The organism is Granulicella pectinivorans, assembly GCF_900114625.1.
GTDB lineage: Bacteria > Acidobacteriota > Terriglobia > Terriglobales > Acidobacteriaceae > Edaphobacter > Edaphobacter pectinivorans.
Genome location: NZ_FOZL01000001.1, coordinates 746,475 through 860,132, shown reverse-complemented (window position 1 = coordinate 860,132; position 113,658 = coordinate 746,475). Strand labels below are relative to the sequence as shown.

At 62.0% G+C, this 113,658-nt stretch carries 108 protein-coding genes (2 of these 108 running past the window's edge); 74 read left to right on the top strand and 34 right to left on the bottom strand.

Annotated elements, in window-relative coordinates; genetic code table 11:
- The 7 genes from BM400_RS03400 to BM400_RS03370 all read left to right on the top strand — a co-directional run.
- A protein-coding gene (locus tag BM400_RS03400) for a phytanoyl-CoA dioxygenase family protein (RefSeq protein ID WP_141223794.1) crosses the window boundary here: on the top strand, nt 1-283 show its 3' portion. The gene continues 713 nt to the left of window position 1, outside the view; the window shows 283 of its 996 coding nt (coding positions 714-996); the start codon falls outside the window, past its left edge; its stop codon occupies nt 281-283.
- 356 nt (nt 284-639) lie between these two features.
- Nucleotides 640-1,398 carry a cupin-like domain-containing protein gene (locus tag BM400_RS03395; protein ID WP_245781656.1) on the top strand — a complete coding sequence of 253 codons (759 nt, stop codon included), beginning with the start codon at nt 640-642 and terminating at the stop codon, nt 1,396-1,398.
- A gap of 187 nt (nt 1,399-1,585) precedes the next feature.
- Nucleotides 1,586-1,906 carry a hypothetical protein gene (locus tag BM400_RS03390; RefSeq protein ID WP_089836634.1) on the top strand — a complete coding sequence of 107 codons (321 nt, stop codon included), beginning with the start codon at nt 1,586-1,588 and terminating at the stop codon, nt 1,904-1,906.
- A gap of 165 nt (nt 1,907-2,071) precedes the next feature.
- A complete protein-coding gene (rnpA, locus tag BM400_RS03385; RefSeq protein ID WP_089836632.1) occupies nt 2,072-2,491 on the top strand; it encodes a ribonuclease P protein component in 420 nt (139 codons plus the stop codon).
- A complete protein-coding gene (yidD, locus tag BM400_RS03380) occupies nt 2,488-2,760 on the top strand; it encodes a membrane protein insertion efficiency factor YidD (protein ID WP_089836630.1) in 273 nt (90 codons plus the stop codon). The genes rnpA and yidD overlap by 4 nt, the downstream gene beginning before the upstream one ends.
- Nucleotides 2,761-2,819: 59 nt before the next feature.
- A complete protein-coding gene (yidC, locus tag BM400_RS03375; protein ID WP_089836628.1) occupies nt 2,820-4,613 on the top strand; it encodes a membrane protein insertase YidC in 1,794 nt (597 codons plus the stop codon).
- 258 nt (nt 4,614-4,871) lie between these two features.
- Nucleotides 4,872-5,354, top strand: a complete 483-nt coding sequence (locus tag BM400_RS03370) for a Jag family protein (protein WP_175528847.1) — start codon at nt 4,872-4,874, stop codon at nt 5,352-5,354.
- Here BM400_RS03370 and BM400_RS03365 read toward each other — a convergent pair.
- Nucleotides 5,351-6,259, bottom strand: a complete 909-nt coding sequence (locus tag BM400_RS03365) for an NADP-dependent oxidoreductase (protein WP_089836624.1) — start codon at nt 6,257-6,259, stop codon at nt 5,351-5,353. The two genes, BM400_RS03370 and BM400_RS03365, sit on opposite strands and share 4 nt — an antisense overlap.
- A gap of 186 nt (nt 6,260-6,445) precedes the next feature.
- On the bottom strand, nt 6,446-6,595 hold the full coding sequence (locus BM400_RS21895; protein ID WP_175528846.1) for a hypothetical protein: 150 nt from the start codon (nt 6,593-6,595) through the stop codon (nt 6,446-6,448).
- A gap of 306 nt (nt 6,596-6,901) precedes the next feature.
- On the opposite strand from BM400_RS21895, the gene thrS reads away from it, so the two are divergent.
- From thrS to BM400_RS03340, 4 genes are all read left to right on the top strand, one after another.
- The gene (gene thrS / locus BM400_RS03355; RefSeq protein ID WP_089836620.1) at nt 6,902-8,944 is read left to right on the top strand and encodes a threonine--tRNA ligase; all 2,043 of its coding nucleotides are present in this window, start codon (nt 6,902-6,904) and stop codon (nt 8,942-8,944) included.
- Between the two features lie 156 nt (nt 8,945-9,100).
- Nucleotides 9,101-9,472 carry a helix-hairpin-helix domain-containing protein gene (locus BM400_RS03350; protein ID WP_141223793.1) on the top strand — a complete coding sequence of 124 codons (372 nt, stop codon included), beginning with the start codon at nt 9,101-9,103 and terminating at the stop codon, nt 9,470-9,472.
- Between the two features lie 186 nt (nt 9,473-9,658).
- A complete protein-coding gene (locus tag BM400_RS03345) occupies nt 9,659-10,018 on the top strand; it encodes a hypothetical protein (protein WP_175528845.1) in 360 nt (119 codons plus the stop codon).
- Entirely contained in the window at nt 10,015-10,458 is a 444-nt protein-coding gene (locus tag BM400_RS03340) for an SRPBCC family protein (RefSeq protein WP_089836616.1), read from the top strand. The genes BM400_RS03345 and BM400_RS03340 overlap by 4 nt, the downstream gene beginning before the upstream one ends.
- Nucleotides 10,459-10,696: 238 nt before the next feature.
- Here BM400_RS03340 and BM400_RS21890 read toward each other — a convergent pair whose 3' ends face one another.
- Entirely contained in the window at nt 10,697-10,861 is a 165-nt protein-coding gene (locus BM400_RS21890; RefSeq protein WP_175528844.1) for a hypothetical protein, read from the bottom strand.
- Between the two features lie 115 nt (nt 10,862-10,976).
- On the opposite strand from BM400_RS21890, the gene BM400_RS03330 reads away from it, so the two are divergent.
- The 7 genes from BM400_RS03330 (at nt 10,977) to BM400_RS03300 (ending at nt 17,962) form a co-directional block, all read left to right on the top strand.
- The gene (locus tag BM400_RS03330; RefSeq protein WP_089836612.1) at nt 10,977-12,353 is read left to right on the top strand and encodes a bifunctional folylpolyglutamate synthase/dihydrofolate synthase; all 1,377 of its coding nucleotides are present in this window, start codon (nt 10,977-10,979) and stop codon (nt 12,351-12,353) included.
- Nucleotides 12,350-13,090: a lysophospholipid acyltransferase family protein gene (locus BM400_RS03325; protein ID WP_089836610.1), complete on the top strand. Its 741-nt coding sequence runs from the start codon at nt 12,350-12,352 to the stop codon at nt 13,088-13,090. Before BM400_RS03330 ends, BM400_RS03325 begins: the two co-directional genes overlap by 4 nt.
- 461 nt (nt 13,091-13,551) lie before the next feature.
- Nucleotides 13,552-14,301: a gamma-glutamyl-gamma-aminobutyrate hydrolase family protein gene (locus BM400_RS03320; RefSeq protein ID WP_089836608.1), complete on the top strand. Its 750-nt coding sequence runs from the start codon at nt 13,552-13,554 to the stop codon at nt 14,299-14,301.
- A gap of 185 nt (nt 14,302-14,486) precedes the next feature.
- Entirely contained in the window at nt 14,487-15,128 is a 642-nt protein-coding gene (gene rsmG / locus BM400_RS03315) for a 16S rRNA (guanine(527)-N(7))-methyltransferase RsmG (RefSeq protein ID WP_089836606.1), read from the top strand.
- A gap of 188 nt (nt 15,129-15,316) precedes the next feature.
- Nucleotides 15,317-16,201 carry a ParA family protein gene (locus tag BM400_RS03310; RefSeq protein ID WP_089836604.1) on the top strand — a complete coding sequence of 295 codons (885 nt, stop codon included), beginning with the start codon at nt 15,317-15,319 and terminating at the stop codon, nt 16,199-16,201.
- Nucleotides 16,202-16,274: 73 nt separating this feature from the next.
- Nucleotides 16,275-17,192 carry a ParB/RepB/Spo0J family partition protein gene (locus BM400_RS03305; RefSeq protein ID WP_089836602.1) on the top strand — a complete coding sequence of 306 codons (918 nt, stop codon included), beginning with the start codon at nt 16,275-16,277 and terminating at the stop codon, nt 17,190-17,192.
- Nucleotides 17,189-17,962: a methyltransferase family protein gene (locus BM400_RS03300; RefSeq protein ID WP_089836600.1), complete on the top strand. Its 774-nt coding sequence runs from the start codon at nt 17,189-17,191 to the stop codon at nt 17,960-17,962. Before BM400_RS03305 ends, BM400_RS03300 begins: the two co-directional genes overlap by 4 nt.
- Before the next feature lie 46 nt (nt 17,963-18,008).
- On the opposite strand, the gene BM400_RS03295 is transcribed toward BM400_RS03300, so the two are convergent.
- Together BM400_RS03295 and BM400_RS03290 are read right to left on the bottom strand one after the other, a co-directional pair.
- Nucleotides 18,009-18,305, bottom strand: a complete 297-nt coding sequence (locus BM400_RS03295) for an HU family DNA-binding protein (RefSeq protein WP_089836598.1) — start codon at nt 18,303-18,305, stop codon at nt 18,009-18,011.
- Nucleotides 18,306-18,608: 303 nt separating this feature from the next.
- Entirely contained in the window at nt 18,609-19,304 is a 696-nt protein-coding gene (locus BM400_RS03290) for a DUF2461 domain-containing protein (RefSeq protein WP_089836596.1), read from the bottom strand.
- A gap of 34 nt (nt 19,305-19,338) precedes the next feature.
- Between BM400_RS03290 and mnmE the strand changes: the two genes are divergently transcribed.
- Genes mnmE through BM400_RS03275 form a run of 3 tightly spaced genes read left to right on the top strand, consistent with a single transcriptional unit; the run spans nt 19,339 to nt 21,442 of the window.
- On the top strand, nt 19,339-20,676 hold the full coding sequence (mnmE, locus tag BM400_RS03285) for a tRNA uridine-5-carboxymethylaminomethyl(34) synthesis GTPase MnmE (RefSeq protein ID WP_089836594.1): 1,338 nt from the start codon (nt 19,339-19,341) through the stop codon (nt 20,674-20,676).
- 8 nt (nt 20,677-20,684) lie between these two features.
- Nucleotides 20,685-21,236 (top strand): G/U mismatch-specific DNA glycosylase, encoded by a 552-nt coding sequence (gene mug / locus BM400_RS03280; protein ID WP_089836593.1) that lies wholly within the window; start codon nt 20,685-20,687, stop codon nt 21,234-21,236.
- A gap of 2 nt (nt 21,237-21,238) precedes the next feature.
- Entirely contained in the window at nt 21,239-21,442 is a 204-nt protein-coding gene (locus BM400_RS03275) for a hypothetical protein (RefSeq protein ID WP_089836591.1), read from the top strand.
- 71 nt (nt 21,443-21,513) lie between these two features.
- Here the strand turns inward: BM400_RS03275 and BM400_RS03270 are convergent, their stop codons facing one another.
- Both BM400_RS03270 and BM400_RS03265 read right to left on the bottom strand, forming a co-directional pair.
- The gene (locus tag BM400_RS03270) at nt 21,514-24,132 is read right to left on the bottom strand and encodes a DUF3536 domain-containing protein (protein WP_089836589.1); all 2,619 of its coding nucleotides are present in this window, start codon (nt 24,130-24,132) and stop codon (nt 21,514-21,516) included.
- A gap of 30 nt (nt 24,133-24,162) precedes the next feature.
- Nucleotides 24,163-24,873, bottom strand: coding sequence for a DNA-3-methyladenine glycosylase family protein (locus BM400_RS03265; protein WP_089836587.1), 711 nt, complete (start codon nt 24,871-24,873; stop codon nt 24,163-24,165).
- 568 nt (nt 24,874-25,441) lie between these two features.
- Between BM400_RS03265 and BM400_RS03260 the strand changes: the two genes are divergently transcribed.
- The 12 genes from BM400_RS03260 (at nt 25,442) to BM400_RS03205 (ending at nt 39,190) form a co-directional block, all read left to right on the top strand.
- A complete protein-coding gene (locus BM400_RS03260) occupies nt 25,442-26,323 on the top strand; it encodes a cytochrome c3 family protein (protein WP_089836585.1) in 882 nt (293 codons plus the stop codon).
- The gene (locus tag BM400_RS03255; RefSeq protein WP_089836583.1) at nt 26,320-29,520 is read left to right on the top strand and encodes a TAT-variant-translocated molybdopterin oxidoreductase; all 3,201 of its coding nucleotides are present in this window, start codon (nt 26,320-26,322) and stop codon (nt 29,518-29,520) included. Before BM400_RS03260 ends, BM400_RS03255 begins: the two co-directional genes overlap by 4 nt.
- A complete protein-coding gene (gene nrfD / locus BM400_RS03250; protein ID WP_089836581.1) occupies nt 29,521-30,960 on the top strand; it encodes an NrfD/PsrC family molybdoenzyme membrane anchor subunit in 1,440 nt (479 codons plus the stop codon). It abuts the gene before it with no gap.
- Entirely contained in the window at nt 30,960-31,502 is a 543-nt protein-coding gene (locus BM400_RS03245) for a DUF3341 domain-containing protein (RefSeq protein WP_089836579.1), read from the top strand. Before nrfD ends, BM400_RS03245 begins: the two co-directional genes overlap by 1 nt.
- A gap of 79 nt (nt 31,503-31,581) precedes the next feature.
- The gene (locus BM400_RS03240) at nt 31,582-32,274 is read left to right on the top strand and encodes a c-type cytochrome (protein ID WP_089841432.1); all 693 of its coding nucleotides are present in this window, start codon (nt 31,582-31,584) and stop codon (nt 32,272-32,274) included.
- A 42-nt stretch (nt 32,275-32,316) separates the two neighbouring features.
- The gene (locus tag BM400_RS03235) at nt 32,317-33,660 is read left to right on the top strand and encodes a hypothetical protein (protein ID WP_089836577.1); all 1,344 of its coding nucleotides are present in this window, start codon (nt 32,317-32,319) and stop codon (nt 33,658-33,660) included.
- Nucleotides 33,650-34,339: a hypothetical protein gene (locus BM400_RS03230; protein WP_089836575.1), complete on the top strand. Its 690-nt coding sequence runs from the start codon at nt 33,650-33,652 to the stop codon at nt 34,337-34,339. Before BM400_RS03235 ends, BM400_RS03230 begins: the two co-directional genes overlap by 11 nt.
- Nucleotides 34,340-34,384: 45 nt before the next feature.
- The gene (locus tag BM400_RS03225) at nt 34,385-35,326 is read left to right on the top strand and encodes an SCO family protein (protein WP_141223792.1); all 942 of its coding nucleotides are present in this window, start codon (nt 34,385-34,387) and stop codon (nt 35,324-35,326) included.
- 2 nt (nt 35,327-35,328) lie between these two features.
- Nucleotides 35,329-36,369, top strand: coding sequence for a cytochrome c oxidase subunit II (gene coxB, locus BM400_RS03220; protein ID WP_089836573.1), 1,041 nt, complete (start codon nt 35,329-35,331; stop codon nt 36,367-36,369).
- Nucleotides 36,369-38,036, top strand: coding sequence for a cytochrome c oxidase subunit I (locus BM400_RS03215; RefSeq protein ID WP_089836571.1), 1,668 nt, complete (start codon nt 36,369-36,371; stop codon nt 38,034-38,036). Before coxB ends, BM400_RS03215 begins: the two co-directional genes overlap by 1 nt.
- Nucleotides 38,029-38,802: a cytochrome c oxidase subunit 3 family protein gene (locus BM400_RS03210; RefSeq protein ID WP_089836569.1), complete on the top strand. Its 774-nt coding sequence runs from the start codon at nt 38,029-38,031 to the stop codon at nt 38,800-38,802. The genes BM400_RS03215 and BM400_RS03210 overlap by 8 nt, the downstream gene beginning before the upstream one ends.
- A gap of 43 nt (nt 38,803-38,845) precedes the next feature.
- The gene (locus BM400_RS03205; RefSeq protein ID WP_089836567.1) at nt 38,846-39,190 is read left to right on the top strand and encodes a cytochrome C oxidase subunit IV family protein; all 345 of its coding nucleotides are present in this window, start codon (nt 38,846-38,848) and stop codon (nt 39,188-39,190) included.
- Nucleotides 39,191-39,365: 175 nt separating this feature from the next.
- On the opposite strand, the gene efp is transcribed toward BM400_RS03205, so the two are convergent.
- Together efp and BM400_RS03195 are read right to left on the bottom strand one after the other, a co-directional pair.
- Nucleotides 39,366-39,941, bottom strand: coding sequence for an elongation factor P (efp, locus tag BM400_RS03200; protein WP_089836565.1), 576 nt, complete (start codon nt 39,939-39,941; stop codon nt 39,366-39,368).
- Between the two features lie 66 nt (nt 39,942-40,007).
- Complete coding sequence (locus BM400_RS03195; protein WP_089836563.1) at nt 40,008-40,544, bottom strand: GNAT family N-acetyltransferase; 537 nt, start codon at nt 40,542-40,544, stop codon at nt 40,008-40,010.
- A 40-nt stretch (nt 40,545-40,584) separates the two neighbouring features.
- Between BM400_RS03195 and BM400_RS03190 the strand changes: the two genes are divergently transcribed.
- The 5 genes from BM400_RS03190 to BM400_RS22730 all read left to right on the top strand — a co-directional run bounded on the left by BM400_RS03190 (nt 40,585) and on the right by BM400_RS22730 (nt 50,228).
- On the top strand, nt 40,585-42,003 hold the full coding sequence (locus BM400_RS03190; protein WP_089836561.1) for a deoxyribodipyrimidine photo-lyase: 1,419 nt from the start codon (nt 40,585-40,587) through the stop codon (nt 42,001-42,003).
- A 195-nt stretch (nt 42,004-42,198) separates the two neighbouring features.
- Complete coding sequence (locus BM400_RS03185) at nt 42,199-43,167, top strand: aldo/keto reductase (protein ID WP_089836559.1); 969 nt, start codon at nt 42,199-42,201, stop codon at nt 43,165-43,167.
- 104 nt (nt 43,168-43,271) lie between these two features.
- Nucleotides 43,272-44,213, top strand: a complete 942-nt coding sequence (locus BM400_RS03180) for an SDR family oxidoreductase (RefSeq protein ID WP_089836557.1) — start codon at nt 43,272-43,274, stop codon at nt 44,211-44,213.
- Entirely contained in the window at nt 44,210-45,535 is a 1,326-nt protein-coding gene (locus BM400_RS03175; protein WP_089836555.1) for a nucleotide sugar dehydrogenase, read from the top strand. The genes BM400_RS03180 and BM400_RS03175 overlap by 4 nt, the downstream gene beginning before the upstream one ends.
- Before the next feature lie 250 nt (nt 45,536-45,785).
- On the top strand, nt 45,786-50,228 hold the full coding sequence (locus tag BM400_RS22730) for a choice-of-anchor D domain-containing protein (protein WP_281245478.1): 4,443 nt from the start codon (nt 45,786-45,788) through the stop codon (nt 50,226-50,228).
- Nucleotide 50,229: 1 nt separating this feature from the next.
- Here BM400_RS22730 and BM400_RS03165 read toward each other — a convergent pair whose 3' ends face one another.
- Nucleotides 50,230-51,426, bottom strand: coding sequence for a BaiN/RdsA family NAD(P)/FAD-dependent oxidoreductase (locus tag BM400_RS03165; RefSeq protein ID WP_089836551.1), 1,197 nt, complete (start codon nt 51,424-51,426; stop codon nt 50,230-50,232).
- A gap of 89 nt (nt 51,427-51,515) precedes the next feature.
- On the opposite strand from BM400_RS03165, the gene BM400_RS03160 reads away from it, so the two are divergent.
- The 4 genes from BM400_RS03160 to BM400_RS03150 all read left to right on the top strand — a co-directional run bounded on the left by BM400_RS03160 (nt 51,516) and on the right by BM400_RS03150 (nt 55,544).
- Entirely contained in the window at nt 51,516-52,742 is a 1,227-nt protein-coding gene (locus BM400_RS03160) for a class I SAM-dependent rRNA methyltransferase (protein WP_245781655.1), read from the top strand.
- 27 nt (nt 52,743-52,769) lie between these two features.
- The gene (locus BM400_RS21555; RefSeq protein WP_141223791.1) at nt 52,770-53,003 is read left to right on the top strand and encodes a hypothetical protein; all 234 of its coding nucleotides are present in this window, start codon (nt 52,770-52,772) and stop codon (nt 53,001-53,003) included.
- Between the two features lie 701 nt (nt 53,004-53,704).
- Entirely contained in the window at nt 53,705-54,043 is a 339-nt protein-coding gene (locus tag BM400_RS03155) for a hypothetical protein (RefSeq protein ID WP_089836548.1), read from the top strand.
- A gap of 178 nt (nt 54,044-54,221) precedes the next feature.
- On the top strand, nt 54,222-55,544 hold the full coding sequence (locus tag BM400_RS03150; RefSeq protein ID WP_089836546.1) for a TROVE domain-containing protein: 1,323 nt from the start codon (nt 54,222-54,224) through the stop codon (nt 55,542-55,544).
- A 52-nt stretch (nt 55,545-55,596) separates the two neighbouring features.
- On the opposite strand, the gene BM400_RS22365 is transcribed toward BM400_RS03150, so the two are convergent.
- Nucleotides 55,597-58,041, bottom strand: a complete 2,445-nt coding sequence (locus tag BM400_RS22365; RefSeq protein WP_245781654.1) for a TonB family protein — start codon at nt 58,039-58,041, stop codon at nt 55,597-55,599.
- Nucleotides 58,038-58,436 (bottom strand): BlaI/MecI/CopY family transcriptional regulator, encoded by a 399-nt coding sequence (locus BM400_RS03130; protein WP_089836544.1) that lies wholly within the window; start codon nt 58,434-58,436, stop codon nt 58,038-58,040. The genes BM400_RS22365 and BM400_RS03130 overlap by 4 nt, the downstream gene beginning before the upstream one ends.
- A gap of 257 nt (nt 58,437-58,693) precedes the next feature.
- On the opposite strand from BM400_RS03130, the gene BM400_RS03125 reads away from it, so the two are divergent.
- Entirely contained in the window at nt 58,694-59,914 is a 1,221-nt protein-coding gene (locus BM400_RS03125; RefSeq protein WP_089836542.1) for a peptidylprolyl isomerase, read from the top strand.
- A 105-nt stretch (nt 59,915-60,019) separates the two neighbouring features.
- Here BM400_RS03125 and BM400_RS03120 read toward each other — a convergent pair whose 3' ends face one another.
- From BM400_RS03120 to lpxC, 3 genes are all read right to left on the bottom strand, one after another.
- Nucleotides 60,020-60,748 carry an iron-containing redox enzyme family protein gene (locus BM400_RS03120; RefSeq protein ID WP_245781653.1) on the bottom strand — a complete coding sequence of 243 codons (729 nt, stop codon included), beginning with the start codon at nt 60,746-60,748 and terminating at the stop codon, nt 60,020-60,022.
- A gap of 175 nt (nt 60,749-60,923) precedes the next feature.
- Nucleotides 60,924-61,382, bottom strand: a complete 459-nt coding sequence (gene folK, locus BM400_RS03115) for a 2-amino-4-hydroxy-6-hydroxymethyldihydropteridine diphosphokinase (protein WP_089836540.1) — start codon at nt 61,380-61,382, stop codon at nt 60,924-60,926.
- 31 nt (nt 61,383-61,413) lie between these two features.
- On the bottom strand, nt 61,414-62,325 hold the full coding sequence (lpxC, locus tag BM400_RS03110; protein WP_089836538.1) for a UDP-3-O-acyl-N-acetylglucosamine deacetylase: 912 nt from the start codon (nt 62,323-62,325) through the stop codon (nt 61,414-61,416).
- Between the two features lie 166 nt (nt 62,326-62,491).
- On the opposite strand from lpxC, the gene BM400_RS03105 reads away from it, so the two are divergent.
- Nucleotides 62,492-63,631, top strand: coding sequence for a M20 family metallopeptidase (locus tag BM400_RS03105; RefSeq protein WP_089836536.1), 1,140 nt, complete (start codon nt 62,492-62,494; stop codon nt 63,629-63,631).
- Nucleotides 63,632-63,660: 29 nt separating this feature from the next.
- On the opposite strand, the gene BM400_RS03100 is transcribed toward BM400_RS03105, so the two are convergent.
- Both BM400_RS03100 and BM400_RS03095 read right to left on the bottom strand, forming a co-directional pair.
- Nucleotides 63,661-64,272, bottom strand: a complete 612-nt coding sequence (locus BM400_RS03100; protein WP_217644073.1) for a Maf family protein — start codon at nt 64,270-64,272, stop codon at nt 63,661-63,663.
- Nucleotides 64,273-64,337: 65 nt separating this feature from the next.
- The gene (locus BM400_RS03095; protein WP_089836532.1) at nt 64,338-65,225 is read right to left on the bottom strand and encodes a D-hexose-6-phosphate mutarotase; all 888 of its coding nucleotides are present in this window, start codon (nt 65,223-65,225) and stop codon (nt 64,338-64,340) included.
- Nucleotides 65,226-65,376: 151 nt separating this feature from the next.
- Here BM400_RS03095 and BM400_RS03090 point away from each other — a divergent pair, with 151 nt between their 5' ends.
- Complete coding sequence (locus BM400_RS03090) at nt 65,377-67,287, top strand: M1 family aminopeptidase (RefSeq protein ID WP_175528843.1); 1,911 nt, start codon at nt 65,377-65,379, stop codon at nt 67,285-67,287.
- An 84-nt stretch (nt 67,288-67,371) separates the two neighbouring features.
- On the opposite strand, the gene BM400_RS03085 is transcribed toward BM400_RS03090, so the two are convergent.
- The gene (locus BM400_RS03085; RefSeq protein WP_175528842.1) at nt 67,372-69,921 is read right to left on the bottom strand and encodes a hypothetical protein; all 2,550 of its coding nucleotides are present in this window, start codon (nt 69,919-69,921) and stop codon (nt 67,372-67,374) included.
- Nucleotides 69,922-70,096: 175 nt separating this feature from the next.
- Between BM400_RS03085 and alr the strand changes: the two genes are divergently transcribed.
- From alr to BM400_RS03070, 3 genes are read left to right on the top strand one after another with little or no spacing between them, the layout of a single operon-like run.
- Nucleotides 70,097-71,341 carry an alanine racemase gene (gene alr, locus BM400_RS03080; RefSeq protein ID WP_089836530.1) on the top strand — a complete coding sequence of 415 codons (1,245 nt, stop codon included), beginning with the start codon at nt 70,097-70,099 and terminating at the stop codon, nt 71,339-71,341.
- A gap of 5 nt (nt 71,342-71,346) precedes the next feature.
- Nucleotides 71,347-71,556, top strand: coding sequence for a hypothetical protein (locus BM400_RS03075; protein WP_089836528.1), 210 nt, complete (start codon nt 71,347-71,349; stop codon nt 71,554-71,556).
- Between the two features lie 3 nt (nt 71,557-71,559).
- Nucleotides 71,560-72,600, top strand: coding sequence for a Gfo/Idh/MocA family protein (locus BM400_RS03070; RefSeq protein WP_089836526.1), 1,041 nt, complete (start codon nt 71,560-71,562; stop codon nt 72,598-72,600).
- A gap of 82 nt (nt 72,601-72,682) precedes the next feature.
- Here the strand turns inward: BM400_RS03070 and BM400_RS03065 are convergent, their stop codons facing one another.
- From BM400_RS03065 to mltG, 4 genes are all read right to left on the bottom strand, one after another.
- Complete coding sequence (locus tag BM400_RS03065) at nt 72,683-73,567, bottom strand: DUF4292 domain-containing protein (protein ID WP_141223790.1); 885 nt, start codon at nt 73,565-73,567, stop codon at nt 72,683-72,685.
- Nucleotides 73,568-73,704: 137 nt separating this feature from the next.
- Nucleotides 73,705-74,322, bottom strand: coding sequence for a hypothetical protein (locus BM400_RS03060; protein WP_089836521.1), 618 nt, complete (start codon nt 74,320-74,322; stop codon nt 73,705-73,707).
- Between the two features lie 13 nt (nt 74,323-74,335).
- The gene (locus tag BM400_RS03055) at nt 74,336-75,973 is read right to left on the bottom strand and encodes an alpha-L-fucosidase (protein WP_089836520.1); all 1,638 of its coding nucleotides are present in this window, start codon (nt 75,971-75,973) and stop codon (nt 74,336-74,338) included.
- A 169-nt stretch (nt 75,974-76,142) separates the two neighbouring features.
- A complete protein-coding gene (gene mltG, locus BM400_RS03050; RefSeq protein WP_089836518.1) occupies nt 76,143-77,123 on the bottom strand; it encodes an endolytic transglycosylase MltG in 981 nt (326 codons plus the stop codon).
- 126 nt (nt 77,124-77,249) lie between these two features.
- Between mltG and BM400_RS03045 the strand changes: the two genes are divergently transcribed.
- Genes BM400_RS03045 through BM400_RS03030 form a run of 4 tightly spaced genes read left to right on the top strand, consistent with a single transcriptional unit; the run spans nt 77,250 to nt 81,257 of the window.
- Entirely contained in the window at nt 77,250-77,762 is a 513-nt protein-coding gene (locus BM400_RS03045) for a GreA/GreB family elongation factor (RefSeq protein ID WP_089841423.1), read from the top strand.
- Between the two features lie 46 nt (nt 77,763-77,808).
- Nucleotides 77,809-78,444 (top strand): CDP-alcohol phosphatidyltransferase family protein, encoded by a 636-nt coding sequence (locus tag BM400_RS03040; protein ID WP_089836516.1) that lies wholly within the window; start codon nt 77,809-77,811, stop codon nt 78,442-78,444.
- 9 nt (nt 78,445-78,453) lie between these two features.
- Entirely contained in the window at nt 78,454-79,575 is a 1,122-nt protein-coding gene (gene tgt, locus BM400_RS03035; RefSeq protein ID WP_089836514.1) for a tRNA guanosine(34) transglycosylase Tgt, read from the top strand.
- Nucleotides 79,575-81,257 (top strand): hypothetical protein, encoded by a 1,683-nt coding sequence (locus BM400_RS03030; protein WP_141223789.1) that lies wholly within the window; start codon nt 79,575-79,577, stop codon nt 81,255-81,257. Before tgt ends, BM400_RS03030 begins: the two co-directional genes overlap by 1 nt.
- A gap of 70 nt (nt 81,258-81,327) precedes the next feature.
- On the opposite strand, the gene BM400_RS03025 is transcribed toward BM400_RS03030, so the two are convergent.
- Together BM400_RS03025 and BM400_RS03020 are read right to left on the bottom strand one after the other, a co-directional pair.
- Nucleotides 81,328-81,846, bottom strand: coding sequence for an Hsp20/alpha crystallin family protein (locus BM400_RS03025; RefSeq protein WP_089836510.1), 519 nt, complete (start codon nt 81,844-81,846; stop codon nt 81,328-81,330).
- A gap of 135 nt (nt 81,847-81,981) precedes the next feature.
- A complete protein-coding gene (locus tag BM400_RS03020; RefSeq protein ID WP_089836508.1) occupies nt 81,982-82,491 on the bottom strand; it encodes a heme-degrading domain-containing protein in 510 nt (169 codons plus the stop codon).
- 182 nt (nt 82,492-82,673) lie between these two features.
- Here BM400_RS03020 and BM400_RS03015 point away from each other — a divergent pair, with 182 nt between their 5' ends.
- Complete coding sequence (locus BM400_RS03015) at nt 82,674-84,083, top strand: DUF5666 domain-containing protein (protein WP_089836507.1); 1,410 nt, start codon at nt 82,674-82,676, stop codon at nt 84,081-84,083.
- A 73-nt stretch (nt 84,084-84,156) separates the two neighbouring features.
- Here the strand turns inward: BM400_RS03015 and BM400_RS03010 are convergent, their stop codons facing one another.
- Nucleotides 84,157-84,474, bottom strand: coding sequence for an RcnB family protein (locus BM400_RS03010; protein ID WP_089836505.1), 318 nt, complete (start codon nt 84,472-84,474; stop codon nt 84,157-84,159).
- A gap of 217 nt (nt 84,475-84,691) precedes the next feature.
- Here BM400_RS03010 and BM400_RS03005 point away from each other — a divergent pair, with 217 nt between their 5' ends.
- From BM400_RS03005 to BM400_RS02935, 15 genes are all read left to right on the top strand, one after another.
- Entirely contained in the window at nt 84,692-86,620 is a 1,929-nt protein-coding gene (locus BM400_RS03005) for a phospholipase C (RefSeq protein WP_089836503.1), read from the top strand.
- On the top strand, nt 86,617-87,615 hold the full coding sequence (locus tag BM400_RS03000) for a type 2 periplasmic-binding domain-containing protein (RefSeq protein ID WP_175528841.1): 999 nt from the start codon (nt 86,617-86,619) through the stop codon (nt 87,613-87,615). The genes BM400_RS03005 and BM400_RS03000 overlap by 4 nt, the downstream gene beginning before the upstream one ends.
- A 153-nt stretch (nt 87,616-87,768) precedes the next feature.
- Complete coding sequence (locus BM400_RS02995) at nt 87,769-89,175, top strand: APC family permease (protein WP_175528840.1); 1,407 nt, start codon at nt 87,769-87,771, stop codon at nt 89,173-89,175.
- A gap of 7 nt (nt 89,176-89,182) precedes the next feature.
- Nucleotides 89,183-90,892, top strand: a complete 1,710-nt coding sequence (locus BM400_RS02990; protein ID WP_089836498.1) for an amidohydrolase — start codon at nt 89,183-89,185, stop codon at nt 90,890-90,892.
- 55 nt (nt 90,893-90,947) lie between these two features.
- Nucleotides 90,948-91,649 carry a TIGR03435 family protein gene (locus tag BM400_RS02985; RefSeq protein WP_175528839.1) on the top strand — a complete coding sequence of 234 codons (702 nt, stop codon included), beginning with the start codon at nt 90,948-90,950 and terminating at the stop codon, nt 91,647-91,649.
- The gene (locus BM400_RS22725) at nt 91,646-91,882 is read left to right on the top strand and encodes a TIGR03435 family protein (protein WP_089836493.1); all 237 of its coding nucleotides are present in this window, start codon (nt 91,646-91,648) and stop codon (nt 91,880-91,882) included. Before BM400_RS02985 ends, BM400_RS22725 begins: the two co-directional genes overlap by 4 nt.
- Nucleotides 91,883-92,051: 169 nt before the next feature.
- Nucleotides 92,052-92,363 (top strand): preprotein translocase subunit YajC, encoded by a 312-nt coding sequence (yajC, locus tag BM400_RS02975; RefSeq protein ID WP_089841421.1) that lies wholly within the window; start codon nt 92,052-92,054, stop codon nt 92,361-92,363.
- Between the two features lie 121 nt (nt 92,364-92,484).
- On the top strand, nt 92,485-94,104 hold the full coding sequence (secD, locus tag BM400_RS02970; protein ID WP_089836491.1) for a protein translocase subunit SecD: 1,620 nt from the start codon (nt 92,485-92,487) through the stop codon (nt 94,102-94,104).
- 64 nt (nt 94,105-94,168) lie between these two features.
- Nucleotides 94,169-95,125, top strand: coding sequence for a protein translocase subunit SecF (gene secF / locus BM400_RS02965; RefSeq protein ID WP_089836490.1), 957 nt, complete (start codon nt 94,169-94,171; stop codon nt 95,123-95,125).
- Nucleotides 95,126-95,245: 120 nt separating this feature from the next.
- Nucleotides 95,246-95,989, top strand: a complete 744-nt coding sequence (locus BM400_RS02960; RefSeq protein ID WP_089836488.1) for an energy transducer TonB — start codon at nt 95,246-95,248, stop codon at nt 95,987-95,989.
- A gap of 128 nt (nt 95,990-96,117) precedes the next feature.
- Entirely contained in the window at nt 96,118-96,861 is a 744-nt protein-coding gene (locus BM400_RS02955) for a MotA/TolQ/ExbB proton channel family protein (protein ID WP_089836486.1), read from the top strand.
- A gap of 222 nt (nt 96,862-97,083) precedes the next feature.
- On the top strand, nt 97,084-97,530 hold the full coding sequence (locus BM400_RS02950; protein ID WP_089836485.1) for an ExbD/TolR family protein: 447 nt from the start codon (nt 97,084-97,086) through the stop codon (nt 97,528-97,530).
- Nucleotides 97,531-97,622: 92 nt separating this feature from the next.
- Nucleotides 97,623-98,057 carry an ExbD/TolR family protein gene (locus BM400_RS02945; protein WP_089836483.1) on the top strand — a complete coding sequence of 145 codons (435 nt, stop codon included), beginning with the start codon at nt 97,623-97,625 and terminating at the stop codon, nt 98,055-98,057.
- A gap of 175 nt (nt 98,058-98,232) precedes the next feature.
- Complete coding sequence (locus tag BM400_RS02940; protein WP_089836481.1) at nt 98,233-98,664, top strand: ExbD/TolR family protein; 432 nt, start codon at nt 98,233-98,235, stop codon at nt 98,662-98,664.
- Nucleotides 98,665-98,771: 107 nt separating this feature from the next.
- Nucleotides 98,772-99,809, top strand: a complete 1,038-nt coding sequence (locus BM400_RS02935) for a hypothetical protein (protein ID WP_089836479.1) — start codon at nt 98,772-98,774, stop codon at nt 99,807-99,809.
- Here the strand turns inward: BM400_RS02935 and ligA are convergent.
- Nucleotides 99,771-101,930, bottom strand: a complete 2,160-nt coding sequence (gene ligA, locus BM400_RS02930; protein ID WP_089836477.1) for an NAD-dependent DNA ligase LigA — start codon at nt 101,928-101,930, stop codon at nt 99,771-99,773. The two genes, BM400_RS02935 and ligA, sit on opposite strands and share 39 nt — an antisense overlap.
- Nucleotides 101,931-102,057: 127 nt before the next feature.
- Between ligA and BM400_RS02925 the strand changes: the two genes are divergently transcribed.
- Nucleotides 102,058-103,140, top strand: a complete 1,083-nt coding sequence (locus BM400_RS02925; protein ID WP_089836475.1) for a metal-dependent hydrolase — start codon at nt 102,058-102,060, stop codon at nt 103,138-103,140.
- Here the strand turns inward: BM400_RS02925 and BM400_RS02920 are convergent, their stop codons facing one another.
- From BM400_RS02920 to BM400_RS02905, 4 genes are all read right to left on the bottom strand, one after another.
- On the bottom strand, nt 103,141-103,815 hold the full coding sequence (locus BM400_RS02920; RefSeq protein ID WP_089836473.1) for a hypothetical protein: 675 nt from the start codon (nt 103,813-103,815) through the stop codon (nt 103,141-103,143). It lies immediately after the preceding gene.
- Nucleotides 103,816-103,880: 65 nt separating this feature from the next.
- Nucleotides 103,881-104,147, bottom strand: coding sequence for a hypothetical protein (locus BM400_RS02915; RefSeq protein WP_089836471.1), 267 nt, complete (start codon nt 104,145-104,147; stop codon nt 103,881-103,883).
- A 10-nt stretch (nt 104,148-104,157) separates the two neighbouring features.
- Nucleotides 104,158-104,922 (bottom strand): YqaA family protein, encoded by a 765-nt coding sequence (locus BM400_RS02910; RefSeq protein WP_089836469.1) that lies wholly within the window; start codon nt 104,920-104,922, stop codon nt 104,158-104,160.
- Entirely contained in the window at nt 104,873-105,379 is a 507-nt protein-coding gene (locus BM400_RS02905; protein WP_245781652.1) for a MogA/MoaB family molybdenum cofactor biosynthesis protein, read from the bottom strand. Before BM400_RS02905 ends, BM400_RS02910 begins: the two co-directional genes overlap by 50 nt.
- 221 nt (nt 105,380-105,600) lie before the next feature.
- Here BM400_RS02905 and BM400_RS02900 point away from each other — a divergent pair, with 221 nt between their 5' ends.
- Genes BM400_RS02900 through miaA form a run of 3 tightly spaced genes read left to right on the top strand, consistent with a single transcriptional unit; the run spans nt 105,601 to nt 107,759 of the window.
- A complete protein-coding gene (locus tag BM400_RS02900; protein ID WP_175528838.1) occupies nt 105,601-106,674 on the top strand; it encodes an energy transducer TonB in 1,074 nt (357 codons plus the stop codon).
- A 9-nt stretch (nt 106,675-106,683) separates the two neighbouring features.
- Nucleotides 106,684-106,833, top strand: a complete 150-nt coding sequence (locus BM400_RS22360) for a hypothetical protein (RefSeq protein ID WP_245781651.1) — start codon at nt 106,684-106,686, stop codon at nt 106,831-106,833.
- Complete coding sequence (miaA, locus tag BM400_RS02895) at nt 106,830-107,759, top strand: tRNA (adenosine(37)-N6)-dimethylallyltransferase MiaA (RefSeq protein ID WP_245781650.1); 930 nt, start codon at nt 106,830-106,832, stop codon at nt 107,757-107,759. Before BM400_RS22360 ends, miaA begins: the two co-directional genes overlap by 4 nt.
- Nucleotides 107,760-107,913: 154 nt before the next feature.
- On the opposite strand, the gene BM400_RS02890 is transcribed toward miaA, so the two are convergent.
- Nucleotides 107,914-108,849, bottom strand: a complete 936-nt coding sequence (locus tag BM400_RS02890; RefSeq protein ID WP_089836462.1) for a hypothetical protein — start codon at nt 108,847-108,849, stop codon at nt 107,914-107,916.
- Between the two features lie 135 nt (nt 108,850-108,984).
- Between BM400_RS02890 and BM400_RS02885 the strand changes: the two genes are divergently transcribed.
- Nucleotides 108,985-110,208, top strand: a complete 1,224-nt coding sequence (locus BM400_RS02885) for a glycine C-acetyltransferase (protein WP_089836460.1) — start codon at nt 108,985-108,987, stop codon at nt 110,206-110,208.
- Between the two features lie 126 nt (nt 110,209-110,334).
- The gene (locus BM400_RS02880) at nt 110,335-111,114 is read left to right on the top strand and encodes a hypothetical protein (protein WP_245781649.1); all 780 of its coding nucleotides are present in this window, start codon (nt 110,335-110,337) and stop codon (nt 111,112-111,114) included.
- A 54-nt stretch (nt 111,115-111,168) separates the two neighbouring features.
- On the opposite strand, the gene BM400_RS02875 is transcribed toward BM400_RS02880, so the two are convergent.
- The 3 genes from BM400_RS02875 to pyrR all read right to left on the bottom strand — a co-directional run.
- On the bottom strand, nt 111,169-112,464 hold the full coding sequence (locus BM400_RS02875; RefSeq protein ID WP_089836456.1) for a dihydroorotase: 1,296 nt from the start codon (nt 112,462-112,464) through the stop codon (nt 111,169-111,171).
- Nucleotides 112,461-113,414 (bottom strand): aspartate carbamoyltransferase catalytic subunit, encoded by a 954-nt coding sequence (locus BM400_RS02870; protein WP_089836454.1) that lies wholly within the window; start codon nt 113,412-113,414, stop codon nt 112,461-112,463. Before BM400_RS02870 ends, BM400_RS02875 begins: the two co-directional genes overlap by 4 nt.
- A gap of 140 nt (nt 113,415-113,554) precedes the next feature.
- Nucleotides 113,555-113,658 carry the 3' portion of a bifunctional pyr operon transcriptional regulator/uracil phosphoribosyltransferase PyrR gene (pyrR, locus tag BM400_RS02865; RefSeq protein WP_281245476.1) on the bottom strand. The gene runs 475 nt beyond the window's last position, so the window shows 104 of its 579 coding nt (coding positions 476-579); the start codon falls outside the window, past its right edge — the gene reads right to left on this strand; it ends in the stop codon at nt 113,555-113,557.

Here is a 113,658-nt window from a genome sequence, read left to right as displayed (position 1 = left end):
CCTGGCGGAGACCGAAGCGGCACAGGGCGCGTTCTGCTGTGTTCCCGGCTTCCACAAGGGCCTGATCCCCTGGCTGGATTCGCTGCCGAAGGGGGCTGATCCACGAGCCGAAGCGCTGCGCACGCTGACCGCAAAGCCTATCGCGGCCGGCCGTGGCGACCTTGTCCTGTGGCACCAGTCCTTGCCCCACGGCAGCAGCCCAAACCGCGCCAGCCGCCCACGCGTGGTGCAGTATATCTCCATGCGCCCAACCCGCTGGGAGCATAACTCGGAGTGGATATAGAACCGGTGCGGCGGTTCCGTACAAGCCTCGCGGATCATCCTCCACAAGCCAGTGCGGAGTCGTCCACGCAGAAAGCTCCAAAGCCGGAAGCTGTCAGCGAGTGCATTGGCCTGTCAGCAGTAGTCGAGATTTAGCAGGGGCGGGACTAGTCAACACAAGCCGACTTATCGTTACCTATTAGCCGCCTGAAGGAAGGAATTCTGCGGAAGTGATCGTGTGGCGGCTGGCGTGCCATGCTGCACCGTCAGACACCGCCGTGCTCTATGATCCAGGGTCTATTCTCAAAATGTGTAGGAGTTCGATAGATGGACAGTCCTGTCGTTTGGTTTCCCCAGATATGTGAAGCTACCTGCGAGATGCCTCGCCGCGCCGTTCTGGACGTGCTTGATTCTCTGAGTGACAAGGTGTTTTCGACGGAGTATGCAGCGCGCTCTATGCCTTTTCTATTGCGGCTCGGGCCGTCAAAGTTCTCTGAAGCAGAGATCTTAGGCCTGCTGCAAGGGGCCTACGGCGATCAGACCGTGAACGTCCGTTTCGGCGATATGGCAGATCCAGGTAGCTACCTGAATCGCTGCGAAGAAGAGATGTCCCTGAGAAATTTCATTGGGGAACACTTCATGCAGGGAAACGATGCCGGGACGGCCTATGCCGCCGGCACCGTGATACCCGTCGAGATAGCGCGCGATCTCGGGGTCCCTTTTCCGATGTTTTACCCCGAGCACTTTTTCAATGAGCCACGTATGTGGATGGGTAAGAAGGGAACGGTAACTGCCCTGCACAAGGACCTCACGGACAACTTCTCGTTCGCATCCTTCGGTGCCAAAGAATGGCTCCTCTATCCCCCAGCCGATTTTCCTTATCTCTACATGATTCATCCGAGACCGAATGCACTTCCAGACTTCGGGGTCAGCATGGTTAACGCAAAGTCTCCCGATGCGACGCGCTTCCCAGAGTTCTCAAAGGCTACACCGATCTCCATCACGCAGCGTGCGGGTGATCTGCTCTATGTGCCTGCGGGTTGGAGTCATTTCGTGGAGAACCACGAAGACTCTCTCATGATCAATTTCTGGCTAAAGCGAGGAAGATCCCCTGCGGTGTTAGGCAGGGACCGATGACAAGGGTTCACTCCAGCATCCTTTACTCGTTTCTTCGCGTGTGCCAGGGTTAAATCTTGTTTCTTAAGAAAACCACTTTCTTCGTCTGGGGGTCGCTGGCAATAAGCCGATTTATGAGGACTAATCACGTACTTTCCGATATCGCCATTTCTATTGAATCTGTTTCCACTTCTGGTATTGTTTCGCCATGATGATCTCGGTCCTTGCGCTGGCATTGATGCAACAACCCTGCCCGCTAACGATAGGTGTCGGGAACGACGGGGTTATCTTCTTTGACCGCTTTCACGGCTGGTACAAGACCGGCCCGAAGATGCTGCAAAGCGTTCTTCATGCAGGCTGCTACAACGACAACGATCCTCATCCAATCACGTCCGTAAAGTTGGCAGTCGCGGCCAAAGCACCGAAGGAAAGAGTAGAACTTGTGAACTCGATTTTGAGGCAAGAGGGCTGGACACCAGACAAGATCGTCAACGAATCCTGGAAGCGGTATCCCCGTAAACCGCAATAGGAAATGGGCTCATCTCTCGAAAGTTGAGTTTTCGGCGACTTCAGGTGATAGCTCCCGATAAACGCCGTTCACGCCACTTGGCCTTACGCGCATTCGGAGCAACTGGTTGATGTGAGGCAATTCCAAATGCCTGGAATCAAGCGAAGGTAAACTAGAACCAGCCCCATGCCCGCCCCCGAATCCAAACCGTATATCGTCTTTCGCCTGCGCAAGCACGCCGACTACCAGCGCGTGTACAAGGCCAGCCGCAAGCAGTTCTCGAAGCAGATGGCCTTCTTCTTCGCCTTCCGCTCCCCCGAGACCGCCATCCGCGCCATGGACGCGTCCGTTCCCAGAGTCGGCCTGACGGTTGGCAAGGTCATGGGCAAGGCCGTCGATCGCAACCGCATCAAGCGGCGCATGCGCGAGGCGGTCCGCCACAACCTCCCCTCCCTCACCCTCCCGGTCGACGTCATCCTGCACCCCCGCCGCTCCGTCATCGACCTCGATTTCGCCGCCCTGGAGCGCGAGGTGGCCCACGTCTTCCGCCAGGTCCAGAATCAAGCCCAGAAGCTGACCGCCCAGCAAACACCCCCCACGGAATGAGCGACGAAGCCCCCAATCCGCTCCTCCGCTTCGCCTTCCGCACCTATAAGTCCCTGTTTTCCCCGCTGATCCACGCCATCAGCCCCACCCAGTGCAAGTTCCTCCCCACCTGCTCGGAGTACGCCTACATCGCGCTCTCCCGCCACGGCTTCCTCCGCGGATCGCTCCTCGCTGCCCGCCGCATCGCCCGCTGCCACCCCTTCGCCGCCGGCGGCCTCGACCCCGTTCCCCCAAGCAAAACGAAACCCCAGCATTTATCATCGAAGTAGCGTTTCGCAAGCAACCCAAAACAGCTCTAAAAAGGCATCACCAGATAGGAAGTTCCACAGTGGCAGAGTTCAAGAACCCTAACCAGCCAGGCGCTCCGCAGGGAAACAATCAGTCCCTCATCGTCATGATGCTCGTCCTGGTCTCCGTCTTCTTTTTCGCCCAGTACTGGAAGACCAAGCACAACCCGCCTCTCGCGAACCCCAACGCGACCCAGAGCCAGGCTGCTTCCGCCCCTGCCTCCGCGCCGGCCGACTCCGCGCCGCAGGCTGTGTCTCTATCCGGCGCACCTGCCGCAGCCGCCGTCCCCGCCGTCGTAGCGACCGCCGAGACCACCACCATCGTCGAGAACGAGCTCTACCGCATCACCTTCTCGAACAAGGGCGCGCAGGTCACAAGCTGGATCCTCAAGGCCTATAAGGACAACAACGGCAAGCCCCTCGACATCGTCCACAGCGATGCCGCCAGGCAGTTCGGCTACCCGCTCTCGCTCTACACCTACGATGCCGGCCTGACCAAGAACCTCAACGGAGCCATGTTCGTCGCCTCCGCCACCGGACAGGTCGCCAGCCCCACCTCCGTCACCTTCACCTACGCCAACGGCGAGTACAAGGCCACCAAGACCTTCTCCTTCGACGAGACCTACCTCCTGCACGCCGACGTCGAGGTCACCCGCAATGGCACGCCCCTCCGCACCCTCGTCGCCTGGCCGGGCGGCTTCGGCGACATGTCCAAGCCCCAGGACTACGCCACCACCCAGATCGACACCAGCACCAACGGCAAGGAAGAGCACATCGCCTTCAAGAAGGTCTCCGGCGGCGACACCCTCAACGGACCCTTCGACTGGGCCGGCGTCTCCGACCCCTACTTCGGCGCCATCTTCCTGCCCGACAACGCCCAGTCCGCCACCATCGCCACCCTGCATAACCAGATCAAGGTCGACAAGGCCGTCCTCAAGTCCGACCAGGGCAAGGGCACCGTCGACGTCCCGCTCCTCGGCGTAGCCGCCGGCGACCTCTCCGGACGCACCCAGACCAAGATCTACGTCGGCCCCAAGGCCGCCAACATCCTCAAGAACATCCACGCCGCCAACCCCGCCGTCACCCTCGAGCCGCTGCTCGACTTCGGCTTCTTCGGCATCATCGGCAAGCTCCTCTTCTACTCCCTCCAGTTCGTGCACGCGCACATCGTCGCCAACTGGGGATGGTCGATCGTCATCGTCACCTTCGCCATCAACGCCATCATCCTGCCCCTGCGCATCAAGACCATGCAGTCCGGCCTCAAGATGCAGCGCATCCAGCCCCAAATGGACGCCATCAAGGCCAAGTACAAGAACCTCAAGGTCACCGACCCCAAGCGCAACGAGATGAACGCCGAGATCATGGAGCTCCAGAAGCGCGAGGGAGTCAACATGTTCGGTGGCTGTATCCCCACCCTCATCCAGCTCCCTCTCCTCTTCGCCTTCCTCGGCATGCTTCCCAAAGTCGTCGAGCTCCGCCAGGCGCACTGGTTCTGGCTCAACGATCTCTCCGCCGCCGACCCCTACCATATCCTTCCCATCCTCATGATCGTCAGCCAGTTCCTGGTGCAGTTCTACACGCCGTCTCCCGGTGTCGATCCGCAGCAGCAGAAGATGATGGCCTTCATGATGCCCGCCTTCTCCGGCTACATCACCTGGACCTACGCCTCCGGTCTCGCGCTCTACTGGGCCGTCGGCAACCTCATCGGTATCGCCCAGCAGGCCGTCATGAATCGCACCGCTCTCGGCCGCGAAACCCGCGAACTCGCCGCCAAGCGAGCCCGCCGCAAGGCCGGGCAGCCTGCCGTCATCCAGGGCAAAACCAACCGTCGCTGATCGTTTTCCCGCTCCACCTCAGGCCCCGCATCGGAAAAATGCGGGGCCTGAAGTATTTTGCGAGAACAGTCCACCACATCAATTTCCCAAAATGGGAATCGTTGCCAGAGATTTGCATCATCCTTTAGAAACTCGAAGGAGGGCGGGGTCGTCTTTGCGTTCTTATAGGCAAACCTGTGAAGTGACCGCGCCAACACGCCACTTCATCCTCCACGTTCCCGCACCATCAAAGAAGAATCCATGAGCAGGTATTGCGACATGAAAGAATTTACCCAGGACTGTCTCGGCCACTTGCTGCACCGTATTTTTGATGCAGCTCAACTGGATCTCACCTGCGAGATCGAAACCCACCCCGGCGCCGTTCCGGACCTCGTCGCCGCCATCTCTGGCCCCGACACGCCCGTCCTCACCGCCCGCAACGCCGAGGTCCTCCGCGCCATCGAGCACCTCGCCTTTGAGATTCGCCGCCTGGAGCCCAACCAGCACGACCTTCTCTCCATCGACGCCGGCAACTACCGCCAGCAGCGCAACGAGGCCCTCCGCGCCCAGGCTCGCCGCGCCGTCGCCCGCGTCCTTGAGACCGGCCGCCCCTTCCTGTTCGAGCCCATGTCCTCGCACGAGCGCCGTTTCCTTCACCTCGCCCTTACCCCCAGCGGACTTCGCACCTCGTCCACCGGGGAGGGCCCACATCGTGCCGTCGTCCTCTACCCCGAACGTGCCGGGAAAGAGACGACTCACTAGACCGTCAGCAGCACCTTCCCAATGCCGCCCTTCTCTGCCGCGGCCTGGCCCTCGCCTGCCTCGGCCAGCGGAAGCATGCGGTCGATCGGAATCACCAGACGCCCCGAGGCCACCTCCTCGGCGAGCTCCGCCAGCATCCCTGCGTCCGGCTTGGCCATCACCGGCACAACCTTCACCGTGGGGTGCATCGCCGCATTCGCCGGAGGCCCAAGCACCGAGGCGAACACGCCTCCCTGCTTCACCTTGCCCAGGAGAGCCTCGGCCGTCTTGCCCCCGACCGTATCCGCGACAGCATCCAGAAAACCTACCTTCGCCATCGCCTCGTCATCGTCGAGTGCGATCACCTGGTCTGCTCCAATCTCCTGAGCCTCGTCCATCTGCTTCTTCCGCACGCCGGCGATCACTTTTGCCCCGGCAATCTTGGCAGTCCGGACGGCAGCCCGGCCAACGCCACCCACCGCGCCCGAAACCAGCACCGTCTGGCCTTGTTCAATCGCCGTCCCCAGCCGGATCAACTGGCCGCCGGTTAAAAGCACCAAAGGCAGCGCTGCCGCTGTCGTCAACTCCATCGTGTCCGGAACCCGTACCGTATCGCTGGCCTTCACCACCACCAGTTCGGCGTATGTCTTCCACGCGAGCCCCATCACCCGCTCGCCGCCCTCGAAGCCCGTCACGCCCTCGCCCACCGTCCGCACAACACCCGAGAAGTCCCTCCCCAGGATCGCCGGAAACTCGACCGGAAACCTCGTCCGCGCCTCACCCGACCGCATCTTGTAGTCGATTGGATTGATGCTCGCCGCCGCTACCCTCACCAGCAACTCGCCCGTGCCTGCCACTGGATCGTCGAAATCCTCATACTGCAGCTTCGACGGACCGCCATACTCGTGCAAAACCGCTGCCTTCATCGCATCACCTCACCCACCGTGAGATGCGTCCAGTGCGTCCAGCGGCGTATGCAGCCTTTCTACGGCTCATGCCGGCCAACGGAAGGCCCGCATGACATCGCACCACCCAGACCGGTATATCGGTCACGAAGGTTCTGCCGCAGGCGCCGTGACCGCCGCCCGGCGCAGGGTGCCCGTCCGGCAGGACTAGATCGCGTACGCCATCGCGCCGCCCAGCAGAGCCGCGCCCGAGTGCGAAGGATTTCCGCTCCAGCTCGGAACCGTGAACCGCGCTACCGGATGCGCATGGTGACCGCTCGTCATATCCTCGTGCTGCTCGCGGATCGCCTGCATCACGTCTTTGCGGGCTTCCTCGCGCTCAGAGCGCGAAGAACGCTCCCAGTAAACCAGGAAACCCTGCCCACACACTGCACACCGTACATCGGAACCAGAATTCGAACGCTCGCAAAGTACCTGCATGGTCATATCCTCCAGAAAGTTTTTCGAAGTCAGCCCGTTGCTGTTTCCCTTCGATGAACTGACTTTACCCATACCCATCCGTTCGCCCCATCCCACACTCGCACAACCGGTATGACACTTTCGTCCGGCGCGAGTACAACCCCTTATCGACGCAGCCAAACCGAACCTCTATGCTGGTAGGTGATGAGCGAACTCCAAAGTACTGCCAACATCTCCGTACAGCTTCCCGATGGCTCCCTCCGCGAAGTCCCCGCAGGCACCACCCCCCTCGACATCGCCAACGCGATCTCCCCGCGCCTCGCCGCCGCCGTCGTCGTAGCCCGCATCCGCCCGCTCGCCAAGGTCACCGCCGGCGAAGCCTCCGACTCGTCGGAAGAGTCCATGTACGCCGGTCCGACAACCGACGCTGATGGCACCCGCTTGGTGGACCTCACGACCCCGCTCACCGAGTCCGTCGAACTCTGGCTCCTCAAGGAGCAGGACGAAGCCTCGTTGAAGGTCGTCCGTCACTCCGCCGCGCACGTCATGGCCACCGCCATCCTCGAGCTCTTCCCCGAGACCAAGCTCGGCCACGGCCCCGCCACCGACCAGGGCTTCTTCTACGACGTCTACCGCGCCAGCCCCTTCACCGACGCCGACCTCGCCGCCATCGAAGCCCGCATGGCCGAAGTCGTCGCCCGCAACGAACCCTTCGTCCGCGCCGAAGAGCCACGCGAGAAGGGCCTCGAAGACTACGAGAAGCAGGGCGAGTTCATGAAGGTCCACTTCATCGAGCGCTTCACCAAGCCCGGCGAAGAGATCTCGCTCTACAAGAACGGCAACTTCACCGACTTCTGCCGCGGCCCGCACGTGCCCTCCACCGGCCGCGTCAAGGCCTTCAAGGTCATGTCCGTCGCCGGAGCCTACTGGCTCGGCGACGAGAAGAACCAGCAGCTCCAGCGCATCTACGGAACCGCCTTCTTCAACGACAAGGACCTGCAAGCCCACTTCAAGCGCCTCGAAGAGATCAAGGCCCGCGATCACCGCATCATCGGCAAACAGATGGACCTCTATTCCATCCAGGAGGTCGCCGGTTCCGGCCTCATCTTCTGGCATCCCAAGGGGGGCATCATCCGCAAGGCGATGGAAGACTGGATGCGCGAAGAATGTATCAAGCGCGGTTACAATCTTGTCTACACCCCGCACATCATGCGCCGCGAGATGTGGAAGATCTCCGGACATGAAGAGAACTACGGCGAAAACATGTACCCGGCCATGGAGCTCGACGACGCGGAGTACCGCCTCAAGCCCATGAACTGCCCGGGCCACATCCTCATCTACAAGAACTCCCCCAAGAGCTATCGCGACCTGCCCGTACGCTACGCGGAATTAGGTAACGTCTATCGTTACGAACGTTCCGGCACCATGCACGGCCTGCTCCGCGTCCGCGGCTTCACGCAGGACGACGCCCACATCTTCTGCACGCCCTCGCAGATCGAAGACGAGATCGCCGCCTGCATCGACTTCGCCGAGTCCGTCCTCCACACCTTTGGCTTCCAGGAGTTCAAGGTAGAGCTCTCCACCTGGGACCCCAAGGACAAGGCTTTCATCGGCTCTGCCGAAAAGTGGGATGGAGCCGTGGGCTCGCTCACCAAGGTCCTCGACGCCAAGGGCATCCCGTATAAAACCATACCCGGCGAAGCCGCCTTCTACGGCCCCAAGATCGACATCAAGCTCGTCGATGTCCTCGGCCGCATGTGGCAGCTCTCCACGGTCCAGTTCGACTGGAACCTCCCCCAGCGCTTCGACCTCACCTACAAGGGCGAGGACGGCGAACTCCACCAGCCCGTCATGGTCCACCGCGCCCTCTTCGGTTCGGTCGAGCGTTTCTTCGGCGTCCTCATCGAGCACTACGCCGGAGCCTTCCCCCTCTGGCTCGCTCCTGTCCAGATCGGCCTGGTTCCCATCAGCGAAAAGCACCTCGACTACGCCAACGAGGTGAAGAAGCAGTTGGAAGAGGCCGGCCTCCGCGTAGAGCTCGACGAACGCAACGAAAAGATGAACGCCAAGATCCGCGAGTTCACTCTGCAGAAGGTTCCGTTCGTCCTGATCCTCGGCGACAAGGAATCGAACACGCAATCGGTCTCCGTCCGCACTCGTGGCAAAGGCGACGAAGGCAGCGTCTCCCTGGCGGACTTCATCACCCGCGCCAAAACCCTGAACGAAACCAACGCCGCAACCCTCTAAATGAGCCTGCAAACCGGGTGCCCCACATCTCGATTCTGAGATGTGGGCTTCCACCGCCGCGATGGATCCACCGTCGCATGTGGGCTGGGCGGAAGAGCCAAAATCTTTCCCAAACAAAAAGCCACGCCCCCACCGCACATTCGCATCTCACCCAACATGAAACGTCTGATCATCACGACCATCAGCCTCCTCGCTCTCTGCGGATGCAATCAAAACACGAAGACTCCCGACCAGATCCGCCAGGACGCTCAGAACGCGACCAGCCAGGCCTCCAAGGTAGCCGCGGTCGCCACCGAAGACGCCAAGGCCGCCGTCCAGGGCGTGCAGGACGGCCTCAACCTCGGCCACCCCGTCAACATCAACAGCGCCTCGCGCGACGACCTCGCCGCCCTGCCCGGCATGGATGCCCGCATGGCCGGCCGTATCGTCGACGGTCGCCCCTACACCTCGACCTCCGACCTCGTAGGCCGCCACATCGTCACCGGCACCGAGTACGACAAGATCTCCAGCCGCATCACCGCCAACTGAAGCGTCACGAACGCAAGAGCCACATCTCGTCTCCGAGATGTGGCTTTTTCGCGCCACTACCGCAAAACGCTCACAGACCGCCCACGAGCAACATCATCTCGGAGCCGGGGTGTTTTCCTCTCTCATCCAGGAGCAAAATTGGAGTGGATCCCGCATCCTGATGCGGCATGCCATAATCCGATCACTATGCCTCTCACCATCGCCGCCATCCAATCCGGCACCGACCCCAAGGGCCCTCTTCCCCCGGGAGCCTTCCACCGCACCCTCGAAGAGCAGCTTACCTGCCCCAAGTGCCACGTCACCTACAATCTCATCGCCGACTACGACGAGAGCATGGGCCGCTTCTTCGAAGAGGAGTCCCACAAGTTCATCCTGCTGCTCAAGAAGACGATCCAGCGCGGCCACGACCACAACCACCAGCTCACGCATCTAGAGACCAACGGCGTAGTCGTCCGCGCCGTAGGCGAAGTCATTGAGCTCCCCAGGCCCAAACCCGAAGAGCCCCCCCTCGACGGCTGGACCTACCACCCCCGCCACGCCAAATGATGCATACCCTCCGCGCTACCACCCAAATCGCCGCCCCCATCGAGCGTGTCTTCCATCTCTCCACGGACATCGACACCGTTCGCCAGACCCTCGCCATGACCCCTGTCTCAGGCCGAACCGCCGGGCACGTCGTCCTTGGCGACCGGGTCGTCTGGCGCGGCTGGAAGTTCTTCCTCCCCCAGGTCCACCACACCCTCATCACCGCCTACACCGACCCCACGTTCTTCCAGGACACCCAGGAAAAGGGCCGCTTCGCCTTCTTCCAGCACGATCACCACTTCACCCCAACCGCCACCGGCACTCAGCTCGACGACGAGGTCCGCTTCACCCTGCCCTTCGGCCCTCTCGGAGTGGCCGTAGCGCACGTCATCCTCATCCCGCACATCCGAGGCCTGCTCAAAAAGCGCTTCGCTCTGCTCAAGCAGTTGGCCGAAAACTAACTACCGCCGCGCCCACCGGAACTTCCGCCACGCACATCGTTCGCACGTCCACGGATAAAGCCCAATCGTGGAAAGCATCTGCTCCCAGAGATTCCTCTTCCGGGATCGGACAAACTGCGGACTGGAGCAAGTACAGGATCGAAAAGTCATAAAGACGCGATTTTAAGGGGCAGCCCTAAGCCACACAAATGAAAATTTGCCCACGGAATGAGTTTTTCCGCAGGGTGTAAAAAATCCTTCAGCGCATAGGGGAGTGTGCCGATGCTACCACGAGAATTCCCCACGCCTCTTCCTTTTTATCCATCGCGCTCCGCTGCCGCCTCAGCCAAACCAGCGCCGTCCAGCATCCCGCCAGCGGCCCACTCGCCAACACCGCAATCAGCCCCATCACTGCGATCGCCATCCACGCCTCCCGCGGCGAACTCCATCGCGCCTCCTCCATCATCGGTCGATCCTCGCGAGTTGCGGCACTGTTCTCTTCCCTCACCCATTACCATTGGTCATCGTAGAATGGCCCCATGCTTACCTACGCCGAAGCCGTCGATCAGCTCTATTCCCTCGGCCTCGAATTAGCCCCCACCGCCCCCCGCCGCAAGTTTGAGCTCGACCACATGCGCCTCCTCGCCGCATCCCTTGGCGACCCGCAATCCACCTACCCCAGCATCCTCATCGCCGGCACCAACGGCAAAGGCTCCACCGCCGCCACGCTCTCTTCCATCCTGGCCGCCACCGGAGCCCGTACCGCCCTCTACACCTCCCCGCACCTCTACCACGTCAACGAGCGCATCCAGGTCAACGGCACCCCCATCCCCGACGCAGACTTCGCCCGCCTCTACACCCGCGTCGCCGAAGCCGCCAAAGACCTCGTAGCCGACCAGAAGCTCCCTCACCTCCCCAGCTTCTTCGAAGTCCTCACCGCCATCGCCTTCACCTTCTTCGCCGAGCAAAAGGTAGACATCGCCGTCCTCGAAGTAGGCCTCGGCGGCCGGCTCGACGCCACCAACATCGTCGACCCCCTCATCTCCGTCCTCACCGACATCGCCCTCGACCACCAGGACTACCTCGGCGACACCATCACCCTCATCACCCGCGAGAAGGCCGGCATCCTCCGCCCCCACGGAACCCTCGTCACCCTCCCCCAGCATCCCGAGGCCAACCAGGCCATCGGCGAAGCTGCCGCCGGACTCGACCTCCACGCCATCAACGCCGCCGACTACATCCCCACCCCAGAAGCCATCCATCACGAGAAGGCCTCCGCCACACCCCTCCCCCGCAACCACTACACCGTCGCCTTCAACGGCCTGCCCCTCGTGGTCGACTCCCCCCTCCCCGGCCAGCACCAGCAGCGCAACATCGCCCTCGCCCTGGCGGTCGTCAACACCCTCGCAATAAGTAACAAATTTAGTTACAAAATAGAAATCCCCCTCATCGAAGCCGGAATCCGCAACACCCACTGGCCCGGTCGTCTCGAATTCATCCCCCCAAACCTCCTCCTCGACGTAGCCCACAACCCCGCCGGCGCCTGGACCCTCCGTGCCGCCATCACCCGGCTCCCCGACGATCAGCCCCGCACCCTCATCTTCAGCTGCCTCCGCGACAAGGATCTCGACGAGATGACCCGCATCCTCTTCCCGCTCTTCGACAAGACCTCCGGCGACCCTGCCCGCGCGCACGATCACATCGTCCTAGCCCCCATCCCCAACAACCCCCGCGCCGCCGCCGTAGAAGACCTCCTCGCCGCCGCCCACCGCCTCGACATCCCCGCGCACGCTGCGCCTCATCTCGAGGCCGCCCTCGCCCAGGCCCGCGCCATCACCCCGGAAGGCGGCATCATCCTCGCCACCGGATCCGTCTATCTCGTCGGCGAACTCCGCCATCTGGCGGTCATGGCATGAGCCTCACCGCGAAAAAGTGGCTGACCTACCTCATCGCTATCCCGCTCATGGCCGCCTCCACCGCCTTCTTCGGCTGCATCTCGCTCGTCTGCGGCCTCTGGGATAAGTCCGGTCGCCAGCAGCACGCCGTCGCCAACGCATGGGCCCGTTCCCTCCTCCTGATCACCCTCTCGCCCGTCACCCTCATCGACGAGCACCACCTCCGCACCCACCGCGTCGCCGTCTACGCCTCCAACCACCTCTCCTACATGGACACTCCCGTCCTCTTCGCCCGCCTCCCCTTCCAGTTCCGGATCCTCGCCAAGCAGTCCCTCTGGAAGATTCCCTTCGTGGGCTGGTACCTCAACCGCTCCGGCCAGGTTCCCATCGACCAGAAGTCCGGCCGCTCCGCCATCGCCGGCCTCCTCCGCGGCGTCAAGACCCTCCAGGCCGGTCTGCCTCTCGTCATCTTCCCGGAAGGAGGCCGCTCCGAATCCGGCCAGCTCCAGTCCATGGTCTCCGGCGCAGCCTTCATGGCCATCAAGGCCCAGGTGCCCATGGTTCCCGTGGCCCTCATCGGAACCTACGAGCTCCTGCCCATCCACACCTACCACCTCAGCCCGCGTCCGCTGAAGGTCGTCATCGGCGATCCCATCCTCACCGAAGGCCTCACCACCAAGGACGCCGAAGCCCTCACCCAGCAAGTCCGCGACGCCATCACCAGGATGTACTTCACCCACTCCCGACCCACCCCATAGTTTCAACACATCCGCAGAGCCCGATGCCTGTCATCCTCAGCGAAGCCCGGCGAACTCTTCGCCGGATGCAGTCGAAGGAACCCGAAGACGTCGGGCTTCGCCACAAAAACTCACACCGCTCCATCGGATGAGTGGAAGCGGGGGCTCCTCTTACGACGATGTTCCACGTGGAACATCGTGAAACGAAGCCGGATCCTCCAAAAACGTCTCCGTACCCCATCATCCGCGTCGTTGGAGGAGAAATCGCAGTGTTCCACGTGGAACACCCCTTTTTCACCCAATCTTCGCTTTTCTGAAACCTGAAATCGCACAGAATCGCCCTACAAGCCACCGATTTTTATTTCCGGCATCCCACTACCCTGAAAACCGTCCTGGAGGCAGTTTTAAACCCCGAAATCAGCTCCGCTGACCCTATTCCTGTTCCCTGATCCCTACTCCCTGCCGTTATCATCCAATCAGACATGAAGCCGCGCATCGCCATCCCCATCCCCACCCTGACCGACCTCGAATACAACCAGCGCTCCTGGCCCGCCTATGCCGAGGCCGTCCGTCAGGCCGGCGGTGAGCCCGTCGAAGTGCCCCTCACCTCCACCGGCCTCCCAGCCCTCATGCACTCCTGCCACGCCATTCTCCTCCCTGGCAGCCCCGCCGACGTCGGACCCAACCACTACGGACACGTCCGCATCCCTGAGTGCAACGACCCCGATCCCGCCCGCGAGACCGTCGATACCCTCCTCCTCGAAGACGCCCACCAACACAAGAAGCCCATCTTCACCATCTGCTTTGGCACCCAGATCCTCAACGTCTACCGCGGCGGAACCCTCGTGCAGCACCTCGCTCCGATGCCCGTGAACCACGGCGCCGGGAAGTCGGTCGCGGTCGCCCACACCATCTCCGTCGCGCCGGACTCCCTCCTTGGTCAAATCACGCAAGCCGCCGACCCCGCCGAAGCCCCACTCACCCAGGACTTCCTCCGTCTCCCCGTCAACTCCAGCCACCACCAGGCCATCGGAGTCCCGGGAGAGGGCCTCGCCGTCTCCGCGCGCTGCCCGGAAGATGCGGTCATCGAAGCGGTAGAAGGCACGGACCCCGGCCACTACGTCCTGGCGGTCCAGTGGCATCCCGAGCGCAGCACCGATATCAGCGCCACCTCCAGAGCCCTCTTCACCCGCTTCCTCGAAGCCGCCAAAGACTGGCAGGCCGCACGATAACGTTCCACGTGGAACACCCCCCACCCATCCCGGTGCCCCACAACCTGCCCTGAGCATGCCGAACGGGTCTCGCTTCTGAGATGCGGGCTCTTCCAAGCCAAATGAGACACCCGCCGGGAAAGCTATCCAAACCGCATCTCCGAGCATGTTCCACGTGGAACACCCCACACATTTACCATCAATCCATGCCCTCCCTCACCACGCAGGAAATCGCCAAACTCCTCACCCCCTTCCTCCCTGCCCCCCCGGAAGGCCTCCCCGAAAAGCTCGCGCTGTACCTCGAACTCCTCCTCAAATGGAACGCCCGCACCAACCTCACCGCCATCCGAACCCCGGCCGAGATCGTCACCCGCCACTTCGGAGAGAGCCTCTTCACCGCGCAGATTCTCCCCCCCACCCAGACCCTCCTCGACTACGGCACCGGAGCCGGCTTCCCAGGACTCCCCATCGCCCTCCTCCGTCCCGACATCAAGGTCACCCTCGCCGAATCCCAGAACAAAAAGGTCTCCTTCCTCCGCGAAGCCGTCCGTACCCTCAACATCCCAGTGGAGATCTGGGCCAAACGTGTGGAAGACATGCCCCCAGCGCAGCGCTACGACACCGTAACCCTCCGTGCCGTAGACGCCATGGTCCCCGCGATCCAGGGTGCTGAACCCCGGGCAAAGAACGATCTGGTCATCCTCACCAGCCAATCCGGAGCCAAAGAGATTCCCACCCTGCCCAGCTTCGCCCCAGCCCAAACTACCCCCATGCCCCAATCGGAAGACCGCATCATCGTAACCTTCAAGCGAACCGGCAGCGAACAGCCAACAGCCGGTAGCCAATAGCCAGATCAAGAAAACATCGCCGCTCGCCGCCGCACGACAGCTCCAGCCAAAAGCTCAATCTAGAAAATGTTCCCAGGGAACACCCATCTTCCACCGCTTTCCCAAACTTCCCACAGCATTTCCTACGGATGATCCCAGTTGCCTACTCCACGACCCCTGACCCCTGAGGTACCCTCAAGAGACCGCTCATGAGCACGCCAAACCCAGCCCCAAAAACCGGAAAAGTCATCGCCATCGTCAACCAGAAGGGCGGAGTCGGCAAGACCACCACGGCCATCAACCTCGCCGCGGCCTTCGCCCTCGAAGGACTCGATACCCTCCTCATCGACTGCGACCCCCAGGCCAACACGACCGGAGGTCTCGGTTTCGCACGCGATACCCCCGGCGACGAGCCCCGCATCTCGGTCTACGACCTCCTCCTCGGCTACGCCACCGCCGAAGAGGCCATCCTCCCCACCGAGATCCCGACCCTCTCGCTCGTGCCCGGTTCGAAGAACCTCATCGGGGCCAACATCGAGCTCGTCACCCAGGAGCGTCGCGAGTTCCGCCTCCGCGAAGCCCTCGACCCCATCCGCGCCAAATACCCCTTCATCTTTCTCGACTGCCCCCCGGCCCTCGATCTCCTCACCCTCAACGCCCTCGTCGCATCCGACGGCCTCCTCGTCCCCATGCAGGCCGAGTACTTCGCCCTCGAAGGGATCTCCGAGCTCATCGGAACCCTCGACCGCGTCGCCGAAGCCTTCAACCCCGGCCTCGCCCTCGAAGGCGTCGTCCTCACCATGTACGACGACCGCACCAACCTCTCCCAGCAGGTCACCGAAAACCTCAAGGGCTTCTTCGGCGATAAGCTCCTCGCCAGCACCATCCCGCGCAACATCCGTCTCGCCGAAGCCCCCAGCCACGGCAAGCCGGTCATGCTCTACGACCCCCGCTCCCGCGGCGCCGACGCCTACCAGGCCCTCGCCGTCGAACTCCTGGTCCGTAACAATGTAGTAACCCCCAAGGCCCTCGAGCGAGCGAAGCAGCCCATCCGCGAAGAAAAGCCCGTCCGCTTCTGGCCCTACACAAAATAACCATCCGCGTGGCCACGTTATCCATCCATTTGTCCACGTTCTAACCATCAAAAACACCACGAAAGTCACCGACATGGCCCCTACACCCGACCCCAAACGCCGCGCCCTAGGCAAAGGCCTCGAAACCCTCCTCCCCCAGCGCCCCGCGACCCCGCCACCCTCGCCCGTCGCCGCGCCTATCGTTCAAAGCGGACAACCCCTTGAGATTCAGGTAGATAAGATCGACCGCAACCCCTTCCAGACGCGTACCCGCTTCGACGAAGCCCAGTTGAACGATCTCGCCAACTCCATCAAGGCCAGCGGCGTCGTGCAGCCCATCGTCGTCCGCAAGCTATTGAATTCAGACCGCTTCCAGCTCATCACCGGAGAGCGCCGCCTCCTCGCGAGCAAGAAAGCCGGCAAGACTCACATCCCCTCCATCGTCCGCGAGGTCTCCGACGAGCAGGCGATGGAGATGACCATCGTCGAAAATCTCCAGCGAGCCGACCTCAACCCCATGGAGCAAGCCCGGGCTTATCAACGACTTGCGCACGATTTCAAGATGACGCAGGAGCAGATGGCCACACGCACCGGCAAGGAACGCGCCTCGGTCGCCAACTTCCTGCGCCTTCTCAAGCTCCCCGAAGTCGTTCAAAACAAAGTAGAAAACGGCGAACTCTCGTTCGGCCACGCCCGCACCCTCCTCGCCCTCGATTCGCCCGAATCCATCGCCGCCGCCGCCCAAAAAGTCCAGGCCCTTTCCATGTCCGTCCGCCAGACCGAGACCTACGTCCACGGTCTGATGAACCCGGAAACCAAACAAAATAAGCCGGTTGCACCCACCGAACAGATCGATCCCAACGTCAAGGAGGCCCAGCAGACCCTCCAGCGCAGCCTCGGTTTGAAGGTAAAAATCGAAGACAAGAAGGGCAAGGGCCGCGTCATCATTGAGTATTCCGGCATCGAGGACTTCGACGCCATCCTCGAGGCGCTGGGAAGTCGCAAATCATGAACTACTTACGAGCCTCTGCCCTCGAATTCCGTCTGCGCTACCTCACCCACCTCCTCATCTTCGGATTAGGCTTCTGGGCCCCCTGGGACCGCCTTCTCCCGCGCGGTAACTCCTTTGTCGTCAACGCGTCAGCCTGGCCTGCGCTCGCCTCGCTCCCCTGGCGTGCCGGGTGGTTCAGCTTCCCCGTCTCTACGGAACTCGTTCTCGTCCTTGGAATTCTCTGTGCCGCCCTCGCAGCGTTCCTCCGCACATGGGGCAGCGCCTACCTCGGCTCCGGCGTGGTCAAAGACGGCGCCATGCACGCCGGCATCGTAGCCGACGGCCCCTTCCGCTTCGTCCGTAACCCGCTGTATTTAGGCACGTTCCTCCACGCGGTCGCGCTCGCTCTCCTCATGCCCCCCACGGGTGCCATCTTCGCCGTGCTCCTCACAGCCCTCGTACAGGCCCGCCTCATCGCCGGTGAGGAGTATTTCCTCTCCAGCACCATCGGCGCCTCCTACACCGCCTACAAGGCCGCCGTGCCCCGTATTCTGCCAGCCCTTACCCCACGCATTCCAGCATTTGGAGAGCGTCCGCGCTGGGGCCAGGCCATCCTGGGCGAAATCTATATGATCGGCTTCGCCCTCAGCCTTGCGGTCTTCGGCTGGCGCTATGACCGTATCCTGTTGATTAAATGCGTCTTGATCTCGCTGGGTCTCTCTCTGATCGCCCGCGCTGCCATCCCACCGGCCCCGCAAAAACAGGAGCCTGCCGCAAACCCTGGCGCATAGCGCGGAGTTCACGGCAGGCTCGTCTGCGTTCGATCGAATCCAAGAACTACTTCTTGGGGGGAGCGATCGTGTCCTTGGCAACCTTGGCGACGCGGAACTTAACCACGGTCTTCGCCTTGATCTTGATGGTCTCGCCGGTCTGGGGATTGCGACCGAGGCGTGCCTTGCGCTCTGCCTTCACGAGCTTGCCGATACCGGGGATGGTGAACTCGCCGTTCTTCTTGGTCTCCTTGACGGCCGTCTCAGCGAGCAGTTCGAGGAAGCCCGAGGTCTGCTTGTTGGTGAGTTCCATCTTCTCTGCCAGTGCGCGCACGAGTGCGGTCTTGGTCATTCCCTTTGCCATGTGTGTTGCTCCTTGATACAGAATGTGCTGCCGCTTGCGCGACAGATTACGGGTCGCCACCGCTCACGGCAGGATCGAAATCCCCAGTGTTTATGCGGGTGCGGAGAACCGTACCGCCATTCACCTTCGGCCTTTCAAAACTCTTTGTCAACCGTGTTTCCCAGATTTCCACCGTTTTCTTTGGGTTTTCCCTGTTTTTTATGACAATTCGCACCAAAAGGGGCAATAAACCCGCCAAAAACGGTCAATTCGTGACGTGGTCGCCGACCGCTCGCGGAGCGACCCCGCCCTGCCAGACAGCTTCTAAAACATCGGTTTGCGGGTCTTCACGATCAACGGAGCGTTCAGGATTTCGACCATCGGCGACGCAATCTTGAAGCGATCGACCACCTGCTTCAAAAGACCGCTCGCAAGAGCTGTTTCCACTGGAAGCGTGGCAGAGATTCCCCATTGCCGGTTGAGGATCAGCTCCAGAGCCTCGGGCGACGCATCATGAAATCCCTTCGGCGGCCGCGTCAGCCGGGCGCCCTCAAACTCCGGAAAGGCCGTGCGCAGCTTCTTCGAGGCCAGCAGCTTGCTCATCTCGGCATGATGCTCCATCAGGTGCCGTCGAATCGCCAGAAGCTGCAGGCGGTCCGGCATGTACGAACCAGCCGCGATGATCACTCCCTTGGGACCGACACTGAGGTAGAAGCCCGCGCCCGAGGTTTTCTCAAGCCCATCCCGCGACCACCATGCAGCCACATGCGTCTTATACGGAGCCTTGTTGGCCGAGAACCGAATATCCCGGTAGATGCGCAGTGCAGCCTTTTGCGGTGGGCGAATATGTTCGGGAGCGAACTTGAGGAACGCCTCGTTGATCTCGCCGATCAGCGCCGCCATCGGGGCCTTCAGCTCACGCTCGAAGATCTCCTTGCGCGGTGTAAACCACTCGCGTTCGTTGTGCTTGGTCAGGTCCCGCAGGAACTTCAGGCCGGCTTCGGTGAAGTGAGTTGCCATACCTCCATCGTACCGCTGTGGGATTCTAGAAGGGATGCATCTCGACCAGGACACGATCGTCGCTATCGCCACACCGCCCGGACGTGGCGGAATTGGCGTCGTTCGCCTCTCGGGGCCCCTTGCCGGTAGCGCCGTGCGGACCGTGCTGTCGATAGAGGGTGGTCTAAAGCCTCGTGTCGCACACTTCACACGCATCCACGAGCCCACGACCGGTCAACTCGTCGATGAAGCTGTGGTGACCTACTTCCCTGCGCCCAACTCCTATACCGGAGAGGATGTCCTCGAGATCGCCGCGCACGGCTCGCCCGTGGTCCTGCACTTCCTCATGGAGCAGGCTCTGGCGGCTGGCGCAAGGCTCGCACGAGCTGGTGAGTTTACCGAACGAGCCTTCCTCAGTGGACGCCTTGACCTCACGCAGGCCGAAGCCGTCCGCGATCTCATCGAGGCAAGCACGCTGCATCAAGCGAGACTCGCGGCCGAACAACTGGGTGGGGCGCTCTCACGCCGGATCGCCCCCACGAAGGACGCGCTCGTCAAGCTCATCGCCACGCTGGAAGCGGGGATCGATTTTGCCGAAGACGACATCGACGTGATGCCCGCAAGCGCAATTCTAGAGGCGATCGAAGCCATCGAGCCCGCACTCAAAGCACTCGCCGACTCCTTTCACTATGGACGTATCCTGCACGCAGGTCTTACGCTGGCCATCGTCGGAGAGCCCAATGCGGGCAAGTCGTCCCTCTTCAATCGCCTGCTCGATCGCAACCGCGCTATCGTGACCGCTAAGGCCGGAACCACACGCGACCTCATCTCCGAGAAGCTCTCGATCGACGGAATTCCCGTGGAGCTGATCGACACCGCCGGCCTTCGCATCGCCGTCGACGAAGCCGAATCCCTGGGCATCGCAAAGAGCCGCGAGACGCTGGCGACGGCGGACCTGGTCCTGCTCGTCACTGACGCCTCCCGCGCCCTCACCGAAGAGGAGCACGCAATCCTGCGCAGCCTGCACGAACGCCCGTATCTTCTCGTTCGCAACAAGTGCGACCTTGGCTCCATCGCTGCCGAAAACGGCCTCCTCACCTCTGCTCTGACCGGGGAAGGCCTCGAAGCCCTGCGGACCGCCATCGCGAGCATCCTGCAGAGAGGCGCGACAGCGGAGTCCGGTCTGCTGACCAATCTGCGCCAGCACGAAGCCGTGATGCGGGCGCTGGCCGGCCTTGGAGCCGCGCGCTTGGCCGTGGAAGGCCATGTGCCCCACGAGATGCTTCTCCTCGACCTCTACGGGAGCCTCCGTGGCCTCGATGAACTTACCGGTGCGACGACCGCGGACGACGTCCTCAACCTCATCTTCTCCACCTTCTGCATCGGCAAATAAGGAAGACGATGGAAAGCGCCACGCCCACACTGGCCGATCTTCTTGCCGAGGATCTGGACGTGCTCTTCTGCGGGATCAATCCCGCACTCAGCGCAGCCCGCTCCGGGCATCACTTCTCGAACGCAAGCAACCGGTTCTGGCGCGTCCTCCATCAGGCTGGATTCACGCCACACCTCATCCGGCCCGAAGACGACCGGACGATCCTTCATTACGGGCATGGTCTCACCGCAGCCGTGGGACGCCCCACGGTGAAGGCTTCCCAGGTAGCGCGTGGAGAGTTCCAGGCGTCCGCAGATGCTCTGCGAGAGAAGGTCCGTCGCTTTCGGCCCCGATACCTCGTGTTCCTGGGCAAGCCGGCCTTCTCTGCTCTCTTCCAGCAAAAAAACGTTTCATGGGGCCGCCAGGACATCCGATTCGAAGGTGCGGAGATCTGGGTGCTTCCCAACCCAAGCGGACTGAACCGGTCTTTTACGCTGGAGGCGCTGGTCACGGCCTACCGTGAGCTCCACACAGCCCTCCGTGAATCTTCCATCGAAAACCGCAGGCGTGAGAGGATTTAGCTATGAGTGAATTTATTCCCAAAGCAGGCACGATCAAGATTGGCGGACTGAGCCGGAAGGCGGCGAAGCTGGCTTCTCTCAAGGAGAAGGCCGCGCATGCCAATAGCGGCGCGAAGCCGGCCCCTGGCGCATCCATGTCCGCCTTCAAGGCGAAGGACTCCTTCGCCGCCACCAAGAAGACCAACTTCCAGCGCAAGGCGACGTAGTCCCACGACAAAGCGCGCATCGATAGGTCCGGGCCTCAGGCTCGGACCTATCGGCGTTTGCGCCGTACACCCTAAAACGTAGGCACGCCCTCTTCGACCACCAACTGGTCGACGGCGATGTTCAGCGCATGGCCCAGGCGCCCGAAGTCTTCCTTCCAGTCGCGGGGCCAGAAGCTCGAGTCGGCTCTTCGCAAGATGTCGTTCCAGATATTCTGCGCCTGCCAGAGATTAACCTCGAGCGGCATCGTCTTCAGAGCGTCGGCCAGCGACAGCGCCTTGTGCAGCGCCACCTTGGTATGGTTCTCGCCCGCGACGGCCGCTTCGAGCGCCACCATCGCGCGCTTCATGCGCTGGCTGGCTGTGAAGTTCAGCGTAGGCAGTTCAAGCTTCACCTGGTCGGTCAGCGCACGTGCGAACAGGCTCGCAACCTCGACTGCGTCGAACTCCTGCGCCTCCAGCGCGCGGCGCAGGCTGGCGTTGATGGCAAAGCTCGCGGCCAGTGCCAGCGCCGGCGGCGGCGAAACCCCAGACTCGGTCAGGAAGTGCAGAAGCGACGAGTGGTCTTCGTAGATCGTCCGCAGCGAATCCTCCATCTCCGACAACGTCTGGTCGAGAATCGTTCGCAGGATGCGATGCTGCTCGTCGGCGAACAGCGAAGTCAGCGAGTAGGCCGTGCCCCCAAAGTGACGATCGATCAGCCGAATAATCTCCGGCAGATTGGCCTTGCGGATGGCCGCGCGAATCTCCTCCGTAAACGTGACGAATGCCGGTGTGACACCCTCCACCTCAATGTCGCGGCGCTTGACCGCGGCGGAAAGATTCTGGTCCCCCAGATGCAGCACGGCGAAGCAGATGTCCTCCGTCTCCTCCGTCACGCGGGAACGAACACTGGCGCGGCCGATCGCTACCTTGCCTCGGCCCGAGGTGAAGGACTCCTGCTCATCGCGGTGGACGTCGTAGCAGAAGATCTCGCCGTCGTCCGGATAGCTGCGGAAGATGGAGGAGATGGCATAGTGCGCACCGACCTGCTCCAGGCCGATCTTCATGCCGTTCACATACTTCCTATAGATCTGCGCGCCGTCGCCCTCTTCCGGTACATTGCTCCTGGCCTCAGCCAGATAGGAGAGAAATTTTTCCTCCAGCGCCTCGCCTTCCTTGCCAAACAGCTTGGCCGCAAGCTGCAGCACGCGCCCCGCATAGGCGATGATCTGGATCGTTTCAATGCCCGAGATATCGTCGAAGAACCAGCCGCAGCTCGTATACATCAATTGCGTGTGACGTTCTAGCTCCAGCAGCTCCCAGACCTGCACACGCTCATCCGCAGTGAGATCGCGCGTCCCGAAGCGAAGCAGCAGCCGCTCCATCGACGAAGGCCCACGGTCGAGCACCACATCGATATAGGCGTCACGCGCGGCCCAGAGGTCGGTGAGGAAGGGCTTGGCAAAGGCCTCGGCCAACGGTGCGGTGGCGTCCCGTAGGAAGTCCAGCCCGGCCCGCAGCGGTCCGCGCCAGCGTTGGTTGAAGCCCGGCTTGCCGCCGTTGCAGCCGCAGTCGGAGCGCCAGCGTTCCACGCCATGCGCGCAGGACCAGCTTGTGTCCTCGGCGACCTCCGCCTCCCACTTGGGCGGAAACAGCTCCAGGAACTCGCCGTAGTTGGTCAGCTTCGCATGTCCCTGTTCTTCAATCCAGTGCATCGCGTACGAAAGCGCCATCTCGCCATGCTTATGGTGGTGCCCGTAGCTCTCGCCATCGGTTGCGACGTGAGAGAGCTGTGCGACCTCCGGATCGGAAGGAGAATCAGGATGAAATCCTTCCAGCAGCCGTCGCGCAAACGTCTCGCCGGAGTTCAGCAGCCCCTCGAACGCGATGGCGCGCGAACCCGGGCCATCGTAAAAGTAGACCGCGATGCTCCGTCCCTCGTTCAAAGGCACACGATAGGCATGCGTCGGATCCACCGAGGCGTTGGGGGTGCCGATCCAATCGTTCTCCGTCTTCGGCGACACCTCCATGTCGACGGCCCCAACCGGTGCCGCGCCAATCCGGCGCACCCGCGCGCACTGATTGGGCGCAAGAATCGTGAACTTGATCCCCTCTTTGGCCATCAGGTCGAGCACAGCTTTATTGACGGCCGTCTCAGCCAGCCACATCCCCTCCGGCTTGCGATGGAACCGCGAGACGAAGTCCGCGATGCCCCAACGGATCTGCGTGATCGCGTCCCGCTCGTTCGCCAGCGGCATAATGATGTGGTTGTAAACCTGCGCCATCGCCGATCCGTGCCCGCGATACCGGCGCATGCTGGCCTTGTCCGCATCCAGGATCATCCGGTAAGCGCGCGGTGCCTTATCGTGCAGCCAGCTCAGCAGCGTGGGGCCGAAGTTGAAGCTCATCCGCGAGTAGTTATTGACGATGCGGATGATCTCGTTCTCGAGGTTGACGATGCGCGATGCGCCGTTGGGCGCATAGCACTCTGCCGTAATCCTGTCGTTCCAGTCGTGATACGGCGCCGCGGAGTCCTGCACCTCCACCGTCTCCAGCCACGGATTCTCCCGCGGCGGCTGGTAAAAGTGCCCGTGAACGCACACGTAGCGAGGATGGGCCTCGTGGTCATGAGGAGCAATCGCCACCGGCGCGGACGCCTTCTTCTTGGCCTTCGTGTCGAATCCGTAGAGAGTGAGGGGGTTTCTTGGCATAGGGACTTCTATTGTATCGGCGCAACTCCTCTACTCCGCCATCGGCTTCCCCTGCGCCAGGTCGCATGCCCTCCACAGATACCAGCTCGCCACCGAGCGCCAGGGCTGCCAGCGCCTCGCCCGCTTCTCCATCTCGGCAGGTGTTGGCAGGTCCCCGGGCGTCACCTTATCGGTTGGCTTCAGCTTCTGGAAGGTCAGCGCAAACCCTTTGCGTATCCCATAGTCGTTTGTTGGCAGTACATCCGGACGACCCAGCCGGAAGATCAGCATCATCTGCACGGTCCACACGCCGATCCCCCTCACCTGCGTCAAATGCTCGACAATCGCGTCATCCGACATGCGCCGGATCTTCGCCAGCGTAGGTACCGTGCCGTCGATCGTCTTCGCCGCGAGGTCCCGAAGCGCCAGCGTCTTGTTTGCCGAGAGCCCCGCCGCGCGTAGCTGTGCCGTAGGACAGTCAAGAATGTGTTCGGGTGAGAAATGAACGCCGAGACCCGCAATCGGGTGAAAGCTCCCCAACAGCCGCCCGTGGATCGTCGCCGCTGCCTTGCCATGAAGCTGCTGGTAAACGATCGACTCGACCAGCGACTCGAACGGGGAAAGAGTCGAAGACACCTTCATGGTGAAAAGCCCTGCCCGGGCGATCAGCCGGCCCAGCTTCGGGTCGGCCTTGGCGAGGTGCGCAAGGGCAGCGTCGGAGTTATAGCGTGGTGATCGAGGAGCGGCTTGGGTGTGGGGCATGGCAGGCTCGCGTTGGTCATCACCACGCTACCGCAGATCTATGGCAAACGCGAATAAAAGACGAAATCTTCGTGAGGCACCGCCCGACTGCTGCATATGTCTATTCAAAAACGTGCGTCCCATCCAACGGTAAAGTTCGAACATCGAACGGTTAGAAATAGGTCCTAAACGGTCGCATATTGAAAATGAGACCAAAGTATAGAACCCAAGATATAGTGGTCAATTTCGTACAGACGGATTTCGAGCCACGACAGAATGGGGTGCTATTTTTTCTTGCCGCCGATTATCGAATTGAGGGATCAAACTTTTACGTTCCGGGTTGCCTGAGTGGGTTTTCAAATCATTTCAGACTGCTATACTCGGAACTTCTAAGGCTAGTTTTCCACCGGTGACCTGGGTCACGCAGCGGGTTCCGGAGGCGAGCTTAGTCTGAACGGGCGGGGCAAAAGCCTGTTGTAAGTTCTCGAAGTTAGGAACGGTCCATGCACGTCCGGATCGGCAATGTTGACGGCAGTTAGAAGCACTTCGAAATCTACTCAGTAGACGCAGAGGAAGCAGGAACGCACTCATGGCGCAAGTTTTTGACCGCAGTTCGAACGCGCTGGCCCGGATGAGCCTTGTATTGACGGGCTTGATCGTCATCGCGCTCGGAGTTGCCCTGGACCAGCTGCAGCGGTCGCCGTGGGTGACCAAGCAGGGCCAGAGGCCCGATCAGCCGGTACCGTTCAGCCACAAGCACCACGTCGAGGGGCTAGGCCTACAGTGCCAGTACTGCCACACGTCGGTGGAGAAGTCGAGCTACGCCGGTATCCCTCCGACCAAGACCTGTATGAACTGCCACTCGCAGATCTGGACCAACGCCACGCTGCTTGAGCCGGTTCGTCAGAGCTGGGCGACGGGCGAGTCCGTGCAGTGGATCCGTGTTCACGATCTCCCGGACTTCGTTTATTTCAACCACGAGATCCACGTCAACAAAGGCATTGGATGCGCCAGTTGTCACGGTCGCGTCGACGAGATGCCGTTGATGTATCAGCAGAACACGTTGCAGATGGAGTGGTGCCTCAACTGCCACCGCAATCCTGCTGTCAATCTGCGTCCCACCAGCGAGATCTACAACATGGCATGGGCTGGTCCCACCGGTGAGAAGCCGGTCTGGTGTACCTCCACCGGGAAGTCGGGTGCAACCGCGCAGAGCGTCAATTGCGTCACCACCAAACCCACCGATGGCCCAATTCAGGTCGCCATGCTGCAGGCCGGTACCGAAATTCAGCCGCATCCGCAGACGGGTGAGGGCAAGACCATCAGCGACGGTCCTCCGGCTGGTTCCATCTCCGTGGCTCCCAGCTACACGGAGTTCCATAGCCAGCAGGATCTTGGCAAGTATCTGACGACTATGTACCACATCCGCACGCCGAACGAGCTCTCCAGCTGCGAGGTGTGCCACCGATGAACAGGAACCTGATGAACAACAACGAACAGGTCGAAGTGGTGGATTCCCTCCCCGCAGTGGCCGTACCGGAAGCACCCGCGATGGTCTCCGGGATTGCACCGGCAAAGCTCACGCTTGCCCAGGTGCAGGCAAAGCTGGATGGCAAGACCGGTAAGCGCTTCTGGAAGAATCTGGATGAGCTGGCCGAGACGCCGGCGTTCCATGAACTGATGCAGGAAGAGTTTCCGCGTCAGTCCATGGGCTCCTCGTCGGAGTGGGTCGATGCCGTCAGCCGCCGTGGCTTCCTCAAGGTCATGGGCGCATCGATGGCGATGGCCGGCCTGGCCGGTTGCACCAAGCAGCCTGATGAGCCGATCTTCGCCTATGTGAAGCAGCCCGAGGATCTCGTTCTCGGTAAGCCGATGTTCTTCGCAACGGCCTTCCCCTTCCCCACCGGTGCGATTCCGGTCCTCGTCAAGACCGATGCGTTCCGCCCCATCAAGATCGAGGGCAACCCTGAGCATCCGATGTCGAAGGGCAAGTCCGACGCCTTCGCGCAGGGCACGCTGCTTGACCTGTACGATCCCGATCGCTCGCAGCACCCCGTTTATCGCGGACAGGTTTCAAGCTTCGGCAAGTTCCAGCAGGAGTTCTCCGGAGCCGCCAAGGCCACCAAGGGTGGAGCCGGCGTCTACTTTCTTTCGGAGACCATTACGTCGCCCACGCTGGCCGCGCAGTGGAAGCAGGTCCAGTCCGCTTATCCGCAGGCGAAGCTCGTTCAGTGGGATCCGGTCAACTCCGATTCCAGCCGCGTCGCTTCGAAGGCTGCTTTTGGCAGCTACACCGACGCGCAGTACAAGCTTGAAGAGGCTGACGTTATCCTCTCGCTCGATGCAGACTTCCTCGGCGGCATCGGTCACCCCGGATTCCTGCCTCTGGCAGCCGGTTACGCAGAGCGCCATAAGTACGAAGAGTCCAAGGAGCTGAACCGGCTGTATGTGGTCGAGAGCACACCGACCGTCACCGGATTCAAGGCTGAGCACAGGCTTGCGCTCAAGCCCAGCCTGATCGCGGCTTTTGCGGCTGGTTTGGCCAGCGGCGCGGCTCCTGCCGGCCTCGATGCCGATCAGCAGAAGTTCTTCGCGATCCTCTCCAAGGATCTGAAGTCCGCTGCGGGCAAGGCAGTCGTTATCCCTGGCGAGCAGGCATCCCCCGCCGTCCACGCTGCGGCTTATGCCTTGAACGCCTCAATCGGTGCCATCGGCAAGACGGTCGTCTATACCGAGACGGTCAACCCGCTTCCGAGCGAGCAGACCGCCGACCTGAAGTCTCTGGTCGACGACATGAACTCCGGCAAGGTGCAGTGGCTGGTGATGCTCGGCGTCAACCCCATCTACACCGCGCCCGCCGACCTGAAGTTCGCTGAAGCCTTCGAGAAGGTTCCGGTCACGGTTCACCTTGGTTCGCACGCCGACGAGACGGGCTCGATCTCGATCTGGCACCTGAACAAGGCGCACTATCTCGAGAGCTGGTCGGATGCTCGCGCGTATGACGGCACCATCTCGATCATCCAGCCGATGATCAAGCCGCTCTACGACGGAGTCTCTGCCCACGATGTCTTCCAGGCCCTGCTCGACCCGAGCAAGTCCGGTTACGATGTGGTCGTCGAGAATGCCAAGACGTACATCAAGGGTGACTTCGCTGCCGGCTGGCGCAAGGCGTTGCACGACGGATGGGTAGAGGGCACTGCCTTCTCGCCCAAGGGTGGTTCGCCCAGCTCCTCCGTGCCTGCTGTCCCTGCCTCCAGCGATGCCATCGAAGTGGCCTTCCGCGCCGATCCGTCCATCTATGACGGGCGCTTCGCAAACGTCGGCTGGCTCCAGGAGCTGCCCAAACAGGTCACAAACCTGAGCTGGGACAACGCCGCACTCATGAGCTTGCGCACGATGCTCGCGCTCAAGGTGGAAGAAGGGGACGTCATCGAGATCACGAAGGGCGGAGAGAAGGTCATTGCTCCCGTTCTCGCCTCGCCCGGTCATCCCGATGGCGCCATCACGGTTCACCTGGGCTTTGGCCGTACGGTCGAAGCGGGCCGCGTCGCCGCAACGGTCGGCTTCAACGCCTACAAGCTGCGCTCCAGCGACTCCCTTGCCTTCGCCTCGGACGCCGCGATCAAGAAGGGCTCCGGCTCGTACGATCTCTGCGTCACCAAGGTGCACAACATTGAGCACCGCGGAGCCTTCGCGCAGCACGATCTCGAGAAGCCGCTCTCGGACAAGGCCGGCGTGTACTCGCTCGCGGGACACGAAGCTGAGGAGCGTGGCATCATCCGCTACGCTACGGTCGCCGAGGCCAAGGCCAAGCCGGACTACGCTCACGAAGGCGCAAGTGGCGCCCTGGTGAACAAGGTCGGCTACATGCCGAACGGCGAAGAGCCTGGGAAAGAAGATACCTTCTTCCCCGAAGCGTGGAGCTACAAGAAGACCGACGGCTCGACCAGGAAGATTCAGAACGCCTGGGGCATGTCGATCGATCTGAATAGCTGCGTCGGTTGCAACGCCTGCATCGTCGCCTGCTACGCGGAGAACAACATTCCGGTCGTTGGACGCGAGCAGGTGAAGGTGGGCCGCAATATGCAGTGGCTCCGCATCGACACCTATTTTGAGGGCGATCTCAACGCGCCGCGCGCACACTTCCAGCCAATGGCCTGCCAGCACTGCGAAAACGCAGGTTGCGAACAGGTCTGCCCAGTCGGTGCCACGGTCCACACGCCCGAGGGCATCAACACGATGGTCTACAACCGTTGTGTGGGTACGCGCTACTGCTCCAATAACTGCCCGTATAAGGTGCGTCGCTTCAACTTCCTGCTTTACTCCGACTACGACACGGAGAGCTTGAAGTTCATGCGCAACCCCGATGTTACCGTTCGTTCGCGTGGCGTCATGGAAAAGTGCAGCTACTGCGTGCAGCGTATCGAAGCAGCGAAGATCGAAGCGGACAAGGAAAACCGCGAGATCCGCGACGGCGATATCGTTACGGCCTGCCAGCAGAGCTGCCCGACCAACGCGATTATCTTCGGCAACATCAATGACCCCGCCAGCAAGGTTGCCAAGTTGAAGGCTGCCGAGCGCGAATACGGTGTGCTTGCCGACCTGAACTACCGCCCGCGCACCACCTACACGGCTGGCGTCATCAACCCGAATCCGGAGCTGGCATAAATGGCGACCAAAGGACCAATCAACCCGGTCGTTGACCCGATGATCGACCCGCGTACCGGTGAGTACGCGGTCATCGCCCCGGGCCACAACTTCAAGTCGGTCACGCAGAAGATCGGCGGGATCGTACTGACGGGCAATACACCGCTGGCCTGGTTCTTCGGGCTCATCGTTGCGGCCGCGATCGCCCAGGGCGTGCTCGTCGGCATCACCTGGCTGGTGCTCAAGGGCATCGGTATCTGGGGTGTCACGATTCCCGGAGCCTGGGGATTCGCGATCATCAACTTCGTCTGGTGGATCGGTATCGGCCACGCCGGCACGCTGATCTCCGCCATCCTCCTGCTCTTCAAGCAGACATGGCGTAACTCGATCAATCGATTCGCCGAAGCCATGACCATCTTCGCCGTGGTCTGCGCGGGTATGTTCCCGCTCATCCACGTCGGTCGCCCGTGGGTCAGCTACTGGCTCTTCCCGTATCCGAACACAATGAATGTGTGGCCGCAGTTCCGGTCGCCGCTCTGCTGGGACGTCTTTGCCGTTTCGACCTACGCGACGATCTCCATCGTGTTCTGGTACATCGGCATGATCCCTGACTTCGGAACACTCCGCGACCGGGCTACCCTGCCTTTTGCGAAGACGATGTATGGCATCTTGTCGCTCGGATGGCGCGGTTCCACCCGTCACTGGATTCGGTACGAGACGGCTTCGCTTCTTCTCGCCGGTCTCTCCACGCCGCTCGTGCTGTCGGTGCACACCGTCATCAGCTTCGACTTCGCGGTCGCGGCCCTGGCCGGATGGCATACCACGATCTTCCCGCCCTACTTTGTCGCGGGTGCTATCTACTCCGGATTCGCCATGGTGCTCACGCTGGCCATTCCGATCCGCAAGTTCTACCACCTTGAAGACCTGGTCACCCTGCGGCACCTCGACAACATGGCGAAGGTCATGCTCGGCACCGGCCTGATCGTCGCCTACGGATACGGCATGGAAGTCTTCATGGCGTGGTTCTCGGCCTCGCACTGGGAGTTCTTCATGATGTGGAACCGTATGTTTGGCCCCATGGGCTGGGCGTACTGGATGCTGATCCTGACCAACATCGCGATCCCGCTGACCACGCTCTGGTCCCGCAAGCTTCGTGTCAATGTCGGTTACCTGTTCGTGCTCTCCTTCATCGTCAACATCGGTATGTGGTTCGAGCGCTTCGTCATCGTCGTCACCAGCCTCTACCGCGATTACCTGCCGTCGAGCTGGGGTACCTACCGCGCGACGAAGTGGGACTACATGATCTTTATCGGAACCTGGGGTCTGTTCACCTTCTTGTTCCTCTTGTTTGCGCGCTTCCTCCCCATGATCCCGATGTCCGAGATCAAGATGATGCTTCCGCAGACGAAGGTTACCCGTGGCGGTCACAATGCCGAGACCGTTGTTGAGGAGGCCGTCTAATGCCCATTCGCGAAGGTATCTACGGATTGCTCGCCGAATTCAATACTCCGTCGGAGCTGGTTTACGCGACCGAACAGGCGCGCAAGGCAGGCTTCCGCCGCATGGAGTGCTACACGCCCTACCCGGTTGAGGAAGCGGCAGAGGCTCTCGATTTCCATAAGACGCGCGTTCCCCTGGTCTGCCTGCTTGGCGGCATCATGGGTGTCACCACCGCATTCCTCATGGAGACCTGGATCTCGGTCTATGGCTATCCGCTGAACATCGCGGGACGCCCCTTGTTCTCATGGCCGGCGTTCATCATCCCCGCCTACGAGTGGACGATTCTGTTCGCAGGCCTCTCGGCGGCGTTCGGCATGATCGCTCTGAACGGCATGCCGCAGCTCTACCACCCCGTCTTCAACGCGCCCAACTTCCGCAACGGCGCAACCACGGACAAGTTCTTCCTGTGTCTTGAAGCGGCTGACCCGAAGTTTTCGCTGACCGATACGCGCGCGCTGCTCGAAAGCTACGCACCGGTTTCGGTCGTGGAGGTGGATCATTAGGACCGAACGCATTACCCGCCATCTTCTGGCCGCGATCGCAGGCTCCGCGCTGTTGTTCAGCGTGGGCTGCCGCCAGGACATGCACGACCAGCCTAAGTTCGTCCCGCAGCGGGGCACATCGTTCTTTGCCGATGGCCGCTCGGCACGTCCTCAGGTCGAGAATACCGTCGCTCGCGGTCAGCTCCACGCAGATACCTACTTCTATACCGGCATGGTCGACGGCAAGGAAGGCAATGCGCTTCCCTTCCCGGTCACCACTGAGCTCATCGCACGCGGCCAGGAGCGGTACAACGTGTACTGCACGCCCTGCCACTCCCGTGTAGGCAACGGTGCCGGTATGATCGTGCAGCGCGGCTACCGTCCGGCCGGTAACTTTCACACCGCCCGCATGGAGGCTATGCCCCTCGGTCACTTCTTCGACGTCATGACCAACGGCTACGGCGCCATGCCCGACTACTCGGCGCAGTTGACTCCCGCGGACCGCTGGGCAGTCGTCGCCTACATCAAGGCACTGCAGCTGAGCCAGAACGCCAAGCCCAGCGATGTCGCTGTTGGCGCGAAGGTCGAGCCGCTTGGCAAGATCTCCACCGATGAGGGTTTCCCGGAGGGATTCGCGGAAGATTGGGGTCTCCCCTCGACGGCCGTCTACGGCACACCGAATAATCAGGACAACGGAATCCCCGGACAGGGAGCTAGTACCACATCCGCCACTCCGAAGCCGGCCACCAGGCCCGCACCGGCTGCAGCCCCCGCGGTTGCCGCACAGCAGTAACGGAACGAACGATTCGCGATTTTCGAACGAAGGCTTGAACACATGGCATCTGGACACGAACAACACGGGGAACACGGGCACCACGCAGCCCAACACGGCCCACGCACCATGCCGACGGTGCTGAACTCTCCGGATCTCATCTCCGGCTGGCGGACCAAGTCGGTCATCGTGGCGGTGGTCGCGGCGTTGCTGAGCCTCGTCTTTCTGCTGGTCCCCGGCGGCGCGAGCCACATCCTGCGGGCCTACCTCATGGGCTTCATCCTCTCCTTCGGCTTCGCCGGCGGCGGTCTTGTCCTCCTGATGCTGCAGTATGTCTCGGGCGGTAAGTGGGGCCTTCTGCTGCGCAGGCCTCTCGAAGCGATGAGCCGGACCTTCCCCCTGGTCTTCCTCATGTGGATCCCGCTCGCGATCGCTGTCTTCACGAAGCATCTTTATATGTGGGCGCGGTACCCGACCAACGAGGCAGCCAAGCAGGCGCTTGACCTCGGTCTGATCGGCAAGGAGCAGGAGCTGACCATGATCGCGAAGCGAGCGATGTTCAGCCCGAGTGCCTTCATGATTCAGTCCCTTGTGGTTTTCGCCATCCTGTTGCTCTTCACCTACTTGCTGAACAAGTGGTCGCTCGAGCGCGATGCTGATCCCGCAGCAGGAACCGAACCCAGCTTCGACCGGTGGCGCACCAAGTTCGAAAATCTCAGTGGGCCTGGCATCTTCCTGTATGTCGTGCTGATGACGGACGTTATTCTGCTCTGGGTGATGTCGCTCGACGTGACCTGGTACTCGTCGATGTGGGGCTTGAAGTTCCTCGTCGGTCAGGGGTATGGAGTGTTCGCACTCTCGCTCATCACGGTCATCTCGCTCTCGAAGGTCGAGCCCATCAAGACGCTCCTCCGCACCACCGAGCAGCATGACCTCGGCAAGCTTGCCTTCGCCTTCACTATGCTCAACATCTACCTGACCTTTGCTGAGTTCCTCATCATCTGGTCGGGCAACGTACCGGACGAGATTCCCTGGTACCTGAATCGCATCCATGGCGGCTGGTGGACAATCTGCACGCTGGACTTTGTCTGCCACTGGCTGATTCCATTCTGCTTGCTGCTCTCCCGGAATCTGAAGCGCGACAAGGGCCGTCTCAAGGCGTTGGCGATCTTCATGATCCTCGCTCGCTTCATCGATATGTTCTGGATCATCGAGCCGAACTTCAAGGATGCCGCCGGCAACCTGCATCTCGCTGGCAACTTCGGGATTCTGGCTTATATTACGGTTCCGGTCGCTGTCGTCGCAGCCTGGGGCGCTTACTATCTGCACCAGTTGAACAGCCGTCCGCTGGTCAACGTGAACGATCCTCACCTCGAGGAGCTGTTGGAGGCTGAACATGCCCACTGATAACCACGATCTCGGCAAAGAAGCCGTAGGCAACACCAAGCCGGCATCGGACCTGCAGGAGGGGAACCCCGGCTACGAGCTGACCGACGTCAATGTGAGCGGCGTAGTCGTCTTCCTCGCCGGTCTGCTCGGATTCGTCTTCGTCTTCTTCGGCTTCTGCTTTATCATGGGCCGCGGCATCAACAGCCTCTGGATCGACCAGGATGGCAAGGCGAACAAGTGGCAGGTGGCCTCGGGTGCTTCGGCGATTGCCGATCGTCACCGGGAGAATCTGACCAGCAATCCCGAGATCGATCAGAAGGACCTCGCCCATATGACGGCCGTCTTCCCGACGCCGCGCCTGGATACGGATGACGGCAACCAGTCCACCGCCGACCTTCACGCGCGCGAGGATCTTCTGCTCGACCACTACAGCACGATCGATGGCCAGCCCGATGCAGTCCGGATCCCTATCGATCGCGCCATGGAGCTGATCGTCCAGCGTGGGCTTCCTGTGGCTGCAAGCACCGGGCCAAAGGTTCTCATGGTCGGTGACGCCGAACCCGTCGTGCATGCGCCGCTGACTACAGGCTTTGCTCGCACCGGCTACGAGTTGGATACGATCGAGACGCGTGAGCAGAAGCTCAGCTACACCAAGGCTGAAGGCGAGCAGCACGCGGCTCTGGTTCCACAAAAGTAAGTAATCGAGTTTCGAACCGGCAGGACTGGAAGACAGGGACAAGCAATGAAGAAGACGACCACAATTCGGAGCGGCAGTGCAAGGCGGTTCTCCGTCGTGCGTGGTGCCGCGCTGCTTGCGGCGTTTGCCTTCGCATTATCGGCTCCCCTGTACCTTACGGCACAGGTCGCTTCGTACGGCGACAAGCAGGCTGGTGAGAATCAGGGCGACCAGTTGCCCAATGTGCTGCAGAAGGTCGGCGTACAGCAGCATCTCAATCAGCAGCTTCCCCTCGACGCGAAGTTCGTCGACGAGACTGGCAAGCAGGTTGAGATAGGCGACTACTTCGGGAAGCATCCTGCCCTGGTCTCGCTGGTGTACTACAACTGCCCCATGCTTTGCTCGGAAGAGTTGGATGGCCTCACGAGTTCGCTCGAGATGGTTCATCTTGTTCCTGGTAAGGACTTCGACGTAATCGTCATCAGCATCGATCCGACTGAGACGCCCGCGCTGGCAGCGAAGAAGAAAGAGTTCTACTTGAAGCGCTACGGCCACCCGGAGACCGCTGCCGGCTGGCACTTCCTCACCGGACAGACACCGGCAATCGAGGCGGTCTCATCGGCCATTGGATTCGGCTACGTTCGCGTTCCCGGACCGGACGGCAAGTTGACGCAGTATGCGCATGCAAGTTCTTTGGAAGTGGTAACGACCAGCGGCAAGGTCGCGCAGTACTACCTCGGAGTGGAGTATTCGCCGAAGGATGTTCTGCTGGGGCTCATCGAGGCCTCCAACAACAAGATCGGGTCCCCTGTTGCGAACATTCTGACGTACTGCTACCACTACGATCCATCCATCAATAAACACTCGCTGATCGTGGCGCGGGTGGTGCAGCTCGGTGGCATGGTGACCGTGGCTGGACTCGGCGGTTTTATCTTCCTGATGTTTCGGCGGGATTTGAAGCTTGGGCGCGACCACGACCTGACAAGAGATTCAACGGATAAAGGGTAACGATGCATATCAGTCCAGTCTTGTGGCAATTTCTGGTGAAATGGCTCCACGCTTCAGCGCTCTTCCCGGCTGAGGCATCCACCATCGCTCCGTGGATGGACGCGCTGTACTTCTTCCTGCTTGCGATGACCGTCGTCGGCGTGATCTTGGTCGGTGCGCTGCTGCTCGCGTTCTCGCTCATGTATCGCAAGGAGAAGAATCCGGTCGCGACCCACATTGAGGGCTCGACGCTGCTCGAAGCGACGTGGACGATCATCCCGCTGGCCATCTTCCTGGTCTGCTTCGTCTGGGGCGCGCTCCTGTACTTCCGCATTTACAGCCCGCCGGTCAACGCGATGAACATCTATGTCGTCGGCAAACAGTGGATGTGGAAGGCCGAGCATCCCGGCGGTCAGCACGAGATCAATGCGCTCCATGTGCCCACCGGCAAGCCGGTGCAGCTCACCATGATCTCGCAGGACGTCTTTCATAGCTTCTCGATTCCCGACTTCCGCGTAAAGCGTGAGGTGATCCCGGGCCGCTACTCGACCGTCTGGTTCGAGGCCACCACCCCCGGCACCTATCACATCTTCTGCACCCAGTACTGCGGCACGCAGCACTCCGGGATGATCGGCGAAGTCACCGTGCTCACGCCGGACGACTACGACAAGTGGACCAAGGAGTCGACCAGCGGCATGTCGCTGGCGCAGAACGGCGAGCGACTCTTTGCCTCCATGGGCTGCAACGCCTGTCACTCCGGCACGGCCGCTGCCCGCGGTCCGAACCTTGCCGGCGTCTATGGCTCGAAGCTGACCCTGACCAACGGTTCCCAGGTACTCGTCAACGACGCGTACCTGCGCGATGCGATCCTGAATCCATCGCAGCATGTGACGGCGGGCTTTGCGCCCATCATGCCGACCTATCAGGGACAGATCAGCGAAGACGGCCTGATCGATCTGGTTGAATTTATCAAGACGATGCCCAATAACTACCGTGTCCAGCAGACGCTGGTCACATCACAGTCCGATCAAACGACGCCTGCGGCGCCGGGGATGGTGAAGTAATGAGTACATCAACGATTCTGAATCTTCCGGACCAGGCCACAGCGACCATTCCGAAGAAAAACTACATCAACGCGGAGCACGGCATCCTCAGCTGGCTGCTTACGGGCGACCATAAGCGCATCGCGATGCTGTACCTCGTCTCGATCACCTTCTTCTTCTTCATCGGCGGAGCCTTCGCAGGCCTCATCCGTTTGGAGCTGCTCACCCCTCAGCCTGACCTGGTCGCGTCCGACACCTATAACAAGTTCTTCACGATGCATGGCATCGTCATGATCTTCCTGTTCCTGGTGCCTTCGGTCCCGGCAACGTTGGGCAACTTCCTGATCCCGATCATGCTTGGCGCGAAGGATCTGGCGTTCCCCAAGATCAATCTGCTGAGCTGGTACCTCTACCTCGCAGGTGGAACGCTCACCCTCGCGGCATTGGTGCTTGGCGGCGTCGATACCGGCTGGACCTTCACCACGCCGCTCTCGACCCACTATCTGAACACCCACGTCCTCACCGCCGCGACAGCGATCTTCATCGCCGGCTTTAGCTCCATCTTCACCGGGCTGAACTTTATCGTGACCATTCATCGCATGCGCGCTCCCGGGATGACCTGGTTTCGCATGCCCCTGTTCGTCTGGTCCAACTACGCTGCTTCGATCCTGATGGTGCTCGGTACCCCGGTGCTTGCCATCGCGATCGTCCTGGTCGCTCTCGAGCGCACCATTGGTATCGGCGTCTTCGACCCCACGAAGGGAGGCGATCCCCTCCTCTTCCAGCATCTCTTCTGGTTTTACTCTCACCCGGCCGTGTACATCATGATTCTCCCGGGCATGGGTGTGATCTCCGAGGTCATCTCGACCTTCAGTCGTAAGCGCGTCTTCGGATACACCGCCGTCGCCTTCTCGTCGGTTGCGATCGCGCTCTTCGGCTTCTTCGTCTGGGCTCACCATATGTTCATCATGGGTGTGTCCAACTATTCGGCGCTGGTTTTCTCATTGCTGACGATGCTGGTCGCGGTACCCTCCGCCATCAAGATCTTCAATTGGGCGTTCACCCTCCAGAAGGGCTCGCTCACCTTTGAGACCCCGATGCTGTACGCCTTCGGTTTCATGGGTCTGTTCACCATCGGTGGGCTTACGGGCGTCTTCCTCGGATCGCTCGGTATGGATATCCATCTCACCGAGACCTACTTCATCGTGGCGCACTTCCACTTCGTCATGGTGGGCGGTATGCTTATGGCGTTCCTCGCCGGCATCCACTTCTGGTGGCCGAAGATGACGGGCCGCATGTACCCCGAGTCGCTCTCGAAGCTGGCTGCAGTCGTCACCTTCATCGGCTTCAACCTTACTTTCCTTCCGCAGTTCATCCTCGGCTACCTCGGCATGCCGCGCCGCTACCACGCGTATCCGCCGGAATTCCAGGTACTCAACGTTCTTTCGACGGCCGGTGCCACCGTGCTGGGTGTCGGATACATGCTGCCCATGATCTATCTCGCGTGGTCGCTCAAGTATGGCGCGATCGCGGGCAACAATCCCTGGCAGGCTACTGGTCTCGAATGGCAGATTCAGTCCCCGCCGCTGACCGAGAACTTCCTCGTTACGCCCATCATGGATCATGAAGCGTACGACTACGAGTGGCTTGCCCACAAGACGGAACAAGAGGTAACGACCGTTGGCTAATACGATCGCAACCACGCACCCCGAAGTCGTGCACGGCCACCACGCTCACGACGAGCATGTGGTTCTCCCGCAGCACAGGCATCACTTCGAGACGGAAGAGCAGCAGCGAGAAGCCGGCAGCTTCGGCATGTGGCTCTTCCTGCTCACCGAAATCATGTTCTTCGGCGGACTCTTCTTCGCCTACCTGCTGTACCGCAACTGGTACTACCCGGCGTTTGCCGCGGCTTCCAACCAGCTTTCGGTGCCGCTCGGCGCCTTCAACACGGTCATGCTCATTGCCTCGGGCTTCTGCATGGCGCTCGGCGTTTGGGCCGCGGAAGTCCGTAAGAAGGGCTTCCTCGTTCTGATGCTCGTGCTGACGACCGTCTTCGGCCTGGTCTTTCTCGGCGTCAAGGGTATTGAGTACCACGAGAAGTTCGAGAAGCATCACGTCCCCGGAGCCAGCTTCAGTATCTCCGAGTTCGTCAATCCGCCGATCGACGCGAAGACCGGCAAGCCGACGGAAGAGCCGCTCTCGCCAGACATGGCGCAGCACACGCAACTCTTCTTCTTCCTCTACTTCGCCATGACCGGCATGCACGCCTTCCATATGATCCTCGGAATCGGCATCCTCGTCTGGCTGATCGTGAGGGCCCAGAAAGGTGAATTCTCGGAGGGATATGTCGCGCCGATCGAGAACTTCGGCCTCTACTGGCACTTCGTCGATATCGTGTGGCTCTTCCTCTTCCCGCTGCTTTATCTGATCAACCGTCACCCCCTGCACTAAAAAACCGCGACGCGCTCGACGACGCGCGGGAAGGACTGGAAACATGGCAGAACATATCAAACATCACGACGCTTCGAATGTGACCAATCCGGAGCATGCCGAGCATCACATCGTTTCGCCGCTCGAGTACTGCTATGTGTTCGCGTTCCTGCTCGTCTTCACTGCCATCACGGTAGTCGCGGCGTACTTCGACCTCGGAGCGCTCAACCCGATCCTTGCGCTGGCCATCGCCAGCACCAAGGCCGTAGTCGTGATGCTCTTTTTCATGCACGTCAAGTATCAGTCGAAGCTCATCAAGATGACCGTCGGTGCGGGTTTCTTCACCTTCTTCGTCCTTATCATGATGACGATGGCCGACTATGTCTCGCGCGCGTGGGGTACCTGGTAACTCTTTTCGAGCGGGTGGATTCAACAAGAAGCGGAGGCCATTGGTCTCCGCTTCTTTGCATTTCATCCCGAAACTTCGAGCCAGTCGAAGGAGGACCTCTCCGACGTCATCGCTTCAAGGGCGTCGCATAGGAAGCAAGGCATCTGCTTCGCAGAGCCGTCCCATAGGACAAGACTTATGCACGTCCAGCGAACTCCCGTGTCTCCGTCGTTACCTTGATCTTCTCGCCTTCTTTGATGAACAGCGGCACCCGGACCGTCACGCCCGTCTCGAGCTCCGCGGCCTTGGTCACCGAACCCGACGACGTATCGCCACGCACCGCAGGCTCCGTATACTTCACCGTCAGCTCCACCTGGATCGGCAGCTCCAGCCCGATCGGGTTGCCGTTGTACTTCTCTACCTGCACTAGCGTTCCTTCCAGCAACAGATCCAGCGCATTGTCCATGATGTCCGGCGATAGATTCAGCGTCTCGAACGATTCCTGGTCCAGGAAGTAGCTGCCGTCATTGTCCGAGTAGAGATACGAAGCCTCGACGGTCTGCAGATCGGGTTCCTTGAACTTGTCTCCTGCTTTGAACGTCTTGTCGATTACGGCGCGTGTCAGCAGGTTGCGCATCTTCAGCCGCACCAGCGTCTGGCCGCCGCGTGCTGTGGGGGTGGAGATGTCCGCATCGAGGCAGCGGTACGGAGCGTTTTCGAACTCGAAGAACATCTTGCGCTTCACGTCGATCGCGTCGAGAAGAGTAGCCATGGCGTGTGGATCCTTGCAATAAAGAAAAATAGTCGAAAATGAGACCTGTTCAGGATAACAGCGGACTTACAGCCCCCGCGCCAGCACGTAGTCGTCGAAGACCTCGAAGCCCATCTGGAAGCGACGCGTTCCAACGATTGCAAAACCCGCCTTGGCGTAGAAAGCCAGGGCTCGCGTATTTCCGCCATACACGCCCAGAAACAGCCGCCTCGCGCCCTGTGCCCGAGCTCCCTCTACTGCCTGGTCCATCAGCGCTCGTCCTGCCCCGCCTCCATGAAACCGCGAGAGCAGATAGATCCTCTTCAACTCGAGATCCGTGGGCTCAGGATCCGCGATCGGCAGCTCCGGAGCCGATACCATCGCGTAGCCCACCGGGCCCTGTTGCACCGCTGTCTCTGCAACCCAGATCCGCGTCCGCGGCAAGCCGAGATAGTGCGCATACTTCTCAGCGGAAAGGTTCACCCGGCAGTGCTCCACCATGGACGTCCCCGGCAGGATCCCCGCAAACGCATCCAGAAACGTGGCCACACTCACCGCCGAAAGCATTTGGGCGTCATCATGCGTGCAGGCACGAAGTGAAATCTCATCAACAGCCACGGTCATTCCTCCATCTTTCCTCATCCTAGCCGAGTAGCTTGGTAGGATGACCGTTTGGCCCCCCCGGAAGATCACCGACCGCTTGACGAATGCACGCGTCACCGTCCGGCGCGACGGCACGCCCGACCCCGCAGGCACCTGCGTCTGCTACTGGATGCAGCGCGCCCAGCGCGGCATCGACAACCACGCCGTGGACCTCGCAGTAGCGATCGCCAACGACCTCGCTCTCCCCGTTGTGGTCTACTTCGCCGGTATCTCCAACTTTCCCCACGCGAATCTCCGCCACTACGCCTTCCTCAACCGCGGCCTCTGGGACATCGAAGAAGACCTCGCCGCGCGCAATATCTCCTTCTGCATGCGCCTCGCCCCCAACGCCTCTCCCGGCGAGTTCTTCAAGGATCTCCGCCCCGCCCTCGTCATCGGCGACGAGAACCCTATGCGCGAGCCCGAAAGCTGGCGCCGCCGCGTGGCCAAACACCTCGCCGTGCCCTTCTACACCGTCGACACCGACGTCGTCATCCCTTCAAAGCTCATGGAAAAGGCCCAGTACGGCGCGTACACCATCCGCCCCCGCCTCTATCGCGCTCTCCCCGAGTTCCTCGTACCCTACGAGAACCTGCACGCGAAGGTCGCCTGGAAGAAACCCAAAGACCTCCACACCGACTCAATCCACCAGGACATGACCGCCCACTGGGACGACCTCGACCGCAGCGTCAAGCCCGTCGAAACCTGGGTAGGCGGAACCCACGCCGCGCAGGCCCGCCTCAAAAAGTTCGTCTCCCGCATGCTTCGCGACTACGATGAGAAGCGCAATCACCCCGAGCTCGACGGCACCTCTGCCCTCTCGCCCTACCTCCACTTCGGGCATATCGGCCCCATGACCATCGCCCTCGCCGTGGCCGATGCGGCCGAAAAAGACAACACCCTCATCCCCGCCAAGGACGCTTACTTCAACGAGCTCATCGCCTGGCGCGAGTTGGCCGTCAACTTCGTCAAGTACCAGAACGACCGTTACGATACCCCTGAAGCCGCCGAGGACTGGGCCCGCACCACCATCCAGGAGCACCACAAAGACGAGCGCGAGTTCCTCTACACCCGCGCCCAGCTCGAACAGGCCCAAACCCACGACGACCTCTGGAATGCCGCCCAGATCCAGATGCTCCGCGATGGATGGATGCACAACTACCTGCGCATGTACTGGGCGAAGAAGATCCTCGAGTGGACCCCTGACGTTGCCACCGCGATGGACATTGCCATCTACCTCAACGACAAATATTTCCTCGACGGCCGAGATCCCAACGGCTACGCCGGCATCGCATGGGCCATCCTCGGCAAGTTCGACCGCGCCTGGGGCGAACGTCCCATCTTCGGCAAGCGCCGATTCATGTCCGGCGCCAGCACTGGCAAGAAGTTCGACTCTAAAGCCTATATCCGGCAGATGAACGCCCTCCCAGAACCCAAGTAAAAGACTAGGGGCGACGGGCGGGAACAAGGACAAAGACAAGGAAAGAACCGCAGACCGCTGCGGGGATGACAAACAAGAGGGTTTACCTCGCACTGAGGAAGTGCAAGCTGTTTGGTCTTTGCCTCTTTTTCCCGTCTTTCCGCCTTTTCCCACAGTCTTTTGCCTCGACTAAACTAAGACCGTCAGGAGCAACTCATGGAATACGGACGTCTAGGAACCACCGGCGCAACCATCTCGCGCATCTGCCTCGGCATGATGACCTACGGAGCCAAATCCTGGCGTCCCTGGGTCCTCGAAGAGGATGAAGCGCGTCCTTTCGTCCAGCGAGCCGTCGAAGCCGGCATCAACTTCTTCGACACCGCCGATATGTACTCCTATGGCGAGAGCGAGCGCATCACAGGCAAGCTCCTCAAGGAGTTCGCCCGTCGCGACGAGGTCGTCATCGCGACGAAGGTCTTCCAGCCCATGTCCGGCCGCCCCAACGACGGCGGGCTCTCCCGCAAGCACATCGTTCAGGGCGTGGAGCAGTCCCTCAAACGTCTCGGCGTTGACTACATCGATCTCTACCAGATCCACCGGCGCGACCCCCACACCCCCATCGAGGAGGTCGTCACCGCCCTCGATAGCCTCGTTCAGTCGGGCAAGGTCCTCTACCTCGGCGCGTCCTCCATGTTCGCCTGGCAGTTCCTCAAAATGCTCCAGCTCCAGCAGTCCAACGGCCTCGCCCGCTTCGTCACCATGCAGAACCACTACAACCTCGTCTACCGGGAGGAAGAACGCGAGATGATCCCCCTCTGCCTGGAAGAGGGCATCGGCATGATTCCCTGGAGCCCCCTCGCGCGCGGCTTCCTGGCCGGCAGAAAGCCCGGAGAAGCCACCGTCCGAGCCCAGACCGACGACCTCAAGAAGTCGTACTACAAAGAGTCCGATTACGTCGTGGTCGAGCGCGTGGAAGAGGTCGCCACCGCCCGCGGGGTAAAACCTGCCCAGGTAGCCCTCGCCTGGATGTTCACCAAGCCCGTCGTGTCGGCTCCCATCATTGGCGCGAGCAAGATGTATCAACTCGACGACGCGATCGCCGCGGTCGACATCAAGCTCACCGATGACGAGGTAAAGCGCCTCGAGGAGCCTTACGAACCTCACCGCGTCCTGGGCCACCGCTAAGCCGCGTGGGATGCCTCAATGACGGGTGCCCCATCCTCCGATAGGGTGGGGTCCGGCGGCACATTCCCAAGGAGCCACGGTATCCTGATACCCGAGGCAACATCTTGGCAAAAGTCCTAGTCACAGGCGTAGCAGGCTTCATAGGCTCCCATCTCTCCCGCGCTCTCGTCGAGCAAGGCCACGAGGTTCGCGGGCTGGATAACTTCTCCACCGGTAGCCGAAAAAACCTCCTTGCCGTCCCCGTCGATGTCCACGTCGTCGACCTCGCCGACGCCGAGCTCGTCTCGAACGCCTGCGAAGGCATCGAAACCATCTTCCACCTCGGTGCCCTTCCCTCGGTCCCCCGCTCCGTCAAGGAGCCTCGCCCCTCCCACGAAGCCAACCTCGATGGCACCTTCAACCTCCTCGAGGGAGCCCGCGCAGCAGGGGTGAAGCGAGTCGTCTACGCAGCCAGCAGCTCCGCCTACGGCAACCAGCCCGGCTTCCCCCGCGTCGAGACCATGAAGCCCGAGCCCATCGCCCCCTACCCCGTCCAGAAGCTCGCCGGCGAGCTCTACATGCAGAGCTATTGGCGCGTCTACGGCCTCGAAACCGTCTGTCTCCGTTACTTCAACATCTTCGGCCCCCGCCAGGTCCCCGACTCACCCTACTCCGGCGTCATGGCCAGGTTCATCCTCCAGATGCTGCAGGGCCAGCAGCCCACCATCTTCGGCGACGGAGAACAGGGCCGCGACTTCACCTATGTCGCCAACGCCGTCCAGGCCAACCTGAAAGCCGCCGCCGCCCCAGCCGAAGCCGTCGCCGGGAAGGTCTTCAACATCGCCTGCGGCGAACGCCACACCCTCAACGAGACCTACCAGGTCATCGCCAGGCTCTTAGACCACGAAGGCCCGCCCGCCTACGGTCCCGTCCGTGCCGGCGACGTCAAAGACTCCCTCGCCGACATCACCGCCGCCCGCGACGCCTTCGGCTACAACCCCGAAGTAGGCTTCGAAGAGGGTCTCCGCCGCACCGTAGCCTGGTACCGCGAGCAGGCCGGCAAATGACGCTCCAGGACTGGATCGCAAACATAGACGCCCGCACCACCCGTATCGGCATCATCGGCCTCGGCTACGTCGGCCTCCCCTTGACGCTCCTCTTCAGCGAAGAGGGCTTCCACGTCACCGGCTTCGACATCGACCCCAGCAAGGTCGCAACCCTCAACGCCGGCGAGTCCTACATCCACCGCATCGAACCCGCCCACATCGCCGCCGCCCAGTCTGCCGGGTTTGAGGCCACCACCGACTTCTCCCGCATCCCCGAGGTCGATGCCGTCCTCATCTGCGTTCCCACCCCCCTCAACGAAGACCACACCCCCGACATGAGGTCCGTCACGTCCACCATGGACGCCATCGCCCCCCACGTCCGCCCCGGCCAGATCGTCATCCTCGAGAGCACCACCTATCCCGGCACCACCGAAGAGATCGTCGTCGCCACCCTCGAACGCCTCGGGGCACACGTTCTCAGGGGAGAGGGCGAAGCCCTGACAGGCATCATGGTAGCCTTCTCTCCCGAGCGCGAAGACCCCGGCAATATGGTTACTCCCCGCCGCGACATCCCCAAGGTCCTCGGCGGCGTGGACCCCCGCGCCACCGCCGCCGCCCAGGCTCTCTACGGCAGCGTCTTCAAGAAAACCGTCCCCATGTCCAGTCCCGCCGCCGCCGAGATGACCAAGCTCCTTGAGAACATCTACCGCTGCGTCAATATCGCTTTAGTCAATGAAATGAAGCAGATGAGCGAAGCCATGGGCATCGACCTCTGGGAGGTCATCCGAGCCGCCGAGACCAAACCCTTCGGTTTCCAGGCCTTCTACCCCGGCCCCGGCGTAGGCGGCCACTGCATCCCCGTCGACCCCTTCTACCTCACCTGGAAGGCCAAGCAATTCGGCTTCGAGACAAAGTTCATCGCCCTCGCCGGCGAGGTCAACGAATCGATGTCGGCCTATGTCATTAAAACGACAGAGTCGGCGCTCAAACGCAACGGTTTGCTCATCACCGGCGCCACGGTGCTCGTCTTGGGCGTAGCCTACAAACGCGATGTCGACGACCTTCGCGAGTCCCCTGCCCTCACCATCATCGAACTCCTTCAGGAAGCGGGAGCCTTCGTCAGCTACAACGACCCCTTCTTCCCCGCCGTCGGGCAGGGCCGGAAGTACCGTCTCCACATGAAGTCGACTCCCCTCTCGAGCATCCCCGAGTTCGACTGCGTCCTCATCGCCACCGACCACACCCAGTACGACTACCCCGCCATCGTAAGAGCCGCGAAGCTGGTCATCGACACAAGAAATGCCACCCGCGGCATCGCATCCGAAAAAATCGTCCGCTGCTAGTCGTTGCCTTTGCCCCTCTGGGCCTTACTGCTTTTCATCCCGCAATCCCGCAATCTTTGTCTCCCCGTCCGTACCTAAGACTCCCCACATCCCTCCCAATAAATCCGGCCACAAACGTGCATCTGGTTGACACAGCGTCGCCTGCGCTTCAGGATGTTCTCTGAGTCACATCTCCGCCGCAGAGCTTCTTTCGCCTATGTGCTCCGTTGTCCCGCAAACCCGCCGGTTTGTCCGTGCCTGCCTATGCCTTTTGGCGTGCGCAACAGCCATCGCGCGACCCCAAACCCCCTCCTATCGAACGCGTGCCGGCCGGTTCCTCCAGGGCCGCGCCGCCCCCACCCACACCGCGCCACACGCTCCACTCGCGCGCCCCCGCGCCACTGGATTAAGCGACACCTGGACCTCCATCGGCCCCGCCCAGATCGCCAGCCTCGCCTACGGACTCGTCACCGGGCGCGTGACCTCCATCGCCATCGACCCCGACGACGCCACCGGCAACACCGTCTACGTCGGCACCACCGGCGGAGGCGTCTGGAAGTCCACCAACGCCGCCGGCCCCGGCGCTTCCGTGTCCTTCCTCCCCCTTACCGATACTCTCCCCGTCTTCTCCGGTAACGCCGGCACCTCGGCCATCGCGTCCATCTCCATCGGAGCCGTCTCTATCCAACCCAACGCCGGCCTGGGAGCCGCCATCCTCGCCGGAACCGGAGACCCGAACGACGCAACCGACTCCTACTACGGCTCCGGCATCCTCCGCTCCGTCGACGGCGGCAACACCTGGACCCTCGCTCAGGGCTCCCGCGACGGTGTGGCCGGCAACCACTCCTTCACCGGCCTCGGCGTCGCCGGCTTTGCGTGGAGCACCACGACCCCCACCCTCGTCGTAGCCGCCCTCAGCCAGGCCGCCGAGGGCGTCATCGTCAACGCCCCTGACGCCACCAACTCCGTCATGGGCCTCTACTACTCGCCAGACGCCGGCGTCACCTGGAAGATGGCCACCCTGCAGGACGGAGCCCAGACCGTCCAAACCCCGCTCCCCAGCGGAGCCAACGCCGGAGGAAACGCCGCCACCGCCGTCGTCTGGAACCCCATCCGCCAACGTTTCTACGCTGCCGTCCGCTTCCACGGCGTCTATGAGTCCACCGACGGAGCCACCTGGTCCCGCCTCACCATCCAGCCCGGCCCCGGTCTCTCCCTCACCGCCTGTCCGACGAACCCCGGCAGTACCGGCTCGCCCACCTGTCCGTTCTTCCGTGCCGCCCTCGCCGTTCAGCCCTCCACCGGAGACCTCTTCGCACTCAGCGTAGACCGCGCTAACCAGGACCAGGGACTCTGGCAGGATGTATGCGGAATCGCCGGATCGACTTGCGCCAACAGCAATGTCGCTTTAACGACCAACATCCCCAGCACCATCCTCGATTCCGGCTCAGGCAGCACAGTGATCCCCCAGGCCGACTACAACTTAGCCCTTGCCGTCACACCTCTCGACGCCGGCACCACCCTCCTCCTCGTCGGCACCGAAGACCTCTATCGCTGCGCCTTCACGAACGGCAACGCCACCACCTGCCGCCTCCGCAACACCACCAACGCCCTCAACGGATGCTCCGCCCCCGCTGCCGTTGCCCCCTCCCAGCATGCCATCGCCCTCCAGGGCGCGCTCGTCTACGCAGGCAACGACGGAGGCCTCTACCGCTCCACCGACGGCATCGCCCAGACCGGCCCCTCCTGCTCCGCCACCGATGCCACCCACTTCCAGAACCTCAACGGAGGCCTCGGGTCCCTCGCCGAAACCGTCTCCCTCGCCGCCCACCCCACCGATCCCGCCACCCTCCTCATCGGCGTTGGAGCCAACGGGACTGCACTCTCCACCACCGGCCCCTGGCAGCAACTCGCCACCGGCGAAGGCGGATCCGTCGCGATCGACCAAAGCACCCCCGCCAACCTCTACCTCTCCACTGGTCCCGGCACCAGCATCGCCTCCTGCACCAAAGGCGCTGCCTGCACCGCCGCCGATTTCACCTCGACCATCGGCGAGCCTCAGGTCGGCAACGATACCGCCCTCATCGACGCCCCTTGGCTCCTCGATCCCGCTACCCCCGCCAACCTCCTCGCCGGAACCTGCCGCGTCTGGCGCGGCCCCGCGGCGAACGGCTCCGCCTGGTCCAGCGCCAACCAGCTCAGCGCGGCCTTCGGCGGAGCACACGGCGGCTCCTGCACCACCGCCAACCCCCTCATCCGATCCCTCGCCGCCGGAGGTCCCACAAGCCCGTCCTCCACTCCCGTCAACACTGGTTCGACAGTCCTCTACGCCGGAGCCGCAGGTGCCCTGGACGGCGGCGGCACCCTCGCCGGACACGTCTTCGCCACCTACGCGGCCGGAACCGCCGGCAGCACCACCGTCTGGACCGACCTCGCCGGAACCAACGTCACCAACGACCCCGCCTCCGCCAATCTGTTCAATCCCGGAGGCTTCGACGTCTCCGCACTCACAGTCGATCCTCACGACGCCACCGGCAAAACCGTCTACGCCACCATCATGGGCTTCGCCGGCAACGGCTTCAACGCACCCCACGTCTACCGCTCCCTCGACGGAGGCACCCACTGGACCAACATCTCCAGCAACCTCCCCAACGCGCCCGCCAACGCCCTCGCCGTCGATCCCAACGACGCCAACATCGTCTACGTCGCCACCGATACCGGCGTCTACGCCACCACCCAGGTCTCTACCTGCGCCACCGTCAACTGCTGGTCCAACCTCGGCGCAGGCCTTCCCAACGCTCCCATCGTAGCCCTCATCGCCACCGCCGCCCTCCCCACCGGCGATGGCCGCCTCGGCCTGCTCCGCGCCGGAACCTACGGACGCGGCGTCTGGTCCATCCCGCTTCTCACCGCCGCCGCCCCCGCTAACCCCGCCCTCACCCTCAGCCCCACCACCCTCACCTTCGCCACTCAGGCCGTAGGGAGCCAAAGCCCCACCCAGACCGTCACCGCCACCAACTCCGGCAACACCCAGGTCACCCTCTCCAGCCTCGCCATCGCACCGGCCCCAGTGCCCACCGTCAACGGAACCTCCGACTTCACCGTCACCGGCACCTGTGCCGCCGCAACCCTGGCCCCCGGCGGAACCTGCACCATGCAGGTCAGCTTCCTTCCCATCGCCACCGGAACCCGCACCAGCGTCCTCACGGTCTACGCCAACATCCCCGGCGGACAGACCACCGTCGCCCTCACCGGCTCCGCCACCACCGCCGCCGCCATTGTCTTGAACCCCGTATCCGCCACCTTCGCGACCACCAACGTCGGTTCCACCAGCCCCGTCGTCAATGTCACCATCTCCAACACCGGAGGCCTGCCCGCCTCGCTCCAAAGCATCGCCCTCACCGGCTCTCAGGCCACCGACTTCAAGACCACCGCCAACACCTGCGGCTCCTCCCTTCCCTCCCAGACCGGCTGCACCGTCTCCCTCGTCTTCCAGCCCACCACTCCCGGAACCCGCACCGCCACCCTCACCGTCACCGGCGACGCAGGCATCCAGACAACCAGCCTCACCGGCACCGCAACCTCCCCCGCCACGGACACCCTCGCTCCCCTCGCCCTCACCTTCGCTCCGCAGATCCTCAACACCCCCTCCCCCGGACAAGACGTTACCCTCACCAACGCCGGCGACGTCCCCCTTACCCTCATCGCCGCCACCATCACCTCCGGAGATTTCACCGCCGTCAACCACTGCGGCAACTCGCTCAATGGCCACAGCACCTGCACCATCACCGTCGCCTACGTTCCCAAATCCATCGGTTCCGCCACTGGCATCCTCACCGTGACTGACCAGTACCGCACCCAGACCGTCCCCCTCAGCGGCACCGGCCTCGCCCCCGCCGGCGTCTCCCTCTCACCCTTCGCCACCATCGCCTTCCCCGTCACCGCCGTAGGCGTCACATCCGCGCCCCAGTCTGTCGTCCTCACCAACAACGGCGGCGTTCCCCTCGCCATCGCCTCCCTCTCCCTCACCGGCGCCGCCTTCCAGGTGGCAGCAGGCTCCAACACCTGTGGCGCCACCCTGGCTCCGAGCGCATCCTGTAGCCTGTCCGTCGCCTTCGCGCCTACATCCAGCGGCCCCCACAGCGGCTCCCTCACCTTCACCGACTCCGCCGCCAACTCCCCCCAAACCCTCACCCTCACCGGCACCGGAGTCGACTTCACCCTCACCGCCAGCGGCCCCACCACCGTCACCGTAGCCAGCGGAACCTCCGCCGTCTTCCCCTTTCTCCTCACCTCCGCACCCAACACGCCGGGCACCGCCACCTTCACCTGCCAGGGTGCTCCGGCCAACGCCACCTGCACGGTCATCCCACCCAGCCCGAACCTGGGCGGCACCACCAGCGTCATCGTCACCATCGCCACCGGAGTAGCCACTACCCACGGCCAACTCACCCTCAAACAAACCTTCTGGCTAGCTTCCCTCCTCCTCCTCCCCCTCTTCGGACGCAAACGCCGCCTCCGCCGGGCAGCCCTCACCCTGGCCTGCTTCACCCTCCTCGGCTGCGGAGCCGGCCGCCTCATCCCCGGCAGCGGAACCGGAGGCGGGGGTGGCGGATCCACCACACCCACCCCCAGCGGCAGCTACAGCATCGCCGTCTCAGCTACCAGCGCCGGCCTCACCCGGACAGCGAACGTAACGCTTGTGGTCCAGTAACTCAGGCAGACTCGCCCGCGCTCACCCCGGAGGCCCACGCCCACTGGAAGTTATAGCCCCCCAGCCACCCCGTCACATCCACCACCTCACCCACAAAATACAGACCCGCCACCAGCTTGCTTTGCATCGTCGTGGAGTCGAGTTGAGCCGTATCCACGCCACCCACCGTCACCTCGGCCTTCGCATATCCCTCCGTTCCGGAGGGTGTGACGGTCCACGCATGGAACTGCGCCTCCAGCGCCGTAAGGCTCGCGTTGGTCCAGGAATCAGGCGTGTTCAGCGCCACCCAGCGCTCCGCAAGCCGCCCCGGAAGCACTCCCCGAACGGCCTGTAAAAGCGCACCCTGATCCCGCCGAGCCAGCTCGGTCACCACGCTTCGGCCAGGCGCCAGATCGAAGGCCAGCGGCTCCCCCGGCATCCAGTACGACGAGATCTGCAGCACCGCCGGCCCGCTCAGACCCCGATGCGTAATCAGCATCTTCTCGCGAAAAACAGGGTTCGGAACCCGCTGCTTCTTCGCAGGACGCGTGTGTGCCACCACCTCGGTCGAGAGTCCCGAAAGGTCGCTCCAGTCCGCCAGGTCCTTGGGTAAAAACGTCAAAGGAACCAACCCAGGCCGTGTCTGGACGATCCTGTGCCCGAACTGCTCCGCAATCTGATAGCCCAGCGGCGTCGCCCCCATCTTCGGAATCGACAGGCCTCCCGTGGCCACAATCAGAGACTTGGCCCTGATCGCTCCGCCGCTGGTTGCAAGGTGAAAGTGGGCCCCATCGTGCGTAATGGACTGCATGGAAGTCCCTGTTTGGATCGCAACCTGTGCCTCGGCACACTCCTTCAGCAGCAGGTTGAGCAGGTCATGCGCGGAGCGGTCGCAGAAGAGCTGGCCAAGCGTCTTCTCGTGGTACGGAATCTTGTGCCGCTCCACCAGCGCGACCATATCCGCGGGAGTAAATCGAGCCAGTGCCGACTTCGCAAAGTGAGGGTTCTGCGAGAGAAAGTTCAGCGGTGTCGCGTGGACGTTGGTGAAATTGCTTCGCCCCCCACCCGAGATCAGGATCTTCTTGCCGGCCCGTTCCGCATGGTCGAGCACCAGCGTCCGGCGTCCACGCCGCCCCGTATGGATGGCGGCCATCAGGCCGGCGGCCCCGGCCCCCAGGATTGCTACGTCGACGGTTTCGATGGCTATCCCCCATTTCATTTTAGGGCGCGCAAGTGCGACCATGGGGGATGGTCAATACGAAGGCAGCATTGAGGGTTGGTGGGGCAAAGGCATACGGTCCGGCGGCAGTGGTAACGAGACGCGCCACGGACAAGCTGCGCGAGGGGCACCTCTGGGTGTATCGCTCGGATATCGTCGAGCTCGTGCCCGCGCTGGACGGCGCCGCAATCGACGGCGGAAGCATCATCACGGTTGTCGACCAGCGTGGCATCCCACTGGGCTCGGCAACCTACAGCGACACCTCCGAGATCACGCTGCGCATCGTCTCGCCGGAGGTCGGCCTTACCCGCGCCGTCTATCTCGAGGACGTCAAGGAGCGGCTGGGTGTAGCGCTCGCCCTCCGCCGTGAGGTCTCGCCGGAGTGTTTTGCAGGAAGCGGTACGACCGGGCTAAGGCTCTGCTTTTCTGAGGGCGACGGGCTGCCCGGAATCGTGGCCGATAAGTACGGTTCGCTGGTGGTGGTCCAGCTTTTGACACAGAGCACCGCTCAGGATGATGTGCGCGCAGCGGTCGTGGAGGCTCTCCGTGCGTCGTTTTCAGACGAAAGTCTGGTGATCGTCGAGCGTCCCGATCCGAAGGTGCGGGAGCTCGAAAAGCTTGGGCTTCCTCCTGCGGAAGCACTGTATCGTGCCGATCCCGGTTCGGCTGGATTCGCCTCGGTCTTTGAGCTCAACGGGCTGAAGTTCAACTTCGACGCGGGATCGGGCCAGAAGACCGGAGCGTTTCTCGATCAGCGGCTGAACTACGCCGCCGCCGCCCGCTACGCGCGGGGCGAGGCTCTCGACGTCTGCACCTACCAGGGTGGCTTCGCGCTGCATATGGCACAGGTCTGCAAGTCCGTAACCGGCGTGGACGCCAGCCGCGGGGCGCTGGAGGTGGCGGAACGGAACCGCGCCTTGAATCCCGGACTCGTAGCCGAGGTCGATTGGATTGAAGCGGACGCCTTTGAGCTTCTGCGCGAGATGGAGGCCTCCGGGTCGGAGTACGACACGATCGTGCTCGATCCTCCGGCGTTCGCAAAGTCGCGCCGCGCCGCCGAGGGTGCTCTCCGTGGATACAAGGAGCTGAATCTGCGCGCGCTGAAGATGGTTCGCGATGGCGGCACGCTGATCACCTGCTCCTGCTCGCATCATGTGCCCCTGGTGGATTTCATGGGCGTAGTCCGCAGCGCCGCCATCGACGCCGGACGCCGCGTGCAGGTACTCGAAACCCGTGGAGCTGCCCCGGATCATCCCTCCGTCGTCACCCTGCCGGAGACGGACTACCTCAAGTGTGTCGTCCTTCGGGTGGGGTAGCGGCCATCGCGTTTTGGGAGGCTTCTCTTGGACGAACGCATGATCTTGCGCCGACCGATCGGCGCACCAGTAAAGGATCGGGCAGTGTCGGATCGTCCAGGAGAAGATATCCCAGTAAATGAACTTCGGGCAGTTAGGAATAAAAAGAGCAATGGAAAAGAATGCAATAAATCACTTGCAATTATTTTCCAGCCATGTAAGAGTAACTCCTGCGTAGGAGCAATGTCCGATGAATCTGCATACGAAAAACTCGATGCGTAGGTCGCACTTGGTGGGTTATCTCGCCAGCGATCGCCGGACTCTGCCATTTACCTGGCTCCCTTCCTAAGCGGACGATCCTACGCACAATCGCACGCACATCCATACGCATAATCTCTTTTCGCGCTGAGTGGCGAAGAGCACGGATACATCAACTGTCACTTGATCGCCGCAAGGCTCCGTTCTCGTTCATTCCCTCAGTCAGGAAAGAGTCTGTCAGTGGCGCATTTCAGGGTTACTTCTTCGGTTGAAGTCCCGCAAGGGACGGGGTTCGACTCCCCACTCACCCTGAGAGACTTATTCCCTGACAGAACCAAAGCGCATGCCCGCGCAGACGCGGACCTGTGTCTGTAAATAAGTAAGTCACCGCCAGTGGTGATAGGTATGAGTTACTTCGCTCCGACTAACTCGCAGGGTGCGGACCCTGCCGGAAGTAAGGACATGATGGGACAGAGGCGTAGCCTCGACTTACAAAGTTCCATCAGACAACTGCTCCCGAACTCATACCGAATATTCCCTGGCGAACCCGGTTGTGCCGGTGGCATAGAGAACAGTTACTTCTAACACGCGGGTCGCAGGTTCGAATCCTGCCACGGAAGGTTCCCCGTGTAGCTCAGTCTGGCAGAGCAACGATCTGTACTGTCCTCGCCTTATTCCCCGGACGGCTTAACCACCCGCTTCAAGCGGGAAGGAAGACCTTTGCCATGGCCAGGCCATACATCAAGGGAGGCACCCCCACGGGCTCTGCCTCTTTATGCCGCACATGCAGTCATGCGCAGATCATGACCGGCTACCGCGAATCCGAGCAGATCACCCTCTGCAACTACCCCGGTCCCTCGCTCGTTGTTCCGTTCGTTCTCTACGACTGTTCGAACTACTACGACAAGAACCGCCCGAGCTGGAAGCAGATGGAGGAGCTTGCCATCACCGTCTCACCCGGACCGCCCAAGTCCATCTCCGGCTTCAGGAGTGGACCGGGCTTCGCAGAACCGCCTGTCCGAATCCGAGTTGGACCACCCGACGACGACGAAGACGACGACTAACCCTCAACCCCTCGCCGGTGGCGAAGGCAACGGATTCATCGTAGAGCGCCCGCCATGCGGGAGGTCGCAGGTTCAAATCCTGCCTGGGGCGAAAGCCTGCAGTAGCTCAGCCTTCAAAAACTTCCGTAGCCACACATACCCCGGCGATCGCACCACCTCCAGGAAAGGGAGGCCCAACATGAAGCTCAACATCCTCAAGCTCACCGTCGAGAAGGTCCTAGGCCGTCCCACGCTGGTTACCCACGAGGGAGCACCCGCTGCCGTCCTTACGCCCGAGCAGTCTCTCCGCCGCTCCGTACTCGCCTGCATGCTCTGGGAGGCCGAGTTCTACGAGTCCGGTCAGACCATCGCGCACCGCATCTGCATGCTCGTCCCGCAGGTGGAACCCGCCCGCGTCGCCGCGCTCGCCATCGAAGCCCGCACCAGCATGAAGCTGCGCCACGCGCCTCTTCTGCTGGTCCGCGAGATGGCCCGGCACGCAACGCATCGCGGCCTGGTCGCCGAAACGCTCGCCGCCGTCATCCAGCGTGCCGATGAACTCGCCGAGTTCGTCGCCATCTACTGGAACGATGGCCGCGTGCCTCTCTCCGGACAGGTCAAGAAGGGCCTCGCCGCCGCGTTTCCGCGCTTCAACGAGTACCAACTCGCGAAGTACGATCGCGCCGGTCAGGTCCGTCTCCGTGATGTCCTGTTCCTCTGCCACGCGAAGCCTGTGGATGCCGCGCAGGCCGCTCTCTGGAAGCGCCTCATCGCCGGTGAGCTCGCCACCCCCGACACCTGGGAAGTGGCACTCTCCGCGGGAGGAGACAAGAAGGAGAGCTGGGAGCGCCTTCTGCTCGAGCGGAAGCTCGGAGCCCTGGCCATCCTGCGCAACCTCCGCAACATGAAGGAGGCGCAGGTCGACCAGAAGCTCGTCATCGCGGCACTCGACGGCATGAGCACGGAGCGGGTTCTTCCCTTCCGTTTCCTCTCCGCCGCGCGTTACGCCCCGCAGCTTGAGGAGCCCCTTGAGCGCGCCATGTTCCGGGCAATCGCCGGAGCACCGCGCCTGAAGGGTAGGACCATCGTCCTGGTCGACGTCTCCGGCTCGATGGTCTACCCGCTCGCGCGCAAGTCCGAGATGCTTCGGACGGACGCCGCCTACGGTCTGGCCATCCTGCTCCGCGAGATCGCCGAGGAGGTCGCGGTCTACACCTTCTCCTTTGCGGCGAAGTTCGTTCCGCCCCGTCGCGGCTTTGCCCTGCGCGACGCGATGGAGTCGAGCCAGCAGCACGGCGGAACCAACCTCGGCGCAGCCCTCGACGCGATCCGTGAACCCTACGATCGCATCGTCGTCATCACCGACGAGCAGTCCCACGACCGCGTGCCCGCACCCCGGGGCCGCGGCTACCTCATCAACGTAGCCTCCGCGCAGAACGGCGTAGGCTACGACGCGTGGAACCACATCGACGGCTTCTCCGAGGCCGTCGTCCAGTACATCCACGAGATGGAGTCCACCTGAAAAGAGCCGGTCCGCCGCAATGGCGAACCGGCTCTTTTCTACCCTGCCTCGACTAGAAGATCTTGAAGTCGACCTGGATATTCAAAGCGACATCCACCGGTTTTCCGTCCTGCATGGCTGGCTTGAACTTGTACTGCTTAACTGCCTCGATCGCCTTCTCGTCCAGTCCGTAACCGATCCCTCGCACGACGCGGACATGGGTCGCATCGCCGTTCCTGTCGACCGTCAGACTCAGCAGTACATCGCCGGATATATTCGCCTTCTTCGCCTCCTCCGAATAGTGTGGGCCTGCCATATGCACCAGGATCGGCGACGAGACGCCATTGCCAATGTACTTCGGCTCTGTGACCGTCGCATGCTCATCCGCCAGCGTGTAGTTCACCGTGATCGTCGTCTGCACCTCGGTCGGCTCGCCGTTCAGCAGATACGGCTTATACACCCACTGCAGCACGGCATCGATCGCGCTGCGGTCGAGGTCCGAGGGCATACTCATCAGCTCAACGCCCTTCACCTTCCCCTCCCTCGTGATCAGCGCCCGCAGCACCACCGCTCCCTGTATCCCCTTGGCCTTCGCCTCCGGTGGATACACCGGAGGCGGGTGTGACACCAACTGTCCCGCCATCACCGAGCTCGGCACGCTCTTCACTGCGGGCAGCCGGACGCTCTCTTTCCCCGGAGCCCCCGAGGCCGTATCCCCCAGCGTGTAGTTCACCGTAATGGTCGTGTCCACCTCCGTCGGTTCGCCATTCAGCAGATACGGCTTATACGTCCACTGCTTCACGGCGTCGATGCTGCTCCCCATCAGCTCCTTCGGCCCGCTCACAACCTGCAAATTCTCAATGGTGCCTTCCTTCGAGATCACGGCCCGCAGTACGACCGTGCCCTCGATCCTCTGGCTCTTGGCCTCAGCCGGATACACAGGATCGACCCGCGAAATAAGCTGCCCCGCCATCACCCCGCCCGAGATCCGCTGTGGCGTCTGCGCAGTCTGTGGCTCGAACCGCGCCATCTGCACCTTGGGCTTCTGCGCCACGGCCGCCAGCGGCTTCCCCGCGAAGGTCTTCAGGCGATAGTCGCCACACGCGCATCCGTCGACGAACGCATAGTCCTTGCCGCCGTACCGCCACACCTCATACGGTGCTGCACCCGCCGGATGCGAGTCGATCGACTCTGGCCTCCCCATCACAATGTAGAGATGTCCACGGTCGCTCAGATACCCTGGCTGGCTGGTGGCAAAGTGCGCATTGGCATACGCGATCCGGCGGTAGTGCTCGGCCTTCGCGCCGCTCTGCGCCGCCTCCCGGCGCGACCAGAACTGCTCGATAAAGTGATCCCGCTCCTCATCGGACTTCAGGCTGAGAAACGCTGCCTTCTCCTCAGGCGCGATGATCCAGAGAACGTCCTGATCGACCCACCGCTGGTACGGTGCCGGTGCTGCCTCGCTGCCTGCCTGCGCCAACACCACATGCGCCGTGTTCCGCTCCGCCCTTGCCGTCGTCGCCCAGTACCCGCCAGGTAACACGATCACCGCAGCCAGCAGCGCAAAGGCCGCACCCTGTGACGCCACTGAACGCTCCCTCACTCCGAGTAGCCGTTTGATCCGCATCGTCAGTACCCCTCCATTCGCTCCAAGTGTCACTTCCTGTAGAAAAGCCCGCCTCGTCTCCAGAAAACTCAACGCCCGCGCGTACCCGAGCGCATCCCCTCCTGCCTCTACCGCCAGCGCGTCGCAACGGCACTCCCGTTCCAACCGCATCTGCTTCGACACCCACCACACCGCCGGGTGGTAGAACAGCACAGCCTCCGCAACCGACTGCAGCACATTCACCAGGTAGTCGTGCCGCCGGATGTGCGCCAGCTCATGCACCAGCAGCGCCTCCACCTGCGCCGTCGAAAGCCGCGTCAGGCATCCTGCCGGCATCAGCACCACCGGCCGCAGCCACCCGATCACCGCCGGAGCCTCCACCCGCGCCGTCTGCAGCAGACGCACCACCCGCCGCACCCCAAACCGCGTCTTCAACTCCTCAAAACGACCCGCCCACTCGCCCTCGACCGGCACGGTTCCCACAGTCCTCATCTGCCTGGCCAACACCAGCCCAACGTTCAGGCGAAGCAGAAACACCATCACCCCAGCCATCCAGATCCACGGCACGAACGGCGTGGCTCGATCGAGCTCCCCGGCGAACCGCTCCATCCAGTGCCCTGCTCCCGCGCCTCCGGGCACCACCGTGATCACCCACTCCACCACCGGCAGCGTCCCATGCAGCGCCGCCCGCCGAGCCTCCACGGCAAGCTCCCAGAACGTCACCACCGGAGCCGCGACCATCAGCAGCAGCGCCCCGCAGGACGCACCATACCGCAGCGCCGAGGCTCGCCCACCCATCAGGCCGAGCACACACCACAGCAATCCCGCCACCGCCGCCCCCTGCCAGCAGAAGTGCAGCAACGTCCAGCCAAGCACATGCACGACCCAACCCTGTCCGTAGAGAGGTGTCATCGATCCCCCTTCTCAAATTCGTCGAGTATCCTGCGAATCTCACTCAGCTCATCCGCAGACACAGGCTGCGCCGAGAGCGCACCCAGCACCAGGTTCTTCGCCGACCCGTCGAACGCGCGCCGCAGCAGGTTTCCCGCCAGCCTCTGCTGCGTCTCCTCCTTGGCGGCCCGCGGCTCGTAAACGTGCGAGCGGTACCGCTCGCTGCGCACCAGCAACCCCTTCTCGGCCATCACCTGCATCTGCTTCAGCACGGTGGTGTAGCCCGTCTCCTTGGTCATGGCCGTATGGACATCCCGTACCGTACTGGGCCCAAGCGCCCAGAGCACGTTCAGAATCTCCAACTCGGCCTCGGTCGGAAGCTGCGTCAAAACCGGCGTTTCGTCATCGTGCTTCATAGACGCTCCTGAAGAATTTGGTTCTCCGCCTCGCCGCGGAGACAGCAGCCAGCGAGGCGAGGAACGATCCGTAGGCGAGACTCCCGTCTCACGGAAGCCACTGAAGCAGAACTTTAGTACGACGATCATCGTATGTCAACGACGTTTATCGTACTCAAGCAAAAAACTTCCACATTCAGGGCTCATCGCTCCCAGGAACCGTCTGTCCCGCACGCTACAATCAGCCTACTTTCACCCTTGAGGCTCGCCACGTCCGCATGAACTTCCGTCTTCCTCTTAGCGTTCTGTTCCTTGCATCCTGCGGTGCCGCCTCTGCCCAGGCCCACAAACCTGCGCCGCACGCCGTTGCGCCCACTGGCCCCACCGCCGTCATCGACACCACTGCGGGAAGGCTCGCATGCAGGCTCTTCAGCAAGGAGGCGCCGGAGACCACGCAGCGCTTCATCGACCTTGCCACGGGCGCGAAGGATTGGACGGATCCGGTCACCGGGACTCCCATGCATGGCAAGCCGTTTTACGACGGCACCGCCCTCTACGGAGTCACCGACGGCATCGGCGGCGGAGACCGCACGGGACTCCAACAAGGAACTGCGGGACCCTCGACTCCCACGGAGAAGACTCTGCTCAAGCCCGACCGCGCCGGGCTGCTCGGCATGAAGGTCACCAAGGGCGAGACGAGCTCCTCGCTCTTCGTCATCATCGAGCATGCGGACCTGGAGTACGCCCGGACCATGGCCGTAATCGGCCTGTGCGATGAGGATTCCATCCAGCGGGTACAGACGATCTCCCACACGCTGCTCGCGGCCGGCAACCATCCGGAGAAAGAGATCGGGATCAGCCACGTCGCCATCGTTCCGGCGGGAACGGCTCTGCCGCCTCCTGCCCCTGAGATCGCTGAAAGCGCCATCGTGCCACGCTTCGGAGCAGAGCCCGCCGCAGCCTTTCCCTCCCCCGAGCCCACCGGCCCCACCGCCGTCATCGCAACCACGCTCGGCACCATGACCTGCAAACTCTTCAAGGAGACGCCGGTTTCAACCGCCAACTTCATCGGTCTGGCCAAAGGCACGAAGGAGTGGGCGATGCCCTCCACCAAGGTGAAGCAGCATGGAAGACCGTTCTTCGATGGCCTCCACTTCAACCGTGTCATCCCGGATTTCATGGTCGAGCAGGGCGATCTGCCCGGCGATGGGAGCGGCGACGGAAGCATCGGCTATCAGTTCAACAACGAGATCGTTCCTGGCCTGACCTTCGACCGGCCCGGAAGGCTCGCCTACGCGAACTCCGGGCCAACGACGAACCAGAGCGAGTGGTTCGTGACCGAGCATGCGCAGCATCGGCTGGACGGCAACTACACGATCTTCGGGCAGTGCGACGACGCTGCGGTCAAGGTCGTTGAGGCCATCGCCCGGGTCCCGCGCGATGCGCACAATGAACCGCTGAAGCCTGTGTCGATCAAGACCGTCACCATCAGGCCCTGACCGCTGAGCGGCAGGGCCTGGGCCGGATCGAACGGATCAGAGCGGGATACACGCAAGCAAAAGGCTTGTCGTATCCCGCTCTGATCCGTTTTGAAGATGAGAAGACTACGCCGCCATGCGTCGGCGCTCGATGCCATCGAGAGCCGACCACAGGGCCTTGGCTGCACACTCGCCGCCCTTCAGCGCGGCCTCTTCGGCTCCGGGAACGGTATCGATCTGCTCCTCGATCAGTCCGCGCCACACCGCCGCGTGCTGGAGGTCGGCCGTGCGGTGGATCGTGAAGTACTTGGCCGCGCCGCCGGTGACGCCGTAGTGCTCCGCCAGCCCGTCGGCCTTGGTGGCCGCGATCTCCGGAACCTTCGACTCGTAGGAGTAGAGCCCTGCCAGCGCCGAGGACACACCGCATCCTCCGCCCGACGCGCGGTTCATCAGTCCACGGAAGGTCTCGAGCAGGCAGGTCATCTCGGGCTGCACGGTAAAGCCGCGCACCTCGCCCTCTGAGGCGCCCATGCCCTTGGCGAAGTCCATCCAGAGTCCGCTGTGGGCGCGGCCGTCGGTCCGGTCGATACCCTCTTCTTCGGCCAGGTTGCGGAGCACATCGCGACGCAGCTCTCCCTCGGGAAGTACGGCATGCAGACGGCTCAGGTAGGTGGGGAACGCGGCCACATGGTGCCAGTACTCGGCACCATAGGCACGCAGGTCATCGGTCGTCAGTTCGCCGCGCGACCACGCCTGGTAGAAGGGATGCTTCAGCAGGTCGTACTTCGCCACGCGCGCTTCAAACCGGCTCCAGAACGCCGCAAAACGCGGTTCGATCGTCATCGTCTCGGTCATCGAATCACACCTCTCAAAAAAAATGGCACAACGAACAGCCGTCTCTCTGCTGAGGCTCTTGTGAAAAAACGCGGAGGATACCCTTGCGGAGCGGACCTTAGTCTATTCCTCTTCTCGCCATCTGCCCATGGCCCGGAGGTCTGAAACTGAATTTATTTTCAGGCTCTTTCGTAACCTATCCGGTCACCAGCGCCAGCATCCTGGAAACCGTCAGCCCCGACCGCGGATCCACCATCCCCGGAGCGATCTCCGCAAGGGGCTCCAGCACAAACTGCCGCTCACGCAAACCGGGATGCGGCAGGGTCAGAGCGTCGCTTCTGATGACGGCATCGCCGAACAGCAGCAGGTCGAGGTCGATGAGCCGTGGGCCCTTGTCCACCACGCGGACACGGCCCATCGCGGTCTCGATCGCGAGGAGCGCCGTCATGAGATCCTGCGCCGTAAGGGTCGTCTCCAGAAGAAGAGCCGCGTTCACAAATCGTGGCTGGTCGACGTAGCCCACCGGCTCGGTATCGTAAAAGGAGGAGACGGCTGTGACGGTGCCGAGGCCCCGAACCTGGCGGATCGCCTCCAGCAGATTCCCGACCCGGTCCCCCAGATTCGAACCCAGTGCCACGGCCGCAACCGTTACCATCCGCTGCCCACGTTTTCCACGCAAAAAACCACTAAGCAATGGCCACATGTGGAAGGAAATCCCCATCTTCCCGCTCCACCGCCACCTCGTCGTACCCATACGCCAGCTCCCACGCCGAGCGGTCTCGCATCAGCCTCTGCACAAGCGCCGTATGCATCGCATGACCCGCTCGCTCGGCCACCACAAGGCCCTGAATCCTGCGTCCAGCGAGAGCCAGATCTCCAATCAAATCAAGCACTTTGTGGCGGACGAACTCATCCTGAAAACGCAGCGGCCCGTTCTCCACGCCACGCTTGGAAAGGATAATGGCGCACGCATCCGACACCCCGCGGATGAGCCCCATATTGCGTAGCATGGCTTCATCTTCCTTGAATCCGAAGGTCCTGGCCGGGGCAATCCAGCGGGTGTAATCGCCGGTCGCCAGATCGCCGCTAAACGTAGCAAAACCAATAGGTTCCGGAAAATCGATGGCGTACCGGATGCCGTATCCCTGCCCTGGATAAACCCCAATAAACTTCGTGCCTTCCCGAACCTCGACCTCTTTCAGAATCTTCAGGTACTCGCGCTTGCGCCTTTGCTGCTTCAACCCAACCCGCTCAAAAGCAAGGACATAGGGCAGCGCACTGCCGTCGAGTATCGGGACTTCAAGGTTATCCACTTCGACGATGACGTTGTCCACGCCGTAGCCGATCAGCGCCGAAAGAAGGTGCTCCGTCGTCTGGATGAGCACACTCTGACGCATCAGGCTGGTCGCGTAGCTGACCTTGGCGACGTTGCGTCCAGTTGCCGGAATCTCGAAGTTGTCCAGATCGGTGCGGCGAAAGACGATTCCCGACCCCGCCGCCGCCGGAATCAGCTTCATCGTCACCATCGCCCCGGAGTGCAGGCCGACGCCGTGAAACTCGATCTCCGTCCGAATTGTCTGTTCGAGATGCGGCGTCAATCCCTACCGTCCGGTGCCAAACGTAAATGCGTGATCAAGATTAGTACGACTTTTCCTCCAGCAAGTGTGGCAAATTGACCACACTTCCTTATTTTGGTTAACGCTCCTGTAACTCATCCAGAATCAGTGAAATGCAGCGATAACGCCGAATACGGTACCATCCACCATGGCCTCCGCGCTCCTTGAAACCGTAGAAAACCTGCTTCCGTGGCTCCTGAAAGGCGTAGAAACGCTGGTTCGAGTGGAGTCTCCCTCGGACGATCCAGCCGGCATCAATGCTGCCGCCGATGCCTTGATTGGCCTTGCTGCGCCACTCCATCCGACGGTCATCCGGTACCCTCAGACCGGGTATGGCGACGTTCTTCAGCTCGACTTTTTCCGGGATGGCGATACGCGCAAGCCGATCCTGCTTCTGGGCCATCTCGATACGGTGTGGCCGCTTGGAACGCTGGCAGCAATGCCCCTCGAAGAGCGGGGTGGGCGTCTTTACGGACCGGGCACGCTGGATATGAAGGTGGGCGTCGTGATGGCGCTGACCGCGCTGAAAGCTCTGCAGCAGCTTGGGCTGGAGCGGCCCGCCACCATGCTTTTGAACTCTGACGAAGAGATCGGCAGCCCGGTGTCGCGGCCCATTACGGAGCGTCTCGCGCTGGAGTCCGAGGCGGTGTATGTCCTTGAGCCGCCGCAGGTTCTCGCCTACAAGACCGCTCGCAAGGGTGTCGGCCAGTTCAATCTGCACGTCTCTGGCGTCGCGAGCCATGCTGGTGTCGACTTCGATCGGGGTCACTCGGCGATCCGTGAATTGGCGCGGCTGATCGAGACCGTCTCGAACTTTACGGAGCCTGCGCTGAAGCGCACGGTCAATGTGGGCAGGATCACCGGTGGAACGCGCTCGAACGTGGTGGCGGCCGAGGCGTATGCCGAGGTGGATGTCCGGATCGCGACGATGTCCGATGCTGCCACGGTGGAGGCGCTGTTTGCAGGGCTCAAGGTAGCCGATCCTCACTGCACCTTGACGATGACAGGAGGGATCAACAGGCCCCCCATGGAGCGCACTCCCGCGACGGTCGCACTCTTTGAGGAGGCTCGCAGACAGGCTGCGAGTTTGGGAATCGATCTCGAAGAGGCATCGACCGGGGGTGGTTCCGACGGCAACTTCACCTCGGCGTTGGGTGTCCCGACGCTCGACGGCATGGGAGCTGTGGGCGAAGGGGCGCATGCTTCGCACGAGAACGTTGTGCTGGAACATCTGGTGCCGCGGACCGCGCTGCTGGCGGCTATGGTCGCGGGTAAGAGCAGGGCGTAACAACGCGGCGAAGAATCCTCTTCTCCGGCCTACGCCACGTTTACAGTTGCCTCGGGGTCGAGTGGGGGCTTTGCCAGCTTGTCTTTCGCGAGACCAATCAGGCTGATCGTTCGAGCTATGGGCAAGCCCATCACATTGAAGTAGCAACCTTCGATCCGGGGGATCCAACGGGCGGCATACCCCTGGATCCCGTAGGCTCCGGCCTTGTCCATGGGATGATCCGTGTCGAGATACGCGGCCATCTCGCTCGGCGGAATCACGTCGAAGGTCACCTGCGTGATCTCGACTGCGACCTGCGCTCCTGCCTCAGAGACTACGGCGACCCCGGTCAGTACCTGGTGGGTTCGGCCGGAGAGTGCCCCGAGCATGCGCTCGGCGTCCGCGCGGTTCGCAGGTTTGCCCAGGATCTCGCTGCCTGAGAGCACGCAGGTGTCGGCCCCGATGACCATCAGATCCTCTCCTCCACCTCTCCGGGCAAAGACCGCGCGGGCCTTCTCTTCGGCGAGCCGTGAGACGTAGTCCGCGGGGAGTTCTCCTGCGAGGAGGTCTTCCGGGACATCCGAGGTTTCGACGACGAACTCCAGCCCAGCCTGGGCGAGAAGCTCCTTGCGACGCGGCGATCCTGATGCAAGTACGATCATTCTCATTTTGATGCTGAATCCTTGGTAAAAGCGCCCCGCGCGGAGTGAGCCTGTCCAGCGGGGTCTCAGGCGACGGAGATATGAGCTTCCATCGCATGTGCCTTGCCGGGGCCAAGCGTGACGGTCTGATCCCCTGCGTTCACGGTCTCGCAGCAGACAAACTCATGCCAGCCGTCCGTCTGGATGTCGGGAACCTCTTTCCAAGGATTCCAGACGACGGTGGTCTCCGATCCGGCCTTCTCGATTGTGATGGCACGCTTGAAGCCGGGATCGGTGACGATGCAGGTGGCGGTGGTGTTCATGTAGACGCGGTCGGTGGGGCCGGTGAGATGCATCGGTCCAGCGATCTGCGGCTTCACCTTGAAGTCGTCGACTTTGTCCTTGTAATGGGTGCCGTCGAGCCCCGCAAGCGTCATCGCGCGCACATCCTTCACGTGGAAGTAGGTGTGGAGTCCTTCCTCAAAGACCAGCGGCTCGGTTCCGTCGTTCGCGACCGTCAGTTGAAGCTTGAGTGCTTTGCCGAAGGTCACCTGGTAAGCGACACGGAAGTGGTCGAAGCCGAGTCCACGGCTTACGTCGGTTCCGCCGAGCGTAAAGGTCATGTGCAAATCGTCCCCGGCGAGGGCGGCAAAACCGAGCGTCCACGGCTGAATGCGCGCGAAGCCGTGCATCGGGCCTTCCTTGCCGTCATGGCGCGGTCCAAACCAAGGAAACAGGATGGGAATCCCTCCGCGAATGGGCTTACCTGGTGCCATGTCGGACTTCTGGCTGAGAAAGAGAACCTTCTCCTGCCCGTTGGGCTGCCAGTCGAGCACATGCGCGCCCTGCATGCAGACGCTGGCCTTGGCTACCGGCGTGGTGATATCGGCAAAGATGAGACCGTGCTCTTCGCGAAACGCCAGGACGCCCGCCATTCCAAAGTGCTCATTCAGTTCTGCAACCGTCTGCGACATAGATCCTCATCGTGAACGAAATAAACCTGCCTGTTGAGTGTAGGTCTTCGCGGTATCGATGGTCGAATTCTCCCCAGCAAGGAGGTCGGTACCGCATCTTCATCATCGTCGATCGCCGCTCCCGGGGGAGAAGCCGGATACACTAATCCGCATGTCGCTTCTCGCCGCCCTGCTCCTGGCAGGCCTCTTCCAGACAGCCACGATCACCGGTACGGTGACGAACACCGCCACCGCCGTCATTCCCGGCGCGCAGGTCACTCTCGCTCCCAGCGATCACCCCGCGGCCCCCATCACGGTCACGACCGCGCAGAACGGCACGTTCTCCTTTGCAGCGCAGAAGCCCGGCATCTATACCGTCTGTGTGGAGGCCCAGGTCTTCGTCCGCAACTGCGTCGAGAACATCGTTGTGACGCAGTCCGGAGGCACGTCGCTTGGCGCGATCGAGCTCAAACTCCAGCCGACCGCCACGCAGGCCGACGCCTCGCGCGCCAACACCGGACGCCCTAACCCCCCGCCTGAGATCCTCAAGCCGCCTACGGCCGACGATCTTCTGCGCGGGCCGAACGGGCCGTTCCGAGCGAACAACGATCTTCTCTACTACCATCTCGACGTGCGGGTCGACCCTGAGAAGAAGTTCCTCTCGGGCAAGAACACCATTCGCTTCAAGATGCTTGCGGATGGAGACCGGATCCAGATCGACCTCGTCCAGACATTGGCTGTGGAGAAGATCCTTTTCGATGGCGCGCCGTTGAAGTACACCCGCGAGGAACGCGCCGTGTACATCGACTTTCCCAAGAAGCTGCGCAAGGGGAAGACCTATTCGATCGATTTCTTCTACTCGGGTGCGCCGGTGGAAGGTGGACGATTTGGTGGACTGACCTTTAAGACCGACACCGCCGGCCGTCCATGGATCAACACGGCCTGCGAGGAAGAAGGGGCCAGCGTCTGGTGGCCGAATAAGGATCAGTGGCGCGATGAGCCGGAGTCGATGGACATCTCGGTGGCTGTGCCGAACGCGCTGACCGACGTGAGCAACGGACGCTTTGTCTCGAAGGTCGATCTTCACGATGGGTATACGCAGTGGAACTACCACGTCTCCTACCCGATCAATAACTACGATGTCTCGCTCAATATCGGAGCGTACGCGCACTTCGGCACGACGCATAAAGGGCTGACGATGGACTACTACGTCCTGCCCGAAGACCTGGAGAAGGCGAAGCTCCAGTTCGCACAGGCTCCTGCGATGATCGACGCATACGAGCACTACTTTGGGGAGTATCCGTTTCTCCGCGATGGGTACAAGCTGATCGAGGTCCCCTACGCGGGCATGGAGCACCAGTCTGCGGTCACGTACGGCAACCACTTTGCGAACGGCTATCTGAACCGCGACTGGACGGGTGTCGGGATCAGCCCGCGGTTCGACTTCATCATCATCCACGAGAGTGGGCACGAGTGGTTTGGCAATGCGGTTACGGCGGCGGACCGCTCGGACATGTGGATTCATGAAGGGTTCACGACGTACCTGGAGTGCCTGTATGTCGAATACATGTGGGGGCATGCGGACGAGGTCACGTACGTCAACGCGCTGAAGAAGAAGGTGCATAACAAGCTGCCGATCATTCCGCCGCACGATCGCAACGCGGAGCCGCCGCAGGATATGTACTTCAAGGGAGCGCTCTTTCTCAACACGCTGCGTTCCGTTCTGCATGATGACAAGGAGTGGTTCGCGCTGATCCACGACTTTTATCAGACCTATCAGTACAAGACGCTCATGACCGAGGACGTCGTCAAGTTCTTCAACGATCGCACCAGCCGCGACCTGACGCCGGTCTTCAACCAGTACCTCCGGCATACCGAGATTCCCCTGCTGGAGGTAAAGCTCGCCGACGGCAACATCCAATACCGGTGGCAGACGGATGAGTTTGGCTTCGCGATGCCGATCCAGGTAGGGAGCCGGATGCTGACCCCTACGAACCGGTGGCAGAACACGACGTCTCCCCTGACGAAGGCTGACTTCGAAGCGATCAAGCAGGCCTATTACATCGACATCAAGATCGATTGAGCGGCACGGGCCGGCAATGCCGAGAGAGAGGATGCACGGGGTTGAGAAGGCGCATCTCACGCTCTGGCTTCGAGCGATGTCAACTTACTCCACCGACCCGCCACCCAGCTTCGCCACCGGAGCTTTCGCAGCCGGCCGCATCGGGCGCTGCTCCATGGCGACCGGCAGGTTCAACGTTGCCAGGGTGTCTGGGTCGTCTCTGAGGCGCAGATACAGCGGACCGGCTCCTGGCCTCGGAACCTGAAGTGTGGTGTCGGAGAAGTCTTCCGGTACGGCCACTGGGCTCACCAGCGCCTCATCGAGCGAGACCGATGAGGCGACGGCATCGATCAGATAGAGGCTTGCGCCGGCCAGCTCGCAGGGTTTTGCGGCGTCTGACGGGCAGGCCAGGGATGTCACCGCCGGCACGCGCACCAGGGTTCCCAGCGCGATCCAGTCGCCGGGGTCCATCCCGGTCTCGATGGCACGCAGCCTGACCGGACCAAAGACCGAGCCACCCAGAGCCTTCACGGCGTCGACGGTGACCCGGAGCGTATGCGCGTCCTGCAGGACCAGGGCGCCCGATGCGAAGTTCAGGCGCGTGCTCAGCGAGCCATCGACCGTGGCAACCTCAATCTCTTCGGTGCGCGGGATGTTGCGCGAGGACTTCAGCACCAGTGTCACCGGAAGATCCGCACGCAGGTCGTCCTTGCCCAGAAGTGTAATCGGCGCGTCCTTGTCCTTGGGCACGGAGCGGCTCTTCAGCGTGAGCTGCGGTCTTGGAGGTGCCACGGTGACTGGCACGTCGAGTACGCGTCCATCCGAAAGCGTCACCCGGCCCGTCACGCGTTCGCCTGCCTTGAAGCCGGGAGAAGCGGCGGCCTCGGGCAGGGTGAGGGGGACGGAACTGCCGCCTGCGCCGGCTGCCGGCATAAACTCGAGGTCGTTGATCTTGAGCTGGCGCACCTGCTCCAGATGCTTTCCGGTCAGGGTCGCCATCCGGTCACCGGCGTGCAGGGTCAAGGCAGAGAGTTCGGCTGGCTCGGAGTAGGTGCGCAGTCCCAGGGCGACTTCTTTCGGAGCTCCGTATTGTTCAATCGCCAGCTCGACCGAGCCGGGCTGCACCCTGCCCAGCGGGAGGGTCACGTCGATCGCTTCACCCGCCGTTGCGCCTTCGGGGTCCATCGGTTTCCAGCCTGCTGTCACCATGCGGCCATCCGGTCCGTCGAACGCGACCGACCGCAGGCAGGCGCTTCCGTTGGAGCTCAGGACCAGGTGGTCCTCGCGGCCGGCGATGAGTGGCTCACCGGACAAAACCTTCCAGCCTGTGCCGGGCCGGTCCTGCAGGGGGAGCGTTGGGCCTTCGAACGGATCGAATCCCCAGAAGCCGCGAATCGTCCCGGTCAGCGGTGCGTCCACGGCTACACCGGCCTTCTTTGGCTCTGCGGCGACCGGCGGAGCGGGCTTCGGTGCCGTCGGCTCCGGCAGAACCTTGCGTTCGGGAGCCTTGGCCAGCACCAGCCCGCCCTGAAACGCGTCGGCCTCCACCGGAAGGTCTTTGCCATCGCTCATGTGCAGCACAAGGTCGTGCGCGAATGCAGTGGAAAACACCAGCGGAGCGCCTTCGACCGGTACAGCCACATCGGGCTGCAGAAGGCATGTCACACGTTTGCCGTCCGACGCACGCAGCGGAGGTGCCACCGATTTCTGGATGGAGGGCAGGCCGATCACGATGACCGACTTCGGGTTATGAAATGAGGGAGGCGTATTCAGGCGCAGGTTCAGGCTCTCGCCCTGTGGAAACGCGATCGCCGGAATGTACTGGTACTGGGCCGTGTGCAGCCCCCCCAGAATCCGCGCCACATCCACAATTGCACCGACATAGGCGCTGTACACGCCCGATCCCATCAATCGCGTGTTCGCCGCCGTCCCAATCAGGTCGGAGCTCGACCCGGTCGTCAGCGCCGCGACGATCGTCTGCCCATGACCATCGTCCAGCAGCATCTGCGAGCCAGTCTGCGTCAGGCACCCATACTGCTGCTCCACGGGCTGCTTGAAGCACTCGAGATTGGGTTTCAAAGCCAGCGTCCGCGCCAGCATGTTGGAGTGGTCCAGAAGAGCCTTCGTATCCGCAGGCGGAACCTTCCGGATGGAAGCCAGGTACTTCTCAGTCCTCTGCAGCTCGAAACCGGCCTCATTCAGATCCTGCGACGCCCTGACGAAGACTCCCGGGCGCCCGGTTACCGCCGACCGCAGCGTCGTAAAGTCGCCTCCGGTGACAGGGGCAAGAAACAGGATCGCCTGTTGTGCCTCCGCCGGAACTTTGACTTCGACGCCCTCTTCCCGGACCTTCTTGTCCCAGGTCTCGATCCTTACGAACCAGTCGTCGGGCGGCGGGTTCGTCGTTCCACGCAGAAACGTCACCACCATCAGGTACCGCACGGACTGCGTGGGGGGGAGAGCCGGATGCAGCCAGATCGTGTCGCCGGCCATCAGGTTGGGGACCGAGGCGATCGGCAGCGATTTCCCCCCGCGCGTCACTCGCACGTCGATCTTGGGCCCGGGCAGGTCGAACCGTCCACCCTGAGACAGCGCGGAGACAGTTCCAAAACTTACAAGCGCAGCAATCAGACGCAGCCCAGACAGCTTGGTCATATACCCATCTTAGACGCGCCCCATCGCCGCAACGCTGTTCCGTACAGGCCATTTGCCCGGGAATTCAAACTGGAAACACCATCCAGTGCGCCAAACCGCAGAGCGAGTCCAGGTGGTGTCTCTCACTTGGCCCCCCGCCCCGGCCAGCCAGCGAGCCGGTACCATACAGACAGCGATGTCCAGCACCATTACCATCTCCGAGCCGCATCTCCGGCAGAATATCGCCGCCGCTCGCCGCATTCTTGGCGAAACTGATCTCCTGGCGGTCATCAAGGCCGATGCGTACGGCCACGGAGCGGCACTCTGCGCGCCCCTCTTTGCTCGTGCCGGGCTTCCCTGGCTGGGGGTGACCGACGCCCTCGAAGGAGCGGAGGTCCGCAAAGCGCTCCAGGCTGCGGGATTCCCAGAAGGCCCGCGCATCCTCATCATGACGGCGCCTCCGGGCGATCCTGACGAAGCGAACGAAGCTGCTGAACTTGCCGTCGCCCATAACCTTACGCCGATCGTCTCCGCTGCATCGCAGCTCGCGCCTCTCGCCCGGGCCGTTGCCGGCACACCGCACACCCTTCCGATTCACGTAGAGATCGACAGCGGCATGTCCCGTCAGGGAGTGCCCCCGGGGCCGGTTCTCAGGGCCTTTGGCGAAGCACTTCTCCACTACCCAAAGCTCCACATCGACGGCGTTTGCACGCATCTCGCCTCCGCCGAATGCACCGATGCCCAACAAACCCTGGAGCAGCTTCAACGCTTCGCGATGTCCTCTGGCGATCTCTCTGCCCGGGCCGATCTCATGCCCGCGTGGCGTCATCTCGGCAACACCTCCACGCTCGACAACGCGAGCCCTGCGGCCGCCGAGATCATCCAGCATTTCGCGCTTCAGACTGCACAGGACGGAGCGACTCCGATCGTGCGCTGTGGTCTTGGCCTCTACGGCTACTCGCTGCCCCTCGAACCCGACGCACCGAACGAAGCACGTCTCCACAGCCAGCTCCATCCGGTGCTCACATGGACGACCACCGTTACCGCCATCGAGGACGTACCGGCTGGAGCTCGCATCGGCTATAGCGCTACGTACACGGCTCGCCGTCCCATGCGACTGGCTCTTCTGCCCGTGGGATACGCCGATGGTCTGCGCCGATCGCTTTCCAGCACCAACGATGAACCTGGAGGGTGGGTCATGATCGGCGGGCACAAGGCACCCGTTGTGGGCCGCATCTCCATGAACCTGACCACGGTCGACGTCACCCATATTGACTGTGGGCCCGGAACCCCGGTAACGCTGCTGGGGCCCGGGGCGACCGCCGAAGATCATGCGCGACTGGCTCACTGCCTGCCGTACGAGATTCTTTGTGGACTCAGAGCGACATATCGCGTGGTTCTGCCGGACGGGGCGCCTACGGCCGGACATGCGATAGCATGAAAAGCATGGAATCGAACTCCGCAGCACGCCGCCCCGAAGACATCGCGCTCGACCTTCTCAAGTTCGTCGCCGCCCACACCAACGTCGCCAGCAAGTCCTCCGGCTCGACCACCGGCTTCGGGGTCCCGGCTGCATCCAAGCCCGAAGACCAGGTTGCCAACCTCCTCGAGCTCTACGCGAAGTGCCGCGCAGCCGTCGAAACCCCCGTCAAGTAGCCCATGTCTAAGCTCAAAACGGCCGTCATCGGCGCTGGAGCCTTCGGTCGCAACCACCTTCGCGTTCTCGCCGAGCTGGACGCCACCGGCCACGATGTGGCACTCGCCGCCGTCGTCGACGCAAACCCCGCCACTGCGCAGGCCGCCGCCGAAAAGTACGGGATCCCCGCCTTCTCCACGGTCGAAGAGCTCCTCGCCGCCGACCTTGGAGTGAAGGCAGCCGCGGTCGCCGTTCCTACCGTCCACCACGCTTCCACGGCGGCAAAGCTCCTGGTCGCCGGAGTCGATCTCCTGATCGAAAAGCCGCTTGCGGCGAATCTGCAGGAGGCGGACCAGATCCTCGCGCTTGCTGCGGAGCATGACCGTATCGTTCAGCCAGGGCATCTGGAGCGCTTCAACCCTGCCGTGCTCGCCGCCCGCGCCCACATTCACCGGCCCATGTTCTTCGAGAGCCACCGCCTGAGCATCTTCACGCCGCGGTCGCTCGACGTGGACGTTGTGCTGGACCTCATGATCCACGATCTGGACATCGTCCTGTCATTCGTCCAGAGTCCTGTGCGCGAGGTCCGCGCGGTTGGACTTCCGGTTCTGTCGCGCAAAGTCGACATCGCTAACGTCCGGCTGGAGTTCGAGAACGGCTGCATCGCCAACTTCACGGCGAGCCGGGTGTCGACGGAGACCGTCCGCAAGCTCCGCTTCTTCCAGCCGAGGCAGTACCTTTCCCTGGACTTCGCACGCCGGGACCTTTTGCTGATCGACGTCAGCGAAGCCGCCGCTGCGGCCGCCGCGCTCGATCCCGCCCAGTTCGCCGCCCTGGCCGCTGCGCACGCCGCCAAAGGGGGGCACCCCACCGCCGGCCTGAACCTGAAGAAGCTGGACGTGCAGGAGGGCGAGCCGCTGCGGCTGGAGATCGAGTCGTTCCTGAACGCCGTCCGCACCCGCACCCAGCCGCAGGTCACGGCCCATCAGGGCAGAGCCGCCCTGGCTTTGGCGCTGGAAATCAACGTGGCCATCGCGACCCACGCCCAGCGCGCCGGCCTCTAAGAAGCAAGTTTCGAACTTGCTTCTTTTTCCCGCTCTTCCCGCCTTTTCCCGGCAATCTTTTGCTTGTTCTACCCGCCGAACCCTACTTTAGCGTCTCCACCGTGACCCCGGTCGGCAGTTGCAGTTCGAACTGGTCGTCATCGATCTTCTGGTTCGGCGTCAGCTTCTGCACCGCCACCTTCAGCGAGTACTTATCCAGAGGCCGGTCGATGGCAATCTCCGTCGGAAACTGCAGATCGCCAAACGTCTGGTACTTCGAGTACTGCACCGTCGTTACGATTCTGCCGTTCTCGTCATAGATATCCTGCTGATATGGCTCGAGATCCGTACGGCTGATGTGAATCGTCCGGAGCCGGACCATTGTCCGCCCCGACTTCACCTTCATCACCGCGATGTCATAGTCCGGCTCGTAAATGGCCTCATGCTTCTTGGTCTCGGGCTCGACCAGCCGCGAGCTCTCGGTCATCGTCACGTACTCGTCCTTGCCGATACTCCGCACGATCAGCGCGTCGAAGAAGACGCCGGGCCGCAGATTTTCGAGAGGATTCTTCGACGGCGTCGTCACCGTGTCGGTACCTTTGATGGCCCTGGTCTTGTTCGGCAACATCATCAGCAGCGTAAAGTCGTTCCCCGTGCTGACCATGTCGAGCGCGCGGCCGATGATCGGCACCATCAGGATGACCCGCATATCCTCCGGTTTCCGCACAAAGATGTATCCGCGAAACGCCGAGTAGTCCTTCACCTCGCCCGCCGTGGCTCCCGCCGTGCTGGCCGCGATGGTGACATTTGCATTCAGGGTCTTGATCGCCTCAAACTGCCTGTCCAATTTATCGACCAGCGTATCGAGCGAAACCGACATCACGACCGGGGGCGCCGCATGCACCTTCACATAGCGCGTCGAGCTGAAGCAACCCGTCAACATGGGCGCAAGCGTTCCCGCCAACAGGATCGCGCAGGTTTTTCTCATCGTCAGCAACACAATACGCAAGTATAACGACCCAGGTTCAGCCCGGGAAACCGCGGAGACGCGTCCTTGGCCAAACCACCATTCCTATCAGTTACTTGGTTAGACGACGGCGGGCGCCATGAAGGACCAAGAAACTTTCATTCGGGACGCCGATGGGGCCCGGTTACCTTCGGAGGAGCTCCTGCCATCATCCCCCACGCCCACCGCATTCCGACCCCCACCAGCAGAAGTTGCAAGGCCCCAAAGCTGACATTCCTGAAAAGCGAAGCAATCGGAGTCAGCACAAACAGCGGAACAAACCAGATCGGCACATCCCGCAATCCAAAAGCAGCCACGGAAGAAGCGATCGCCACCGCCACATAGGTAAGCCCCATCGCCATCCACTGGTATCGCCGCCCTCCGATGCCGTGCGACCCGACCCGCATGGCCCGGGCGATAAGGTACCCTACGCCGATTGACGCGAACACCATCCACCCGCCACTGGTTGCCCGGAAGAGCGCGAAGTACGCCATCCCCAGCATCGCTGCCGCCAGAGCCCCAAAACCCGTCGAGCGCCAGAAGACCGCTCGCGTGTCCTCCGGCAACGCCTTCCTTGCGCGGTCCGCGCACACGTCGCAGATTCGGCGGTCCAGCACCTCGAAGTAGCTTTCCTCCAGAGTGCGGGTACACCACGCGCAATGCTCCTCCCGCTTCAAATCGGAAAAGTCGGCGCGGTCGAACCGCAAATCCGTTATGTAGGTCCGGTCGATCGCCATGGCTCAAGCTATCTTACCGGCGCTCCAGCAGAATCGACCCAGCCTCCGCCCCCAGAACCTTGCCCGACACCTTGATCGACGAATCCAGCCCCGTAATATTCAACAGAAGCTCGTTCTTCTTCGTGCGCGATGCCTTGATCAGCGACGGCGTGGCCACCCCGCCCTGCTCCAGGACGATTCCTGAGAAGCCTGTTACTGTCCCGGTCGTTCCCTGGAAGCGCAGCGCATACTGGCCCGCCACCTTGATGTGCTTGGTCAGATCCACCGAAAAGCTCTCATCGACCCACTTCCCTGCCAGGTTCGAGGACCATAGCTTCGAAGAGGCGTTCCAATCCTCCGGCGCGGGTACCCCGGTGTCGAAGACCGCCAACCGCTTCAGGCGCACCGGAGCCGCCGAACTGGTCACCACCAGCCTTACCCCGCTCACGGTCAGCGGCACAATCGGCTGAATCCTCTTATGCCCCACCGAGATTCCCTCGCCGAGCGGCCTCCACTCCCCCTCCGCAAACCCCTCCAGCCTGTACCCGCGAATCCTCTCTCCCAGCGCGATCTCCTCTTCGATGACCACGGTATCCACACGCGTCGGCTTCGCCAGCATCAACGTCAGGCCCTTTGTTTCTGCCACCGGAGAGGTAAATCGCCGCTTGACCTCATCCCCAAACGCCTTGGCGGAAGCGACATCCGGGGCGTCCAGCAGGCCATCCCGATTTGCCGGCAGGTTCAGCAGCAACTGTGCCCCGCGCCCCACCGAACGGTAATAGATCGACATGAGCTGGGCCTTTGTCAGCACCTTGTCGGCATTTTTGGTGCTCCAGAACCAGTCCGGCCGCCGGATCGACACGTCCACCTCATTCGGCAGCCATGTATCCGCATTCGGATCGCTATCGAGCGCCGTCGAAACCCCCGACCGGGCTCCGGCCCTGTCGATTCCATTCCAGCACGGATAGGGAGCGGACCCCTCCTCGGTGCCCACCCAGCGGATCGTGGCCTGCCGGCCCTGAAAGACCATCGCCTTCGGCTGGTATTTCGCCAGCAGATCCCCCACATCCGTCTTGCTCGACCCGTCGAACCAGATCTCGACCATCTCGCCGTACCGCGAGAAGACCTCGGTCAATTGCTCCCGGTACATCGCGTCATATTTCGCTTGCAACTCCGGCGTCTTGCAGATGCCGCCGGTCGCCGCCCCCGCATGGTCGTCCCGCGGGCAAACATAGACACCCAGCTTCAACCCATACTTGTCGCAGGAGGCCCGGACCTCGGCCAGAACGTCGCCTTTGCCGTCTTTCCAGGGCGTGTTGCGGATCCCGTAGTCGGTCGTGTGGGTCTGCCACATGCAGAATCCGCCCTGGTGCTTGGCGACGAAGACGATATATTTGGCCCCCAGCTCCAGCGCCGTCCGCGCCCATTGGTCGGTGTCCAGCTTGACCGGGTTGATCGCGGAGAGCGGGGTCGAGAGATCATCCGACTCAAGATCCTGCCAGGTGTTGGGAGCGAAGTGGACAAACATCCCAATCTCCAGGTCCGCCCAGGCAATCTGCTGCTTCGAAGGCCGGGCCAGCACCGGCGCGGCGGCAAACAGAGACGCAGAAAAGGGAGCCAGAAGCCCCGCGGCAGTCATCGAGTAGAGCAGCGTACGCCGGTTGATATTCACGGATGAATTTTACCTCTCATCGGCAAAAACAAAAGACCGTGGGGAAAGGACGGAAGAAGCGGGAAAAGAAACGACGCCTCTGGTTGGCAACGGGTGTGCTCGTTTCTCCGCTCTCCCCGCTGTTTCTTTTTTCTGTCGTTCCGCCGTATCCCACAGTCTTTTGCCTTTCTTACCTTCCACCCGCTGCCCGGTAGCTCTTCACGTTCGCCTGATGCCCTTCCAGCGTGGGCGAAAACTTCGTGTGACCATTCGCATCCGCCACAAAATAAAGGTTATCGGTCTCGGTTGGGTTCATCGCAGCCTTCAGAGCGGCCACCCCCGGATTGCAGATTGGCCCCGGCGGCAGGCCCTTCGTCTTATAAGTGTTGTACGGCGAATCGAAGTCCAGATCCGACCGGTAGATTGTCCCGCGCCACCGCCCGTTCAGCAGGGCCGCGTACACGACTGCCGGGTCCGTCTGGAGCGGCATACCCAGCTTCAGACGGTTCACGAACACACCTGCCACCATGGGTCGTTCGCTGTCGACGCTCACCTCCTTCTCCACCAGTGAGGCCATCGTCACCGTCTTGCCCACATCCACCCGTCCCGCGACCAGCCCGATCTTCGCCGCGCGGTCTGTGAAGCGCTTCACCATCACCCGCAGCATCTGCTCTTCAGTGGCGTGTGGAGAAAACTTGTACGTATCGGGAAACAGGTATCCCTCCACAGAGGTCGCGCCGGGGGACCAGGCGGCCACCAGCTCTGTATGCTTTCGCGCGGCTGCCAGGAAGTCCGCCGCCGTTCCCAGCTTCGCCGCCTCCATTGCTGCGGCCACGTCGAAGAGGTTGAACCCCTCCGGAATCACGATGGTCCGGGTAAAGAAGTCGCCCTTCACCAGCCGGGCGTACACCTCGGTCATCGGCGCCGGATGGTCGAACCGGTACTCACCCGCCCGCAGTCTTCCGCCCTTCACTAGCCGCAGCAGGTCGAAGCCATACTGGCTCCGGATCACGCCTGCCTGCTCCAGTTGAGCCGCGATCGCCTCACTGCCTGTTCCGCTCGGGATATCGACGAACGTCTCCGTGGACGGTCCTGCCGGCACCACCATCCAATACCCGACCACCGCACCCGCGATCACCACCAGCAGAAGAAGGAACTTGAAAAATCGCACCCAGCACCTCGCCAAAACATTCTACGTTCAGATGCAAGGACGCCCTTCACGACCGCCCTGCGCGCAGCGAACCCGTCCGGCAGGACAATCGCCGTTATAATGAAGTTTTCATCCACGGAAGGCAACATGCCCGAAAAAATCAAAGCCCGTCTCGCCGAACAGATCAAGGCACTCGAGTACGAGCTCACCACCGAACTCCCCGCCGAGATCAAAAAGGCCGTAGCCCTCGGTGACCTCTCCGAGAACGCCGAATACCACTCCGCCAAGCAGCGCCAGGAGTTCGTCAACGCCCGCCTCGGCCAGCTCAAGAAGCGCATGGGCGAGCTCGCCATGGTCAACCTGACCAACATCCCCAACGACAAGGTAGGCTTCGGCTCGGCCGTCACGGTCTTCGACTCGTCCAAAGACGAGACCATCCGCTACAAGCTCGTCACGAGCGAAGAGTCCGACGTCTCCAAGGGACTCATTTCGACGACCTCGCCCATTGGCCGGTCGTTGCTAGGAAAAGAAGTCGGCGACACGGCAACGGTTGTCACCCCCAACGGCAAGCGCGAGCTCGAAGTCCTCAAGCTCTACACCATCCATGATCTCGACCCCGACGAACCCGTCGAAGTCACCGAGATTCCCGAAGTCAAATAGATTTGCGGGCGCTAAGCCCTGGGCCCCGTACTTTTCTCTCTTTTCTATGACCTGGACACGCGCATTCGGTAAGGGCAGCGGCTGGCTGCTGCAGAAGATCGTCAACGGCTTTGCGCTGTCGAAGATCTCCCCCAACACCCTGACCTTCATCGGGCTCATCATCAATGTCGTTGCCGCGATCTTCTTCGGTTACGCCCGTGCCGAAAACAAAGATCGCATGTTCGTCTACGCCGGCCTGGTCATCATTGGTGCTGGTCTCTTCGACATGGTCGATGGCCGCGTCGCCCGCCAGACGAACCAGGTCTCGGTCTTCGGTGCCTTCTTCGATTCCGTCCTCGACCGATACTCCGACGTCGCCCTCTTCTTCGGGCTGCTGGTCTACTACGCGCGCGGCAATCGCTTCTTCTACGTGGTCCTCGTGGCCTTCTGCATGACCGCGTCGCTGATGGTGTCCTACACCCGTGCGCGCGCCGAAGCCCTGATCGGAACCTGCAAGGTCGGCTTCATGGAGCGCCCCGAGCGCATCGTCCTGGTCATTATCGGAGCCTTGTTCAACCATTGGGGCGTCATGGCCCCGGCGTTGTGGACCCTGGCCCTCTTTTCGACGATTACCGTGATCCATCGCATCCGCTACACCTACAACGAGACCGAACGCCGCAAACTCCTCATCGCCAGCCAATAGACTAGTGGGATGGATTTGACGTTTGACGTTTTGAAGACGAGCGAGGCGGGTGGACGGCGTGCTGTCCTCGGGCTCCCGCATGGGGACGTGCAGACGCCCGTGTTTATGCCGGTGGGCACCGTCGCCTCGGTGAAGGCCGTTCCGCAGGATGTGCTGGAAGTGAATGGGGCCAATGGCAAGGGCGCGCAGATCATTCTTGCCAACACCTACCACCTGTATCTCCGTCCCGGGCATGAACTGGTCCGGCGGATGGGGGGCGTGCATCAGTTCATGAGCTGGCGTCGGCCCATGCTGACGGACTCAGGCGGATTTCAGGTATTCAGCCTCAAGGGCCTCAGGAAGATCTCGGAAGAGGGCGTGGAGTTTCGCTCGCATCTCGATGGGGGGAAGCACTTCTTCTCGCCGGAACACTCGATGGGAGTGCAGATCGCGCTCGGTGCGGACATCATGATGGCCTTCGACGAGTGCGTGGAGACCCCGGCGACGTGGGAGCGCACGCGCGAATCGATGGGCCTGACGCACCGCTGGGCGGAGCGCTCGAAGGCATACTTCGAGGAGCACAAGACGGAAGTCCCCTGGTTCGAGGCACGCGGCGGAAGGACGCAGAGTCTCTTCGGCATCGTACAGGGGGGCATGTACGCGGACCTGAGGAAGGAGTCGGCGGAGAAGATGGTGGAGATTGGCTTTCCAGGATATGCGATCGGCGGCCTTGCGGTGGGTGAGCCGCGCGAGGTGACGCGCGAGATGATTGCGCGCACCCTCGAACATCTGCCGAAGGATAAGCCGCGTTACGTGATGGGGGTCGGCTATCCGGATGAGATCGAGGAGTATGCGCGCATGGGGGTCGACATGATGGACTGCGTGCTGCCGACCCGTGCAGGACGCCACGGGCTTCTGTTTGCGCGGGTGGACGGGAGAATTGAGCGGCTGAACATCAAGAAGAAGGAGTTCGCCGAGGACCAGGGTCCGATCGACGAAACATGCGCATGCATGGTGTGTCAGCGGTATACGCGGGCTTATCTGCGTCACCTGTATGCGGCGCAGGAGCCGTTGAGCGCGGTGCTGAACTCGATCCATAATCTGGCGTTTTATCTCGACACGATGGAGAGGGTTCGAGGGGATCTGGCGTGATGCCTGACCGCTGGAGGAAGCCCAGGAGGCGCTCGCTGCGGTCGGTGATGGCTACCTGCATGCTGGGTGGTGCCGTCGTCCTTGCCGTGCCTTATTTCGTTCCGGTACCGCCCTCGGTGGGCGACTCGTACGCGCTTGGGTTCAGCAACAAAGCGGCATGGATGCTGTTTCTGGCGTTCGCGGCGGTGTTCTGCTGGTGGCGAGGAGAGATCGAGCCGGACGCGGGCACCATGGAGATGGCGCCGCTGGGCCGAAAGCAGCTCCTGTGGGCGCTTGGGCTGACGCTTGTGACGCAGGTTGCGCTCTGGTGGTACGGCGCGCGGTTCGGGCCCCAGTTCGAGGCGCCGTACCTCATGGACCGTCTGGGGCACCTGGCGGAGGGCCGCAAGGTCTTCGCGGACTTCGAGTTCGCCTACGGCGCAGGACTGCTGTACGTGCCGCTATGGCTGAGCCGGGGGCTGAAGGTCTCGCTGCTGAACGGGTACCTGCTGTCGCTGGTGTTGGAAAATCTACTCGGCGTGGCGATGTTCTGGGCAGTGGCGAAGGAGCTGGCCAGGGGATCCAGACATGCGCGGGCGATCTTCTGGCTGGTCTACGGCACGATGTTCGTCTGGGCGATTCTGTTCGGGGCTCAGTACACCCCGATGCGGTACTGGATGGGGCCATGGCTGGCGATGTCCATCTATCGGCTTGGCCTGGAACGAGGCCGTTATGCAGCGGCGCTCTGCGTGGCGCTGGCGTCGGTCGGCCTGCTCCTGTTTGTCTCGCCGGAGCAGGGCGTGGCGCTGCTTGCTGGAACCCTCTTGTTCGGCGCGTTGTTCCTGCATGGGCGCAGGGTTTGGTTGGGACTGGTTCTGGTTGGGCTTGGTGGAGTGGGCATGGTGTGGGAGCTGTACCGGCTGGGCGGCCTGGATACGGCAATGGCGATGGCTTCCGGCGGATATGGGGTCCCGGTGACCCCCGCGCCCTACCTCGTTCCTGGGATCGGCCTGATGCTGGCCGCAGGATGCATGTTGGTGGAGGCGGTACGGCGCAGGGCACAGGGTTCGATCGGCCTCTACGTCGTCTGCTGCGGGGTGTTCTGCGTGCCGGCGGCGTTCGGGCGGTTCGATGTCATTCATTTCCTGGCCAATCTTTCGGCGGTAACCCTGGTAGGGTGGTTTGCGGTCGCGCGGAAGGAGCGCTATTGGTGGTGGGCATGGCGGGGTTATGCGGGGTTGGCCCTGACGCTGTTAGCGCCCACGGCTGTTATCGGAGCCTGGTGGCTGGGCAGCCAGTGGGTGAAGGCGGAGCAGCATCCGCTGCCCGTGGTGAGGCCAGAGGGGCCGCGGATGTATGCCCCGTTCGGCGAGATCGCTCCCTGGCCGGATGGCAGGATAGCCCGAGTGGATACGGGCCGGTTCTATGGATTGGAAAACGTAATGAACCCCCAGCAGGTGCGGGAGAAGGTCGAGGAGCTGCGCGGGCAGGGACAGGCTCCAATCGTGACAGTGGACAGGAGTTGCGTGGCACACTCGACGCGTCTGGGTGTGATGCACGTGACGTACGGCCTCTACGCGAAGGCTCCTCTCCGGGAGTCGCATACGATGGATCCGATCTGCGACGAACTGCGGACGCACTACGAGCCCGTGTCGGGTGGCCAGCTACCGGGTGGGTTCAAGATCGTGGTGCGGAAGCCCTAGCGACCGTCACGGAAAAGAACGAGGGCAGAGCCCGCATGGCTCTGCCCTCGTTCTCAATCTCGTGATTCGGTCAGGCGGCGGTGCTTGCCTCGACTTGTTTGGCCTCGGCTTTCGGTGCGGAGAGCTCCACCTTGATCTGGCGCGGCTTGGCCTCGGCCTTCTTCGCGATGGATACCGTCAGAACCCCGGCGTCGTACTGCGCGGTGATCGCGTCGGTATCGACGGTCGGGGGCAGGGTGAAGGTCCGGGTAAACGAACCGTAGCGGCGCTCAATCCGGTGGTAGTTCTCCTCCTTGCGGTTGGACTCGAAGTTGCGCTGGCCCTTGACGGTCAGGGTCTGATTCTCGATGTGAATATTGAGGTCTTCCTGCTTGACCCCAGGTGCCTCCACATGGAGCACGAGATGCTGATCGTCTTCGAAGATATCGACGGCGGGGATGAAGCTGCCGGAGGCGAGGCTCTCGGAGAGGCTCATCTCGGGGGTGTCATTCCGCGTGAACTCCTGGAAGACGGAGTTGAGACGGTTCTGCAGGACGGCGACATCGTGGAGCGGGGAACGGAACGGAACAAATCGAGCCAGAGTGGTCATGGTGAAGTTTCCTCACAAGTCAGGTTTTTGTGGAGGGGATTCGTCACCCTCCATTTGCTACGTGAGATGATTCTGGCGCTGAAAAGGATTCATGTCAAGAAGAAAATATGATGGAAGTTCACTCACATCCGGGGCTCAACGCAGACGCAGAGCTTTATAGTCGTGGCCAAGGTGCCGGCACAGAGCTTCCACGATCAGTTCGTGGTCTTCGCGGGAGGTAAGGCCGGAGACGGTGATCGCTCCAACGACGCCACCGGCGGCGGGCACCGCGATAGGAAAGGAGCCTCCGTGGGTGGCATACTGGCTTGCCGGCAGGGCGTGGCGCTGGGTAAGGGTCTGTCCCTGGGCTTCGAGGCGGAGGCCAACCGCATAGGAGCTGCGATGGTAGCGGCCCACGACGTTCGATTTGCGCCGGGCCCAACGGGCGTTGTCCGGGGTCGTTCCGGGCAGCGCGGCGTAGAAGAGAGGCTGGATTGGCCGGCCGAAGCGACGGATGTCGATGACGAGGACATAATGGCGTTCGACGGCCATGGCATGGAGCATGGAGCCGAGCGTCCAGGCAACGGAGGCGTCGAACTGCTCCAGGGTGAGGGTCTGCTCCTGCAGGAGAATGTGGGCGGCGTCTTCGGCGGGTGTGGGAGGCATGGAAACAGGGTACAGGGCTTGGAGGGGCACCTGAAAATAATCTCAAGGCGGGTGTAACCGCTTTTCTGCCGTTCGGCCACTAATCGGCTGTCGAGGGCATGCTGCTGATTTTGCGTGGGTTGCTCCCCTGTGTGGAGGCGATCGCATGCGCAGGCGTGCCATTGCGGCATGGAGGGTGTGCGATGGTGAAGAGGACGAAAACGATGGAAGCGCTGTTGGCTGGAGCTACAGCCGCGTCGATGATTCTGGCGGGTTGCAACTCGGCCGTGACGGCGCTGACGGGCGGAACGGCGGTGACGGGGAATACGACGGCCACCTCTGCCCTGATGACGGACGCTCCGGGCGACCAGGTGGTGGCGCTGGGGCTCACGGTCAACGGCATTCGGATGTACGACGCGAGCGGCAAGTACGCCGACGTGTTGACGAGCCCAGTGACGATCGAGGCGTCGCATCTCGACGGCGTCGATGAGCCGCTCAAGGCCGCACTGTCGATCCCGCAGGATACCTATACCTCGGCGGTCATCACCGTTTCGAGCCCCACCGTGAGCTACGTCGATCCGGCGACAAAGAAGGTGGTGCAGGCAACGACCGTGCTGGCCTCGGCGACCGATACGGTTACGTTTTCGACTCCGATTACCGTGACGGCGACCTCCACTCCGCTCTGCTTCGATCTGATGGTGGGCCAGTCCGTGGCGCTCTCTGGCACCATGGCGACGGTGACGCCGGTCTTCGATGTACGGGCGATTCCGCTGGCTTCGAACCCGACCAATGGCGGCAACGGAAAGCTGGACGACATCCATGGGGCGGTGGTCTCGGTGAGCGGTACGACCCTGATTCTTGCGACGCCGAATGCGACGCAGGTAACCATTACGACGAATGCGAGTACGGTGCTCCAGGGCTTCAGTTCCCTATCCGCACTGACGGTAGGCTCCCTGGTGGATGTCGACCTTGTGCAGCAGACGTCTGGAACGCTGCTCGCCGCGCGCATTCATCGCGTACCTGGGATAGCGGCGAACGAGTTGGTGGGCCTGGTGACGGCTACGACAGGTAGTCCGGTGACGAGCTTCACCCAGACCGTGCGGCAGTGGATCGGGCCAGGCACAGCCGGAACGATCGCCGGTACCAGCTACACGATCGCGGTGGCCAGCGGGACCACGTTTGCCACGTCGGCGAACTTCGGGACGCTGCCTTCCCTTCCTTTTACGCCTGTGTTCACAGCGGGAACGCTGTTTGCCGGGCAGAATGTGGAGGTCGATGCTTCGGCAGTGAGCGGTACGAGTGCCACAGCCGGAACCGTGACCCTGGTTCCCCAGACGATCGACGGCACGGTGGCGGCGATCTCGTCGCAGGGCGGCTTCACGGCTTACACGGTCACACTGAACGCGGGATCTTCCTTGGCTACTCTGACAGGGGCTACGTCGGTCGTCGTCTTCACCACTGCGTCGACGCAGATGATGAACAGTGCTTCGATTGTGGTGGGAGGTGCCGTCCGGTTCAACGGCTTGCTGTTTCTCGACGCCGGAGTACTCAAGCTGGTGTGTGGCGGAGCGATGGATGGTCCGGGTGCGCCGCCTCCGCAAAAGCACGGGTAGTCTGGCTACGGTCTGGAAGGGTGGGTGGAGATCCGTGGGGAGCGGGCCCTCCACCCTTTTCCATTAGTGGAGCTTAGTGAGCAGCCGAGGCGACGACGACCGAGGCGATCAGCCCGGTAGCGACCGCGGCCATCACATAGTTTCCATCCACCTGACGCCACTCATACCCGCGGCGTGGCGCGCTGAGATGGTAGGCGCGGTAGTCGATGCGCTGCCCACGGTTCCAGTCGTCATGATTCATCCGGTGGCCCTTCTGCCAGTCGTCATGGTGGACGTAACCGGCATGCGGATCGTCGTGGTGGTCGTCATGGTGATCCTGGGCGAAGGCAAGTCCGGCGCTGAGGGTAAGGGCGACGGTCGAGAGTGCAAGAGCCTTGCGAATGCGGTTCATGAGTATCTCCTGTTCCGTACGATTCGAGATATCGTGGCGGCGTTGTGCGTGTTTTCCCAAGGAAAACGCCCAAAACCGAAATCTGTTCCAGCGGCTAGGCGCGGTAGTGGACCAAATACAAGGTGAGGCTTTCCGAATCAGGCAGATAGAGAGCACCCCCCTCTGTGCGGTATCGTGATGGGATCGGTTTGTTTCAGGAGGATTAATTTTGAACAGGATGGCTTTCGGGCTGGCAGGGGCGATTGGGGTGGGTTTGGCGCTGACCGGTGCGGCGCGTGCGCAGGTGGAGATCGCTCCCCCCTCCAGCAAAGAGACGATGAAGATGGCCGGACCGGTCTCGGAGACGCTGTCCCATGATGCCAAACTGAAGTTGCTGCGGCAGAAGGTCAAGTACGTCTTCGTGTTATTCCAGGAGAACCGCTCGTTCGACTTTTACTTCGGCACCTATCCGGGTGCAGATGGACTCTACCCCAAGTCTGGCAAGGTTCCTGGGTTCGTGCAGCCCATTGTGAACGTGGACGGCACTGTGGGGACCATCTCGCCGTTCCGGATCCCGTCTTCGATCGTAGATAAGACCGGCAAGACGGTGCAGCTCTATCCAATGGACCTGGCGAGCGTGAATCATGCGCATGTGCCTTCGGTGAAGAAGTTGCATCTCGACGCAGAGAACGTCGCGGCGAACGACCGCTACTCGGTCACCGAAGAAGGCCTGGAACTGGATGCGAACGGCAAGCCGAACAAGTTCCCCACGCTCGCGCGCAAGCAGATGGGCGAGGTGGTGATGGGGCATATCGACTGCGATATGGCCCCATTTATGTGGCGGTGGGCAGATCGCTTCACGTTGTTCGATCACTTCATGGACACGGAGATTGGCCCTTCCACGCCGAACGCGATCGCCATGATCTCGGGGCAGGTCGGCGAGACGCAGTGGATGCTGCATCCCGAGGAGAAGGGTGTGCCGATGCTGGCCGATCCCTATCCCTACTGGGGTTCGAAGCTCGATCCAACCAAAGAGGGCAAGCAGCCACAGGTGAAGGCCTCGAGCAATCCTTCGCCGAACCTGACCTACGCGACCCTGCCCTTGTCGTTCATGGGCGATGCGATCGAGAAGACCACGGCCAAGGACCGCGACAAGGCATTCGATCTGCTCGACGTGAAGGAAGACATCGCCAAGATCGCTGGGCATGGCGTCGCGGCGGTGCCGTGGGGCTGGTACCAGGAGGGCTATGACCACGAGCCCTCCGATCTCGGCGCGGAAGCAAAGCACGCGGGCTATGTGGTGCATCACAACGCGCCGCAGTACTTCGGGTATATCTCGAACAATCCGGATGTGAACGCGCACATGCACGGTCTTGGAGACTTCTTCGCCGATATGAAGGCCGAGGCTCTCCCCAAGGGCGGCGGTGCATTCTATGTGCGCGGGGGCCAGGGCAATCTACATGGATACAAGCCGCTCGACCCGACGGTGAGTGTGCAGGACAAGTACTCCGGCGACGACGACCATCCGGGTTACTCGGACTCGCAGATCTCGGAGGCCCTGCTGGCGGAGGAGATCAACGCGATTGCCGCGTCGCCGTACTGGAAGGACTCGGTGATTCTGATCGCGTACGACGAAACGGATGGCTTATACGACCATGTGCGGCCCATCATCCGTTCTGCTGACCGGGTCGGTCTCGCACTGCACCAAGGGCCGCGGATTCCTTCGCTGCTTATCTCGCCCTATGGCGTGGCGCACGGCGTCTCGCATGAGCCGGTGGAACATAGCTCGATCATCAAGCTGGTGGATGAGCTGTTTGGTCTGATTCCGTTGGCGGACCTGCCCGACGAGATGAAGGGCCGGAAGATCGGCGAGGCACAGGGGCTGAAGAACATGGGGCCCGCCGATGACCTGGTCGCAGGGGTAGGGGATATGTTGTCGGGGTTCGACGATGCGCGGCTGACCGGCAAGAAGAAGCCTCTGCCTGGAAGCTACGCGATGATTCCGGCCGAGGAGCTGCCGAAGTTCCCGCACTTTGGCGGCGAGGGTTGCAAGGCGCTCGGGATCACGCCCACAGACTGGGGTAGGCCGAATCCGCTGCCCGCCGACTTCAACCCCCGTCCCGTAGATTCGCCGGGAATTCCGGCGGACGGGGGATGGAAGCCTTGAAGTTCCTTGTCGTTCTGCTGGCCTTGGCCGCGACCGCCGGTGCACAAACGCTGGAGAGGGTGAAGACCGCAAAGACACTCGTCTGCGGGCTGAACGAAGAGGATGGCGAGTACTCGCGGACGGACGATCATGGCACACGCGAGGCCTTCGACCGCGACCTGTGCAAGGCCGTCGCGGTCGCGATCCTCGGGCCTGCCGCGAGGACCGAGGTCAAGGTGTTCTCGGACGATGTCGACGCGATTGCGGCATTGAAGGCCGGAACCGTCGATCTTCTGCCCACCTCGCCGCTGGATTTTACGCACGCCACGGAGCCGGGTATTGGGTTGAGCGGGGTGGTGCTCTGGGATGGCGTCGGTTTCATGGTGCCCGTCACGTCCAAAGCGCAGCAGATGGAGGATCTGGGCGGCAAGAAGACCTGTGTGCTCGCGGAGACCGAGGTCGAGGACACCGTGAAGGCCTGGGTCCAGCGGAGTGGAGTCGCCCTGAACGTATTTCCGTTTACCGAAGAAGGCGAGATGGAGGCCGCGTTCGTGACGGGAACGTGTCCTGTGCTCGCCGGGGATCTGACGCGACTCGCCTCGACGCGGGCCGGCTTTGGGGAGATTGCGGGCAAATTCAAAGTGCTGCCCGGTGTGGTGTCGAAAGATCCCCTGGCGGCGGCGTATCTCGCTTCCGATCAGCGTTTTGGGCGAATCGTCGACTGGGTGGTGCAGGCGCTGATCGGGGCCGAGGAGATGGGGGTGGCGCAGGCTCATCCCGTGGGAGTCGCTGCCGAATGGGATTTGAACGAGCGGCGCCTGGCAGGCAAGACGCATGACCTGGGGGACAGGCTTGGACTTCCCGACGATTGGGCGGTGCGGGTGGTCGAGGCCGTGGGGAACTATGGCGAGATCTACGAGCGGGATCTCGGGCCTAAGACCGAAATGGGCCTGCTGCGGGGATGGAACCGGTTGGGACGCGATGGCGGCTTGATGGTAGCGTTGCCGTTGAAGTAGATGCTCTCTATCGTGATACATCGCAGGAGTTGTTTCAACTGACAAAGTGTTCCGCCAGGTCGATGACCTGCCTGGATTGGTGGATTGGGCGACTGACCTGTAGCGATCGTGGGACTGGGTTAGACTGAGCCAAAACATCTACGGGGTGGCGGCTTGGTTGAGGCGGGGGAGCATGGGCTGAAACGGGAGTTGCGTCTGCGGGACCTCGTCCCCATGCAACTGCTTCTGGTCATCGGGGTCTCGTGGGCCGGAATCGCGGCGAAACAGGGTTCAACGCATCCTGCCATGTGGGTCGTGGGTGTTCTGTTCTTCTTCCTGCCGCAGGTAGCGGTGGTCACCTACTGCGCACAGCTCTGGCCCCTCGAGGGTGGGGTCTACCAGTGGGCGAAGCATGCGATCGGACCCATGGCTGGGTTTCTGAGCGCGTGGAACTACGGTCTGTACGCGGTGCTGCTCGTCTCATCGATCGGGATTCAAGCGGCGACCAGTCTGGCCTATGCGTTCGGCCCCAAGGCCGCGTGGATGGCGGATAGCCGCGGGCTCACATTCGGTTTGAATCTGTTTCTGTTCACCCTGATGCTCGGCGTGAACATCCCCGGAATGAAGCTCGGCAAGTGGGTCACCCACTTTGGGGCGGGCATGATCCTTATCGTGACGGCGACGCTCCTTCTGGTGCTCGTCTGGCACCCCGGAGCCACCGCAGCGCACCCGCACATCAGCCCGCAGAAGCCGTTTGTGCTGGCCTGGCCGGTCTTCACCGTCATGGCGATCAATCTCTACTTCAAAGTTGCTTTTAACGCGCTGTCGGGTCTTGAGCAGGTGGCGGTCTTCGCCGGCGAGACCAAGAACGCGGCCCGCTCGGTGATGCTGTCCGCGTGGATCGCAGCTCCCGCCGTGGTCGTGATCTATGTGCTCATGACAAGTTCCATGCTGACCTACACGCCAGCCTCCCAGATCGACCTGGCCGGTCCGATTCCGCAGGTGCTGGCGGCGGCTCTCGGCGTGGGTGTTGGCGCGTGGCTGGGGCGTGTCATGATCCTCGGGCTCATGCTCTATCTGATCGCCTCATACATCATGATCATGGCCGAGACGAGCCGGCTACCTCTTGTCGCGGGCTGGGACGATGTGCTGCCCGCCTGGTTCACGAAGCTTCATCCCCGTTACAGGACCCCGGTCCGGAGCCTGACCGTCATCGTCGGGCTGTCGGCGCTGGCCAGTGTGCTGGCTAGCGTGGGCGCGGGCCGGGAGGAGGCCTTCCAGGTTCTGCAGAACAGCAACCAGATCTGCTTCGGTGTCTACTACTGCGCGATGTTTGGCGTTCCGCTGGCGATGGCGTTCCGGCGTACGGAGAAGACGCCGGGATTCTGGATTCTGGTCAGTGCAGTCCTCGGCCTGATCGTCACGGTGGCGGAGGTCATTCTCGCAAACTTCCCGATCGTCGAGGTCAACAGCACGCTGGGGTTCGCGGTGAAGGTGCTGCTCACGGCGGTCGGGCTCAATCTGGTGGGCTTCTGGATTTACTGGCGAGGCACGCGAAAGCCTGAAGTGCTGGCGATATAGTGGCCGTATGTTTCCTCCAAGGTGTGCTGGCTGGCTTCTGATGGCGTGCGGTGTGGCGGGGGCGCAGACGCGTCCTGTCGCGGATATGGTTCTGGTACACGGTACGGTGTTGACCGTGGATGCGAAGGATTCGACGGCGCAGGCGCTGGCCGTGCGTGGTGGCCGGATCGTCGCGGTTGGGACGGATGCGGCGGTGATGCGTCTGGTGGGCTCTCACACGCAGATCGTCGATCTGAAGGGGAGAACGGCGACCCCAGGTCTGATCGACACGCATGGGCACTACGGCGAGGCAGGGTCGGACGACCTCTTCCACGTCACCCTGCCCGATGCCACCAGCATTGCGGAGATCGTACGCCGCGTGAAGGCACGAGTAGACAAGGCGAAGCCCGGAGAGTGGATCGTCGGCTTCGGATGGGACGAGGGCAAGCTGGCGGAGAAGCGATATCTCTACGCGTCGGACCTCGATGCAGTATCACCCAACAATCCGGTCGTCATGACGAACTCGACTGGCCACTACCTGACGGCGAACAGCGTCGCACTTCGACTGGCGAAGATTGCAGACGACACGCCAGACCCAGCAGGCGGGACGATCGACCGTGACGCGTCGGGCCATGTAACCGGGATCCTCAAGGAGAACGCTCTGCGCCCCATCTCCGCGCTCATTCCGCCCGCGACGCCCGCGCAGATGCGCGATGGAATCCTGATGGAGGCGGCAAACCTCCACAGCGAGGGCGTGACCGCGGTGAAGGATACGGCGTCCGAGCACGTCTGGGAGGCGTACCGGGATCTGAATCGCGAGGGAAGGCTCGATCTCCGGGTCTGCATGCTCTGGCGCGCCGGGCAGTCGATGGTTACGGCGAACGCGGTGCTCGCTCAGATGCGGGCCGCCTCGCCGGTAGAGAGGGTCTACGACGGGCGGTTGGCGACCTGCGGGGCGAAGATCTTCATGGACGGCAGCTCCATCGCGCGGACCGCCTGGAGCTACGACCCGTGGGACAAAGACGGTGTCGCGGACGGGACGAATACCGGCTACCCGGGCTTCGATCCCGAGGTCTACCGGTCGATGGTGCGGATGTTCCACCAGGCCGGCGTGAGTGTGGGCACCCATGCGATTGGGGATAAGGCCATCGACTGGGTGGTGGACACCTATGCGCAGGTCCTGAAGGAAAAACCGACGATCGGCCTCCGCGACTCGATCATCCACGCCTACCTTCCGACGCCCCACGCCACCGAGACGATGGCGATGCTCGAGGCGAAATATGACGCAGGATATCCCGAGGTACAGCCAGTCTTCCTGTACTGGCTGGGCAAAAGCATGCCGCCGAACTTCGGGCCGGAGCGGCTTGCCCGCACGATGCCCCTGAAGACCTACCTCGATCACGGAATCCGGTGGGGGGCCGGCTCCGACTACGCGGTTGCCCCGTTGGCACCACGGCTGGGAATATGGGCATCCGTCGAACGCGAGGTGATGGGAGGAGCGCATTCGTTTGGCACGGCGGAGGCGGTAGACGTTCACACGGCGTTGCGATCCTACACCGCTTGGGCAGCCCCGCTGATCTTTCTGGAGCGCGAGGTCGGAACCCTCGAAGTCGGAAAGCGCGCCGATATCGCAGTCTGGGACAAGAATCCCTATGCAATACCGGCTTCAGAGTTGAAGAATCTGCGCTGCGAGATGACCTTCGTCGATGGAAAAGTCGTGTTTACAAGGGCAAAGTGAAGACTTTTCCAGCGAAGGTGTTCTTGCCTCGTCTATCGTCACAAACGAGGCCACTATGAAGACTTTTGGTTTGGTGTGTTGGCTGCTTCTGGCGGTCACTGGAGCCTGGGCTCAGGTGCCTGACTGGCAGAAGGCTGCAGGGGGCAAGATGGCATTCGACGTGGCGACAAATCGGCCGACGAAGCCGGGCGAGTTCACTCCGCCGAGCTTCCCACTCGGCCCCGACGACTCCTACAAGCAGACAGGCGGAGCCTTCTCCGCAGATTTTCCGCTGATGGTCTACGTATCGTTTGCGTACAAGCTGCCGTACAGCCCCGATCAGACCAAATCGCTGAGGTCGCAACTGCCCAAAGAACTGGCTGAAGAAAAATTTACGATCAAAGCACGCGGCCCGGCGACGGCCACCAAGGACCAGATGCGTCTGATGATGCAGGATCTGCTGGCGGAGCGGTTCAAACTGGTGGTGCATTATGAAAAGAAGGAGCTTCCCGTACTTATCCTCACGCTGAAGAAGGCCGGGGTGACCGGGCCGAGGCTGATACCGCATACCAGCGGGCCGCCTTGCGTTGAGGAAGCGGGTGATGCCCAGCCAGCCCAGCCGAAAGACGTGTTCCCACCGCAGTGCGGGATTTACCAGGCCATGCTGACACAGTCGCGGATGCTCCATCTCGGGTCGCGCAACACGACGCTCGACCTGATGGCGGATGCACTCCCCGGCATCGGCCAGCAGGGCCGGACCATGATTGCCGGACCATGATTAACGAGACCGGACTGACCGGGAGGTATGACTTTACGCTCGAATGGGTGATGAACCAGGGTGACGTTCCGCCACCTCCGGGCGGATCGCCAGCCGCCGAATCGCCGGCCCAGCCGCAGGGACCGTCGTTTCTTGAGGCTCTGGACGAGCAGTTAGGGCTGAAACTGAGGTCCGGCAAGGCGACTGTGCCGCTCCTGATGGTGGATCACGTCGAGATGCCATCCGAAAACTAGGGCCGAGGGAGTTTTTGTGGATTTCTTGACATGAGAGAGCCGTTACGCGATGCTTAGGGGCTAGGCGCATTGCGTGGTCTGGCGCGGCGTTGCGCGTACGCAACCCGTCGTCCGGGCGGTTTGCCGGAGACGGACTTCCAGTCTTCAGATGTTGTTCCATGGAGTTTCGATGCTTGCGATGTTGATCCAGAGTCTGGGAGGCGGGGCGTTGGCGAACTATGGCCAGTTGCTTCTGCCGGTTGCATTCTTCGGTCTGCTGTACTTCCTGATGATCAAGCCCAACCAGGTAAAGCAGAAAAAGTGGGCCGAGATGTTGGCGCAGTTGAAGACCGGGGATAAGGTCGTAACGAACGGCGGAATCCGCGGAACGATTCTTTCGGTCAAGGACGACGTGATCGTCCTGAAGATTGCGCCGGATGGTTTGAAGCTGGAGTTTGTAAAGAGTGCGATCGCTTCGGTCACGACGGGCGAGGGTGCTTAGGCGGCTTCGGTGTGTGCAGGGAAAGTTTTGCAGTAAGATTCTGGCCGTCATTACGGATAAGGGAAATTAGGCAAACGCTTTCGCCGCGTTCGCGGTGAGAGCATGAGCCGATCAAGAGATTATGTTCAAGAATTCAGCCGGTAAGACGGCGTTCATCGTTGCGGTCATCGCGGTCTTTCTTTATGGGATCTTCTTTGGAGCCAACGCTCCTCGGACAGGCTCGGTCAAGACGCTGCTGGGCAAGAGCATTCACCTTGGTCTCGACCTCAAGGGTGGAGCGCATCTTGTGCTGAAGGTGCATGTGGACGAGGCAATCGCCTCGGCGACGGATCGTGACGTGGCGCGGTTGAAGGAGGCGCTGCTCGCCTCCGGCCAGACCGGCGTGACGGTGGGCAAGCTGGACGCCGCGCACCCCGAGACCATCTCGGTGACGGGCATTCCCGCCGGCAAGGGCAGCGATGTTCGCACGCTCCTCAATGGCACCGACTATGCGATCTATGATGTGTCCACCGCCGGCGATGGCGGCTACAAGCTGACGCTGAAGCAGTCGGCCATCAACGACCTTGAGGCACGCACGCTCGATACCGAGATCGAGACGATCTATGAGCGCGTCAACGCGCTCGGCGTCAGCGAGCCTACCGTGCAGAAGTATGGGCTCGGCGACAACGAGATCCTCGTTGAGCTGCCTGGCATCGACAACCTCGACCAGGTGCGGGATGCGATCTCGTCGACCTCGAAGCTTGCCGTTTACGCGGTGGTCAGCGGGCCTTATGAGAGCGACCAGGCCGCGCTGGCGGCACTCTCCGGCATTATTCCCCCGGACGACCAGCTCGTCCACGGCAGCGCCATGTCGGGCGGACCGGACCAGGTCTATCTCCTCGAGCGCGCCAGCCAGGTGGAAGGCACGGACTTCCGCGACGCGCAGTCTTCGACCGACATCAATGGTCGCCCCAACCTGAAGTTTTCGCTGACGACCGCCGCCGGCGACCGCTTCTACAAGTACACCAGCGCGCACTCGCGCGACAGCGCCAATCCCGGCTCGATGGCGATCGTCCTTGGCAACAAGATTCGTTCGGTGGCCTCCATCAACTCTGCCATTCGCGATCAGGGCGAAATCGAGGGTAACTTCTCGAAGGCCGAGGTCGACGAGCTCTCGCTCATGCTGCGCACAGGAGCTCTCCCGGCCTCATTCGACTTCCTCGAAACCCGCACGGTTGGACCGAGCCTCGGTGCTGCTTCCATCCGTCAGGGTGTGATCGCGGCGGTAGCCGGATTGCTCCTCGTGATGGTCTTCATGCTCGTGTATTACAAGGGCTCCGGCATCAACGCGGATCTGGCCCTGTTGCTCAACCTCATCATCCTGCTCGGCTTCATGGGCTTCTCGGGCGCGGTGCTCACGCTGCCCGGTATCGCCGGAGTCATTCTCACCATCGGTATGGGCGTCGATTCGAACGTACTCATTTTCGAGCGCATCCGTGAAGAACTTAGGGCGGGCAAGACGGCCGTCGGTGCCGTGAAGGAAGGCTTCGCGCACGCGTGGACGACCATCATCGATACGCACGTCACGACCATCGTCTCCGCGGCCATTCTGTTCCTCTTCGGAACCGGTCCGATCAAGGGCTTTGCGGTCACGCTGACGATCGGTCTGCTTTCGAACCTGTTCACGGCGGTGTTTGTGTCGCGGTTGATCTTCGACAAGCACCTTGAAGGCAAGGATCGTACGTTCGAGCTGTCGATTTAAAGAAAAAGCGGTACAACAAAAGTTTTTGCGGAGCCCGCTGAGGCTCTGCCAAGGATGACAAGACGTGGAACTGTTCCGGACAACAAATATCGACTGGCTGGGGAAGAAGTGGTTTTTCCTTGGTTTCTCTCTGATCTTCTCGGTAGCGGGTGTGCTTTCGCTGCTCTTCTGGCATCATCTTCCGCTTGGCGTTGACTTCAAGGGCGGCACCGAGATCACGGTGGGTTTCTCCAGTACACCCAATGAGGATCACGTCCGCGCCGCGCTCGCGGCTGCGGGCATCCACGACGCACGCGTCAAGCAGATCTCGGATCCGTCGGGCAACTCGGCGAATACCGAGGTGATCTCGCTCCCCGAACAGCAGGCGGAGTCGCAGCAGGATCAGGGCCGCGCCTCCATCGAGGCGGCTCTCTCGGCGAATTATCATGACTCCGCGTTCACCGTGCAGAAGGTTGACGTAGTTGGACCGACGGCCGGCAAGCAGCTTCAGAAGCAGGCCCTTTATGCGACGCTCTACTCGCTCATCGGCATGCTCATCTATCTCTGGTTCCGGTTTGAGCTCATCTACGGTGTTGCGGCGGTGGTTGCCGTGTTCCACGACACGCTCATTACCCTTGGTGCGTTTTCGCTCGCGAACAAAGAGATTGACCTGACGGTGATCGCGGCAATTTTGACCCTTGTGGGTTACTCGATGAATGATACGATCGTGGTCTTCGATCGCATCCGAGAGAACCTGGCAACCAACCGCCGGGAGCCTCTGGCCGCTGTGGTCAACCGGTCCATCAACGATACGTTGAGCAGGACTGTCATTGCGTCGGGCCTCACGTTCCTGACGGTGTTGAGCTTGTACCTCTTTGGCGGTGCGGTGTTGCATGGCTTCTCATTCGCGCTGGTTGTGGGCATCCTGATTGGAACGTACTCGTCGATCGCGGTCGCGGCACCGATGCTGGTGGCGTACCAGGACTGGCGGGCATCGAAGGGCAAGGCCGCTTCCCTGCCGGCAGGACGCTCCAAGGTCTAAACGCGATGGTTTCCAAGTGGACGTGGTTGCGGTAAAAATTTCCTGGAACCACCGGGAACAATATCGAAGTCCCCGGTGTCTAACGTTTGGTAGCTCTTTTCCTCAGTAAAGAGGTTGCCCATGTTTGAAAGTTCTTTGATGGAATCCGGCGGGCAGTTGAAGACCAAGTCCAAGTATTGGATGATTGGGACGTTTATCTTCAACGCTTCGATTCTCGCTGTGATGATCCTGATCCCGCTGCTGTATCCGGAAGCATTGCCGAAGACGGCAATGACCGCGATGCTGTCGGCTCCTCCGCCGCCTCCACCGCCTCCTCCTCCGCCGCCACCGGCGCAGATTGTGAAGCCGATCAAGATGGTCTCGGAGATCGACCAGGGCCTGCATGCGCCGACGAAGATCCCGAAGGACATCAAGATGCTGAAGGAGGACGCTGCTCCTCCTCCGCAGGTCGCTGGTGTCGCTGGCATGGGATCGATGGGCGGTTCTGCCGGCGGTGCGCTTGGCGGTGTGATGGGCGGCATCGGCAGTGGGCCACCGGTGGTGGTCAAGGCTGCTCCTCCGAAGCCGACCGGGCCGCAGCGCGTGTCGAGCGGTACGATGGCTGGTCAGCTGATCTCGCGTCCTGACCCGATCTATCCTCCGATCGCCAAGGCCGCTCACGTTTCGGGTGCTGTGGTGCTTCGCGCCATCATCTCGAAGACGGGAACGATCGAGAATCTGCAGGTTATCAGTGGGCCGGAGATGCTCCGGGCGAGTGCCATCGACGCGGTCAAGCGTTGGAAGTACAAGCCGTACCTGCTGAATAACGAACCGACCGAGGTCGATACGCAGGTCACCGTGAACTTCACCTTCGGCGGCGGCTAGGACAGAGCAGCGCTGACGCTCTTGGAACTCTCAGCAGGCAGGCCTTTGTCAGCACGTTACAGAGGTCTGCTGTCAGTTCAAACAACGACTTTATCAAACCGACCTAATCGGTCTGGAGGAAAGACTCAGTGATTCTCGCTCATCTCACCCAACTCGCTCACGTTCCCGCTTCCCTCGCCATGTTCTTCGACGATGCTCCGGCGGTCGGCTTCAGCCCCATGCAGCTCTGGGGCAATATGGGTAACCTTGCCCGCGCCGTCGTCATCATCCTGTTCATCATGTCGATCTGGTCGCTGGCCGTGATGATTGACCGCTACCTGTACTTCTCGGCAGCGCGTAAGCAGTCCCGCGAGTTTGCTCCCAAAGTTGCCGGCGCGCTCAAGGATGGCCGTCTGGACGAGGCGATCAAGATTGCCGATCGCTCCAAGAAGTCGCACCTTGCTGAAGTCGTCACCGCCGGTCTCCAGGAGTTCCGCTCCTTCGGTTCGGGTGGCAGCATCACCGAAGCTCAGGTCGAAAGCTCCAAGCGCGCCCTCGAGCGTTCTGAGGCAATCGTGCATGCCAAGCTGAAGCGCGGTCTCGGCGGTCTCGCCACGATCGGTTCCTGCGCACCGTTCATCGGCCTCTTCGGCACGGTAACCGGTATTCTCAACGCCTTCCAGGCTATTGCGACCCAGAAGTCCTCGGGTATCGGCGCAGTCGCCGGCGGTATCTCGGAAGCGCTCGTGACGACCGCCTTCGGTCTGCTCGTCGCTATCCCGGCCGTTATGACCTTCAACTACTTCACGAACAAGGTCGAAGCCTTCGACGTCGAGATGGACAACAGCTCGTCGGAACTGGTCGACTACTTCATCAAGCAGAGCCACCGCTAAACCCTGCGCGGTGCAAGAGCGCCGCGTGAGGATGTACCTCGCGAGAATCGAGAGTGGTCTGGATGCCGCAAGCGAGCGGCATCCAGGCTGACTCCGGACAGGCCGTCAAACAGCGCGCCTGGACGACCGAGGAGCAGTTGTTCAGCACAACGGAAGTCAGGCGAAGTCAATGAGGGCGACCTCTAACGGATCGGTCGTTTCTGCAGTCTGCGGAGTGAAGCAATGGGAATCGTAAAGCGCGACGAAGGTAAGAAAGTCAACTCGAACATCAACGTCACACCCATGGTAGACGTGATGCTTGTGCTGTTGATCATCTTCATGGTCATCACACCGATGTTGAACAACAAGGTCAACGTCGATCTTCCGAAGGCCGTCTCGGCCAAGGTGATGGAAGACGCGAACAAGGAAGACGCGGTTGTTGTCGCAGTCACTCGCGATGGCCGCACGTACCTCGGTGGCGATGTCGTCTCGCTGGACGATCTCGGCCCCAAGGTTGCGGCAAAGCTGGAAAAAAAGGTTGGCAGCAAGCAGGTGTACATGCGTGCGGACGTCCGCGCGAACTACGGCAAGGTAATGGACGCTGTTGACGGCGTTCGTTCCGCTGGAGTCAGCGAACTCGGCCTGTTGACCGAGAAGACGGACGAAGAAGCAGCACCGGCGAAGAAGTAAAAGATTTGTGGGCCGGGTAACCCCGGCTCCACGCAAGATAAGCAAGGACGGCATCTCCCAAGGGACTGCCGGGATTCTTCAGGAGGTTAGCTATGGCAATGGGTGGTGGAGGTACAGGCGGCGCGGTTTCTGAAATCAACGTAACCCCGCTCATCGACGTGCTACTGGTTCTTTTGATCATCTTCATGGTCATCGTGCCGGTGACTCCGAAGGGTCTTGACGCGCTGGTTCCCCAGCCGCCGAAGAACAAGACAAATGACACGCCTAACGACCGCACCATTGTCGTTCAGGTGCAGTCCAATGGAGCGGGTGAGCCCTCGTACAAGATCAACGAGACTGCCTTCAACAAGTCGGCCATCGAATCCCAGCTTGCGACCATCTTCGCCGCTCGCCAGGAGAAGGTGATGTTCGTCAAGGGTGACAAGGATCTGGACTTCGTCAAGATTGCCGAAGTCATCGACATGGGCCATCAGGCCGGCGTCGATAACATCGGTCTGATCACGCCTCGCGTTGAGGCTGGCCAGTAAGCAAGGTTTTCGTAAGGCTGTAGGACGGGCGTCGACCATGCTGTGGGAGGCGCCCGTTTCTGTCTCTAAAAGTTCTGATGTCAATGGCTGCATAAGCCCTGTGACCCGCTCTCGCGAGCTTCCGGTGGGCCGGATTCTTCTGACACACAGCCTCGAGCTGTGTACGGAGGTTGCTATGTCGATGCACGCGAGTGGAAATGGTGGAAGTGTCTCCGAGATCAACGTAACACCGCTGATCGATGTGCTCCTGGTCCTGCTGATTATCTTCATGGTCATTGTGCCGGTAGCGCCGAAGGGGCTCGCTGCAGAGGCTTTGCAGCCATCAAAGCACGAAGAGCCTCTCGGTCCCTCTGACCCGATTGTGGTTTCGGTGTTGTCGCGCCCGGACGGCGCAGTCAGCTATGAGATCAACGGCGCAGCTTTTTCAAAAAACAGCATCGAGGCGAAACTCGCGGAGGTGTTTGCCACCCGAGCGGAGAAGCAGATGTTTGTCAAAGGTGATGCGGATCTCGACTTTACAAAGATCGCCGAAGTCATTGACGATGCACACCGGGCTGGAGTCGACCAGATCGGAATCATCACGCCGGGAAGCGAAGCTAGCCGGTAAAGGCCCCTGTCGTGTAGCTTAGCGAAAGGCCTAGCAGCAGCCTTCGCGCGGATTTGCTGTGCTAAACTCTCGGCATACCGCGACAACTTAGAAATCCCTGGACCTCTATGAAAAAGTTTGCGCCTTGGCTGTACTGGTTTCTCGCTGCCGTGTCTTCACTCCAGTTCGCCATTACCTACGTTGTCACGCAGAAGGGCTTTAAATTCGTCGATTTTGCGATGGGGCAGGTCACATATCCCTTTCGGCGGCGCATCTTTATGGCCTGCGTGTACCGTGGCTTCCTCCGGCTTGGGCTGCATGTGCATTTCAAGACTTCCAGCCTCGGCGCAAACGAGATATTCAGTATCGTGGTCAACGCGGCAATGCTGCTCCTGGCGATTGCCGTAGCAAGATTTTGGATCCGGGAGATGATAGGACAGGATAGCCCCTGGGAGTGGATGTCACTCCTTGTGATTTGGGTGACAAACTATCATTTTCTGCTCACGCCCGAGATGCATTGGCAGACGCCTTACGATGTGCCCAGCATGGCGTTCTTCGGGCTGGCATCCTACGCAGCGTTTACGCGAAACCGCTGGCTTTTCTATCCGGTCTTCCTCATCGCAACCACCAATCGCGAGTCCACGATCTTTTTGCCGATGGTCTTCTTCCTCTTTGGTCTTGGGAGTGCCGGATCCCTCTGGCAGGCGTTGAAATCAACCCGTGTTGCCCTTGTGCTGGAGACGTTAGCGCAGTTCCTCCTTTGGTATGTTGTCAACCAGACGTGCATCTATGTGTCAGGTGGACCGGAACCGAGCCTGTCGCTTTACCGCATCAACTTCCATCTCTTGATCAATCCCACGCACTGGCCCACCTACTTCAGCCTATTCGGCTTTCTCTGGATCCCCTACGCACTCTTCTTCGATCGTATCGGCAACCAGCGGATGAAACGAATTGCATGGCTCGCGATTCCCTGGGCCATGGTCATGTTCAAGCTTTCGGACCCGCTTGAGATTCGAGTGAACTCAGAGTGGGTAGTCTATGGTGTCGTCTGCCTTTCGCTGATCTCGAAAAACAGCATCCAGCCTTTCCTCTCCAAGGCACCAACGACCGAAACTTTTGATGGCCGCTTAGCGGAGTTCCCCGGGGACCTCCAACAGCATCAGTAATCCGTCTTCATCCAGCGTCTTCACACCCAACGCTATGGCCTTGTCGAGCTTCGAGCCCGCATCTTCCCCTGCGACGAGATAGTCCGTTTTCTTGCTCACGGATCCGGAGACGCGGCCTCCAGCCCCCTCGATCAGGGCCTTGGCGGCGTCGCGAGTGAGGGTGGGCAGGGTTCCGGTCAGGACAAAGGTCAAGCCTTCAAGCGTTGTGGTCGTGACCCGCTTTTCAGCCTCCATCGTGAATCCCAACTCGTTCTTCAGCTTGGTGACGAGGGTGCGATTCCGATCGATCGAGAAAAACTCCACGATCGCCTCAGCGACCCGGGGGCCGACTTCGTTCACCGCCTCCAGCTCCTCGCTGGTCGCTTGCATGATGTCATCCATGGAGCCGAAGTGCTGGGCCAGCAGCGCGGCGGTCCGCTCACCGACAAACCGAATTCCCAGCCCAAACAGAACGCGGGAGAGCGGTGCCGATGTCGAGCGGGCGATCTCGTCGAGCAGGGCCTGGGCGGACTTGTCGCCAACCCGGTCGAGCGCGGTCAGCTCTTCCTTCTTCAGCGAATAGAGATCGGCGATCCCGCCGATCAGTGGAGGAAGTGCAGCTTCGGCATCGGCTTCCGCGCGCACGCCTGCCTCTTGCAGCTCCCCTGTGTCATCGGGTTCAGGGGCGATGATCGCCACACCTGCAGCGGTCCGAGGAGCAAGAAGCTGCGCCACCATCGACTCGCCGAGCCCTTCTATGTTCATCACCTTGCGCGCCGACCAATGCAGCAGTTCTTCCGCCACGCGTGCGGGGCAGGAGATATTCAGGCAGCGCCAGTCGACCTCGCCCTCGGCCTTGATCAGCTCCGTATTACAGCGTGGGCAGCGGACTGGGAACACAATCTCCTTCGCCCCGCGCGGCTTGTCTTCCACCACCTGGATGATCTTCGGAATCACGTCGCCACCGCGTTCCACCTGGACGTAGTCGCCGATCCGCACGCCCAGGCGAGCGATCTCGTCGGCATTGTGCAGCGTCGCGCGGGAGACGGTCGTGCCCGAAATGAAAACCGGGTCGAGCTGTGCCACTGGGGTGATCTTCCCCGTGCGTCCGGTCTGGAAGGCCACGCCGAGTAGCTGAGTAACTCCCGCCCGCGCGGGAAACTTGTAGGCAATCGCCCAACGCGGAGCCTTGCCCGTGAAGCCCAGGCGTCTCTGCTGGGCCACCGAGTCGACCTTGATCACGACGCCGTCGATCTCGTACGCCAACCCGTCCCGAGCAGCATCGATCCGCGCAATGAACCCAAGAATCTGCTCAACCGTCTCGACCGTCTCGATATGGGGGTTGACCAGGAACCCAGCACCGCGCAGCGCTTCGAGTGCCGCCGTCTGGGTCGACATCAGCATCTCCCCAACCTTCTCGCCCATGCCGTGCAATAGGAAGTAGGCGTAAAACTCAAGCCGGCGTTGCGCCACGATATTCGGCTCCAGGGTCCGGATGGTGCCGGCGGCGGCATTGCGCGGGTTTGCGGCGGGAGCCTGGCCGTTCGCCTCCCGCTCCTCATTCATCTTCTTGAAGGCCGCAAAGGGGAGAACCACTTCGCCCCGCACCTCAAAGGCCTCAGGCAGACCGAGTTTCTCCAGCCTGGAAGCCCCTATGCTCAACGGCACGGAGCGAATGGTTCGCACGTTCGTTGTCACATCCTCGCCGATCGAGCCATCACCTCGCGTAATGCCGCGCAGCAGAGGCGCGGACTGGCCAGGCTCTGCTGCGTAATGCAGCGCGAGAGACAGGCCGTCCAGCTTTACCTCGCACACATAGCGGACTTGTTCGGAGCTGGGCAGCGACTCCCGGATCCGCATGTCCCAGGCCCTCAGGTCGGTCTCATTGTAGGCATTGTCGAGCGAGAGCATGGGCCGGGAGTGCGGTGTCTTCAGAAACCCGTCGCGGGGCTTGCCGCCGACGCGCTGTGTGGGGGAGTCGGACGTGATCAGCTCCGGATGCGCCGCCTCCAACTTCTTCAGCGCATTCATCTTCGCGTCGTACTGGGCGTCTGTCAGTTCGGGCGTATCGAGGACATAGTAGAGATGTTCGTGGTGGCGGATCTCGTCACGCAGGGCCGCGATCTGCTGGTCGGGAGTCATTGGAAAATTATAGGGGCCATCCGTCCGCTTCATCTTCCGGGAAGGCCGCAGGATCAAGCCCGGCCTGAACCCGAAGACAAATCACGCGGTGACTCCAGCGCGCAGCGGGACATGTAAGCTGGTCCCTATGGAACCGGTGACACACATGCTGACGGGGGCGTGCCTTTCGCGGGCTGGCCTCAACAAGAAGGCGGCCTACGCCACGCTCGCAATGACCATCGCGGCGGAATTTCCCGATATCGACACTCTCTGGTCGCTCGATGGCCCGATCGCCGGCTTCCAGCATCACCGCGGCATCACGCACACCTTCGTGGCGATACCGTTTGAGGCGGCGTTGATCGTGGGTCTGGTCTGGACGTGGCATCGATTCCGCGTCAAGCGCGGCAAGCCGGAGACGGCCGCCCCGGTCAACTGGTGGATGCTTTGGGTGGCATCGCTCGTCGGCCTGCTCAGTCACCTGCTCCTCGACTTCACCAACAACTACGGCCTCCGCCCCTTCTTCCCGTTCAATCCCAGGTGGTACGCCGGGTCGATCGTCTTCATCTTTGAGCCCGTCATCTTTATCCTGCTGCTCGGCGCACTCATCATGCCCGTGCTCTTCGGACTCATCAACGCCGAAGTGGGAGCGCAGAAGCCCAAGTTCCGCGGTCAAGGCTGGGCGCTCGCTGCCCTGCTGGGCATCTGCGGTATCTGGACGTGGAGGATCAACGAGCAGCAAAAGGCCATCCGGCTCGCAGCGCAGATGGACCTTTCCGCCTCGGTCCCCGAAGGCACCCCGGTCATGGTCGGCAGAATCTCGGCCAGCCCCTACCCCATCAACCCATACAAGTGGCACATCGTCATGGAAACCGAGAACTTCGCGCAACTCGCCACCGCGAATACCCTCAACTCCACCATCGACACCTCGGCTCCCGAGGATGTCTTCTTCCGCCCACCCACCACTGTGTCCACCCTGGTAGCGAAGCGGTCACGCCTTGGTCAGGCGTACTTGGACTGGTCGCAGTTCCCTGTCGTCACTGATATTTCGGGAGCAAGCGTCGATCCGGATGATCCCAAAGCCGTATGGACCGTCACCTTCAGAGATCTGCGGTTCATGTACGACGTCCCGTTCCTGAAGGGCCGGACGAACCCGCCGCTCACGGGAAAGGTGGTGCTCGATGGCAATCGCCAGGTGGTGCGGATGGAGATGGATGGCCGCATCGACCACTAACTAGGCGGTCGAACGGCGATTGCCCTTCCACGCACGCGGCCCCGCGATCAGGAAGCCAACGGAGACCATCGTGCCCACTACCGAAGGTAGAATCGCAGCCCACGGCATATACGCGGCAAAGACCGTACCCGCGAACGCCGAGGTAATCGCGATGTAGGCGCTCATCATCTTGTAGAGGTGCTCCTGCACCCAGGTGCGGCGCAGCCATGAGAGCGGCAGCACGTTCCGCAACAGATCGTACGAGCTGACGGCGAACAGCCCACCCAGGATCGACCAGGTCAGCGCCGGAGCCCACGGCTGTTGCAGCCTCCGCATGATCGCGAGGAAGATCCACGGGGTCATCATCCCGGCCACGCTGAAAATCTGATCGACGAGTTGCGGACGCCGGCCCCGAAGGCTGAGCGCACGGTATCCCGAGAACACGTCGTAGATGCTCAGGATCGTGACGACCGCCAGAAACGAGCGGAAGTTGAAGACGGCGAGACCAATGCTTGCCGTGGTCACAACCACCAGGTAGGCATAAAGGAACAGCATCCCCGCCCGTGTATGGAGACCACGCCGCTTGGGACTCACGATGGCAACGAGCCCGAGCGCCAGCGCAATCGTTCCGAACAGCACGTGGATCGCGAGGTTCACCTGGTGAAGTGGCGTGTGACCAGGGAAGAAATGAGGCATGCGCTGAGTGTCGCAGGCATCCGCAATAGCGGCAAGCGGCAGATTGCAGGCGAACCGCCCAAACCCTAAGCTGACTGCGCCTTGGCGCCCTCCACCAACTCCGTCACCTTTGACGACACCGTGCTGCAAGGCACGAAAAAGGGCGCATCGGTGCAGGTAAGGGTGAGCGTCTCCGCAGCCGGATCGTAGGCCCACTGGATCGTGACGCCCATGGTCGTGGCCGAGCCGTTATCTCCGGTAATGGGCATGCCGGCAGCCGCACCCTTGGCTTCTAAGTACGCTTTGATCGCGGGGGTGATTCCGTGGAAGGTCTGGGACGGGCATCCGGCCATGGTGGTTCTCCTATTCAGCGGGTGGTACAAACTCGGTGGGTGCGCGGGATACATTTTCTTCGATAGGCAGCGTGGTTCCACGGCGCTTATCGAAGATGCGGCGGACGACATAAATAGCCAGCAGAAGTACCAGAAAGAGCGCGCCGCTGATGGCGACGCCAGCATGCTGGCGAATGGCATGTCCTACGGTGTGCAGGATGGTCTGGCCGAAAAACACAACCAGCAGTCCCCAGACGAGAAACCGGATAAACTTCCCCGTCAGAATCGCGAGGAAGTAGATCAGCGGCCGCATCTCGAAGACGCCTGCAGCGAGCTCGAACAGCTTCACCGGCATGGGCGGAGGCATGACCGCCGGAATCATGATCGCGAGGAACTCCTGCTTTTCGAAGCGATCGCGTAGCTTCTCGAAGCGCTCGCGGTTGATCCGCTTCAACAGGACAAGCTCGCCACCGGCACGGCCAATGTAATAAGGAACCAACGCGCCGATCGCCGATCCCAGTGCGGCCATAAAGCAATAGATATAGAACGTGTGAGGGCGCTCGATCGCGTAATGGATGATGAGCGGATCGGCGGGCATGGGGATGGAGGTCGAGTCGATGATCGACAGGAAGAAGACGCCCCATATGCCCAGCGGGGCCAGAAGGGCGAAGAGCCCGATGCTGAACTTGTGATACAGGCTGGCCGGAGAGAGAAGAGTTGAGAGGATCACGGTATTTCCCTTGATCTTACCCTTTTGCGGGGTGGTCGGTACGCCCGGCGAGCAAGTCCAGGGCATGCGGAAGAAGCGGCAGGATAGCCAGCAGGCAGGTCTGCGCACCCGATGGCGATCCAGGCAGGTTGACGATCAGCGTAGCTCCAACCGAACCGCACACGGCCCGGCTCAGCGCGGCCATCGGCGTCTCGAGCAGGCTGGCGGCACGCATCCGCTCGGCAAGGCCGTCGATGATGCGCTCGCAAACGTCACGGGTAGCCTCAGGTGTGACATCCCGCGGAGCCAGCCCGGTGCCTCCGGTCGTCAGGATGAGCTTTGAGATTGCGGCGTGGCGGCGCAGTGCCCCGGCGATCTGATCCTGCTCGTCGGGTAATGTTTCCAGCATCGCCTGCAACCCGCACTCGTCCAGAATCCGTGCAAGGGCAGGACCGGAGAGGTCCACCTGCAAACCCGCGTGGCAGCGGTCGCTGATGGTGAGGATGACGGGCTGGATATCGGGCGGGAAGCGGGTCTCTGGCACGGGATTTAGTGTACTGCCGAGGCGCATCGAATCGCGTGAACCCGGGTTTAGCTCAAAAAGACCACGGAAAGATGAGAAGATGGAAGCAAGCGGGCACGCCGCCTGGGCTTCCGCCGTCTGGCTCCGAACGCTTCTTTACGCGGTTTTATCTACTTTACGAAGGACATGCCAGGTCCGAAGCGAGACCTTTCCGCTCCGGCCAACGTCACACCTTGACGCAGATGCCAACGCTCTTGACGCCGCCCAACCCGCCCCCATCCGAAGACGACCAGACCGAGGGTCAGGTACAGCCAGCGATCGTTCGTTCCTCCCGTTTCGGTGAGTTGAACGAGCACGAACTGATCCGTCTGCTGGACACCATCGAGGACGAGACAGCCAAGGCCCGGTTTCGCGAGTCGATCTACATCTCGGTCATCATCTGCATGGCCATCGGCTGGTTCATCTTCTACGGCCCGCAGGTCATCTTCCACCAGCCGCGCCTCATCAATCCCGCCGACGCCATCCGCCAGCACGAGAAGGATATGACCTTCCTCGACCTGCCGCCCGATGTGACCAAGCTGACGCATAAGCCGACCGACAAGATCGCGGAAAAGCCGCACACAGCGCAGACGCCGCATCCTGAGCTGGATAAGAAGACGCTGGACCAGTTGAAGTCGATGCGTGGTCCGGTCGCTCCCCAGCCGCAGCCGTCCCCTGCCCCGCAGCAGACCGCCCCCCAGCAACAGGCTCCGCAACAGCAGCAGCCCGCTCCGAAGCCCTTGCCCCAGGCCCCTTCACAGCAGGCAATGGTGGATGCTCCGGTGCCCACGAAGCCCATCTTCGGTGGCCAGCAGTCCCCCGGATCGGCCATCCAGCAGGCCGCGCGCAGTGCGCGTTCCGGCGGCGGCGGGGGCGCGGACTACGACCATGCTCCAGGGCCGCATGGCGGTCTCGCATCCGGCGCGGAGGTCCTCTCGGATACGGAAGGCGTGGACTTCGGCCCGTATCTGACCAAGATCCTCCGGCAGATCAAGTCGGCCTGGTATCCGCTCATTCCGGAAGAGGCGCAGCCCCCGCTGAACAAGCAGGGTGAGACCCAGATCCGCATCACGATCCTGCCCGACGGACGCATCCACGTCCAGGACGGCGTCCACAACGGCATGGTCCTCGAGTACTCGACGCACGACGACGCACTCAACCGCGCGGCCTGGGGCTCGATCACCAGCGTCGGACAGTTCCCGCCCTTGCCGAAGGAGTTCCACGGTCCCGAACTGGTACTTCGGATCCACTATCTCTACAACATCCAGCCGAAGTAGTCTGGGGGAATGACGACCCCGCACGAGCGCCCTGAACACCACGAACGCCGCCGGCAGATTCGCGGCCTCGTATGGATCGCCCTGGGTGTTGTCGTCTTCAGCGTCCTGCGTGCCGGGGTGCATCGTGTCTTCGGCGTGGGCTGGTGGCGGCTTTGGTGACCCCGATAACGACCGGCAACCCCTTAATCGTGCTCGCCGGACCCACCGCCAGCGGCAAGACCGGCCTTGCGCTGGAGTTGGCCGAAGCGCACAACGGCGAGATTGTCTGCTGCGACTCCATGACCGTATACCGCGAGATGGAGATCGGCACCGCGAAGCCCTCGCCCGCCGACCGGATCCGGATTCCGCACCACCTTCTGGACGTTGTGACCCCGGACGAGGGCTTCACAGCAGGCGATTTCAGCCGTCAGGCCCGCGTGGCGCTCGAAGCGATCACAGCCCGGGGCAAGGTGCCGATTGTGGCCGGCGGAACCGGCCTCTATCTCCGCGCCCTGATCGATGGCCTCTTCCCCGCCCCACCCCAGGATCCAGCGTTGCGCGAGCGGCTGCGCAAGCGGCCTTCCGGTCACCTGCACAAGCTCCTGTCTCGTCTCGACCCTGCCGCGGCGGTTCTCATTCATCCCAACGACCAGCCGAAGCTCGTTCGTGCCATCGAAGTCTCCCTCGCCGCGCGCAAGCCGATGACCGAGCAGTGGTCGCAAGGCCGCGACCGTCTCACGGGCTACCGGATCCTGCGTCTCGGCCTGCAACCGGAGCGCTCGGCCCTATATGCGCGCATCGACGCACGGGCAGCGGCAATGTTCACGAGGGGGCTCGTCGAGGAGACACGCGGCCTTCTGGCAAAGTACGGCCCACAGCGGTCCCTGCAGGCACTGGGATACGCCGAGGCATGTGCAGTGCTGGCCGGTGAACGGAGTGAGCCCGAGGCCATCGCACAGGCACAGCAGGGCCACAGAAACTACGCCAAACGGCAGGGCACGTGGTTCCGCCGTGAGCCGCAGTTCGTGTGGCTCGCCGGCTTTGGAGACGACCCTGCCGTGGTGCGTTCCGCAATGGAACGGGTAACGAATTTTCTGAATACCTAGAAGCACGCGAGTGGATGCGCCGACGCGAAACCGACGACGCTCTCCCAAAGCCGGGAGGCTTGAAGGGATTCCGGGAATCACATCCATCGATTTCCAATCGAACAAAAAAGGCCTGCCGAGTCGTCGGCAGGCCTTTCGTTTTTCTGATTTCGGATTAGTTGTTTGGCTGAACAACGAGATCGTCAGCCAGGCGGAAGCGCATGAGGCTCTCAGCCGGGATATCGATATCGCGGTTGCCGGTCATGCCGGCGATGGCCGTACCCGCGCCGCCGCCCGCCAGACCGCCCACAACGAGCCCGACGCCGCCCGTCGCGATGCCGCCGACCAGCATGCCGAGACCGGCACCGCCGCCGATAAAGGCCGCCGAGCGCTTGCCCTTGCCCTTCTTGGTGCGGACAATGTCATGCGTGTCGAGCGCGTACTGCTGGCCGTTCAGCGTCATCGTGGTCAGGCGCAGCTCCAGGATGGATGCACCTTTGAAGTGTCCACGCCGATGCGACGCATCCAGAACTCCATCCACATGCGTGCCACGCGGGATCACAATGCCGCCGTCGGGACCTGCAACGTCTTCGGCAACTTCACCCGTGAAACGCTCTCCGGCGTGGCTCGTCTTGACGTTGATGTGCTGGTTGATTCGGATCGCGAGCGACGTTCCGGCGGGAACCCGGACATTGACCGGGCTGATCGTCGCGGTGTTCGGCTGCGGAGCCGAGGGAGCAGGCTGGGCTGCGAGCGGCTGTGAAGCAGGCGCTCCCACCGGACCGACGACCGGGTCACCGTTCGGTGCGGCAGCGGGCGTTGTGGCGGGCGTCGCTGCCGCGACGGTCCCATTGGTCGTCTTGCTGGTCGTCGTGGTGATGGCCTGTGTCGTCTGGCCGGGAGCGGGTGGCTGAACGATGGTGGTGGTGGTGTTGCCGTCTTTGTCCGTCCAGACGACCTGCTGTGGCTGACCCGAGGAGGCCGCCTGCTGCTTGGCCTGGTCGATCGCGATGTCCTGCTTGGATTTGCAGCCGGCCAGAAGGACCAGCGCGAAAGAAGCAGCCACCAGGGTGCGGGTGGCAAGGGAATTTGGCTTGCGTGTGACGATCATCGTACGTTTCCTCACTGGAGTGTCGTTCTAAAGCCTGCGGGATGCGCAGGTTGCAGCATCCCTTATGTGCGGTGTGATGCAGCGGACAGGCGGCGAGACAGCCCGGAGGAGCAAATAAGGCTTAAGATATTCGTCATGGCCACTTCGACCTCGCCCTCCTCGACACGCCCGCAACTCGCTCACCTGACTGCCGTCATGGACGACCTGAAGGCGCGCGGCACCTACTTCAAGCTCCGCGTTCTGGATGACGAGCAGGCCCCGGTGTGCCACTACGACGGGCGCAAGGTCATCAATTTGGCTTCGAATAACTACCTCGGCCTTTGCAATCATCCGAAGCTCCGCGAGGCTGCTCTGGCAGCGACGGTCAAGTACGGCGTGGGCTCGGGCGCGGTACGGACGATCGCCGGAACCATGCGGATCCACATGGAGCTCGAGGAGAAGATCGCGGCGTTCAAGGGCGTCGAAGCGTGTGTCGTCTTCCAGTCCGGCTTCACGGCCAATGCGGGTACCGTGTCCAGCATCCTGGGCAAAGACGACTTCATCCTGTCCGACGAGCTGAACCACGCCTCGATCATCGATGGCGCGCGGCTATCGAAGGCCAAGATCAAGGTCTTTCGCCACAAGGACGTCGCCCACTGCGAGGAACTGCTGAAGGAGCTGGAGAACGAGCCGGGCAAGAAACTGGTCATCACGGACGGCGTGTTTTCGATGGATGGCGACATCGGGCCAGTCGGTGAGCTGGCCGATCTCTGCGAGAGGTATGGCGCGATCATGATGGTCGACGATGCCCATGCTTCGGGTGTGCTGGGCCGCAATGGACGTGGGTCGGTCGACCACTTCGGCGCAACCGCGAAGGTCGATGTGCAGGTCGGAACGCTTTCAAAGGCCATCGGTGCCTTGGGCGGCTATGTCTGCGGATCGCGCGATTTGATCGATTATCTGTACCACCGGGCGCGGCCGTTCCTGTTCTCTACGTCTCATCCGCCTTCGGTCGCGGCCACGTGTATCGCGGCATTCGATCTCTTGGAAGACGAGCCGGAACGCATCGACCGGCTGTGGGCGAATACAGCCTATTTCAAAGAACAGTTGACTAACGTCGGCTTCGATGTGGGTGGTATGTCGACGCCGAAGTCCGAGACGCCGATTACACCCATCATTCTCGGCGATGGCCGCAAGACCATGGAGTTCTCGAAGGCGCTGTTCGAACGCGGCGTCATGGCAACCGGAATCGCGTTTCCCACCGTACCGGAGGGCAAGGCCAGGATCCGGACGATCATGACCAGCGAACACACCCGCGCCCAAATCGACCAGGCACTGGATGTGATCGTCGAAACTGCAAAAATGCACGGTATCTTGTAAAGAAGCGATTAAACCAGAGAGGCCCCGAATCTAATTCGGCGCGGTCACGTCAATCTTTATATGGCCCCATCTTTTTTGAAGTGCATGTGCGCCCCTGCGCGCCAGGCCATACTTATCCTCGGTCTGATGACCCTTGGTTCCGTTTCACTCGACGCGCAGCAGTTGATGGATGTCGCGGTGGCCGAGAGTTCGTCCGCTGCCGCAACAGCGCAGGCCGATCTCCCGGATGCTCCGGGGTTTGAGGCACAGGTGTCCCAGACGGCCCCGAAGGAAAAGGTGGACCCCGATGGCGGGCCGCAACAGACGAAGCGGATCGCGGGAATCATGCCGAATTTCCGGTCGGTGAGTGCGGGGACGGTACTGCCGCCGCAGACCGCGGGCGAAAAGATCTCGATTGCGGCCCACGATACGTTCGACTACTCGTCATTCATCATCGTGGCGATTCAGGCTGGGATCTCGTTCAACAGTAAGTCCTACCCGGAGTTTCACCAGGGGGTTATGGGCTACTCACGCTACTACTGGCATACCTTCGCGGATACGGCGGATGAAAACTTCATGGTAGGTGGGCTGGGGCCGGTGCTGTTTCATCAGGACAGCCGGTTTTACACGCTGGGACATGGCGGTGTGGTCAAACGGCTGACCTATGCGGCGTCGCGCGTGGTAATCAGCCGGAGCAACTCGGGCAAACCGGTGTTCAACTTCGCCGAGGTGGTCGGTGCGGGTGCGGCCGCGGGATTGTCGTCCGTGTACTACCCAACGGTCTACCGGGACTGGACGAAGGTCGGGCAGAAGTGGCTGACGAGCATGATCATCGATAGCGCGAACTTCGCGTTCAAGGAGTACTGGCCGGATATCAACCACAAGCTTTTCCACTCGCGGAAGCATAACGCGGCCCAGATGCAGTAGCTTTGCCGGAGGCATCATGGCCGCTCCGTACAGAGCGGCCATGGTCCGGCAGGGCTAGCGCCCGTAGACCGTCTTGCCGGCGATGAGTGTTTGGGTGATCCGTCCAAGCATAGGTGCCTGATCGAAGGGAGAGTTCTTCGACTTGGAGAGCGTCTTGGCGGTCTCGTAGGTCCACTCTTGTGTGGCTTCGAAGAGGACGAGGTCGGCAGGTGCTCCAACGCGGAGCGTGCCGCGATCCTTCTGGTGGATGAGCGCAGCGGGATGCGTGCTGAGGAGCGCGACGGCGCGCGACAGGGGCATACCGTATTCCCGGACGAGGACCCGTAAAGCAAGTCCGAGTGCGGTCTCGAGGCCGGTAATGCCGTTGGGCGCCCGTTCGAACTCAACCTCCTTTTCGTGGGCGGCGTGCGGAGCGTGGTCGGTGGCGATGCAGTCCACGGTTCCGTCGAGGAGGGCGGCGATGACGGCCTGGCGATCCAGCTCGGAGCGGAGGGGAGGGTTCATCTTCGCGTGCGTGTTGAAGTCGCCGATGGCCTCATCCGTCAGGGTGAAGTGGTGCGGCGCCGCCTCGCAGGTCACGGTGTGTCCATCGGCCTTCGCGCGGCGAATCGCTTCGAGGGCCTTGGCTGTCGAGACGTGCTGAACGTGCAGATGGGCTCGTACGCCATCCTTCTTCCAAATGTCCTCGATGAGGCGGATGTCCCGCTCGACGATCTTCGATTCGGCCTCGACGGTCATGCCGCGCAGGCCGAGGCGGAAGGCCACCGGACCGGCGTTCATGCTGCATCCGCCAGTCAAACGGGTGTCCTCTGCGTGCTGCGAGACGGGCAGGCCGAGACGGCCGGCGGTCAGCAGAGCCTCGCGCATGATGGGATCTTCGAGGATCGGCTTGCCGTCGTCGGTGAAACCCACGGCACCGGCTTTTGCCAGCGCTTCGAAGTTCGAAAGCAACGCGCCCATCGAACCCATGGTGGCGGCGGGCATCGCGAGGAGGTTGACCCGGGCGTTGCGGGCGGGCTGCAGCATCCAGTCCAGGGACGCAACGGTGTCGTTGACCGGGACGGTGTTGGGCATGGCGACCACCGTGGTGAAGCCTCCGGCGGCAGCGGCGTTGGTGCCGGTGGCGATGGTCTCTTTGTAGGTCTGTCCCGGCTCGCGGAGGTGGACGTGGACGTCGACAAAACCGGGTGCGATGGTCTGGCCGGTGATGTCCATGGTGTGTTCGCCCTTGAGGAGGCCGGGCTGCTCGATGGCGGCGATACGGCCATCGCGGATGAGAAGATCGCGGGGGCCGTCAATGTTCTGGGAGGGGTCGACGAGGTGGCCGCCGGTGAGGATAAGGTCGCTCATTTCGCTCCTTCGTGCAGGGCGCGGACCAGGAGGGCGGCGCGAATGTGGAGGCCGTTGGTGACCTGCTGTTCGATGGCGGACTGGGGCCCGTCGGCAACTTCGCCGGCGATCTCGAGGCCACGAATCATGGGACCGGGGTGCAGGACGACCATTCCCGGCTTGCAGGCGGCGAGGCGGTCCTGGTTGAGCTGGAAGCGGGCGATGTAGTCGGGGAGATCCAGCTTGAGGTTGGCGAGGCGCTCGCTCTGAATGCGAAGCATCATGGTCACGTCGGCGTTTTTGAGGGCGGCGTCGAAGTCGCGGGCGATCTCGAGGGTGGGGTGCAGGGTATGGGCCTCTTCAGGGAGGAGCTCAGGCGGCCCGCAGAGGATAACCTTCGCGCCGAGCCGCGGCAGGAGCATCGCGTTCGAGCGGGCCACGCGGGAGTGGCGGATGTCTCCGGTGATGACGACCGTTGTGCCTGTGAGGGTGGTCTCGGTGACGGTATGGGTAGGCTTGCCAAGGCGCTGGAGGATGGTGCGGAGGTCGAGAAGAGCCTGCGAGGGGTGCTGGTGCATGCCGTCGCCGGCGTTCAGGACCGGAAGGCCCGTCATGCGTGCCAGCAGCATCGGGGCTCCGCCGGAGTTGTGGCGAAGGATGATAGCTTCGGCACCTAACGCTTTGAGGGTCAGGCCGGTGTCCTTGAGAGACTCGCCCTTTTCAATGGAGGAGGATTTGTCGGAGACGAGGGTGGTCGTGGCACCGAGGGATTTGGCAGCCAGTTCGAAGGAGGTGCGGGTGCGGGTGGAGGACTCGTAGAAGAGGAGAGCGACGCGGCGTCCGGAGAGCTTCTGGGACTTCTCTTTGGCGGGAAGCGCTTCTAGCTCATCGGCCAGGGCCAGAACCTTGGCGACTTCTTCAATGGGAAGGTTAGCTACGGTCAGGAGGGAGCCGGGGGCGTAGGTGGGCATCGTGTGTAGGGCCTCCGATGGGATGGGCGTGGGAATGCCCGGGCTGGAGCCCGGGCCTATCTCAAGAGCAGGAAAAAGCAGCAGCAAGAACCAATACCGGGATTCTCGCTTCGCTCAGAACGACAAAAAACCATCCCCGTTTAGTCAGCCAACTCAACAAGCAGCACTTCTTCCTGGCCGTCGATCTCGTTCAGCTTGACCTCGATGATCTCGCGGCGGCTGGTGGGAATGTGGCGGCCTACGA

What these genes read in the sequence shown, in the direction of transcription:
- BM400_RS03395 (WP_245781656.1), top strand. Translation starts at nt 640, where the DNA reads ATGCCTCGCCGCGCCGTTCTGGACGTGCTTGATTCTCTGAGTGACAAG.
- BM400_RS03390 (WP_089836634.1), top strand. Translation starts at nt 1,586, where the DNA reads ATGATGATCTCGGTCCTTGCGCTGGCATTGATGCAACAACCCTGCCCG.
- rnpA (WP_089836632.1), top strand. Translation starts at nt 2,072, where the DNA reads ATGCCCGCCCCCGAATCCAAACCGTATATCGTCTTTCGCCTGCGCAAG.
- yidD (WP_089836630.1), top strand. Translation starts at nt 2,488, where the DNA reads ATGAGCGACGAAGCCCCCAATCCGCTCCTCCGCTTCGCCTTCCGCACC.
- BM400_RS03370 (WP_175528847.1), top strand. Translation starts at nt 4,872, where the DNA reads ATGAAAGAATTTACCCAGGACTGTCTCGGCCACTTGCTGCACCGTATT.
- BM400_RS03365 (WP_089836624.1), bottom strand. Translation starts at nt 6,259, where the DNA reads ATGAAGGCAGCGGTTTTGCACGAGTATGGCGGTCCGTCGAAGCTGCAG.
- thrS (WP_089836620.1), top strand. Translation starts at nt 6,902, where the DNA reads ATGAGCGAACTCCAAAGTACTGCCAACATCTCCGTACAGCTTCCCGAT.
- BM400_RS03350 (WP_141223793.1), top strand. Translation starts at nt 9,101, where the DNA reads ATGAAACGTCTGATCATCACGACCATCAGCCTCCTCGCTCTCTGCGGA.
- BM400_RS03345 (WP_175528845.1), top strand. Translation starts at nt 9,659, where the DNA reads ATGCCTCTCACCATCGCCGCCATCCAATCCGGCACCGACCCCAAGGGC.
- BM400_RS03340 (WP_089836616.1), top strand. Translation starts at nt 10,015, where the DNA reads ATGATGCATACCCTCCGCGCTACCACCCAAATCGCCGCCCCCATCGAG.
- BM400_RS21890 (WP_175528844.1), bottom strand. Translation starts at nt 10,861, where the DNA reads ATGGCGATCGCAGTGATGGGGCTGATTGCGGTGTTGGCGAGTGGGCCG.
- BM400_RS03330 (WP_089836612.1), top strand. Translation starts at nt 10,977, where the DNA reads ATGCTTACCTACGCCGAAGCCGTCGATCAGCTCTATTCCCTCGGCCTC.
- BM400_RS03325 (WP_089836610.1), top strand. Translation starts at nt 12,350, where the DNA reads ATGAGCCTCACCGCGAAAAAGTGGCTGACCTACCTCATCGCTATCCCG.
- BM400_RS03320 (WP_089836608.1), top strand. Translation starts at nt 13,552, where the DNA reads ATGAAGCCGCGCATCGCCATCCCCATCCCCACCCTGACCGACCTCGAA.
- rsmG (WP_089836606.1), top strand. Translation starts at nt 14,487, where the DNA reads ATGCCCTCCCTCACCACGCAGGAAATCGCCAAACTCCTCACCCCCTTC.
- BM400_RS03310 (WP_089836604.1), top strand. Translation starts at nt 15,317, where the DNA reads ATGAGCACGCCAAACCCAGCCCCAAAAACCGGAAAAGTCATCGCCATC.
- BM400_RS03305 (WP_089836602.1), top strand. Translation starts at nt 16,275, where the DNA reads ATGGCCCCTACACCCGACCCCAAACGCCGCGCCCTAGGCAAAGGCCTC.
- BM400_RS03300 (WP_089836600.1), top strand. Translation starts at nt 17,189, where the DNA reads ATGAACTACTTACGAGCCTCTGCCCTCGAATTCCGTCTGCGCTACCTC.
- BM400_RS03295 (WP_089836598.1), bottom strand. Translation starts at nt 18,305, where the DNA reads ATGGCAAAGGGAATGACCAAGACCGCACTCGTGCGCGCACTGGCAGAG.
- BM400_RS03290 (WP_089836596.1), bottom strand. Translation starts at nt 19,304, where the DNA reads ATGGCAACTCACTTCACCGAAGCCGGCCTGAAGTTCCTGCGGGACCTG.
- mnmE (WP_089836594.1), top strand. Translation starts at nt 19,339, where the DNA reads ATGCATCTCGACCAGGACACGATCGTCGCTATCGCCACACCGCCCGGA.
- mug (WP_089836593.1), top strand. Translation starts at nt 20,685, where the DNA reads ATGGAAAGCGCCACGCCCACACTGGCCGATCTTCTTGCCGAGGATCTG.
- BM400_RS03275 (WP_089836591.1), top strand. Translation starts at nt 21,239, where the DNA reads ATGAGTGAATTTATTCCCAAAGCAGGCACGATCAAGATTGGCGGACTG.
- BM400_RS03270 (WP_089836589.1), bottom strand. Translation starts at nt 24,132, where the DNA reads ATGCCAAGAAACCCCCTCACTCTCTACGGATTCGACACGAAGGCCAAG.
- BM400_RS03265 (WP_089836587.1), bottom strand. Translation starts at nt 24,873, where the DNA reads ATGCCCCACACCCAAGCCGCTCCTCGATCACCACGCTATAACTCCGAC.
- BM400_RS03260 (WP_089836585.1), top strand. Translation starts at nt 25,442, where the DNA reads ATGGCGCAAGTTTTTGACCGCAGTTCGAACGCGCTGGCCCGGATGAGC.
- BM400_RS03255 (WP_089836583.1), top strand. Translation starts at nt 26,320, where the DNA reads ATGAACAGGAACCTGATGAACAACAACGAACAGGTCGAAGTGGTGGAT.
- nrfD (WP_089836581.1), top strand. Translation starts at nt 29,521, where the DNA reads ATGGCGACCAAAGGACCAATCAACCCGGTCGTTGACCCGATGATCGAC.
- BM400_RS03245 (WP_089836579.1), top strand. Translation starts at nt 30,960, where the DNA reads ATGCCCATTCGCGAAGGTATCTACGGATTGCTCGCCGAATTCAATACT.
- BM400_RS03240 (WP_089841432.1), top strand. Translation starts at nt 31,582, where the DNA reads ATGCACGACCAGCCTAAGTTCGTCCCGCAGCGGGGCACATCGTTCTTT.
- BM400_RS03235 (WP_089836577.1), top strand. Translation starts at nt 32,317, where the DNA reads ATGGCATCTGGACACGAACAACACGGGGAACACGGGCACCACGCAGCC.
- BM400_RS03230 (WP_089836575.1), top strand. Translation starts at nt 33,650, where the DNA reads ATGCCCACTGATAACCACGATCTCGGCAAAGAAGCCGTAGGCAACACC.
- BM400_RS03225 (WP_141223792.1), top strand. Translation starts at nt 34,385, where the DNA reads ATGAAGAAGACGACCACAATTCGGAGCGGCAGTGCAAGGCGGTTCTCC.
- coxB (WP_089836573.1), top strand. Translation starts at nt 35,329, where the DNA reads ATGCATATCAGTCCAGTCTTGTGGCAATTTCTGGTGAAATGGCTCCAC.
- BM400_RS03215 (WP_089836571.1), top strand. Translation starts at nt 36,369, where the DNA reads ATGAGTACATCAACGATTCTGAATCTTCCGGACCAGGCCACAGCGACC.
- BM400_RS03205 (WP_089836567.1), top strand. Translation starts at nt 38,846, where the DNA reads ATGGCAGAACATATCAAACATCACGACGCTTCGAATGTGACCAATCCG.
- efp (WP_089836565.1), bottom strand. Translation starts at nt 39,941, where the DNA reads ATGGCTACTCTTCTCGACGCGATCGACGTGAAGCGCAAGATGTTCTTC.
- BM400_RS03195 (WP_089836563.1), bottom strand. Translation starts at nt 40,544, where the DNA reads ATGACCGTGGCTGTTGATGAGATTTCACTTCGTGCCTGCACGCATGAT.
- BM400_RS03190 (WP_089836561.1), top strand. Translation starts at nt 40,585, where the DNA reads ATGACCGTTTGGCCCCCCCGGAAGATCACCGACCGCTTGACGAATGCA.
- BM400_RS03185 (WP_089836559.1), top strand. Translation starts at nt 42,199, where the DNA reads ATGGAATACGGACGTCTAGGAACCACCGGCGCAACCATCTCGCGCATC.
- BM400_RS03175 (WP_089836555.1), top strand. Translation starts at nt 44,210, where the DNA reads ATGACGCTCCAGGACTGGATCGCAAACATAGACGCCCGCACCACCCGT.
- BM400_RS03165 (WP_089836551.1), bottom strand. Translation starts at nt 51,426, where the DNA reads ATGAAATGGGGGATAGCCATCGAAACCGTCGACGTAGCAATCCTGGGG.
- BM400_RS03155 (WP_089836548.1), top strand. Translation starts at nt 53,705, where the DNA reads ATGGCCAGGCCATACATCAAGGGAGGCACCCCCACGGGCTCTGCCTCT.
- BM400_RS03150 (WP_089836546.1), top strand. Translation starts at nt 54,222, where the DNA reads ATGAAGCTCAACATCCTCAAGCTCACCGTCGAGAAGGTCCTAGGCCGT.
- BM400_RS22365 (WP_245781654.1), bottom strand. Translation starts at nt 58,041, where the DNA reads ATGACACCTCTCTACGGACAGGGTTGGGTCGTGCATGTGCTTGGCTGG.
- BM400_RS03130 (WP_089836544.1), bottom strand. Translation starts at nt 58,436, where the DNA reads ATGAAGCACGATGACGAAACGCCGGTTTTGACGCAGCTTCCGACCGAG.
- BM400_RS03125 (WP_089836542.1), top strand. Translation starts at nt 58,694, where the DNA reads ATGAACTTCCGTCTTCCTCTTAGCGTTCTGTTCCTTGCATCCTGCGGT.
- BM400_RS03120 (WP_245781653.1), bottom strand. Translation starts at nt 60,748, where the DNA reads ATGACCGAGACGATGACGATCGAACCGCGTTTTGCGGCGTTCTGGAGC.
- folK (WP_089836540.1), bottom strand. Translation starts at nt 61,382, where the DNA reads ATGGTAACGGTTGCGGCCGTGGCACTGGGTTCGAATCTGGGGGACCGG.
- BM400_RS03105 (WP_089836536.1), top strand. Translation starts at nt 62,492, where the DNA reads ATGGCCTCCGCGCTCCTTGAAACCGTAGAAAACCTGCTTCCGTGGCTC.
- BM400_RS03100 (WP_217644073.1), bottom strand. Translation starts at nt 64,272, where the DNA reads ATGATCGTACTTGCATCAGGATCGCCGCGTCGCAAGGAGCTTCTCGCC.
- BM400_RS03095 (WP_089836532.1), bottom strand. Translation starts at nt 65,225, where the DNA reads ATGTCGCAGACGGTTGCAGAACTGAATGAGCACTTTGGAATGGCGGGC.
- BM400_RS03090 (WP_175528843.1), top strand. Translation starts at nt 65,377, where the DNA reads ATGTCGCTTCTCGCCGCCCTGCTCCTGGCAGGCCTCTTCCAGACAGCC.
- BM400_RS03085 (WP_175528842.1), bottom strand. Translation starts at nt 69,921, where the DNA reads ATGACCAAGCTGTCTGGGCTGCGTCTGATTGCTGCGCTTGTAAGTTTT.
- alr (WP_089836530.1), top strand. Translation starts at nt 70,097, where the DNA reads ATGTCCAGCACCATTACCATCTCCGAGCCGCATCTCCGGCAGAATATC.
- BM400_RS03075 (WP_089836528.1), top strand. Translation starts at nt 71,347, where the DNA reads ATGGAATCGAACTCCGCAGCACGCCGCCCCGAAGACATCGCGCTCGAC.
- BM400_RS03070 (WP_089836526.1), top strand. Translation starts at nt 71,560, where the DNA reads ATGTCTAAGCTCAAAACGGCCGTCATCGGCGCTGGAGCCTTCGGTCGC.
- BM400_RS03065 (WP_141223790.1), bottom strand. Translation starts at nt 73,567, where the DNA reads ATGAGAAAAACCTGCGCGATCCTGTTGGCGGGAACGCTTGCGCCCATG.
- BM400_RS03060 (WP_089836521.1), bottom strand. Translation starts at nt 74,322, where the DNA reads ATGGCGATCGACCGGACCTACATAACGGATTTGCGGTTCGACCGCGCC.
- BM400_RS03045 (WP_089841423.1), top strand. Translation starts at nt 77,250, where the DNA reads ATGCCCGAAAAAATCAAAGCCCGTCTCGCCGAACAGATCAAGGCACTC.
- BM400_RS03040 (WP_089836516.1), top strand. Translation starts at nt 77,809, where the DNA reads ATGACCTGGACACGCGCATTCGGTAAGGGCAGCGGCTGGCTGCTGCAG.
- tgt (WP_089836514.1), top strand. Translation starts at nt 78,454, where the DNA reads ATGGATTTGACGTTTGACGTTTTGAAGACGAGCGAGGCGGGTGGACGG.
- BM400_RS03030 (WP_141223789.1), top strand. Translation starts at nt 79,575, where the DNA reads ATGCCTGACCGCTGGAGGAAGCCCAGGAGGCGCTCGCTGCGGTCGGTG.
- BM400_RS03025 (WP_089836510.1), bottom strand. Translation starts at nt 81,846, where the DNA reads ATGACCACTCTGGCTCGATTTGTTCCGTTCCGTTCCCCGCTCCACGAT.
- BM400_RS03020 (WP_089836508.1), bottom strand. Translation starts at nt 82,491, where the DNA reads ATGCCTCCCACACCCGCCGAAGACGCCGCCCACATTCTCCTGCAGGAG.
- BM400_RS03015 (WP_089836507.1), top strand. Translation starts at nt 82,674, where the DNA reads ATGGTGAAGAGGACGAAAACGATGGAAGCGCTGTTGGCTGGAGCTACA.
- BM400_RS03010 (WP_089836505.1), bottom strand. Translation starts at nt 84,474, where the DNA reads ATGAACCGCATTCGCAAGGCTCTTGCACTCTCGACCGTCGCCCTTACC.
- BM400_RS03005 (WP_089836503.1), top strand. Translation starts at nt 84,692, where the DNA reads ATGGCTTTCGGGCTGGCAGGGGCGATTGGGGTGGGTTTGGCGCTGACC.
- BM400_RS02990 (WP_089836498.1), top strand. Translation starts at nt 89,183, where the DNA reads ATGTTTCCTCCAAGGTGTGCTGGCTGGCTTCTGATGGCGTGCGGTGTG.
- BM400_RS02985 (WP_175528839.1), top strand. Translation starts at nt 90,948, where the DNA reads ATGAAGACTTTTGGTTTGGTGTGTTGGCTGCTTCTGGCGGTCACTGGA.
- BM400_RS22725 (WP_089836493.1), top strand. Translation starts at nt 91,646, where the DNA reads ATGATTAACGAGACCGGACTGACCGGGAGGTATGACTTTACGCTCGAA.
- yajC (WP_089841421.1), top strand. Translation starts at nt 92,052, where the DNA reads ATGCTTGCGATGTTGATCCAGAGTCTGGGAGGCGGGGCGTTGGCGAAC.
- secD (WP_089836491.1), top strand. Translation starts at nt 92,485, where the DNA reads ATGTTCAAGAATTCAGCCGGTAAGACGGCGTTCATCGTTGCGGTCATC.
- BM400_RS02960 (WP_089836488.1), top strand. Translation starts at nt 95,246, where the DNA reads ATGTTTGAAAGTTCTTTGATGGAATCCGGCGGGCAGTTGAAGACCAAG.
- BM400_RS02950 (WP_089836485.1), top strand. Translation starts at nt 97,084, where the DNA reads ATGGGAATCGTAAAGCGCGACGAAGGTAAGAAAGTCAACTCGAACATC.
- BM400_RS02945 (WP_089836483.1), top strand. Translation starts at nt 97,623, where the DNA reads ATGGCAATGGGTGGTGGAGGTACAGGCGGCGCGGTTTCTGAAATCAAC.
- BM400_RS02940 (WP_089836481.1), top strand. Translation starts at nt 98,233, where the DNA reads ATGTCGATGCACGCGAGTGGAAATGGTGGAAGTGTCTCCGAGATCAAC.
- BM400_RS02935 (WP_089836479.1), top strand. Translation starts at nt 98,772, where the DNA reads ATGAAAAAGTTTGCGCCTTGGCTGTACTGGTTTCTCGCTGCCGTGTCT.
- ligA (WP_089836477.1), bottom strand. Translation starts at nt 101,930, where the DNA reads ATGACTCCCGACCAGCAGATCGCGGCCCTGCGTGACGAGATCCGCCAC.
- BM400_RS02925 (WP_089836475.1), top strand. Translation starts at nt 102,058, where the DNA reads ATGGAACCGGTGACACACATGCTGACGGGGGCGTGCCTTTCGCGGGCT.
- BM400_RS02920 (WP_089836473.1), bottom strand. Translation starts at nt 103,815, where the DNA reads ATGCCTCATTTCTTCCCTGGTCACACGCCACTTCACCAGGTGAACCTC.
- BM400_RS02915 (WP_089836471.1), bottom strand. Translation starts at nt 104,147, where the DNA reads ATGGCCGGATGCCCGTCCCAGACCTTCCACGGAATCACCCCCGCGATC.
- BM400_RS02910 (WP_089836469.1), bottom strand. Translation starts at nt 104,922, where the DNA reads ATGCCCTGGACTTGCTCGCCGGGCGTACCGACCACCCCGCAAAAGGGT.
- BM400_RS02900 (WP_175528838.1), top strand. Translation starts at nt 105,601, where the DNA reads ATGCCAACGCTCTTGACGCCGCCCAACCCGCCCCCATCCGAAGACGAC.
- BM400_RS22360 (WP_245781651.1), top strand. Translation starts at nt 106,684, where the DNA reads ATGACGACCCCGCACGAGCGCCCTGAACACCACGAACGCCGCCGGCAG.
- BM400_RS02890 (WP_089836462.1), bottom strand. Translation starts at nt 108,849, where the DNA reads ATGATCGTCACACGCAAGCCAAATTCCCTTGCCACCCGCACCCTGGTG.
- BM400_RS02885 (WP_089836460.1), top strand. Translation starts at nt 108,985, where the DNA reads ATGGCCACTTCGACCTCGCCCTCCTCGACACGCCCGCAACTCGCTCAC.
- BM400_RS02880 (WP_245781649.1), top strand. Translation starts at nt 110,335, where the DNA reads ATGACCCTTGGTTCCGTTTCACTCGACGCGCAGCAGTTGATGGATGTC.
- BM400_RS02875 (WP_089836456.1), bottom strand. Translation starts at nt 112,464, where the DNA reads ATGAGCGACCTTATCCTCACCGGCGGCCACCTCGTCGACCCCTCCCAG.
- BM400_RS02870 (WP_089836454.1), bottom strand. Translation starts at nt 113,414, where the DNA reads ATGCCCACCTACGCCCCCGGCTCCCTCCTGACCGTAGCTAACCTTCCC.